Source organism: uncultured Microbacterium sp. (assembly GCF_947489255.1).
Taxonomy (GTDB): domain Bacteria; phylum Actinomycetota; class Actinomycetes; order Actinomycetales; family Microbacteriaceae; genus Microbacterium; species Microbacterium phycohabitans.
Genome location: NZ_CANLCY010000003.1, coordinates 453,221 through 563,228, shown reverse-complemented (window position 1 = coordinate 563,228; position 110,008 = coordinate 453,221). Strand labels below are relative to the sequence as shown.

115 protein-coding genes and 2 tRNA genes (2 of these 117 cut by a window edge) are annotated in these 110,008 nt (G+C 71.4%); 70 read left to right on the top strand and 47 right to left on the bottom strand.

What is annotated here, in order from left to right; genetic code table 11:
- Both Q0818_RS10045 and Q0818_RS10040 read right to left on the bottom strand, forming a co-directional pair.
- Positions 1 to 562, bottom strand: the 5' portion of a protein-coding gene (locus Q0818_RS10045; protein ID WP_298874068.1) for a hypothetical protein. The gene continues 353 nt to the left of window position 1, outside the view; only the first 562 of its 915 coding nucleotides appear in the window; the start codon lies at positions 560 to 562; its stop codon lies beyond the left edge, outside the window.
- Positions 563 to 644: 82 nt separating this feature from the next.
- Positions 645 to 1,118 carry an Lrp/AsnC family transcriptional regulator gene (locus Q0818_RS10040; protein ID WP_298874067.1) on the bottom strand — a complete coding sequence of 158 codons (474 nt, stop codon included), beginning with the start codon at positions 1,116 to 1,118 and terminating at the stop codon, positions 645 to 647.
- Between the two features lie 155 nt (positions 1,119 to 1,273).
- On the opposite strand from Q0818_RS10040, the gene ald reads away from it, so the two are divergent.
- Complete coding sequence (ald, locus tag Q0818_RS10035; RefSeq protein ID WP_298874066.1) at positions 1,274 to 2,359, top strand: alanine dehydrogenase; 1,086 nt, start codon at positions 1,274 to 1,276, stop codon at positions 2,357 to 2,359.
- Positions 2,360 to 2,460: 101 nt separating this feature from the next.
- On the opposite strand, the gene Q0818_RS10030 is transcribed toward ald, so the two are convergent.
- Both Q0818_RS10030 and Q0818_RS10025 read right to left on the bottom strand, forming a co-directional pair.
- Positions 2,461 to 3,144, bottom strand: a complete 684-nt coding sequence (locus Q0818_RS10030; protein ID WP_298874064.1) for a response regulator — start codon at positions 3,142 to 3,144, stop codon at positions 2,461 to 2,463.
- Positions 3,141 to 4,745, bottom strand: a complete 1,605-nt coding sequence (locus Q0818_RS10025) for an ATP-binding protein (RefSeq protein ID WP_298874062.1) — start codon at positions 4,743 to 4,745, stop codon at positions 3,141 to 3,143. The genes Q0818_RS10030 and Q0818_RS10025 overlap by 4 nt, the downstream gene beginning before the upstream one ends.
- A gap of 137 nt (positions 4,746 to 4,882) precedes the next feature.
- On the opposite strand from Q0818_RS10025, the gene Q0818_RS10020 reads away from it, so the two are divergent.
- Both Q0818_RS10020 and Q0818_RS10015 read left to right on the top strand, forming a co-directional pair.
- Positions 4,883 to 6,331 carry a cation:dicarboxylase symporter family transporter gene (locus Q0818_RS10020; protein ID WP_298874061.1) on the top strand — a complete coding sequence of 483 codons (1,449 nt, stop codon included), beginning with the start codon at positions 4,883 to 4,885 and terminating at the stop codon, positions 6,329 to 6,331.
- Complete coding sequence (locus Q0818_RS10015; protein ID WP_298874059.1) at positions 6,328 to 7,158, top strand: aldolase/citrate lyase family protein; 831 nt, start codon at positions 6,328 to 6,330, stop codon at positions 7,156 to 7,158. The genes Q0818_RS10020 and Q0818_RS10015 overlap by 4 nt, the downstream gene beginning before the upstream one ends.
- A gap of 265 nt (positions 7,159 to 7,423) precedes the next feature.
- Here Q0818_RS10015 and Q0818_RS10010 read toward each other — a convergent pair whose 3' ends face one another.
- The 4 genes from Q0818_RS10010 to Q0818_RS09995 all read right to left on the bottom strand — a co-directional run bounded on the left by Q0818_RS10010 (position 7,424) and on the right by Q0818_RS09995 (position 9,924).
- Positions 7,424 to 7,981, bottom strand: coding sequence for a DUF1992 domain-containing protein (locus Q0818_RS10010; protein WP_298874056.1), 558 nt, complete (start codon positions 7,979 to 7,981; stop codon positions 7,424 to 7,426).
- Positions 7,978 to 8,910 (bottom strand): oxygenase MpaB family protein, encoded by a 933-nt coding sequence (locus Q0818_RS10005; RefSeq protein WP_298874054.1) that lies wholly within the window; start codon positions 8,908 to 8,910, stop codon positions 7,978 to 7,980. The genes Q0818_RS10010 and Q0818_RS10005 overlap by 4 nt, the downstream gene beginning before the upstream one ends.
- Before the next feature lie 76 nt (positions 8,911 to 8,986).
- Positions 8,987 to 9,511, bottom strand: a complete 525-nt coding sequence (locus Q0818_RS10000) for a hypothetical protein (RefSeq protein WP_298874053.1) — start codon at positions 9,509 to 9,511, stop codon at positions 8,987 to 8,989.
- Between the two features lie 2 nt (positions 9,512 to 9,513).
- Complete coding sequence (locus Q0818_RS09995; protein WP_264631631.1) at positions 9,514 to 9,924, bottom strand: DUF4383 domain-containing protein; 411 nt, start codon at positions 9,922 to 9,924, stop codon at positions 9,514 to 9,516.
- Positions 9,925 to 10,191: 267 nt separating this feature from the next.
- On the opposite strand from Q0818_RS09995, the gene Q0818_RS09990 reads away from it, so the two are divergent.
- The 3 genes from Q0818_RS09990 (at position 10,192) to Q0818_RS09980 (ending at position 11,553) form a co-directional block, all read left to right on the top strand.
- Entirely contained in the window at positions 10,192 to 10,626 is a 435-nt protein-coding gene (locus tag Q0818_RS09990) for a YdeI/OmpD-associated family protein (RefSeq protein WP_298874052.1), read from the top strand.
- Between the two features lie 40 nt (positions 10,627 to 10,666).
- Positions 10,667 to 11,293 carry an asparagine synthase gene (locus tag Q0818_RS09985; RefSeq protein WP_298874050.1) on the top strand — a complete coding sequence of 209 codons (627 nt, stop codon included), beginning with the start codon at positions 10,667 to 10,669 and terminating at the stop codon, positions 11,291 to 11,293.
- A gap of 86 nt (positions 11,294 to 11,379) precedes the next feature.
- Entirely contained in the window at positions 11,380 to 11,553 is a 174-nt protein-coding gene (locus tag Q0818_RS09980; RefSeq protein ID WP_298874048.1) for a hypothetical protein, read from the top strand.
- Positions 11,554 to 11,738: 185 nt separating this feature from the next.
- On the opposite strand, the gene Q0818_RS09975 is transcribed toward Q0818_RS09980, so the two are convergent.
- Positions 11,739 to 11,811: transfer RNA gene (locus tag Q0818_RS09975), tRNA-Arg, on the bottom strand.
- A 146-nt stretch (positions 11,812 to 11,957) separates the two neighbouring features.
- Here Q0818_RS09975 and Q0818_RS09970 point away from each other — a divergent pair.
- Positions 11,958 to 13,454 (top strand): L-serine ammonia-lyase, iron-sulfur-dependent, subunit alpha, encoded by a 1,497-nt coding sequence (locus tag Q0818_RS09970; protein WP_298874046.1) that lies wholly within the window; start codon positions 11,958 to 11,960, stop codon positions 13,452 to 13,454.
- A gap of 185 nt (positions 13,455 to 13,639) precedes the next feature.
- Here Q0818_RS09970 and Q0818_RS09965 read toward each other — a convergent pair whose 3' ends face one another.
- Both Q0818_RS09965 and Q0818_RS09960 read right to left on the bottom strand, forming a co-directional pair.
- Positions 13,640 to 14,071 (bottom strand): MarR family transcriptional regulator, encoded by a 432-nt coding sequence (locus Q0818_RS09965; protein ID WP_298874044.1) that lies wholly within the window; start codon positions 14,069 to 14,071, stop codon positions 13,640 to 13,642.
- 275 nt (positions 14,072 to 14,346) lie between these two features.
- A complete protein-coding gene (locus Q0818_RS09960) occupies positions 14,347 to 14,964 on the bottom strand; it encodes a histidine phosphatase family protein (RefSeq protein ID WP_298874041.1) in 618 nt (205 codons plus the stop codon).
- Between the two features lie 426 nt (positions 14,965 to 15,390).
- Here Q0818_RS09960 and Q0818_RS09955 point away from each other — a divergent pair, with 426 nt between their 5' ends.
- Together Q0818_RS09955 and Q0818_RS09950 are read left to right on the top strand one after the other, a co-directional pair.
- Positions 15,391 to 15,663: a helix-turn-helix transcriptional regulator gene (locus Q0818_RS09955; protein ID WP_298874039.1), complete on the top strand. Its 273-nt coding sequence runs from the start codon at positions 15,391 to 15,393 to the stop codon at positions 15,661 to 15,663.
- On the top strand, positions 15,656 to 16,948 hold the full coding sequence (locus Q0818_RS09950; protein WP_298874037.1) for a HipA domain-containing protein: 1,293 nt from the start codon (positions 15,656 to 15,658) through the stop codon (positions 16,946 to 16,948). The genes Q0818_RS09955 and Q0818_RS09950 overlap by 8 nt, the downstream gene beginning before the upstream one ends.
- A gap of 110 nt (positions 16,949 to 17,058) precedes the next feature.
- Here the strand turns inward: Q0818_RS09950 and Q0818_RS09945 are convergent, their stop codons facing one another.
- Entirely contained in the window at positions 17,059 to 18,288 is a 1,230-nt protein-coding gene (locus Q0818_RS09945; protein WP_298874036.1) for an aminotransferase class I/II-fold pyridoxal phosphate-dependent enzyme, read from the bottom strand.
- A gap of 144 nt (positions 18,289 to 18,432) precedes the next feature.
- Between Q0818_RS09945 and Q0818_RS09940 the strand changes: the two genes are divergently transcribed.
- Positions 18,433 to 19,887: an amino acid permease gene (locus Q0818_RS09940; RefSeq protein WP_298874034.1), complete on the top strand. Its 1,455-nt coding sequence runs from the start codon at positions 18,433 to 18,435 to the stop codon at positions 19,885 to 19,887.
- Between the two features lie 109 nt (positions 19,888 to 19,996).
- On the top strand, positions 19,997 to 21,322 hold the full coding sequence (locus Q0818_RS09935; protein WP_298874032.1) for an NAD(P)/FAD-dependent oxidoreductase: 1,326 nt from the start codon (positions 19,997 to 19,999) through the stop codon (positions 21,320 to 21,322).
- Between the two features lie 289 nt (positions 21,323 to 21,611).
- Here Q0818_RS09935 and Q0818_RS09930 read toward each other — a convergent pair whose 3' ends face one another.
- Together Q0818_RS09930 and Q0818_RS09925 are read right to left on the bottom strand one after the other, a co-directional pair.
- Positions 21,612 to 22,478, bottom strand: coding sequence for a sulfurtransferase (locus Q0818_RS09930; protein ID WP_298874029.1), 867 nt, complete (start codon positions 22,476 to 22,478; stop codon positions 21,612 to 21,614).
- A 4-nt stretch (positions 22,479 to 22,482) separates the two neighbouring features.
- Positions 22,483 to 22,995, bottom strand: coding sequence for a DUF4188 domain-containing protein (locus Q0818_RS09925; RefSeq protein WP_298874027.1), 513 nt, complete (start codon positions 22,993 to 22,995; stop codon positions 22,483 to 22,485).
- Between the two features lie 68 nt (positions 22,996 to 23,063).
- Here Q0818_RS09925 and Q0818_RS09920 point away from each other — a divergent pair, with 68 nt between their 5' ends.
- Positions 23,064 to 23,678 carry a MerR family transcriptional regulator gene (locus tag Q0818_RS09920; protein WP_298874025.1) on the top strand — a complete coding sequence of 205 codons (615 nt, stop codon included), beginning with the start codon at positions 23,064 to 23,066 and terminating at the stop codon, positions 23,676 to 23,678.
- Between the two features lie 75 nt (positions 23,679 to 23,753).
- On the opposite strand, the gene Q0818_RS09915 is transcribed toward Q0818_RS09920, so the two are convergent.
- Positions 23,754 to 24,044 carry a DUF4287 domain-containing protein gene (locus Q0818_RS09915; RefSeq protein ID WP_298874024.1) on the bottom strand — a complete coding sequence of 97 codons (291 nt, stop codon included), beginning with the start codon at positions 24,042 to 24,044 and terminating at the stop codon, positions 23,754 to 23,756.
- 89 nt (positions 24,045 to 24,133) lie between these two features.
- Between Q0818_RS09915 and Q0818_RS09910 the strand changes: the two genes are divergently transcribed.
- Both Q0818_RS09910 and Q0818_RS09905 read left to right on the top strand, forming a co-directional pair.
- Complete coding sequence (locus Q0818_RS09910; RefSeq protein WP_298874023.1) at positions 24,134 to 24,595, top strand: GNAT family N-acetyltransferase; 462 nt, start codon at positions 24,134 to 24,136, stop codon at positions 24,593 to 24,595.
- Positions 24,595 to 26,355, top strand: coding sequence for a S16 family serine protease (locus Q0818_RS09905; protein ID WP_298874022.1), 1,761 nt, complete (start codon positions 24,595 to 24,597; stop codon positions 26,353 to 26,355). The genes Q0818_RS09910 and Q0818_RS09905 overlap by 1 nt, the downstream gene beginning before the upstream one ends.
- Before the next feature lie 39 nt (positions 26,356 to 26,394).
- Here the strand turns inward: Q0818_RS09905 and Q0818_RS09900 are convergent, their stop codons facing one another.
- From Q0818_RS09900 to Q0818_RS09890, 3 genes are all read right to left on the bottom strand, one after another.
- Entirely contained in the window at positions 26,395 to 26,616 is a 222-nt protein-coding gene (locus Q0818_RS09900; protein WP_298874020.1) for a hypothetical protein, read from the bottom strand.
- Between the two features lie 91 nt (positions 26,617 to 26,707).
- Positions 26,708 to 27,697: a DNA-3-methyladenine glycosylase 2 family protein gene (locus Q0818_RS09895; RefSeq protein ID WP_298874019.1), complete on the bottom strand. Its 990-nt coding sequence runs from the start codon at positions 27,695 to 27,697 to the stop codon at positions 26,708 to 26,710.
- A 73-nt stretch (positions 27,698 to 27,770) separates the two neighbouring features.
- Complete coding sequence (locus tag Q0818_RS09890; RefSeq protein ID WP_298874017.1) at positions 27,771 to 28,535, bottom strand: winged helix-turn-helix domain-containing protein; 765 nt, start codon at positions 28,533 to 28,535, stop codon at positions 27,771 to 27,773.
- A 441-nt stretch (positions 28,536 to 28,976) separates the two neighbouring features.
- On the opposite strand from Q0818_RS09890, the gene Q0818_RS09885 reads away from it, so the two are divergent.
- The 7 genes from Q0818_RS09885 (at position 28,977) to Q0818_RS09855 (ending at position 36,253) form a co-directional block, all read left to right on the top strand.
- The gene (locus tag Q0818_RS09885) at positions 28,977 to 29,276 is read left to right on the top strand and encodes a GNAT family N-acetyltransferase (protein ID WP_298874015.1); all 300 of its coding nucleotides are present in this window, start codon (positions 28,977 to 28,979) and stop codon (positions 29,274 to 29,276) included.
- Between the two features lie 163 nt (positions 29,277 to 29,439).
- Entirely contained in the window at positions 29,440 to 29,649 is a 210-nt protein-coding gene (locus Q0818_RS09880) for a hypothetical protein (RefSeq protein ID WP_298874013.1), read from the top strand.
- A 1-nt stretch (position 29,650) separates the two neighbouring features.
- Positions 29,651 to 29,968 (top strand): hypothetical protein, encoded by a 318-nt coding sequence (locus Q0818_RS09875; RefSeq protein WP_298874011.1) that lies wholly within the window; start codon positions 29,651 to 29,653, stop codon positions 29,966 to 29,968.
- Positions 29,969 to 30,113: 145 nt separating this feature from the next.
- Entirely contained in the window at positions 30,114 to 31,268 is a 1,155-nt protein-coding gene (locus Q0818_RS09870; RefSeq protein ID WP_298874009.1) for an exonuclease SbcCD subunit D, read from the top strand.
- Positions 31,265 to 34,375 (top strand): SMC family ATPase, encoded by a 3,111-nt coding sequence (locus Q0818_RS09865; protein ID WP_298874007.1) that lies wholly within the window; start codon positions 31,265 to 31,267, stop codon positions 34,373 to 34,375. The genes Q0818_RS09870 and Q0818_RS09865 overlap by 4 nt, the downstream gene beginning before the upstream one ends.
- A gap of 35 nt (positions 34,376 to 34,410) precedes the next feature.
- Positions 34,411 to 34,593, top strand: a complete 183-nt coding sequence (locus Q0818_RS09860; protein ID WP_298874005.1) for a hypothetical protein — start codon at positions 34,411 to 34,413, stop codon at positions 34,591 to 34,593.
- A 157-nt stretch (positions 34,594 to 34,750) separates the two neighbouring features.
- Complete coding sequence (locus Q0818_RS09855; RefSeq protein ID WP_298874003.1) at positions 34,751 to 36,253, top strand: MFS transporter; 1,503 nt, start codon at positions 34,751 to 34,753, stop codon at positions 36,251 to 36,253.
- A gap of 30 nt (positions 36,254 to 36,283) precedes the next feature.
- On the opposite strand, the gene Q0818_RS09850 is transcribed toward Q0818_RS09855, so the two are convergent.
- The 4 genes from Q0818_RS09850 to Q0818_RS09835 all read right to left on the bottom strand — a co-directional run bounded on the left by Q0818_RS09850 (position 36,284) and on the right by Q0818_RS09835 (position 38,434).
- Positions 36,284 to 36,841: a nucleoside phosphorylase gene (locus tag Q0818_RS09850; RefSeq protein WP_298874002.1), complete on the bottom strand. Its 558-nt coding sequence runs from the start codon at positions 36,839 to 36,841 to the stop codon at positions 36,284 to 36,286.
- Positions 36,842 to 36,936: 95 nt separating this feature from the next.
- Positions 36,937 to 37,881 carry an aldo/keto reductase gene (locus tag Q0818_RS09845; RefSeq protein ID WP_298874000.1) on the bottom strand — a complete coding sequence of 315 codons (945 nt, stop codon included), beginning with the start codon at positions 37,879 to 37,881 and terminating at the stop codon, positions 36,937 to 36,939.
- Positions 37,882 to 38,099: 218 nt separating this feature from the next.
- Positions 38,100 to 38,240: a hypothetical protein gene (locus Q0818_RS09840; RefSeq protein WP_167494236.1), complete on the bottom strand. Its 141-nt coding sequence runs from the start codon at positions 38,238 to 38,240 to the stop codon at positions 38,100 to 38,102.
- Complete coding sequence (locus Q0818_RS09835; protein WP_298873998.1) at positions 38,237 to 38,434, bottom strand: hypothetical protein; 198 nt, start codon at positions 38,432 to 38,434, stop codon at positions 38,237 to 38,239. Before Q0818_RS09835 ends, Q0818_RS09840 begins: the two co-directional genes overlap by 4 nt.
- 90 nt (positions 38,435 to 38,524) lie before the next feature.
- On the opposite strand from Q0818_RS09835, the gene Q0818_RS09830 reads away from it, so the two are divergent.
- Positions 38,525 to 39,025: a DUF427 domain-containing protein gene (locus Q0818_RS09830; protein ID WP_298873995.1), complete on the top strand. Its 501-nt coding sequence runs from the start codon at positions 38,525 to 38,527 to the stop codon at positions 39,023 to 39,025.
- Positions 39,026 to 39,037: 12 nt separating this feature from the next.
- On the opposite strand, the gene Q0818_RS09825 is transcribed toward Q0818_RS09830, so the two are convergent.
- On the bottom strand, positions 39,038 to 41,098 hold the full coding sequence (locus Q0818_RS09825; RefSeq protein ID WP_298873993.1) for an NAD(+) synthase: 2,061 nt from the start codon (positions 41,096 to 41,098) through the stop codon (positions 39,038 to 39,040).
- Positions 41,099 to 41,206: 108 nt separating this feature from the next.
- On the opposite strand from Q0818_RS09825, the gene Q0818_RS09820 reads away from it, so the two are divergent.
- Positions 41,207 to 44,749 carry a bifunctional RecB family nuclease/DEAD/DEAH box helicase gene (locus Q0818_RS09820; protein WP_298873992.1) on the top strand — a complete coding sequence of 1,181 codons (3,543 nt, stop codon included), beginning with the start codon at positions 41,207 to 41,209 and terminating at the stop codon, positions 44,747 to 44,749.
- Positions 44,750 to 44,836: 87 nt separating this feature from the next.
- On the opposite strand, the gene upp is transcribed toward Q0818_RS09820, so the two are convergent.
- On the bottom strand, positions 44,837 to 45,469 hold the full coding sequence (gene upp, locus Q0818_RS09815; protein ID WP_076677423.1) for a uracil phosphoribosyltransferase: 633 nt from the start codon (positions 45,467 to 45,469) through the stop codon (positions 44,837 to 44,839).
- A gap of 101 nt (positions 45,470 to 45,570) precedes the next feature.
- On the opposite strand from upp, the gene tadA reads away from it, so the two are divergent.
- Positions 45,571 to 46,002 (top strand): tRNA adenosine(34) deaminase TadA, encoded by a 432-nt coding sequence (tadA, locus tag Q0818_RS09810; protein ID WP_298874256.1) that lies wholly within the window; start codon positions 45,571 to 45,573, stop codon positions 46,000 to 46,002.
- 19 nt (positions 46,003 to 46,021) lie between these two features.
- On the opposite strand, the gene Q0818_RS09805 is transcribed toward tadA, so the two are convergent.
- Positions 46,022 to 46,951, bottom strand: a complete 930-nt coding sequence (locus Q0818_RS09805) for an LLM class F420-dependent oxidoreductase (protein WP_298873991.1) — start codon at positions 46,949 to 46,951, stop codon at positions 46,022 to 46,024.
- Between the two features lie 29 nt (positions 46,952 to 46,980).
- The gene (locus tag Q0818_RS09800) at positions 46,981 to 48,093 is read right to left on the bottom strand and encodes an alpha/beta hydrolase (protein WP_298873988.1); all 1,113 of its coding nucleotides are present in this window, start codon (positions 48,091 to 48,093) and stop codon (positions 46,981 to 46,983) included.
- Between the two features lie 180 nt (positions 48,094 to 48,273).
- Here Q0818_RS09800 and proC point away from each other — a divergent pair, with 180 nt between their 5' ends.
- Together proC and Q0818_RS09790 are read left to right on the top strand one after the other, a co-directional pair.
- Positions 48,274 to 49,119, top strand: a complete 846-nt coding sequence (gene proC, locus Q0818_RS09795; RefSeq protein ID WP_298873986.1) for a pyrroline-5-carboxylate reductase — start codon at positions 48,274 to 48,276, stop codon at positions 49,117 to 49,119.
- A gap of 1 nt (position 49,120) precedes the next feature.
- On the top strand, positions 49,121 to 49,408 hold the full coding sequence (locus Q0818_RS09790; protein WP_298873984.1) for a DUF1905 domain-containing protein: 288 nt from the start codon (positions 49,121 to 49,123) through the stop codon (positions 49,406 to 49,408).
- Between the two features lie 48 nt (positions 49,409 to 49,456).
- Here Q0818_RS09790 and Q0818_RS09785 read toward each other — a convergent pair whose 3' ends face one another.
- The gene (locus tag Q0818_RS09785; RefSeq protein WP_076677413.1) at positions 49,457 to 50,128 is read right to left on the bottom strand and encodes a TrkA family potassium uptake protein; all 672 of its coding nucleotides are present in this window, start codon (positions 50,126 to 50,128) and stop codon (positions 49,457 to 49,459) included.
- The gene (locus Q0818_RS09780; RefSeq protein ID WP_298873982.1) at positions 50,121 to 51,563 is read right to left on the bottom strand and encodes a potassium transporter TrkG; all 1,443 of its coding nucleotides are present in this window, start codon (positions 51,561 to 51,563) and stop codon (positions 50,121 to 50,123) included. Before Q0818_RS09780 ends, Q0818_RS09785 begins: the two co-directional genes overlap by 8 nt.
- Positions 51,564 to 51,632: 69 nt before the next feature.
- On the opposite strand from Q0818_RS09780, the gene Q0818_RS09775 reads away from it, so the two are divergent.
- The 6 genes from Q0818_RS09775 (at position 51,633) to Q0818_RS09750 (ending at position 53,566) form a co-directional block, all read left to right on the top strand.
- Positions 51,633 to 52,028, top strand: coding sequence for a metalloregulator ArsR/SmtB family transcription factor (locus tag Q0818_RS09775; RefSeq protein ID WP_136587559.1), 396 nt, complete (start codon positions 51,633 to 51,635; stop codon positions 52,026 to 52,028).
- 137 nt (positions 52,029 to 52,165) lie between these two features.
- Positions 52,166 to 52,357, top strand: coding sequence for a helix-turn-helix domain-containing protein (locus tag Q0818_RS09770; RefSeq protein ID WP_298873979.1), 192 nt, complete (start codon positions 52,166 to 52,168; stop codon positions 52,355 to 52,357).
- 83 nt (positions 52,358 to 52,440) lie between these two features.
- Complete coding sequence (locus Q0818_RS09765) at positions 52,441 to 52,539, top strand: AURKAIP1/COX24 domain-containing protein (RefSeq protein ID WP_003792170.1); 99 nt, start codon at positions 52,441 to 52,443, stop codon at positions 52,537 to 52,539.
- A gap of 114 nt (positions 52,540 to 52,653) precedes the next feature.
- A complete protein-coding gene (locus Q0818_RS09760) occupies positions 52,654 to 52,947 on the top strand; it encodes a rhodanese-like domain-containing protein (RefSeq protein WP_298873977.1) in 294 nt (97 codons plus the stop codon).
- 41 nt (positions 52,948 to 52,988) lie between these two features.
- Positions 52,989 to 53,267: a glutaredoxin family protein gene (locus tag Q0818_RS09755; RefSeq protein ID WP_298873975.1), complete on the top strand. Its 279-nt coding sequence runs from the start codon at positions 52,989 to 52,991 to the stop codon at positions 53,265 to 53,267.
- Positions 53,264 to 53,566, top strand: a complete 303-nt coding sequence (locus Q0818_RS09750; RefSeq protein ID WP_298873973.1) for a Dabb family protein — start codon at positions 53,264 to 53,266, stop codon at positions 53,564 to 53,566. The genes Q0818_RS09755 and Q0818_RS09750 overlap by 4 nt, the downstream gene beginning before the upstream one ends.
- A 55-nt stretch (positions 53,567 to 53,621) precedes the next feature.
- Here Q0818_RS09750 and Q0818_RS09745 read toward each other — a convergent pair whose 3' ends face one another.
- Both Q0818_RS09745 and aspS read right to left on the bottom strand, forming a co-directional pair.
- Positions 53,622 to 54,686 (bottom strand): ABC transporter ATP-binding protein, encoded by a 1,065-nt coding sequence (locus tag Q0818_RS09745; protein WP_298873971.1) that lies wholly within the window; start codon positions 54,684 to 54,686, stop codon positions 53,622 to 53,624.
- Between the two features lie 83 nt (positions 54,687 to 54,769).
- Positions 54,770 to 56,128: an aspartate--tRNA(Asn) ligase gene (gene aspS / locus Q0818_RS09740; RefSeq protein ID WP_298873969.1), complete on the bottom strand. Its 1,359-nt coding sequence runs from the start codon at positions 56,126 to 56,128 to the stop codon at positions 54,770 to 54,772.
- A gap of 177 nt (positions 56,129 to 56,305) precedes the next feature.
- Between aspS and Q0818_RS09735 the strand changes: the two genes are divergently transcribed.
- The 7 genes from Q0818_RS09735 (at position 56,306) to ccsB (ending at position 62,511) form a co-directional block, all read left to right on the top strand.
- A complete protein-coding gene (locus tag Q0818_RS09735) occupies positions 56,306 to 56,695 on the top strand; it encodes a DUF6264 family protein (RefSeq protein ID WP_298873967.1) in 390 nt (129 codons plus the stop codon).
- Between the two features lie 109 nt (positions 56,696 to 56,804).
- Positions 56,805 to 57,485, top strand: coding sequence for a DedA family protein (locus Q0818_RS09730; protein ID WP_298874253.1), 681 nt, complete (start codon positions 56,805 to 56,807; stop codon positions 57,483 to 57,485).
- Between the two features lie 79 nt (positions 57,486 to 57,564).
- A complete protein-coding gene (locus tag Q0818_RS09725) occupies positions 57,565 to 58,206 on the top strand; it encodes a histidine phosphatase family protein (protein ID WP_298873966.1) in 642 nt (213 codons plus the stop codon).
- Positions 58,206 to 58,811, top strand: coding sequence for a TlpA disulfide reductase family protein (locus tag Q0818_RS09720; RefSeq protein WP_298873964.1), 606 nt, complete (start codon positions 58,206 to 58,208; stop codon positions 58,809 to 58,811). Before Q0818_RS09725 ends, Q0818_RS09720 begins: the two co-directional genes overlap by 1 nt.
- Complete coding sequence (locus Q0818_RS09715) at positions 58,808 to 59,557, top strand: cytochrome c biogenesis CcdA family protein (protein WP_298873962.1); 750 nt, start codon at positions 58,808 to 58,810, stop codon at positions 59,555 to 59,557. Before Q0818_RS09720 ends, Q0818_RS09715 begins: the two co-directional genes overlap by 4 nt.
- Before the next feature lie 13 nt (positions 59,558 to 59,570).
- Positions 59,571 to 61,499 (top strand): cytochrome c biogenesis protein ResB, encoded by a 1,929-nt coding sequence (locus Q0818_RS09710; protein WP_298873960.1) that lies wholly within the window; start codon positions 59,571 to 59,573, stop codon positions 61,497 to 61,499.
- 4 nt (positions 61,500 to 61,503) lie between these two features.
- Positions 61,504 to 62,511 carry a c-type cytochrome biogenesis protein CcsB gene (gene ccsB, locus Q0818_RS09705; RefSeq protein ID WP_298873958.1) on the top strand — a complete coding sequence of 336 codons (1,008 nt, stop codon included), beginning with the start codon at positions 61,504 to 61,506 and terminating at the stop codon, positions 62,509 to 62,511.
- A 157-nt stretch (positions 62,512 to 62,668) separates the two neighbouring features.
- On the opposite strand, the gene Q0818_RS09700 is transcribed toward ccsB, so the two are convergent.
- From Q0818_RS09700 to Q0818_RS09690, 3 genes are all read right to left on the bottom strand, one after another.
- A complete protein-coding gene (locus Q0818_RS09700; protein WP_298873955.1) occupies positions 62,669 to 63,427 on the bottom strand; it encodes a DUF559 domain-containing protein in 759 nt (252 codons plus the stop codon).
- Positions 63,428 to 63,800: 373 nt separating this feature from the next.
- Positions 63,801 to 65,885: a YhgE/Pip domain-containing protein gene (locus tag Q0818_RS09695; RefSeq protein WP_298873953.1), complete on the bottom strand. Its 2,085-nt coding sequence runs from the start codon at positions 65,883 to 65,885 to the stop codon at positions 63,801 to 63,803.
- Entirely contained in the window at positions 65,882 to 68,770 is a 2,889-nt protein-coding gene (locus Q0818_RS09690; RefSeq protein ID WP_298873951.1) for an MMPL family transporter, read from the bottom strand. Before Q0818_RS09690 ends, Q0818_RS09695 begins: the two co-directional genes overlap by 4 nt.
- Positions 68,771 to 68,887: 117 nt before the next feature.
- Between Q0818_RS09690 and Q0818_RS09685 the strand changes: the two genes are divergently transcribed.
- Positions 68,888 to 69,514 carry a TetR/AcrR family transcriptional regulator gene (locus tag Q0818_RS09685; protein WP_298873949.1) on the top strand — a complete coding sequence of 209 codons (627 nt, stop codon included), beginning with the start codon at positions 68,888 to 68,890 and terminating at the stop codon, positions 69,512 to 69,514.
- Here the strand turns inward: Q0818_RS09685 and Q0818_RS09680 are convergent.
- Entirely contained in the window at positions 69,501 to 70,496 is a 996-nt protein-coding gene (locus Q0818_RS09680) for an o-succinylbenzoate synthase (RefSeq protein WP_298873947.1), read from the bottom strand. The genes Q0818_RS09685 and Q0818_RS09680 overlap by 14 nt on opposite strands.
- A 16-nt stretch (positions 70,497 to 70,512) precedes the next feature.
- Positions 70,513 to 70,692, bottom strand: coding sequence for a hypothetical protein (locus Q0818_RS09675; protein WP_298873945.1), 180 nt, complete (start codon positions 70,690 to 70,692; stop codon positions 70,513 to 70,515).
- 94 nt (positions 70,693 to 70,786) lie between these two features.
- On the opposite strand from Q0818_RS09675, the gene Q0818_RS09670 reads away from it, so the two are divergent.
- Complete coding sequence (locus Q0818_RS09670; protein ID WP_298873943.1) at positions 70,787 to 71,584, top strand: LLM class F420-dependent oxidoreductase; 798 nt, start codon at positions 70,787 to 70,789, stop codon at positions 71,582 to 71,584.
- A gap of 78 nt (positions 71,585 to 71,662) precedes the next feature.
- Here Q0818_RS09670 and Q0818_RS09665 read toward each other — a convergent pair whose 3' ends face one another.
- Positions 71,663 to 71,842, bottom strand: coding sequence for a hypothetical protein (locus Q0818_RS09665; protein ID WP_298873941.1), 180 nt, complete (start codon positions 71,840 to 71,842; stop codon positions 71,663 to 71,665).
- A 106-nt stretch (positions 71,843 to 71,948) separates the two neighbouring features.
- Here Q0818_RS09665 and Q0818_RS09660 point away from each other — a divergent pair, with 106 nt between their 5' ends.
- Genes Q0818_RS09660 through Q0818_RS09650 form a run of 3 tightly spaced genes read left to right on the top strand, consistent with a single transcriptional unit; the run spans position 71,949 to position 75,053 of the window.
- Positions 71,949 to 72,851: a 1,4-dihydroxy-2-naphthoyl-CoA synthase gene (locus Q0818_RS09660; RefSeq protein ID WP_298873939.1), complete on the top strand. Its 903-nt coding sequence runs from the start codon at positions 71,949 to 71,951 to the stop codon at positions 72,849 to 72,851.
- Positions 72,852 to 72,867: 16 nt separating this feature from the next.
- On the top strand, positions 72,868 to 74,070 hold the full coding sequence (locus Q0818_RS09655) for an AMP-binding protein (protein ID WP_298873937.1): 1,203 nt from the start codon (positions 72,868 to 72,870) through the stop codon (positions 74,068 to 74,070).
- A gap of 11 nt (positions 74,071 to 74,081) precedes the next feature.
- A complete protein-coding gene (locus Q0818_RS09650) occupies positions 74,082 to 75,053 on the top strand; it encodes a 1,4-dihydroxy-2-naphthoate polyprenyltransferase (RefSeq protein WP_298873935.1) in 972 nt (323 codons plus the stop codon).
- Between the two features lie 191 nt (positions 75,054 to 75,244).
- Here the strand turns inward: Q0818_RS09650 and Q0818_RS09645 are convergent, their stop codons facing one another.
- Entirely contained in the window at positions 75,245 to 75,571 is a 327-nt protein-coding gene (locus Q0818_RS09645) for a DUF4229 domain-containing protein (RefSeq protein ID WP_298873933.1), read from the bottom strand.
- Between the two features lie 108 nt (positions 75,572 to 75,679).
- Here Q0818_RS09645 and Q0818_RS09640 point away from each other — a divergent pair, with 108 nt between their 5' ends.
- The 3 genes from Q0818_RS09640 to Q0818_RS09630 all read left to right on the top strand — a co-directional run bounded on the left by Q0818_RS09640 (position 75,680) and on the right by Q0818_RS09630 (position 78,895).
- A complete protein-coding gene (locus Q0818_RS09640) occupies positions 75,680 to 76,105 on the top strand; it encodes a PLDc N-terminal domain-containing protein (protein ID WP_298873931.1) in 426 nt (141 codons plus the stop codon).
- A 7-nt stretch (positions 76,106 to 76,112) separates the two neighbouring features.
- Positions 76,113 to 77,891 (top strand): 2-succinyl-5-enolpyruvyl-6-hydroxy-3-cyclohexene-1-carboxylic-acid synthase, encoded by a 1,779-nt coding sequence (gene menD / locus Q0818_RS09635; protein ID WP_298873929.1) that lies wholly within the window; start codon positions 76,113 to 76,115, stop codon positions 77,889 to 77,891.
- 146 nt (positions 77,892 to 78,037) lie between these two features.
- Entirely contained in the window at positions 78,038 to 78,895 is an 858-nt protein-coding gene (locus tag Q0818_RS09630) for a polyphosphate kinase 2 family protein (RefSeq protein ID WP_298873927.1), read from the top strand.
- Between the two features lies 1 nt (position 78,896).
- Here the strand turns inward: Q0818_RS09630 and Q0818_RS09625 are convergent, their stop codons facing one another.
- Positions 78,897 to 80,111, bottom strand: coding sequence for an isochorismate synthase MenF (locus tag Q0818_RS09625; RefSeq protein ID WP_298874250.1), 1,215 nt, complete (start codon positions 80,109 to 80,111; stop codon positions 78,897 to 78,899).
- A gap of 272 nt (positions 80,112 to 80,383) precedes the next feature.
- On the opposite strand from Q0818_RS09625, the gene Q0818_RS09620 reads away from it, so the two are divergent.
- From Q0818_RS09620 to ugpC, 8 genes are all read left to right on the top strand, one after another.
- Positions 80,384 to 80,947: a DUF402 domain-containing protein gene (locus tag Q0818_RS09620; RefSeq protein WP_298873925.1), complete on the top strand. Its 564-nt coding sequence runs from the start codon at positions 80,384 to 80,386 to the stop codon at positions 80,945 to 80,947.
- 9 nt (positions 80,948 to 80,956) lie between these two features.
- Positions 80,957 to 81,676 (top strand): demethylmenaquinone methyltransferase, encoded by a 720-nt coding sequence (locus tag Q0818_RS09615; protein ID WP_298873923.1) that lies wholly within the window; start codon positions 80,957 to 80,959, stop codon positions 81,674 to 81,676.
- A gap of 62 nt (positions 81,677 to 81,738) precedes the next feature.
- Positions 81,739 to 82,800, top strand: coding sequence for a polyprenyl synthetase family protein (locus Q0818_RS09610; protein ID WP_298873921.1), 1,062 nt, complete (start codon positions 81,739 to 81,741; stop codon positions 82,798 to 82,800).
- A gap of 40 nt (positions 82,801 to 82,840) precedes the next feature.
- A complete protein-coding gene (locus Q0818_RS09605) occupies positions 82,841 to 84,214 on the top strand; it encodes an FAD-dependent oxidoreductase (RefSeq protein WP_298873919.1) in 1,374 nt (457 codons plus the stop codon).
- A gap of 167 nt (positions 84,215 to 84,381) precedes the next feature.
- Positions 84,382 to 85,647, top strand: a complete 1,266-nt coding sequence (locus tag Q0818_RS09600) for an extracellular solute-binding protein (RefSeq protein ID WP_298873917.1) — start codon at positions 84,382 to 84,384, stop codon at positions 85,645 to 85,647.
- Positions 85,644 to 86,609 carry a carbohydrate ABC transporter permease gene (locus Q0818_RS09595; RefSeq protein ID WP_298873915.1) on the top strand — a complete coding sequence of 322 codons (966 nt, stop codon included), beginning with the start codon at positions 85,644 to 85,646 and terminating at the stop codon, positions 86,607 to 86,609. The genes Q0818_RS09600 and Q0818_RS09595 overlap by 4 nt, the downstream gene beginning before the upstream one ends.
- Entirely contained in the window at positions 86,609 to 87,457 is an 849-nt protein-coding gene (locus Q0818_RS09590) for a carbohydrate ABC transporter permease (RefSeq protein ID WP_298873913.1), read from the top strand. Before Q0818_RS09595 ends, Q0818_RS09590 begins: the two co-directional genes overlap by 1 nt.
- 14 nt (positions 87,458 to 87,471) lie before the next feature.
- Entirely contained in the window at positions 87,472 to 88,740 is a 1,269-nt protein-coding gene (gene ugpC, locus Q0818_RS09585; protein ID WP_298873911.1) for a sn-glycerol-3-phosphate ABC transporter ATP-binding protein UgpC, read from the top strand.
- Positions 88,741 to 88,842: 102 nt separating this feature from the next.
- On the opposite strand, the gene Q0818_RS09580 is transcribed toward ugpC, so the two are convergent.
- Positions 88,843 to 89,466 carry a DUF6518 family protein gene (locus tag Q0818_RS09580; protein WP_298873909.1) on the bottom strand — a complete coding sequence of 208 codons (624 nt, stop codon included), beginning with the start codon at positions 89,464 to 89,466 and terminating at the stop codon, positions 88,843 to 88,845.
- A 95-nt stretch (positions 89,467 to 89,561) separates the two neighbouring features.
- Between Q0818_RS09580 and Q0818_RS09575 the strand changes: the two genes are divergently transcribed.
- The 4 genes from Q0818_RS09575 to Q0818_RS09560 are packed head-to-tail and all read left to right on the top strand — an operon-like array spanning position 89,562 to position 93,221.
- The gene (locus tag Q0818_RS09575; RefSeq protein ID WP_298873907.1) at positions 89,562 to 90,524 is read left to right on the top strand and encodes an alpha/beta fold hydrolase; all 963 of its coding nucleotides are present in this window, start codon (positions 89,562 to 89,564) and stop codon (positions 90,522 to 90,524) included.
- Positions 90,525 to 90,544: 20 nt separating this feature from the next.
- Positions 90,545 to 92,239 (top strand): AMP-binding protein, encoded by a 1,695-nt coding sequence (locus Q0818_RS09570; protein ID WP_298873905.1) that lies wholly within the window; start codon positions 90,545 to 90,547, stop codon positions 92,237 to 92,239.
- Between the two features lie 50 nt (positions 92,240 to 92,289).
- Positions 92,290 to 92,430 (top strand): hypothetical protein, encoded by a 141-nt coding sequence (locus Q0818_RS09565; RefSeq protein WP_298873903.1) that lies wholly within the window; start codon positions 92,290 to 92,292, stop codon positions 92,428 to 92,430.
- An 8-nt stretch (positions 92,431 to 92,438) separates the two neighbouring features.
- The gene (locus Q0818_RS09560) at positions 92,439 to 93,221 is read left to right on the top strand and encodes an SGNH/GDSL hydrolase family protein (RefSeq protein ID WP_298873901.1); all 783 of its coding nucleotides are present in this window, start codon (positions 92,439 to 92,441) and stop codon (positions 93,219 to 93,221) included.
- A gap of 29 nt (positions 93,222 to 93,250) precedes the next feature.
- Here the strand turns inward: Q0818_RS09560 and Q0818_RS09555 are convergent, their stop codons facing one another.
- Genes Q0818_RS09555 through Q0818_RS09545 form a run of 3 tightly spaced genes read right to left on the bottom strand, consistent with a single transcriptional unit; the run spans position 93,251 to position 94,537 of the window.
- Positions 93,251 to 93,388 carry a hypothetical protein gene (locus Q0818_RS09555; RefSeq protein WP_167494239.1) on the bottom strand — a complete coding sequence of 46 codons (138 nt, stop codon included), beginning with the start codon at positions 93,386 to 93,388 and terminating at the stop codon, positions 93,251 to 93,253.
- The gene (locus Q0818_RS09550) at positions 93,385 to 94,026 is read right to left on the bottom strand and encodes a dihydrofolate reductase family protein (RefSeq protein WP_298873893.1); all 642 of its coding nucleotides are present in this window, start codon (positions 94,024 to 94,026) and stop codon (positions 93,385 to 93,387) included. Before Q0818_RS09550 ends, Q0818_RS09555 begins: the two co-directional genes overlap by 4 nt.
- A 22-nt stretch (positions 94,027 to 94,048) precedes the next feature.
- Positions 94,049 to 94,537, bottom strand: a complete 489-nt coding sequence (locus Q0818_RS09545; RefSeq protein ID WP_076677322.1) for a YajQ family cyclic di-GMP-binding protein — start codon at positions 94,535 to 94,537, stop codon at positions 94,049 to 94,051.
- Between the two features lie 105 nt (positions 94,538 to 94,642).
- Here Q0818_RS09545 and Q0818_RS09540 point away from each other — a divergent pair, with 105 nt between their 5' ends.
- The 4 genes from Q0818_RS09540 (at position 94,643) to Q0818_RS09525 (ending at position 96,721) form a co-directional block, all read left to right on the top strand.
- Complete coding sequence (locus Q0818_RS09540) at positions 94,643 to 95,122, top strand: hypothetical protein (protein ID WP_298873890.1); 480 nt, start codon at positions 94,643 to 94,645, stop codon at positions 95,120 to 95,122.
- 46 nt (positions 95,123 to 95,168) lie between these two features.
- Entirely contained in the window at positions 95,169 to 95,669 is a 501-nt protein-coding gene (locus Q0818_RS09535) for an FBP domain-containing protein (protein WP_298873888.1), read from the top strand.
- Positions 95,666 to 96,547, top strand: coding sequence for a PfkB family carbohydrate kinase (locus Q0818_RS09530; protein WP_298873886.1), 882 nt, complete (start codon positions 95,666 to 95,668; stop codon positions 96,545 to 96,547). Before Q0818_RS09535 ends, Q0818_RS09530 begins: the two co-directional genes overlap by 4 nt.
- Positions 96,548 to 96,639: 92 nt before the next feature.
- Positions 96,640 to 96,721, top strand: a tRNA-Tyr gene (locus Q0818_RS09525).
- A gap of 78 nt (positions 96,722 to 96,799) precedes the next feature.
- Here the strand turns inward: Q0818_RS09525 and Q0818_RS09520 are convergent.
- Entirely contained in the window at positions 96,800 to 97,153 is a 354-nt protein-coding gene (locus tag Q0818_RS09520) for a hypothetical protein (protein ID WP_298873884.1), read from the bottom strand.
- A 105-nt stretch (positions 97,154 to 97,258) separates the two neighbouring features.
- A complete protein-coding gene (locus Q0818_RS09515) occupies positions 97,259 to 97,630 on the bottom strand; it encodes a hypothetical protein (RefSeq protein ID WP_298873882.1) in 372 nt (123 codons plus the stop codon).
- A 147-nt stretch (positions 97,631 to 97,777) separates the two neighbouring features.
- Between Q0818_RS09515 and Q0818_RS09510 the strand changes: the two genes are divergently transcribed.
- Positions 97,778 to 98,206, top strand: a complete 429-nt coding sequence (locus tag Q0818_RS09510; RefSeq protein ID WP_298873880.1) for a MarR family transcriptional regulator — start codon at positions 97,778 to 97,780, stop codon at positions 98,204 to 98,206.
- On the opposite strand, the gene aztA is transcribed toward Q0818_RS09510, so the two are convergent.
- The gene (gene aztA, locus Q0818_RS09505; RefSeq protein WP_298873878.1) at positions 98,178 to 98,891 is read right to left on the bottom strand and encodes a zinc ABC transporter ATP-binding protein AztA; all 714 of its coding nucleotides are present in this window, start codon (positions 98,889 to 98,891) and stop codon (positions 98,178 to 98,180) included. The genes Q0818_RS09510 and aztA overlap by 29 nt on opposite strands.
- A 56-nt stretch (positions 98,892 to 98,947) precedes the next feature.
- Here aztA and aztB point away from each other — a divergent pair, with 56 nt between their 5' ends.
- Genes aztB through aztD form a run of 4 tightly spaced genes read left to right on the top strand, consistent with a single transcriptional unit; the run spans position 98,948 to position 103,154 of the window.
- Positions 98,948 to 99,802: a zinc ABC transporter permease AztB gene (aztB, locus tag Q0818_RS09500; protein WP_298873876.1), complete on the top strand. Its 855-nt coding sequence runs from the start codon at positions 98,948 to 98,950 to the stop codon at positions 99,800 to 99,802.
- A gap of 14 nt (positions 99,803 to 99,816) precedes the next feature.
- Complete coding sequence (locus tag Q0818_RS09495) at positions 99,817 to 101,022, top strand: ABC transporter (RefSeq protein ID WP_298873874.1); 1,206 nt, start codon at positions 99,817 to 99,819, stop codon at positions 101,020 to 101,022.
- Positions 101,023 to 101,024: 2 nt separating this feature from the next.
- A complete protein-coding gene (gene aztC / locus Q0818_RS09490; RefSeq protein WP_298874247.1) occupies positions 101,025 to 101,924 on the top strand; it encodes a zinc ABC transporter substrate-binding protein AztC in 900 nt (299 codons plus the stop codon).
- Between the two features lie 33 nt (positions 101,925 to 101,957).
- Complete coding sequence (gene aztD, locus Q0818_RS09485) at positions 101,958 to 103,154, top strand: zinc metallochaperone AztD (RefSeq protein WP_298873872.1); 1,197 nt, start codon at positions 101,958 to 101,960, stop codon at positions 103,152 to 103,154.
- A 75-nt stretch (positions 103,155 to 103,229) separates the two neighbouring features.
- Here aztD and Q0818_RS09480 read toward each other — a convergent pair whose 3' ends face one another.
- Positions 103,230 to 104,117: a LysR family transcriptional regulator gene (locus Q0818_RS09480; protein WP_298873870.1), complete on the bottom strand. Its 888-nt coding sequence runs from the start codon at positions 104,115 to 104,117 to the stop codon at positions 103,230 to 103,232.
- A 99-nt stretch (positions 104,118 to 104,216) separates the two neighbouring features.
- On the opposite strand from Q0818_RS09480, the gene Q0818_RS09475 reads away from it, so the two are divergent.
- On the top strand, positions 104,217 to 107,687 hold the full coding sequence (locus Q0818_RS09475) for a bifunctional proline dehydrogenase/L-glutamate gamma-semialdehyde dehydrogenase (protein WP_298873869.1): 3,471 nt from the start codon (positions 104,217 to 104,219) through the stop codon (positions 107,685 to 107,687).
- A gap of 256 nt (positions 107,688 to 107,943) precedes the next feature.
- On the opposite strand, the gene Q0818_RS09470 is transcribed toward Q0818_RS09475, so the two are convergent.
- Positions 107,944 to 108,618 carry a pyridoxamine 5'-phosphate oxidase family protein gene (locus tag Q0818_RS09470; protein ID WP_298873867.1) on the bottom strand — a complete coding sequence of 225 codons (675 nt, stop codon included), beginning with the start codon at positions 108,616 to 108,618 and terminating at the stop codon, positions 107,944 to 107,946.
- 81 nt (positions 108,619 to 108,699) lie between these two features.
- Between Q0818_RS09470 and Q0818_RS09465 the strand changes: the two genes are divergently transcribed.
- A protein-coding gene (locus tag Q0818_RS09465) for a PLP-dependent aminotransferase family protein (protein ID WP_298873865.1) crosses the window boundary here: on the top strand, positions 108,700 to 110,008 show its 5' portion. 95 nt of this gene lie beyond the right edge of the window; the window shows 1,309 of its 1,404 coding nt (coding positions 1–1,309); it begins with the start codon at positions 108,700 to 108,702; its stop codon lies beyond the right edge, outside the window.

Here is a 110,008-nt window from a genome sequence, read left to right as displayed (position 1 = left end):
CGGCGGCCTCGATGGAGAACAGCGTTCGAGCGAGAGGGGAGTCGCCGAGGGGGCTCGCCTCCACAGCCACCCTGGCCAGGCAGTACGCCGCGAAGCCGCCGGTCGTGCCGGCCAGCACCAGTGCCGAACGGCGCGGGATGGTTCGGGAGCGCGCGGTCAGCACCGCGCACGCAGCGCTCGCCGCCGCGACCGCGAGAACCCTCACCGTGAGCGCGGTGGGGGCGTCGAGCACCACCGAGGTGACCCCGACGGTGAGTGCGAGCGCCACGGCGGACACGACCAGCACCCGCACCTGCCGGGACCGCGGCGCAGACACCGCGATGCACAGCATGGAGGGGGCGAGCACCATCGCGCACGCGGCGATCGCGAGGGCGATCGGGCCACCGCCCTGGAACGCGAGGACGTACATCGCGGTCGATCCGACCGACAGCACGCCCGCCATGGTCGTGACCCGCAGGAAGAAGTGCAGAGGTGCGCGGCTCCCCAGCTGCGGCAGGATCACCCCGATCATGCTCACACCGAGCGCGACGCACATCACCGCGAGCCCGATCGACAGCACCATGGATCCTCCACGCCACATCATGCTCGCTCCGGCGCGCGCGGCCCTCCCCGACGCTCGGGGTTGACGCCGGCTTTCGCGCGGCTCAGTCGAAGTCCGCGGCGAGCGCGTTGCGGTGGTACTCGAAGATGATGCTGGTGCGGGTGGATGCCACGCTGTGCCGCGCCGAGAGATGATCGACGACGAAGCGACGTACCGCGGAGGAGTCGTCTACGGCGATGTGCACGAGGAAGTCGTCGGCGCCCCCGAGGAAGAAGAGCTGGATGACGTCGGGATGCCGACGGATCTCGTGCGCGAACGCGCGGATGCTCTCCTGCCGCTGACCCGGCCGCAGCGTGACGCCGACGATCGCCTGCAGACCGCGACCGAGCCGGCTCTGGTCGACGGCGGCGTGGAATCCGGTGATGAGACCGCGGTCGACGAGGGCGCGCAGCCGCGCGTGAGCGGTGGATGCCGCAACGCCCAGGGCCTCGGCGAGCGCGGCGTTCGTCATCCGGGCGTCGGCGGAGAGCAGCTCGATGATGCGGGCGTCGAGCGGGTGCAGGTCGTCGTCGGCCATCGCAGATCCTTCGCGTGAAAGCCGCGCGAAAGCACGACAGCGCCGATGATACGGGAGACATTCGGTAATTTTCCGAATATTCTGCGCAGAAACACCACGGAAACACCCCTTTCTGCGATTCTTCCGGCAACGCTCATCCGCTCGAGGAGGAACCCATGCGCGTCGCCGTGCCGACCGAGATCAAGAACAACGAGAACCGCGTCGCGATGACGCCGGCGGGGGTCGACGCCCTCGTGCATCGTGGACACGACGTGCTCGTGCAAGCCGGAGCGGGCGAGGGCAGCGGTTTCTCCGACGAGCAGTACGCGGCCGCCGGAGCGGAGATCGTCGCGACGGCCGACGAGACCTGGGCACGCGCCGAGCTGCTGGTCAAGGTCAAGGAGCCCATCGCCCCCGAGTACGGATTCCTGCGCCCCGACCTCACGCTGTTCACCTACCTGCACCTGGCGGCCGACCGTCCCCTCACCGACGCCCTGATGGCGGCGGGGACCACCGCCGTGGCCTACGAGACCGTCCAGACCGCGGACCGCGCGCTCCCGCTCCTCGCGCCGATGAGCGAGGTCGCGGGTCGCCTGTCGATCATCGAGGGCGCCCACCACCTGCTGCGCGCGTCGGGGGGCCGTGGCCTGCTTCCCGGCGGCGTTCCCGGAACCCCCCGGGCGAAGGTGGTCGTCATCGGCGGCGGCGTCGCCGGAGAGCACGCGGCGGCCAACGCCCTCGGACTCGGTGCGCGGGTCACCGTCGTCGACATCTCGCTGCCCAAGCTGCGCCAGCTCGAAGAGCGCTTCGGCGGCGCGATCGAGACGCGCGCCTCGACGCGCCTCGAGATCGCGGAGCAGCTCGCCGATGCCGACCTCGTGATCGGCTCGGTGCTGATCCCGGGCGCCGCAGCTCCCAAGCTCGTCACCGATGAGATGGTCGCGGCGATGAAGCCCGGCTCGGTGCTCGTGGACATCGCGATCGACCAGGGCGGCTGCTTCGAGGGCTCGCGCCCGACCACCCACGACGCCCCCACCTTCCGCGTGCACGAGGCGCTGTACTACTGCGTCGCGAACATGCCCGGCGCGGTGCCGCACACCTCCACGCGCGCCCTGTCCAACGCCACACTGCCCTACATCACGCGCATCGCCGACGCGGGCTGGGAGGCCGCGGCATCCGCCGATCCCGCCCTCGCCAAGGGGCTGAACGTGCGCGCGGGCGTGGTCGTCAACGAGGGCGTGCGCGCCGCCTTCGACCTCTGACCCGATCACTCAACTGCCGCGGAGGTGGCTGAGCGTGTCGAGGCCACCGGCCCAGGACCGCCGTGCGAAAGCCGCGGTCTTGCGTTTCCGGGTGGTGCGGCTCAGCCGCGCACCCAGGCGTAGGTGATCTCGGGGCGGCCCTGGCCGCCGTAGCGCGGCTCCCGGCGCACGCGGCCCACGTCGGCGAGATGCTCCAGGTAGCGCCGGGCGGTGACCCGCGACATCCCCTCGCTCTCGCCCACCTCGGTCGAGGAGACCGCGCCCGCCGCGGTGCGCACGCGCTCGGCCACGGCCTGCAGCGTTGCGTCGCTGAGGCCCTTCGGCAGGGCCGGCGACGTGACCGTGCGTAGCGAGCCGAGCAGGGCGTCGACCTCGGACTGCGTCGCTTCACCGGCCGCGCGGTCGAGTCCCTCGACGTAGGCGCGGTACGCCTCGAGTCGCTCGCGGAAGGCGCCGAAGGCGAACGGCTTGATGAGGTACTGGACGACGCCGATCGACACGGCCGCGCGCACGGTCTCCGCGTCGCGCACCGCGGTGACGGCGATGATGTCGACGCGCGAGCCCATCGCCCGTGCGCGGCGCGCGACGTCGAGGCCGGTGCCGTCGGGCATGGTCATGTCGAGCAGCACGAGGTCGATGCGGCGGTCCGGTTCGCTCAGCGCCGTGAGCGCCGCGCGGGCGCCGGCCGCCTGCCCGGCCACCTCGAATCCGGGCACCCGCGCGACGTAGGCGCTGTGCAGCTCGAGGGCGAGGGCGTCGTCGTCCACGACGAGCACGCGGATCACGCGGTCACCGCCTCGGCGACCACCGGCAGGAAGACGCGCACCGTGGTGGGGTCCGCGCCCACCTGCAGCGTCCCTCCGCGGGCGGCGACGATGTCGCGCACGAGGGCGAGGCCCACGCCGCGACCGCCGGGAGCGTGGGCGGTCTTCGTCGACGAGCCGAACGCGAACGGATCCTCCAGCGTCGGGTCGAACCCCGCGCCACCGTCGGACACCTCGATCACCACGTCGTCGCCGTTCTCGCGCAGCGTCGCGCGCACCCACCGCGGTTCGGCCCCGGCGGCGGCGGCGTCCAGGGCGTTGTCGACGAGGTTGCCGACGACCGTGACGGCCTCCTCCGGTGCGAGGGGGAGGGCGGGGGTGGGCTCGGCGACGTCGAGGTCGAGCCGCACGCCGAGCTCGGCAGCCTCGTCGAGCTTGCCCAGCAGCAGCGCCACGACGATCTCGCCCTCGTCGTGCGACACGAGACGATCGGCCAGTTCCTGCCGTTCCCCCGTGGATGCCACGATCAGACGCCGCGCATCGTCGACACGGCCCAGTTCGAGCAGCGCCAGCAGCGCGTGCAGGCGGTTGCCGTGCTCGTGCGTCTGCGAGCGCAGCGTGTCGCTGAGGGTGCGCACGCCCTCGAGCTCGCCGAGCAGCGCCTGCAGCTCCGAACGGTCGCGCAGCGTCATGACCCGTCCGCGTTCGGGGGCACGACGGCCGCTGAGGTCGCGCGCCTCCTCCTGGTTGACCAGCAGCACGCGGTCGCCGTTCACGACGGTCTCCTCGACCATGCGGCGCCCCGTGGCGATGGCCTCGGCGAGAGCGGCATCCATCTCGGCCTCCCGCGGGTCGAGCGACACCTGACCCGACGTGGCCGGGGGCAGGCCCAGCAGGTCGGCCGCCTCGTCGTTGTAGAGCACGATGCGCCCGGAGCGGTCGGTGACGACGAGCCCTTCGCGCAGCGAGTGCAGCACGGTCTCGTAGCTCTCGACGAGGCGCGACAACTCCTCGGGCGTGTACGACCCCGTCACCCGGCGGGCGCTTCGGCGCACGTACAGGGCTCCCAGCACGCCGAGTCCGACGATGGCGGCGGATGCCAGCACGATCAGCGGAGCGCGAGCGGCGATGTCCTGCTGCACGGCGCCGAGGGTGACCCCCACCGCGACGAGGGCGACGATGCCGCCGCTCTCGTCGCCGCCCGCACGGATCGGCGCGATCGTGCGCACGGAGGGGCCCAGCGTGCCCTCGTAGACCTCGGTGAAGGTGCGTCCGGCGAGGGCCTCGTCGCGCGAGCCGATGTACGGCAGGCCGATCTCCGCGCGGTTGGGATGGGTCAGACGGATGCCGTCGGGCGTCATGATCGTGACGAACGACACGTCGGTCTCACCGAGGATCTGCTCGACCATCGGCTGCAGACGGTCCGAGTCGCCCGCTCCCGCGAGGGCGGCGACGTCGGGTTCGTGCGCGATCGTCTCGGCGACCGAGAGCGTGACCTTCTCGGCCTCGCGCTGCCCGGAGTCGCTCAGCTGCACCGACAGCAGGGCGGCGAGGACACCGGCCACGAGCACCACGACGCCGAGCGACACCAGCGCCAGTCGTCCGCCCACGCTCAACCGCATGCCCACCGCCCTTCGTCGCGCCTGCCGTGAACAATACGACCACAAATCGCCCATCGGTTCGCCGTCGACCACAGTCATGTCATCCACTCCGGCGGTCCCGCCGGACAACGAAGACGTTAGGAAAGGGATAGGCGCTGATGGCTCTCTCACTCCGCACCACTCGCGACGGTCGACCGCGTAAGAAGATCGATCGCAACCACTGGCTCTACATCGCCGTCATCGTCGCCGTCGTGGCGGGCGTGATCGTCGGCCTCGTCGCCCCGCAGTTCGCCGTCGGCCTCGAGCCCGTCGGCAAGGGCTTCGTCAACCTGATCAAGATGATGATCGCCCCGGTCATCTTCTGCACGATCGTCGTCGGCATCGGCTCGATCGCGAAGGCCTCGACGGTCGGCAAGATCGGCGGCCTGGCCCTGGGCTACTTCCTCGTCATGTCGACCTTCGCGCTCGGCATCGGCCTGCTGGTGGGCAACATCATCCACCCCGGCGAGGGCCTGAACATCGGCAGCGCCTCCTACGACGCCGTGCCCGAGGCCACCACGACGCAGGACTTCGTGCTCGGCATCATCCCGACGACGTTCTTCTCGGCGTTCACGGGCGGCAGCATCCTCCAGGTGCTCTTCATCGCCCTCCTCTCGGGCTTCGCCCTGCAGGGCATGGGCGAGCGCGGAGCGCGCATGGTCGAGGGCATCCGCAACTTCCAGGTGCTCGTCTTCCGCATCCTCGGCATGATCCTGTGGCTCGCGCCCATCGGCGCGTTCGGCGCCATCGCCGCGGTCGTCGGCAAGACCGGATTCGGGGCCGTCATCAGCCTCGGCATCCTAATGGGCTCGTTCTACCTGACGTGCTTCCTGTTCATCGCCATCGTCCTGGGCGGTCTGCTCTACGCCGTCACGCGGGTCAACATCTTCTCGCTCATGAAGTACCTGGGCCGCGAGTACCTCCTCATCGTCGGCACCTCGTCGTCCGAGGCCGCCCTGCCCCGCCTCATCGCCAAGATGGAGCACCTCGGCGTCTCGAAGCCCGTGGTCGGCATCACCGTTCCGACCGGGTACTCCTTCAACCTCGACGGCACGGCGATCTACCTGACGATGGCGTCGCTGTTCATCGCCACCGCGATGGGCGCCCCGATGTCGATCCCCGAGCAGATCGGTCTGCTCATCTTCATGATCATCGCCTCCAAGGGCGCGGCCGGTGTCACCGGTGCGGGACTCGCGACCCTCGCCGGCGGCCTGTCGGCCTACCGTCCCGACCTCGTCAACGGCGTCGGCGTCATCGTCGGCATCGACCGGTTCATGTCGGAGGCCCGCGCGGTCACCAACTTCACCGGCAACGCGGTCGCGACCCTCCTCATCGGCGCCTGGACCAAGCAGTACGACGGACAGCGGGTGCGCGAGGTGCTCGCGGGCCAGATCCCCTTCGACGAGACCTTGCTCACCGGCCACGACCACTCGGCCACCCCGGCGGCGGATGCCAAGGAGCAGGCCTCGACCGAGGTCGGCACCGGACCCGCGGCCGTCGACACCCGGGCGCTCAACGCCTTCCGCGCTCAGGCGGAAGCGGAGGCGGCGGCGCGGAGCCGCTCGTGAGCCTGGCGCACACCTCGGCGGGGGCGGCTTCGGCCGCCCCCGCCCCTGCGCGCGTCGACCTCGCCCGCACGTGGATGCTGCGTTCGCCGCTCGCGGGCGACCTCGCGACCGCGGCCGACGTGCTCGTGCTCGACCTCGAAGACGGACTGCCCGCGGCGCGCAAGACCGAGGGGCGCGATCGAGCCCGGCGTGCCGCCGCCGAGGCACCCGTGTGGCTGCGCATCAGCGCCGCCGGAACCCGCGACGGCCAGGCCGACCTCGCCCTCGGTCGCGAGCTCGACGGGCGCCTCGCCGGAGTCGTCCTCGCGATGTGCGCGGGGCCGGCCGACGTGGCGCACGTCGCCGCCTCCCTGCCCGCGGGCACCCCGATCGTCGCGATGGTCGAGTCGGCCGCGGCGCTGTTGGCGGCCCCGGCCATCGCCGCGCATCCCGCGACCCGCCGACTGGCGTTCGGCACCGGCGACTTCCGTCGCGACACCGGCATGTCGGCCGAGCGCATCGCCCTGTCGTGGCCGCGTGCCCAGCTCGTCGTCGCCTCGGCGGCCGCGGGTATCGCGGGCCCCATCGACGGCCCGTGCGGTCCGATCGACCAGGCGCACGACGCGGCGCTCCACGCCGTCGCGATGGGTTTCACCGGCACGCTGGCGCTCCAGGATGCCGCGATCCCCGGGGCTCACGCGGGCTTCACGCCGTCGTCGGCCGAGGTGGCGGCCGCCCGGTCGCTGCTGTCCACCACGCCCGACGGTCCGGTCGACGGCTCCTACGCGCCGACCCTCGCCCGCGCGCGAGCGCTGGTCGCCCGCGCCGAGGCGCTCGCCGCCCTCTGACCCGCGGCGCCGCGTCCCGCGGTCCCGTCACGGAGGTCCCTGAGGCCGTCGAAGGGACCGGGACCACGGCGGCGTCGGTATCGGGGGCTTCGACACGCCCAGCCCCCTCGCCGTGCGGGGGCGCCGTCACGGAGGTCCCTGAGCCCGTCGAAGGGACGGGGCGCACGGCGGCGTCGGGCCCCGGGGGCTTCGACAGGCTCAGCCCCCTCGCCACACGGGTCCCGGGGGCTTCGACACGCTCAGCCCCCTCGCGGCGTCACGGGGCTCAGCGACCGCGCCGGAACCACCGGCGCCGCGGCGGGGGAGCGGCCACGGCGGCGGCCTCTTCACGGGCGCGACGTCGCTCGATCCACGCGGCCACCTCGGCATCCACGTCCACCGTCGGAGTCACCACCGGCGGCCCGCCCTGCAGCTGCCGACGCGCCTCGATCACGCGGCGGTTGAAGTCGTCGACCGCCTCGCGCACCTCGGCTTCGTGCGCGATGGCATCCAGTCGGTCTGCCATCTCTTTATGCTCGACGCGCAGCGTTAGCGCCGGAGGGCCCAGGCCCGTCAGCTGTTCGGTCTCGATCTTGCGGCGGATCCACCAGTCGGGGTCGTGCGAGGTGGTCAGATCGAGGGGCTTGCCCGCCCCGGGGAGGTTGTCGAACTCGCCGCGGCGGATCGCCTGCTGGATCGACGTCTCGACGAACGCCGCGCGCTCAGCAGCCGTCGACCCGCGCGCGGGACCCGTCGGCTCCGCCGGTTCGGGGGCGAGACCGGCGTCGCGCAGTTCGCGGTCGAGCCGGTATCTCTCGGCGGCTTGGCGCGCGTCGTCGCTCACGCGGCCTCCCGGCCGTCACGCTCCAGCCGGGCGAGGCGCTGGCGGGCCATGTCCTGGGCCCGCGGACCGGAGCCCAAGGCGCGCTCCGTGACGCGCAGGACGACGCGCGTCAGCGCGAGCACCGGCAGCGGCCACCGGCGCACGCCGAGCATCTTGCGGTACCGGCGCGGGATCGTGGCCACAGCGGCGGCGAACAGCACGCGATACGACAGGCCCATCAGGCCGGGGAACGGCGGCTTGCGCAGGAACCGCACGACGTCGGCGACCCTCTCGTCGCCGCGGAGTTCCCCGCGCTCGTAGAAACCGTCGATCTCGGCGCGCAGCGCCGCGCGGGTGCGGGGAGGGTCGACCACGCGCATCAGCCGGCCGGCCGTCGCCCAGTCTGCGACGTAGGCGTCGGGCCCACCGGGGATGGGCTTCTTCGACACCTCGTGCCCCGCGAGGAAGGCGTCGGTGAAGGCCAGGTGCACCCACCGCACGAGGTCGGCGGCTTCGGCCGTGTAGGCGCGCTCGCTGCCGTCGCCGGCGCGGTATTCGCCCTTCACCCGCTGATGGAACCTCCCGACGCGCCGAGTCTCGGCATCCGCTTGCGTCCGCGAGCCGTAGGTGAGGGTGATGACCCAGCGCACCGTGCCGGTCAGGCGACCGATCGGGTCCTCGCGGTAACGCGACCAGTCGTGCACCCCCGCGAGTGCTCCCGGGTGCAGCGCCTGCAGGAGGAGGGCCCGGATGCCGGCGACCAGCGTCCCCATTCCGGCATGGACGGTCCACGCGGGGCCGTTCTCGAGGAAGTAGCCGGTGTCGTCACCGTCGGCGATCGCCCGCACGTATGGCGCCATGCCGGTCGGGTCTCCCGCGAGGGCGACGAGGATCTTGCCGCGCAGGCTCGCGATCCAACCGGGGACGGAGAGGAAGGTCGCGTCGGTCACTCATCCAGCGTGCCACCGTCTGAGCGGGTGGGCTCGGAAAGTGTTCGACGTCGATGATCCTCTCGGCGGACGAGGATCAGTGGCCCTCGTGCGTGACGACCGGGACGGTGCCGTCGTCACGGAGCAGGACGGCATCCTGCGTCGCCCCGAGGGCGGGGGTGACCAGCACGGCGATCACGGCGGCGGCGAGGAGCAGTCCCGTGACGCTCATCGGCTGGGCGGGGCGGGATGCCGTGCGGCCGCGGCGACGCAGGTGCACCGCCGAGGTCGCACCGACGACCACGAGAAGAACCGCGGCCGCGGCGACGCCGATGATGCTGGTGTGCGCCGAGGCGACGAACATCAGGGTGGTCGCGAGGGCGAGTGCCGCCAGAGCGCCCGCGAGGGCGAGTCGGGGGACGACGAGGCGTCCGGTCGACAGGGTCGCGGCTCCCCAGGCGAGGGAGGCGAGGCCCAGGATGACCATCCCGATTCCGAGGCCCGTTGCGAGGGCCCCGGAATCGGGACGGACGATCGCACCCGCGCCGAGGGCGGCGACGATGAGTCCGGCCCCCCACGCGGATACGGAGGGCCACGACCGGACGAAGGTCGCGGCGTTCATGCTCAGACCGCCGCGGTGCGGGGGACGTTGCGCTCGGTGCCGAGACCGACACCCAGCAGCACGACCGCGCTGGCGAGGTGCAGGAAGTGGTCGGCCGTGTTCAGCGCGAGGATGTTGGCCGCGGTGCCCACGAGGAAGAAGCCGACGATACCGAGGAGGAGGTAGACCGCTCCGACGGTGGTGTTGACGCCCTTGGCGGCACGCGCGTTGGCGAGACCGGCGACCAGCAGCGCCGCACCGATCAGCAGGTGCGCGATGTTGTGCAGCGGGTTGACCGCGAAGATGCCGAGCAGCAGCCCGCCCTCGGTCGCGATGAATCCGACGCCGCCCGTCACGGCGAAGCCGAGCAGACCGACGAGAAGGTAGACAGCGCCGAAGACGGTGGCCACGATGCGGTTGGGCGAAGAGCTCATGATGAACCTCCCAGATTGTTGGCAGCGACCGTCCGGCCGCTTCTCATCATCTTCGGAGGCGGACCGTGGATCGGATTGCCCTTTGCTTTCTGGGAGCGCATTCCTGTAGAACCCCCGAGCGGGCGTGCCCGGATACGACAGAAGGCCCCCGAGTACTCTCCGAGGCCCTCCGCAACAGCAACGACCTTAGGGCGGACGCTCGAGCCCTCGACGGGGATTGCAATTCCCACGGTGTTCACTTAGTGGCGTTTCTGCCACACTCCCCTCATGCGCTTCGAGACGACACTGCTGCAGATGGGCAACAACACCGGCATCGAAGTCCCCCCGGAGGTGATCGAGGCCCTCGGCGGAGGAAAGCGTGCCGCGGTCGTGGTCGACGTCGACGGGTACGTCTTCTCGAGCACGATCGGCGCGATGGGCGGGCGCTCCCTCATCCCGTTCTCCGCCGACAAGCGCCGGGCGACGGGCCTGTCCGGCGGAGAGGCCATCACCGTCGAGCTGACCCTCGATGCGGCGCCTCGCACGGTCGAGGTCCCCGACGATCTCGCCGCGGCTCTCGCGGAGGCCGGCGCGCGCTCCGCTTTCGACGCCCTCGCGCCGAGTGCCCGCAAGGCCCACGTGGTCAAGGTGGAGTCGGCGAAAGCAGCCGACACCCGCGCGCGTCGCGTCGCCGCCATCGTCTCCACACTCTCGAACGCGTAGCGCCGAGCGCGCCGGGCGATAGCCTGGAGCGGGAGGTCCCGTGGGGCGCACGAAAGAGGCCATCGCCGAAGGGCTGTCGATCGCGACGGCCGCGGCGCGACTGACCGTGCGCAACCGCATCCTGGTCGACACGATCGCCCGCGGCGGGCAGTTCGACAATGACGTATTCGCGGACTTCGCCCGCTCCACCCTGCGCTCCCTCGCCGACGAGCAGGATCAGGCGGCCGAACGGGTGACCCACCAGCGAAAGCGCGCGTGGGGGCGCTTCTCCGACTCCTCGGGCACGCACGACTACCGCGACCGCGACACCCGCAACCTGCGCCGTCGCGCGAAGCAGTCGCGCGGCGTCGCGAAGGAGCTGCGCGCCCTCGCCGACGACCCGGACCGTGTGAAGACCCTCGTCGCCGACGCGCGTATCGCCGCCTGGGGCGACGTCGAGGCCAACCTCCGCCAGCGTCTCGACGTCGAGGGCATGACCGCCGACGCCGATCCCGAATACGCCCAGATGCGCAAGGCCCGCATGGATGCCTTGCGTATGGTCGACCTCGCCCGTCTCGCCTCGCAGGCGAAACGCCGGGCGAAGGAGCGGGCTGAGACCGACGACGACGATGTCGACGACCCTCCCGCGGAGAAGACCGGCAAGAAGAAGAAGTCGCCCGCGCGCTGACCCTCGTCGACACGTCCGGAGCGGTAGCCTCGGCGGCGAGCAGAGGGGATGCCATGGCGCAACGGCGGTTCGGACGTACGTCCCGGGTGGCACGACCCGGCTACGCCCTGGTCTCGGTGAGCGCGCGCGACGCGAACGGCTTCGTGCACCACTACGACGACATCGAAGCGCCGCTCGGGTCGCTGCACGAGGCGATCGCGATCCTGCAGCTGAACTCCGTCTCCACCGACGCCGCCCATCGGGGCGAAGAGACCGCCTGACCCTGGCCGGGGTCTGCGGTCGGAGTCGCCGGCATCCATCGCGCGCGCAGAACCGGGGGACGAGCTCTTCTCGCCGGGCGCCCACACCGATGCGCGTGCCCACCGCCGACCCGCGCCGCGGAACGGAAAAAGCCCCGGCTCAGAATTTCTTCTCAGCCGGGGCTTGTCACTGTCTCAACACAGTGTGCGCCCGAAGGGACTCGAACCCCTAACCTTCTGATCCGTAGTCAGATGCTCTATCCATTGAGCTACGGGCGCAGGGCCTCCGCGCGAAACGGCGCGCAGGCCGTGGTCCAGCATAGCCGGGACCCCGGGAGACGTCTAATCGGGCCCGAACCGCGTGCATCCCGGGCGTGGCGCAGCGATGACCGGCAGGTGTCGAGCCGGAGACGTACGCTGGCGGGATGAGCGCCTACACCTCCGCGTTCGAGCTGTTCTCCATCGGGATCGGACCCTCGAGCTCCCACACCGTCGGCCCCATGAGGGCCGCGTTCTCCTTCGCCGCACGACTGCGGGGCACCGGTGCCCTGGAGCGGGTGGCATCCGTCTCCTGCGCCCTCTACGGCTCCCTCGGCGCGACCGGCATCGGTCACGGCACCCCCGACGCGGTCGTCGCGGGTCTGCAGGGCCTCGAGCCCGAGACGGTCGATCCGGATGCCGTCCGCCGCGCGTGGTCGGACTGGCCCGAGGGGCGCGCGCTGGCGCTCGCCGGCACGCACGAGATCCCCTTCGCCAAGACCGACATCGCGCTCGAGCCGCGCACGCGGCTCCCCGGCCATCCCAACGCCATGACGCTCGTCGCGCGCGACCGCGACGGCGGCGTCGTCGCCGAGGAGACGTTCTACTCGATCGGCGGCGGCTTCATCCGCCGGGAGGGGGAGGCCGCGCCGGTGGCGGCCGCGCCGATGCCGCTCGCCTTCGAAGACGCCGCGACCCTCATCGCGCTGTGCGACGAGCGCGGCATCACGATCGCCGAGGCGGCTCGACTGAACGAAGAGGCGCTGCGCTCCGACGAGGAGATCGCCGCGGGCCTCGACCGCATCTGGGACGCCATGGCCGCCTGCGTCACCGCGGGCCTGCACAACGACGGCGTGCTGCCCGGCATCCTCAAGGTAAAGCGGCGGGCGGCCGTCATCCGCGGTCAGCTGGATGCCATCGAGGCGGAGGGGCACCGCGAGCTCCCGGGGGAGTGGCTCGGGGCGTTCGCGCTCGCCGTGAACGAGGAGAACGCCGCCGGTGGTCGCGTGGTGACCGCCCCCACCAACGGGGCGGCGGGGATCCTTCCGGCGGTGGCGATGTACTGGTGGCGCTTCCTCGCGGATTCGGGCCTGGGGGTCGGCAACGCCGTCACTCCGCACGGCGAGCTCGTGGGCAGCGCGCTGCTCGGCTACGACGGGCATGCGGTGACCCGCTCCGAGGTGTCGCACTGGGACGACGAAGAGGTCGCCGACGCCAATCGGCGGCGCGGCATCCGTCGGTTCCTGTTGACGGCCGCGGCGCTGGGCTCGCTGTTCAAGGCGAACGCCTCGATCTCGGGGGCGGAGGGTGGATGCCAGGCCGAGGTCGGCTCCGCGTGCGCCATGGCGGCGGGCGGGCTCACCGCGGTCATGGGCGGCACGAACCGTCAGATCGAGAACGCCGCCGAGATCGCCATGGAGCACCACCTCGGTCTCACGTGCGACCCGGTCGGCGGTCTCGTGCAGATCCCGTGTATCGAGCGCAACGCGATCGCCGCGTCGACCGCCGTCACCGCCGCGCGACTGGCCCTGCGCGGCGACGGCAGTCACTACGTCTCGCTGGACGCCGTGGTCGAGACCATGCGGCAGACCGGCATCGACATGTCGACGAAGTACAAGGAGACGAGCGAGGGCGGTCTGGCCGTCAACGTCATCGAGTGCTGATCGTTCTCGGCGTCACCTGCCCGAGGGCAGGTGGCTGAGCTCGTCGAAGCCTCCGGGCTCGGCTCGACCGCCGAGCGTGGTCGTCATCGTGCGCTCTCGGACAGGACTGAGCTTGTCGATGTCTCCGGGTCCGGCGGTGACGGCTCGACCGCAGAGCGGTCGCACCGCGTCCGGCCGATGCGTGGTCAGGCGGGTCCGCGCAGCTTCGCGGTGAGCGCGCGCAGGTGCGCGAGCTCGTCGTCGGTGAGACGCGCCATGCGGTCGGCGATCGAGCGTCCGTGCGCGGCGGCGAGGCGACGGAACGTCACGGCGCCCTCTTCGGTGGCGGTGACCAGCGACCCTCGGCCGTCTTCGGGATCGGCGCATTTGGTCAGCAGCCCTCGCGCGACCATCCGCTCGACCAGACGCGAGACGCTCGGCTGGCTGATCAGCATGTTGCCGGTCACGTCGCGCAGCCGCGCGGTCATACGGGGGGCACGCGTGACGGTGAGGAGCACGTCGTACTCCGCCTGGGTGAGCGGTTCGCCCTCGAAGTCCGACCGGATGTCTTCGAACACCTCGTGCTGCGCGCGGAAAAGGCTCTCCCAGGCCTGCACGGCGAGGCGGCGATCGGTCATTCCTTCAGCGTAGAGGGAGCGGGATGCCGCGGAGGCGGCGTCGACGCGACGGCTGTGGACAGAGTAAGGGCCGGTCGGAGAGGCTTCCGACCGGCCCTTGTCCCTGCACCAAGAGTGTCCTGCAATCACATGTCGGTAGCTGCCACAGCAAAACAACTACCGTGCATGCACTCTATAACGGTGAGGTAACGGAGGGGAAGGGCTCACCGTTATATTTTCGTGATCGATTTCGTGGAGCGGTCCTGCGGGTTCCGGCCGGCCCTCTCCAGGGCGCGTCAGCGCCCGCGTACGTGGTTCCACTGCGTGATGACCTCGGAGCCGTGCTCGAAGCCCAGCTCGCTCACCGCCGAGGTGCCGAGCACGAAATAGCGGCCGCCCGCGGCGGTGAGGCCCAGCCACGTGCCGGCCAGGGCGCGCAGGAAGTGCCCGTGCGAGAACAGCAGGACCTGCTCGCCGGCCCGCACCCGCGGGCGCAGCTCCGAGACGAGTGACTCCGCTCGTGCGGTGACCTGGGCGACGGTCTCGCCCGGGGTCGCGCCGGCGGGCGTGCCGTCCCAGATCGTCCACGGATGACCGAGCTGCTCGACGATCTCGGGGGTGGTCAGACCCTCGTAGGCGCCGTAGTCCCACTCGACCAGACGATCGTCCGTCTGCACGCCCGGGTACCCGGCCCGTGTTGCCGTCTCGGTAGCGCGCTGCAGGGGGCTCGAGAGGATCAGGTCGTACCGCCGCGTTGCGAGCAGGGTGCCCGCCAACTCGGCCTTGTAGGCGCCGGTCTCGGTCAGCGGGATGTCGGTGAGGCCGGTGTGCCGCCCGGTTCGACTCCATGTGGTCTCGCCGTGTCGCACCAGCACGATGCGTCCGTCGGGTTCGGTCAGTTCGTCGTCCTTCACGCGTCCATCCTCCCGCCGTGGCGATCGTTCGGGCGGCGGGTTCCGGCGCGGCGGCATGAAGAAGGGCCGGTCGGAATCTTCCCGACCGGCCCTTTCCTGCACCAGAGTGTCCTGCAATCACATGTCGGTAGCTGCCACAGCAAAACAACTACCGTGCCAGCACTCTATAACGGTGAGGTAACGGAGCGGAAGGGGATGCCGCGGGACATTCCCGATTCATAGGAACCGTCAGTGTCGAACCGATTGCGGTATCCTCCCGTGATTTTCGGCATCGGTGTCGAGTTCAACGTGCGCTCAGTGTCAACCGGGCATCCATCGTCGATGGTCGAGCGGGCGTCGGTGGGTCCTCTACTACGTTTTTCGCATACGCCACTGTGTATAACCAAAACGTAGTACCGTGGGCTCTATCTCGGAAAGGTAATAGACGTGACGCTCTCTCGCATCAGCGACCCCACGGTTCTGGGAAACGTCCTGCGTGCTGCGCGCGCGAGGTCCGGCTTGACGCAGACGCAGCTTGCCGAGCGCCTCGAGACGAGTCAGCGTTACATCTCGGAGATGGAGTCCGGCAAGCGCGTCACCGCGATCGTCAGACTCTTGGAGACTGTGGACGAACTCGGCGCCACTCTCTACATCGACATCCCGGAGGGCGAAGGAACGCTGTCCCTCGACATTCTGGCAACGGACGGCGACGATGGCTGATCTCAACGTCGAGTTGTACGGGGAACTCGTCGGCACGCTCGACGGTGGGGGAGCTTTTCACGCCGATCCTGCCGCCATCGCTCGACACGGATTGGGCAGCACAATCCTCTCGCGCGCGATCCCTCTGGGTGTTTCGCGGTCGAACTCCCGAAGCATCGCCCGGAACTTCTTCGCGGAGTTGCTTCCGGAAGGAGACCTCCGCAACGAACTCGCGGCTCTCGCGGGGCTCTCCCCCGACGACCTGATCGGGATGCTGCGCGTCTACGGCCGAGACGTCGCCGGTGCCGTGCAGATCTGGGATCCCACACTTCCCGGAGAGCCCAAGACCCCGGCCATCGAGCCCGTCGACGAGCTGGAGATCGAGCGGATGCTTGCCGAGGTGAGCACGGCGCCGCTGGGAAACGTGCCTCGACGGGGGAAGTCGTCGCTGGCGGGCGTCCAGAACAAGATCGTCCTCGTGCGCACCCAGGACGGCTGGGCGCGGGCATTGGACGGGTACCCGAGCACGCACATCATCAAGCCCATCGTCCCGAGGCGCCCGACGGTGATTTTCGATGAGGAGTACGGCGCCCGCTTCGCCAGGCGGATGGGTTTGGCCGACTTCGAGACGTCCCTCGCCACCTTCGGAGACACCGCAGCGCTGATCATCGAGCGCTACGACCGGGATGGTAGTGCACCGACAGGTCGCATTCACCAGGAGGATTTCAACCAGATCCTCGGAAAATCGGGGCGCGAGAAGTACGAGAAGTATCGAGGCGCGCCCCTTCGGTCCGTCGCGAGGGATCTCAACCGCCGTGACCGGGTGCGGCTGATGCGCATGGTGGTCCTGTCAGTGGCCCTCGGCAACCTCGACATGCACCTCAAGAACATCTCGCTCGTGCACGATCCCGACGGAACCTCGCGTCTGGCGCCGATGTACGACGTGGTGCCCCAGGCGTTCCATCTTGACCTTGACGGCGAGATGGCGCTGGCCGTGGGAGGCGAGTTCTCGCATCGCCTCTTGACGACGAGGCACTTGGAGACCGAGTTCGCACAATGGGGTATCCGCGCACCGATGAAGACCATCACGGGCGCGCTGGAGGAGATTCTTTTTATCGCGTCTGCCGAAAGGCCCTCTCCCGGCGCGCAGTCCGGGCTTCAGCATCTCGTGATGGGGTACACCGCGAATCTGCTGGAAGGCCGGGCGGTGGGCGACGCTGGTGACGGGGAGTTCGATCCGGCCACGACAGGATCGGTCGGCGTGGGCGGGTGGCGCTGGGACAACCCGCAGCACGAAAAATCGTGACCGTGCGTTCGCTGACCCCGATCTGACGAGTAACCCTCGCGCGCTGCGGAGCCACCGTCCGCATCGGCGCAGATCCCGTGCGCGCTCTTGAACCCGCGGGTGAGGAGACGTCAGGCGCTCAAGGCGTCGAGTGCCGCCGTCAGGTCGGCGACGAGGTCGTCGGCATCCTCGAGGCCGACCGACAGGCGCAGGTGCCCGAAGCGCCGGAACTCGTCGGGATAGGCGGCGGTGCGGGGGCCGTCGGCGGCCGTGTGCACGATGAGGCTGTCGTCGTGGCCGAGCGAGAAGCCCGACGTGATGAGACGCAGATTCGCCACGAAGCGGTTCTGCAGCTCGGGCCCGCCGTCGAGGGCGAACGCCATCATCCCGCCCGCGGCGTCGCCGAACTGGCGACGAGCGGTCTCGCGCTGCGGGTGCGAGTCGAGACCGGGGTAGGCGACGAAGGCCACGCGCGGATCGGCCTCGAGCATCTCGGCGACGCGCTGCGCCGAGGCGAAGTGCTGCCGCAGCCGCAGGGGGAGGGTGACCGAGCCCCGCTGGATCATCCACGCGTTGAACGGCGAGATCACGCCCCCGACGTCGACCATCGCGTCGGCCTTGATGGGCGCGATGAGCTCCGACCGGCCGATCACGGCCCCGCCCATCGCGTCGCCGTGGCCGTTGATGTACTTCGTCAGCGAGTGCACGACGAGATCCGCGCCGTCGGCGAGGGGACGGTAGAAGGGCGGGGGAGTGAAGGTCGAGTCGACCATGAGGATCGCGCCCGCCGCGTGCGCGATCTCCGCCAGCAGCGCGATGTCGGCGACCTTCGTGGTGGGGTTGGCGATCGCCTCGACGCACACCAGCCGCGTCTCGGGCCGGATCGCCGAGCGCACGGCATCCGGGTCGGTCACGTCGACGAAGGTCGCCTCGATCCCGTAGCGCCCCGGGAGCAGCTCGGTCCACAGGCGCCAGGTGGCCTCGTAGACGACGTCGCTCACGACGACGTGGTCGCCCGCGCGCACGTGCGTGAAGAACACCGCGTGCAGGGCCGCGACCCCGGATGCCAGGGCGACGGCGTCCTCGCCGTGGTCGAGGGCGGCGAGCTTGCACTCGAGCGCCAGCTGGTTGACGCCGGTGTTGCGCGTATACAGGTTCGGTGCGGTGGCCGACCAGCTGATCTCGCTCGGGTCGTCGGGGAGGGCGAACGAGTTCGACATCACCAGGGGGGTGCGCAGGGCGCGCGTGCTGTCGAGTTCGATGCCGCCGTGCACGGCGAGACTCGATTCGCCGAGGGTCGGCGCGTCGGTGCGGTCGGGGCGCGCGCCCGATCCCGTCGGGGTTTCCGCTGCTGCCGTCATCTCCGCACCCTCTCTCGTCGGCGCGGCTCGCGCGCCGCGTCCAGCGTAGTGAGGGCGCTTCCCGCCCCGTCGTCGACTACTGTGACTGCGTCGCCCGGACGCCTCGACGGCTCCGGGCTCGATCATGAAGGCGAGTACCCCCCCATGAGTCGTCCCCTCGATTCCTCCCTCGACACGACCGATCCGGCGAGCGGACCGCGCCGCCTGCGCCGGGCCATGGACGCTCGGCATCTCGTCATGATCGCCCTCGGCGGGGTGATCGGCTCGGGCCTGTTCCTGAGCTCGGGGTACACGATCCATCAGGCGGGTCCGCTCGGTGCGGTGCTCGCGTACCTGCTGGGCGCCTTCGTGGTGTGGCTTGTCATGGTCTGCCTGGGCGAGCTCGCGGTGACCTACCCGGTGTCGGGATCCCTCCACATCTACGCCGCACGCACGATGGGGCCCGCGACGGGCTTCACCACGGCGTGGCTGTACTGGCTGTGCTGGGTGGTGGCGCTCGGGTCGGAGTTCACGGCATCCGGGATCCTCATGCAACGGTGGTTCCCGAACGTCGAGGTCTGGGTGTGGTGCATCGTGTTCGCCGGCGTGCTGTTCACCCTGAACGCGATCTCGGCGCGCGTGTTCGGCGAGACCGAGTTCTGGTTCGCCCTCATCAAGGTCGTCGCGATCGTGGCGCTCATCGTGCTCGGCACCATGGCGATCTTCGGGTTCACGCCACTGTCGTCCGAGCCGCACGCGGCGGTGGGCTTGAGCAACTTCGTCACGCCCGACGGGCTGCTGCCCGCGGGTCTCGGCGGTGTGCTGATCACCTCGCTCGCGGTGTTCTACGCCTTCAGCGGCGCCGAGCTGGTGGGCGTCGCGGCGGGGGAGACGAAGGACCCGGGTCGCAACATCCCGCGGGCCCTGCGCTCGACGGTGCTGCGCCTGCTCGTGCTGTTCGTCGGGTCGATCGTGGTCATCGCCGCCCTCCTGCCCTACGAGCAGGCGGGTCTGTCGTCGAGCCCGTTCGTCGACGTCTTCGAGTACGTCGGCGTGCCCTACGCGGCCGACATCATGAACTTCGTCGTCATCACGGCGCTGCTCTCGGTGGGCAACAGCGGGCTCTACTCGTGCGCCCGGATGCTGTTCTCGCTCGCCGAGGAGGGCTACGCCCCGCGCGCCTTCACACGACTCACGCGGCGCGGCATCCCGATGGTGGCGCTGCTGGTGAGCCTCGCCATCGGTCTGGTCTCGCTCATCTCGAGCGTGATCGCGGCCGAGACCGTCTACCTCGTGCTCGTGTCGATCGCCGGGTTCGCGGCGGTGGCGGTGTGGATGTCGATCGTCGCCGCGCAGTTCTTCCACCGCCGGCAGTTCGTCCGCGGCGGCGGCGACGTGTCGACCCTCGCGTTCCGCACGCCGCTGTACCCGCTCGTGCCGATCCTCGCCTTCGTGCTGCTGACCGCCTCGATCGTGGCGATCGCGTTCGATGAGAATCAGATCGCGGCGCTGTACTTCGGCATCCCGTTCGTCGGGCTCTGCTACCTGTACTTCTGGCTGCGCTACGGGCGCAAAGGCATCACGCCCGTCCGCCGCGACGAAGAGGCGCCGATCGCCTGAGGCGCTGTACACGGCGTCCACTGCCTTCGCTGCGGCTCGCCGGGGCGGCGGATGCTGCACGGTTCACCCGCGCAGTAGCGTCGCTTCACCACGAGCACGCGGAGGACGCATGGACACGGTGGACACCCTCGTCGTCGGGGCGGGTATCTCGGGCCTGGCCGCCGCCCGGCTGCTCTCCCGACACGGGCAGCGGGTGGTCGTACTCGAGGCCCGCGACCGCGTCGGGGGACGTGTCTTCACCGACCGCACCGAGGGGCACATCACCGATCGCGGTGCGTCGTGGATCCACGGCATCGACGACAGTCCCGTCGCCGAGGCGGCCCGGGCGTTCGGAATGCCGATGGTGGAGTTCACCGTCGGCGGATACCAGCCCGACTCGCGACCGCTGACGTACTTCGACGCTGCCGGGCACCGCCTCTCGGCGGGAGACGTCCGGCAGTACGCCGACGACATCCGCACGCTCAACGCAGCGCTGGTGGGCATCATCGCCGAGGCCGACGACGACGCCACCTACGCCGAGGTGGTGGAACGCGCGCTCGCCGCGCAGGACTGGGATGCCGAGCGTGCCGAGCGCGTGCGGGAGTACAACGACCGCCGGGCCCAGGAGCAGTACGGGATCGGCATGGACGGCCTCGGCGCCCACGGTCTCGACGACGACACCGTCAACGGCGACGAGGTGGTCTTCCCGCGGGGATACGACGAACTCGCGACGCACTTCGCCGAGGGGCTCGACGTGCGGCTGGAGCACGTGGTCTCGCGTGTGCGGTGGGCGCCGGAGGGGGCCGAGGTCGAGACCGATCGCGGCACGTTCCGCGCTCGGCACGTGGTGGTCACGGTGCCGGTGGGAGTCCTCCACGCGGGGGATCTCGTTCTCGAGCCGGCCCTGCCCGAGGCGCACGCTCGCGCTCTCGGCCTGCTGCGCATGAACGCGTTCGAGAAGGTCGTGCTGCGTTTCGCCGAGCGGTTCTGGGAGGACGGGGTCTACGGCATCCGGCAGCTCGGAGACGAGGGGGAGTGGTGGCACTCCTGGTACGACCTGGGGCGTCTGCACGACGAACCCGCGCTGCTGACCTTCGCGGCGGGGCCCGCCGCCGTGGCCACGCGCGCGTGGAGCGACGACGAGATCGTCGCCTCCACTCTCGCGCAGCTGCGGAGGCTGTACGGCGACGCGGTCCCCACCCCCGAGAGCGCTCTCGTCACCCGCTGGCAGGACGATCCGTTCTCGCGCGGGTCCTACGCGTACATGCTCCCCGGATCAATCGGCGCCGACCACGACGACCTCGCCGAGCCCCTCGGCGACGGGACGCTGCACCTCGCGGGGGAGGCGACGTGGGGCGATGATCCGGCGACGGTGCCGGGCGCGATGCTGTCGGGTCACCGCGCGGCGCAGAACGTCCTGCGGCGCGAGCTGCCGGTCAGCGACCTCTGGGCGTAGTCCCGCGCCGCGGGAGGTTCCCTGAAAGGCGGGAGGTCCTCTGAGCGGCGGGAGGTCCCTGGACGCGGGAGGTCCCTGAGCGGCGGGAGGTCCCTGAGCCTGTCGAAGGGACCGGAGGCTTCGACAGGCTCAGCCTCCTGCGCGGGGACCGGGGGCTTCGACAAGCTCAGCCTCCTGCGCGGGGACCGGAGGCTTCGACAAGCTCAGCCTCCTGCGCGGGGACCGGAGGCTTCGACAGGCTCAGCCTCCTGCGCGGGACCGGGGCTCAGCCTCAGCGCGGGACCGGGGCTCAGCCTCGGCGCGGGGCCGGGCCCGTCGCCACGGGGAGCTCGGGGTGGTTCGACCACTGACTCCACGAACCCGCGTACAGCCGCGGCTCGAACCCCGCGAGCGTGAGGGCGACCGCCTGATGCGCCGCGGTGACCCCCGACCCGCAGTACACCCCGACGCTCATCCCGTCTTCGGCGCCGAGCATGCGGAAACGCGATCGCAGTTCCTCGGGGGAGCGGAACCGTCCGTCGTCGCCGACGTTCTCGGTGGTGGGGGCGCTCACCGCGCCCGGCACGTGTCCCGCGCGCGGGTCGATGGGCTCGGCCTCCCCGCGGTATCGCTCCGCGGCGCGTGCGTCGAGCAACAGGCCCTCGGCGGCGAAGCCGGCGACGTCGTCGAGTTCGAGTGCGGGCAGGGCGCCGTAGGCGAGCTCGACGGTCCCGGGCGTCGGGGGCGCGGCATCCCCCTCCTCCTGCTCGTACCCGGCGTCGGTCCAGGCCCGGAGGGCGCCGTCGAGCAGGCGCACGTCGGCGAGACCGGCGTAGCGCAACAGCCACCACGCCCGGGCGCTGGCCATGTTGTTCGCGTCGTCGTAGACCACGACGGTGTCGCCGGGATCGATCCCCCACCGCCGCGCCGTCGCCTGCAGGTCGTGGACCGACGGGAGGGGATGCCGGCCCTCGGTCGGGGCGCCGTGGGCGGCGAGGTCGTGGTCGAGCGCGACGTACTGCGCGCCGGGAACATGACCCGCGCGGTAGTCGGGGCGGCCGTCGGGGCGGTCGAGCCGCCACCGCACGTCGAGCACGCGCACCGGTCCCCCGTCGGGGTACGCCCCCGCGGCGAGGGCGGCGTTCAGGTCGGCTGCGGAGGTGAGGATCGATTCCATACGCTCATTCTGACCCCCGGGATCCGGCCCGTGCGCCGCCCGTTCGACCGTCGGCCACCCGCGCGCGAGCCCGATCGTGTCGGGAGGAGATCGGCACCACCGCGGTCGCTTTCGGAAGACCCATCGCGGGGGTGCCGACGTAGATGGTCTCGGCTCGATCGACGACGTAGGTCTCGTGCCAGATGCCGACGACGCCCGGATTCTTCCGCGCTCGCCGGTTGAAGCGGGTCCACGCCGGTCGGTGCTCCTGCAACGGCGCGGAGGCGTAGGCGTAGAGCTTGTCGAGCGACGACCAGTACTGCACGAGATAGGGGCCGCGCGATCCGAGGAGCATGGTGAAGCCCAACAGGCCCGAATCGGGGTCGACGCTGAGCTCGCGCAGCATCTTGGGCATGTCGCCCATCAGCGGCATCCACTGGTCGAGGCGCCACCAGCGGTTCACGGTCATGCCGATGTGGAAGACGACGAGTTCGTCGTCCCAGCGATGGGTCACGCGACCCGGATTGATGGATGCCATGGCTCGTCCTCACTCGATAGTGTCACTATCTAGTGTTGGATAGTCTCGCTATCGAGTCAAGGGGGAATGTGCGCATCTCAGAGCTGGCGACGCGGAGCGGCGTCCCCGTCGCCACCATCAAGTACTACCTGCGCGAGAAGGTGCTGCCCGAGGGGGAGCGCTCGTCGGCGACGCAGGCCGCCTACGGCGAGGCGCACGTGCAGCGACTCGGCGTCATCCGCGCCCTCGTCGATGCGGGGGTGGGCATCTCGGGCGTGCGCAAGGTCGTGGCGGTGCTCGAGGAGCCCCCGGAGAATCCCTACGACCTGCTCGGCGCCGCCAACGCCGCCGTCACCCCGCAGGTGTCGGCCGATCTCGACCTCACGGCGGCCAACGTTCTGCTCGAGCGGATGGGAGGCTCGGTCGACAGCTGCTTCCCCGACCAGATCGCCGCGGTCGCCCACGCTCTCGCGACCCTCGACCGCGCCGGCTTCACGGTGCCGGAGCCGGTCATGGACGCTTATATCGAGCACCTCGGCGCGCTCGCCGAGGCCGAACTCGCCGCGACCCCCGAGACCTCGATCGAGGATGCCGTCCGCTACGTCGTGCTGGGCACGGCCCTCGTCGAGCCCCTCATCCTGGCGCTGCGTCGCGTCGCCGAACAGGTCGCTGCCTCGGAGCGTTTCGGCTCCGGCGCCGCCTGAACCCGGTGCCGCCGAGACCCGGCAGCGCCGGGGCTCGAGCGAGCTCGACGGCGGGCGCTCCTGCTCCGGCGCCGCCTAGGCGTTCGGATTCGACGCGGCACCGTCGAGCCAGAGCTCGTCGCTCGCGTCGCCGTGCGGTCCGCCGCGGCCGACATGCGCGTCGCTGATCTTCGGACCCTTCGTGATCACGTGCACCAGCGCCATCCCGTGCCCGCGACCGAGCTCGTAGTCGTCCTTCAGCCACTGCAGGATGGGACCGGCCTTCGTGTCGGGCCCGAAGCCGCGCTCGTCGGCGAGCGCGAGGAACTGGCGCGGGGTGAGCCCCGTCTTGGTCTCGATGTTGTCGAGGTACGCCTGGAACGACATGACGCGAGGCTAGCGGCACGGCGCGGGCCGGGTCCAGGAAGGAGCCGTCGTCGTCCTCGTCGTGCACGACGCCCGGGTACGGTCGAAGGATGGCCGTCACCCTGCACCGGGCGCCCGTCGCCGACATCGCGCCGCTCACGCTCTACCGCATCCTGTGGATGAGAGTGAGCGTGTTCGTCGTCGAGCAGGAGGCCGCTTACCCCGAGATCGACGGCCGTGACATCGAGCCGGGCGCCGAGCTCATGTGGGCGAGCGAGGGCGACGACGTGCTCGCCACCCTGCGGCTGCTGCGCGAGCCGGCGAACACCCGCATCGGACGGGTCGCCACCGCCCCGCACGCCCGCGGCCGCGGCATCGCCGCCGACCTCATGCGCGCGGCGGTCTCCCACCTGGATGCCGAGGCTCCCGGCATCCCCGTCCTGCTCGACGCGCAGGCGCACCTCGCCCCGTGGTACGGCCGCTTCGGGTTCGTCGTCTCGGGCGCGCCCTTCGCGGAGGACGGCATCCCGCACGTGCCCATGAGTCGCTCGTCGAGCTCCGACGACGCGTGATGCGACGCGCGCTGCCCGCCGCCGCCCTGGCACTCGTGTGCGGGCTGGTGCTCGCGGGGTGCGACCTGAAGTTCTCGCTCGGGTTCGGTTCCGGCTCCGACGGGTCGTTCTCGGGTTCGGAGCTGACCGTGCCCGTGCTCTACGCGAGCGGTGAGAAGGGCGGGGTGACCAGTCAGCGCATCACGGCCGACTCCGCCGACGGGGGCGAGTTGAGCATCGACATCACCGAGAACGACGTCAGCGGCGTCGATCCGGTCACCCAATCGGCGACGTGGACCGCCGTGACCGCCGCGACGCTGCTGACCGGAGCCCGCCCCGACACGGCCTACACCTTCGGCTTCGACGCGCGCATCGCCACCCCGGCGGCGGGCGCGGTCACCGCGGTCGGCGTGCTCGCGCTGTACTACGGCACCGAGGTGCAGTCCGGGGTCGCGCTCACGGGCGCGGTGACCCCGCTCGGTGCCGTGAGTCCGGTGGCGGGGCTCCCCGAACAGATCTCCGCGGCGATCGAGGCCGGCGGCATCGACACCATCCTGATCCCCGCGGGGCAGCGGACGGCCGTGGATGCCGATGGCACCGCGGTCGACCTCGACCAGCTCGCCGCGACCGGGGGCATGACCGTCACGGAGGTCGCCGACATCGCGAGCGCCTACAGCGTCATGACCGGGGAGGACCTCCCCGAGGGCGCCTTCCCGACGCCCCCGCCCTCGCCGTCGCCCCTGTCCACGGCGGAGGATGCGTCGACGGCTCCGGTCGCGGTGGCCGCCGCGGTCGACGACGCGCTGGATCGCGCACGGTCGTCGCTCGACTCCGCGCCCGAGAGCACCCTCGCCGATCGCGCGCGAGCGGCGATCGCGCGCAGCGAGCAGCTGCGGGAGACGAACGACACCGGCGGCGCGTGGGCCGCGGCGTCGACCGCCGCTGACACCGCGGCTGCGGCTGCGGCTCCCGCACTCTCGCCGGCGGAGGCGGTGACGCTCGCCGCCGACGCCACGACCACCGCCGACGCGCTGCTGGACGAGCTGTCGGACGCGCCCTCGACGCTCGACGACGCCGACTCCGTGCTCACGGCGATCGGCTGGGCGGCCGACGCCCGCGCGCTCGCCGATCAGGCGCAGACGTTCCTCGCGGCCGACGCCGACCCCTCCCTCGCCCCCGCGGGGCTGACCTCGGCCGCGCTGGCATCCTCGTCGGTGCAGACCGCGCGGGCCCTCGCGGACCTCCGTGGCGAGGTCGAGGGCGCCGGTGGTCTCGCGTCCGAGGCCGACCTCGACGGGCTCGCGTCGCTGCTGCGACGGGCCGCGGTCGCCGCGACCGATGCCTACGACGCGCGGCGCGGCGACAGCCCCGTCGCCTCCGACGACCTGAACGGGCTCCGGACGATCGCCTTCGAGGCGGCGCGCGACGAGCTCGGCACGCGCGCCGACGAGGGCGGAGCATGGCTCGCGCTGGGAGTCGCGAACGCCGCGTTCGCTCGCAGTTCCGCGGCGTTGTCGGCGTTGTCCGCGGTGCGGGTGCCCGACGGTGTCGATCCCTCGGACGCCATCGCCCAGCGCATCGGCATCGCCGACGAATACACGGTCCGCGCGGTCGACGCCCTCACGGCGACCGGGGCGACCCTCCCGCTACTGCGGGGCGCCCTCACTGATGCGGCGGCCGCCGCGGCATCCGCTCCCGTGCCGGGCGCCTCGGGGGTGTTCACGACGCCGTTCCTGCGCGCGCGGGTCCTGGCCTTCGCCGGCGGGGTGCAGCGCGACTGACTCCGCTGCGTTCGACCAGCGCTCGTCGCCGCGGCGACGTCAGAGCTGGATGCCGTTGTCGGGGTCGTTCACGCCGACGTTGCGTCCGCGGCTCGATTCGTAGGCGATGAGCCAGCCGACCGAGACGGCCGCGGCGATCACGACGCCGAGCCACACGTTCTGCCAGACGAGGCCGAAGAGGATGCCGAGCCCCAGCAGCAGCACGCTGCCGAGGACCCAGTACGTGCGTCCGCGCGGCCAGCCGGTGCCTGATTGCGTCATGCGCCCAGACTAGGCGGCGTGCGTGAGCGGCGCGCGTTCGACCCCGCCGGGTGTTGCGTGCGTCGTGCGGGCGGCACGCGGGCGGGGTCGGTCACCGGTCGCGATGGTCTTCCGGGTGCAGGCGCGGACCGCGGCGGGGCTCCAGACCGGCACCGGCGTAGATGAGGCGGATGACGCGCTGTCGGTGCCCCGCGAACGGCTCGAGCAGTTCGAGCATGCCGTCGTCGTCGGTGCGGTGACCGGTAAGGGCGTACCCCACCTGGTGGGCGAGGTGGTAGTCGCCCACGCTCACGGCATCCGGGTCTCCGAAGGCGCGGATGCGCGTCTCGGCACTGGTCCAGATGCCGACGCCGCGCAGACCGATGAACACGCGGTCGCGCGCCTCGCCGTCGATCGCCGCGCTCGCCGCACGGACGACGGTGGCCCCGCGCCGTGCGGTCTCGACGATGGTGCGCGACTGGGGCGGCTCGAGACCGGCGCGGTGCCAGGCCCACGAGGGGACGTGCCGCCAGCCCTCGATGTCGGGGGGAGCGAACATCGGGCGCGGCGTCGGGCCCGGCGCCCGTTCTCCGTACCAGGTGACGATGCTGCGCCACGCGGAGAACGCCTGCATGCTCGTGACCTTCTGCTCCATGATGGCGCTCACCAGTGCGTCGAAGACGAGGTCGGTGCGCCCGATACGGAGGTCGGGATGCCGGTGGTGCCACTGCGCGACCGACGGATGCCGAGACGCGTCGAAGCCGTCGGCATCGTCGAGCGCGCCGCACAGGGCGGGGAGCTGATCGAGCGCCCACGAGGCGCCCGGACCCCACGCTGCCGCGCGCACACCACCGCCGGCACGCTGCCGGATGGCGAGCGTCGCGACGCCGATCGGCGTACGGCTGACCCGCCAGACGACGCCGCCGCTCGCCAGGGGCGCGGTCGCGAGGTAGGTCGGGTCGTTGACGCCGTGGCGTTGCGCGGAGACCGCGCGCGAGATGTCGACCGCACGAGCGGGGCGGTATTCGGTCTCGAGCGGGCGCTCGGGCGGTGCGAGAAGGTCTTGCGTCGCGCGCCGCGTGCGCTCCCCGGTCGACCTCATGCCGACACCCTACGTGGCATCGCCGACATCGTGGCATCCACGGTTCCGATCAGCCGCGCGGAGGCCGGGACGATCAGAAACGGTCGGGCGAGGGCGTGCCGTGTCCGTAGCGGATCGAGACGTCGGCGTGACGGTCGAAGCGGTAGCCGACGCCGCGCACGGTGCGCACGATGTCTTCGTAGGCGCCGAGCTTCGCGCGCAGGCGCCGCACGTGCACGTCGATGGTGCGCTCGCCCGGGGCGTCTTCGTCGGTCGCGCCCTCCCACAGGGAGGCGACCAGCTCGGTGCGCTCGATCGTGCGCCCCTCGCGCAGGACGAGGTACTGCAGCAGCTCGAACTCCTTGAACGTGAACGCCGCGGACTCGCCGTCGATGAGCACGCGCTTGCGGGAGATGTCGACGACCACGCCGCCGGGCGCGCGGTCCTCCTCGGCGGGTTCGTCCTTGGTACGGGCCACGGCCGACGGCTCGTGAAGCGCGAGGCGGACCACGTCGACGTCGCGGCCGCCCGAGCCCACCGGAGCCAGTGCGACGGTCGCGTACGTCTCGGCGGCGGGGGCCAGTTCACCGAGGGTGCGGCGCAGCGCCTCGACCAACGTGCCGAGGCTGACCCCGGCGGCGGCGGCCTTGGCCTCGTCGATTCCGACGTAGAGGGCGAATCCCCGCGGAGCGGTGGTGGTCGCCGCGCGGGGGGCATCGGCGGCGGGGTCGGCGGGGGCGCTCACCGCAGAAGGACGCGGGGTGGCGGCGCGAGGGGTGGCGGGCACCGTCACGCGCGGAGTCTGCGGGCGGGCGGCGGAGGCGGTCTGGGGGCGGTCGAGAACAGCGGAGATCGACATGAGAAGAAAGTCCTTGGGTGGGTGAACCCGGAAGCGTCGTCAGAGAGCGGGGTTCGACGGGAGGTGGGGGCCGAAGGGCCGGAGCGCGGAACCGTGGATCGCGTGATCGACGCGAGTCTCAGGTGACCGGGGGACGAGGTCGGCGTTCAGAAGCTCGAGGTCGTCCGGGCGAGGGGTCGCTGTTAGCGGCACATTCGACAACACATGACAGCGCGGCCGGGCATCATCATGCCGGCAGTCCTGTTCGCCTCCCGGGCGGACAGAGAACGCACAGTCACAGTCATGGGGGCGATTATTACCTACCGCGTCGTGAATGGTCAAATCCGGACCGGGCGGGCGAGCGTCGCGCATTCTGCTCAACTGTGAGGGGCCATCCCTGGTGCGAGCTGGGCATTCTGCGTGAGAACGCCTGCCCGTTCGGGAGCGGCGTACTCTCTCGGCATGGCCGACCTGAGTTTCGCCGACGACAAGACGGCATCCCGCTTCACCCTCCACCACGGGGGTGACCTCGTCTCCGTGCTCGATTACCGCGACGACGGGCGCACCATCGCCCTCACGCGCGCATTCACCGTCCCGACCTTCCGGGGGCACGGATACGCCGCCGTCATCACCGAGCGGGCCGTCGATGCGATCGAGGCCGAGGGCGACCGCGAGATCATCCCCGTCTGCTGGTACGTGGGGGAGTGGTTCGAGGCGCACCCCGAGCGGGCGGGACTGCTGCAGGCGCGCCGCTCGTCCTGACCCCCGACCGGCGCCGACGCGTCGGGCCGGGTGTCGGGCTCGTGGTCGATCGGGTCTGAGGCGAACAGCGTCCTTCCGCGCCTACGCGCGCGTGCGGCGAGCGTCAACCCCTGCCCGGCGGCCCCCCGGCCCCGCGAAGCTGGACATCTCGAAAGGGGGAGTCATGAACGACGACCGCGATCTACCCGAAGGCGTCATCGACGCCGACCCGCCCGGAGGCTGGGAGAGCGGCGCCGTCGCCGACGCCGAGACCGCCGAGCGCAACGAGAGCGCCAAGGGATCGCCGCGCCTGAACGACGCCGCGCCCTCGGATCCCATCGAGGGCGACGCCGCCAGCCACGGCATCGACCCCGACCTGAGCACGGAGGAGTGACATGACGAACGAGACCCGGGCCCCCCAGCCCAGCGACAGCGCCGACGGCGGCGCCGGAGCAGCCGACTCGGTGGGCGGCGCCGTGCACCGCGACCGCAAGGTCGCGCGGCCCGACGAGCAGTCGGAGCCGGCCATGGACACCCACCCCACCGACGACGAAGCCCGCATCCAGGGCGTGGTCGTGCAGACGCGCGCCGACGTCGGGGAAAAGAGCGAGGAACGCATCGCCGACGTGCTGCGTCAGCGCTTCGCAGAGGTCGGGCTCGACCTGGGCGACGACCGCATCCGGGCGCTCGCGGCGGAGGTCGCCGCGTCCTGACCGTCTTCACGAGCGCCCCGCACCCCCGTTGGATGCGGGGCGCTCGTGCGTGAGGAGGGGGCCCGCCGTCCCGGGGCCGCCACGCTCGCACCCCGGCCGGGCGTCGCTGCGCGCCGATGTCGGAGGTGCGACGTACCGTGGCTGCATGCGGATCCTGCACACCTCCGACTGGCACATCGGGCGCACCTTCCACGGGCACTCGACGCTCGACGCGCTGAGCACGGTGCTCGCCACGCTCGTGGAACAGGTGCGCGAGAACGCCGTCGACGTGGTCATCGTCGCGGGAGACGTGTTCGATTCGGCCGCTCCCTCGGCCGCCTGCTACCCCGTCCTCACGCAGACGCTGGCGTCGTTGGCCGAGACCGGTGCGCGGGTCGTCGTCACCAGCGGCAACCACGACTCGGCGGCTCGGCTCGGCTTCCAGTCGGCGCTGCTGCGCGATGAGATCACGGTGATCACCGACCCCGCCACGGTGGGCACCCCGGTCACCCTCGTCGACGAGCACGGTCCGGTGCACGTGTACGGCATCCCGTATCTCGAACCCGCGATCGTCCGCCACCTGTGGGCGGGCGTCGAATTGCGCAGTCAAGCGCAGACGATGGCGCACGCGTTCGAGATCGTCCGGGCCGACCTGTCCGCGCGCGGCGGTCGCGCGGTCGTCGCCGCCCACTGCTTCGCCGCGGGGGTCGACTCCACGCCCGGCGTCGAGCGCGAGATCCGTCAGGGCGGTCTCGACGTCGTCCCGCTGTCGACCTTCGACGGACCCGACTACGTCGCCCTGGGGCACATCCACGGTCGTCAGCAGCTGTCCGACCGCGTGCGCTACGCGGGGGCGCCGTTGCACTACAGCTTCGGTGAGGCCGGCAAACCGCGGGGCTCGTGGCTCGTCGATCTCGACGCCGACGGTCTCGCCGCGGTCTCGTGGCTCGCTCTGCCCGTCCCGCGGCCCCTCGCGACCCTGCGGGGCCCGCTCGACGACCTGCTCACCGACGAGCGTTTCGCCGGCCACGACGAGCACTGGGTGCGCGCCGAATACACCGACGCCACCCCGCAGCCCGATCCGATGCGCCGGCTGCAGGCCCGTTTCCCGTGGTGCGCCACCGTCGTGCACCTCCCCGAGAACACGATGGACGACGACGCCGTGGGCTACGCCCAGCGCGTGCGCGCGGCGCGCGACGACGGCGAAGTCATCGACGCGTTCCTCTCGCACGTCCGCGAGGGCGAGGCGGCGTCCGAGGCCGAACGAGCCCTCATCCGCGAGGTGCTCGACGCGCGTCGAGTCGCGGAGGCGCGGTCGTGAAGCTGCACCGCCTCGAGCTCGAGGGCTTCGGGCCCTTCCTCGAGACGCAGACCGTCGACTTCGACGCCTTCGCCGCCGACGGGATCTTCCTCATCACCGGGCGCACGGGTGCGGGCAAGTCGAGCGTGCTCGACGGCGTCTGCTACGCCCTTTACGGGGGAGTCCCGCGGTACGACGGAGCGGAGCGTCGGCTGCGCAGCGATCACTGCGGCCCCGACGACCCGACGCGGGTGACGCTCGAGTTCAGCGCCGCCGGGCGGCGCTGGCGCATCACGCGATCCCCCGAGTTCGAGCGGCCCAAGCGTCGAGGCGGGGGAACCACCAGAGAACCCCACCGGGCGCTGCTCGAGGTGTCGGCCTCCGAGGGGTGGACCGGCGTGGCCGCACGCCCGGTCGACGTCGCGGCGCACCTCGACGAGATCCTCGGGCTCACGCAGCAGCAGTTCCTCCAGGTCATCCTGCTCGCGCAGAACCGCTTCGCGCGGTTCCTGCTCGCGAAGAACGACGAGCGACTGAGTCTGCTGCGCACCCTCTTCGGCACCCGCACCTTCGAGCAGTACGCCACCGACCTCGACGACCGTCGCAAACGAGCCCACGACGCGCTCGCGGCCGAGGGCGTCGAGGTGGCGACGCTGCTCGACGAGGCGGAACGCCTGGCCGGGGAGCTCGACGCCGTCGGCGCCGCCGATGTCGACGCCGACGCCGACGCGGATCGATCGGCCGGCGTCGGCGCCGATCCCGGTGCGCTCTCGAGCGTCGACCGGCTCGCCCGCATCGTCCGCGCCGTCGACCGTGCCGAGTACCGCGTCGAGACCTTCGCACGCGAGCGCGAGGCCGCCGACGTGCGCCTCGACGCCGCCCTGCTCGCGGAGCGCGAAGCGACCGCCTTGCGGGGGCACCAGGATGAACGGCAGCGGGTCCGCGGACGCCTGGAGACGCTGGAGGCCGATGACGAACGGATCGCGGCGCTCCGCGCGGAGGCTGCTCTGGCGGCCGAAGCGGAGAGCATCCGCGCCGCCCTCGAGGGGGCCGTGGCGACGGCCTCGGCCGCGGCCGACACGAGCGAGCGCGTGCGCACCGCCGCCCGCGGGGCGAGGGAGCTCGGTGAAGAGGTCGGCAGCGAAAGCGACACGGAGCGTGAGACCTCCGAGGAAGCGGCCGGAGGGAGTGGTGCCGTCGACCTCGACGACGACGCCCTGAGTCGTCGCGCCGACGAGCTCGCGGCGTCGCTGTCGCGGGGAGAGACGGCGCTCGCCGCCGAGGTCGAGGCGCGTGAGGTCGATGTCCGCGTCGAGCGCCTCGCCGAACGGGCGGCGAAAGCCGAGGCCGAACGGGAGACCCTGCTCGCCGGGCGTGCCGACGTCCCCGCGATGCTGACCGTCCTCGACGAGCGCCTCGCCGAGCTGGCCGCGGGCGCAGCCGGTCGAGAGGCCGCGGTCGCCACGCGCGACGAGGTGCGCCACCGACTCGAGGCCTCCCGCGAGGCGGCTCGGCTGTCGGAGAAGCGCGATCAGGCCGACCTCGCGTCGCTCGTCCGCTCCGACGCCCTCCAGCGCGCCGTCGAGGCGTGGACCGCGCTCCTGCGGCGGAGGCTCGAAGGGGCCGCCGTCGAGCTCGCCCACGATCTCGTCGACGGAGAGCCGTGCGCGGTGTGCGGCGCGCGCGAACACCCCCGCCCCGCGCGGGGCGGCGCCGCACCCGTCTCCGATGACGAGCTCGCGGCGGCCGAGGAGCGCAAGAACCTCGCCGCGGAAGAAGACCGTCTGGCATCCGACGCAGCGCGGGTCGCACGCGACGCCCACGCGCTGGCCGCGGCTCGCGCGGGCGGAGAAGACGTCGAAACGCTGGCGACCCGCCTCACGGTGGCCGAGCAGGCCGTTGCCCAGGCGACCGCCGATGCGCAGGAGCACGAGCGGGTGCGGCTCGAGCGTGCGGCGGCGGCCGACCTCGCGGAGAAGATCTCGCGACGCCTCGACGAGGTGGGCGACGAGCTCGCCGAGTCCCGTCAGGAGCTCGCGCTCGCGCGGCAGCGTGCCGATGACCTCCAGCGGGTGGTGGCCGACGCGCGCGGGTCGTTCGACACGGTCGCCGCGCGACAGCGCGACCTCCGGGCGCGGCGCGACGCCATCCGCGAGCTCAGCGACGCGCGTGCCGATCATCTCCGCGCGCTCGACGCGCGGGAGGCCGCCGCCCGCGCCCTCGACACGTCGATCGCGGGCAGCTCCTTCCCCGATGCGGACGCCGTCGCCGCGGCGCTGCGTCCCGACGCCGAGCGACGTCGGATCGACGCGGTGGTCGCCGAGCACGCGGCGGACGTCGCCTCCACGAGACAACGGCTCCTCGAACTCGAACTGCAGTTGGTCGGATCGGATGACGAGACTCTCGATCTCGCGCCGTTCGTCGCCGAGGTCGCCTCCGCGCGGGCCGCCGTGCAGGCGGCCGCGGCTGCTCACGCGGCGGCGCGGGCGCTGGCCGAGCGACTCCGGGCGCTCGCGGAGCGCGCCGACGCTGCTCACGCCTCGGTGGCGGCGCTGGCCGAGGAGCACGCGGTCATCGCACGCCTGGCCGACACCGTGGCGGGCCGCGCACCGAACACCCGCCGCATGACGTTGGAGACCTTCGTCCTGGCAGCCGAGCTCGAAGAGATCGTCGCGGCCGCCAACGTGCGCCTCGGTGACATGTCGTCGGGCCGCTATCGTCTGCAGCACACCGACGCGCTCGCCGCTCGCGGCGCCGCGAGCGGGCTGGGCCTCGAGATCATGGACGCCTTCACCGGCCAGTGCCGACCACCGCAGTCGCTGTCCGGCGGAGAGACTTTCCTGACCTCGCTCGCCCTGGCGCTCGGACTGGCCGAAGTGGTCACCGCCCGGGCGGGCGGCATCCATCTCGACACGCTGTTCATCGACGAGGGCTTCGGGTCCCTCGACGACGACACCCTCGATCTCGCGATGCGCACGCTCGACGAGCTGCGCCAGGGCGGACGCACGGTGGGTGTCATCAGCCACGTGGCGTCGATGAAGGACCAACTGCCCGCACAGTTGCACGTGTCGGCGACCCCGCGCGGCCCGAGCATCATCCGCCACGATCACGGGATGGCGGCGATCTGAGAACCATCACAGACGCGCCCCTCTAGGCTGAACGCATGCGCAAGAGCACCCTCTGGACCGTTCTCGGGGTCATCGCGGCCGTGATCATCGCCTGGTTCGTGGTGAACGTGCTGTTCTCTCTCGTCGCCTTCGTGTTCCGCCTCGTCGCCGTCGCGATCGTCGCCCTCATCGTGTTCCTCGTGCTGCGGGCCGTGTTCGCCCGACGAGACGTCGACTGAGCCGACGAAGAGGCGCGCACGCAGGACCGTGGCCCGTCGTGGGGCCACGGCGGGTCCGCGACGCGTCCTGCCGATTGATCACCCGCGGCGGTAGCGGCCGGTTCCCGCGACGCAACCCCGGCCGTGGTGTCGGAGGCCGGGAGTAGCGTCCCCCTCGATGTCCGATAAACCGCCCGCCCCCGCAGACACCGCCCACCCCGTCACCCGCGACATCGTGCTGTCGCCGAAGCACCGCTGGAGGGGGTACTGGGTCGCCGTCGCCGTGGCGGCGCTGACCATCCTCGACCTCACGAAGGTCAACGTCGCCCTTCCGTCGATCGAGGCGGCCCTGAACGCTGGCCCCACCGAGCTGCAGCTCGTCGTCTCGGGCTACATCCTCACGTTCGGGCTCGTGCTGGTGCCGGCGGGGCGTCTGGGCGACATCCGCTCGCGCCGGGTGCTCTTCCTCGTGGGCCTGTCGCTGTTCCTGGTCACGAGCCTCGCCTGCGCGCTCGCACCGAACACGACCGTGCTCCTGGTCGCCCGTCTGCTGCAGGGTGTGGCTGCCGGCATCCAGATGCCCCAGGTGCTCGGACTGGTGCAGCAGCTGTTCCAGGGCAAGGAGCGCGGGCGCGCCTTCGGTCTGTTCGGGGCCACGATCGGTATCGCGACGGCCTTCGGCCCGACCCTCGGAGGCCTGCTCATCGCGTTGGGCGGCGACACCGACGGGTGGCGACTGATCTTCTGGATCAACATTCCCCTCGTGGCGATCGTCATCGCCCTCGCGGCGTGGCTCCTGCCGAACACGCGCGAGAAGTCGCGGCGCCGGCTCGACCTCGACCCGGTCGGCGTGCTGCTGTTCGCGTTGACGATCCTCGCCCTGATGTGGCCGTTCCTCTTCACGACGGGCAGCCCCGACGACGATCCCAACCGATGGTGGCTGCTAGTGGCATCCGTCGTCTTCGCAGCGGCCTTCGTGTTCTGGGAGCGTCGTTACGCGGATCGGGGACGGATGCCGCTGATGCCCTTCTCGATCTTCTCGCTGTCGTCGTACCGCAACGGCGTGCTGATCTCGACGGCGTACTTCTCCGCCGTGCCCGCGATGTTCCTGCTCGGCACGCTCTTCCTGCAGGGCGGTCTGGGGCTCGCGCCGGTCTTCGCCGGGATGGTGACGATCGGGTTCGCGGTCGCCTCGGCGGCGAGTTCGTGGGTCGGCGGCAATCTCGTGACCCGGCTCGGTCGCCCCCTCGTGGTGTGGGGCATCCTCGGGATGGTGGCCACCGCGGGTGGCCTCGTGCTCGTGGCGCTCTTCACCGCTCCCGAGTGGACGCCATGGGCGATGGCCGCCGTGATGGTGTTCGGCGGTTTCGCGGGTGGTCTCGTGATCTCACCGAACCAGACGCTCACCCTCGCCGACATCCCGGTCCGCAGCGGCGGGGTCGCCGGCTCCGTCGGGCAGCTGGGCCAGCGCATCGGCACGGCCGTGGGGACGGCGATCGCCCTGGCCCTGTTCTACGCCACGGTCTATCGCGAGCAGGGCAGCGTCGACGACACCGTCGTGCTGTACCACGACGCCTACGCGTCGGGCATGATCACCGTCGGCATCTTCCTCGGGCTGGCGCTCATCGTCGGCGTGGCCGACCTCGCCGGGCGGGCGCGGTCGGGGTCGCAGACGCCCTGAGCCGTCGCACCGCCCGTGCGATGACGAGGTTCAGACGCCGTAGCGGGTGCGGATCTCGGCGCGCAGCTCATGACTGCAGCGCTCGACCACGTCGTCCCACAGTTCGGTCGCGCCGTCCTGGGCGCGGTCGGACACGGCGCGCAGGATGCGGATGGGCACGTCGAACTGCTGCGCGACCCAGATGAGCGCGTACGACTCCATGTCGACCAGGCTCGCGCCCAGCTCGCGGATGCGTCGCACGGTGTCGGCGTCGTCGACGAAATGGTCGCCCGTGGCGATGACGAGACCGTCCTGGCCCGTCTCGACGCGGGTCGGCAGCGAGACGTGCTCGCCGAACGTCCCGTCCAAGCCCTTCACGTCGTGCTGGATCGCCCCGGCGAGGTCGTAGATCCCGCCCTCGACGGCGTCGTCGATCGCGCCGGCCGTTCCGACGACCACGATCTCCTCGTACTCACCCGTCGACAGAGCGCGCGTGAGCGCATAGGCGGCCGGGATCTTGCCCACGCCGGTGAGCAGGCGTTCGAAGCCGGGAAGGTGGTCTTCGAAGGCGACGAGTTCGGATGCGTGGGCGGCGACCAGGAGTTTCACCCCCTCATTCTCGTCGGTATCGACACACGAGAACGGATGCCGGGAGCGAGCGGGCGTCGCCCGTGTCCCGCCCGGGGCGGGACACGGGCGCGAACTCAGCCCTGCGCTGCGTCCGACACGGCCGTGAGACGCGAGATCTCCTCCGGGGCCAGCTCGAGCGAGGCGCTGGCCAGGAGATCGGCGACCTGCGACACCTTCGACGCGCTCGCGATGGGGGCCGCGACGGTCGGCTGCGCGCGCAGCCAGGCGAGGGCCGTCGTCGCGATCGACGCCCCGTGAGCGCGACCGACCTCTTCGAGGGCATCGATCAGGGCGAGACCGGCCGGGGTGGCCAGCTTGGCCGCGCCCTCAGCCCGCGGCGAGTCGCCCGTGGCATCCGCGCTGCGGTACTTGCCCGTGAGGAATCCGCTGGCCAGGGCGTAGTACGGCACGAGCGACATGCCGTACTGCTCGGCGACGGGGACGATGTCGCGCTCGACCTCGGTGCGGTGCACGAGGTTGTAGTGCGGCTGCACGGCGACGGGGAGGTCGGCGCCGGCGGCCTCGGCGAGCGAGATCCACTCGCGGATGCGGGCCGCGGTGTAGTTCGACACCGCGACGTAGCGCACGAGACCGTCGGTGACGAGGTCGGCGAACGCGGCGACGGTCTCTTCCAGGGGCGTCTGCTCGTCGTCGAAGTGCGCGTAGTACAGATCGATGGTGTCGACGCCGAGTCGCGAGAGCGAGGCCTCGGCCGCGGCACGGACGTTCTTCGCGGACAGGCCGCGGAAATCGGGGTGCTGGCTCACCTTCGTGGCCACGACGACGTTCTCCGGCTTGCGGGAGGCGAGCCACTCGCCGATGAGGGTTTCGCTCTCGCCGCCCGAGTTGCCGGGGGCCCAGGCGCTGTAGGCGTCGGCGGTGTCGATGAAGTTCCCGCCGCCGGCATGGAACGCGTCGAGCACCGCGAACGAGGCGTCGCGGTCGGCGGTCCAGCCGAACACGTTGCCGCCGAGCGAGAGGGGGAGGATGTCGAGGTCGCTGCGTCCGATGCGCGTCATGATGCCCTTTCTGCAGAGGTCGAGTGACCTCGAGGACAACGACCTGCGTCCGTGCGCATTCCCGCGACGCGCGGTGGCGCGCGTTCCCGTGGCGGGCGCTCGCTCGCAGTGCGCTCGACGCGCGCATGGCCGCGACGCGCGCTCGCGCGCATCACCGCGACGCGCGCTCGCGCGCATCACCGCGACGCGCGCTCGCGCGCATGACCGCGACGTGTCGGTCAGCTTCCCCCGGACAGGATGCCGATCAGTCCGCTGACGAGAAGCCACAGGCCGATGCCGGCTCCGGCGATCCAGATCACGACCGTTCCGGCGGGGTACTTCTTCTTGCCGTCGCCGGCGGGACCCTCGGGCGCGCTCACGAGCGCACCATCATCACGATCGAGACGATGAGCACAGCGAGACCTCCGATGACGGCGATGGCGGCGATGATCGGTCCACCTCCGGTGAGGTAGGCGGCCACGCCGAGGGCGAGGAACAGCACGGCCAGCACGATGCCGCCGATCTGGTACACCCGGTACCGCCGATCGGTGCTCGACGTCTTCTGATCGCTCACGCTGTCCCCCTCCCGCCCAGGCTACCGAAAGCTGTGGGTCTCCTGAGCCGATCCGACCCGCCGTGCCCGTTCCGGGCGTAGCGTATCCGCATGCAGCTGCGCCCCGTTCCCGATCCCGTCCGCCCCGGCCAGGAGTCCGTATGGGACTATCCGCGGCCACCCCGCGTCGAGCGGGTGCACAAGCGGGCGCAGATCGACTTCGGCGGGGTGCGGATCGCCGACACCGACGACGTGGTGCGCGTCCTGGAGACGAGTCATCCGCCGGTCTACTACCTGCCCATCGTGGCCTTCGGTGATGCCCTCACCCTCGGGGATGGGGCCTCGTTCTGCGAGTTCAAGGGCGGCGCGCGCTACTTCGACGTCCACGGCGGTGGGGGAGCGGTCGCCGTTCGCGCGGCCTGGAACTACCCGCATCCGATGCCCGGGTACGAGATCCTCGACGATCGGGTCGCCGTCTACGCCGGGGAGATGGACCGATGCATCCTCGGCGGAGAGGTCGTCGAACCGCAGCCGGGCGGCTTCTACGGGGGCTGGGTGACCGAGGACCTGGCCGGCCCGTTCAAGGGCGTCCCGGGATCGATGGGCTGGTAGCCCCACTCCTCGTCAGTCGTGAGCGAACGCCTGGGGCACGGCCGCGTGCAGCTCGGCCAGCCAGGCGCGGGCGTTTCCGTCGGACGGCGCACGCCAGTCGCCGCGCGGTGACAACGACCCCGCGGGCGACACCTTCGGCCCGTTCGGGATGGCCGTGCGCTTGAACTGCGCGAATCCGAAGAACCGCGTGAGGAAGACCTCGAGCCACGTCGCGACGGTGACGAGGTCGTACGACGGGCGCTCGCCCTCGGGATAGCCCGGGGGCCAGGCTCCGGCATCCGGATCCGACCAGGCGTGCGCGGCGAGGAAGGCGATCTTCGACGGACGGAATCCGAAGCGCAGCACGTGGTACAGCGTGAAGTCGTGCAGGTTGTAGGGCCCGATGCGGTCTTCGGTCGACTGCATGCGGCCGTCTTGACCGGCCGGCACGAGCTCGGGGCTGATCTCGGTGTCGAGCACCGCCTGCAGCACCGACACCGTCTCGGGGCTCAGCTCTCCCGAGCCGATGACCCAGCGGATGACGTGCTGGATGAGGGTCTTCGGCACCCCGGGGTTGACCGAGTAGTGGCTCATCTGGTCGCCGACACCGTAGGTCGACCACCCGAGCGCGATCTCGGACAGATCGCCCGTGCCCACCACGATGCCGCCGTGCATGTTCGCGAGGCGGAACAGGTAGTCGGTGCGCAGGCCCGCCTGCACGTTCTCGAACGTCACGTCGTGCACCGGCTCGCCCGCGGCGAAGGGGTGCCCCATACGGGAGAGCATCTCGGATGCCGCGGGCCGGATGTCGATCTCCTCGATCGTGGCCCCGATGGCCTCGGCGAGGGCGATGGCGTTGCGCTTCGTCTTGGCGCTGGTCGCGAACCCCGGGAGCGTGTACGCGAGGATGTCGCTGCGGGGGCGCCCCATCCGGTCCATCGCGCGGGCGATCACGAGCAGGGCGTGGGTGGAGTCGAGGCCCCCGCTGACGCCGAGGACGGGCTTCGGCCGGCCGATCGCCTCGAGCCGCTGCACGAGACCCGACACCTGGATGTTGAACGCCTCGTAGCAATCCTGGGCGAGGCGGTCGGGGTCGTCGGGGACGAACGGGAAGCGGTCGAGGGCGCGTCGGAGCCCGATGTCGCCCGCGGGCGGCGACAGCTCGAACGACACCGTGCGGAACACCGGACCCACCGTGCGGCGGTTGTCGTCGAAGGTGCCCTGGCGCAGGCGGTCCTGGCGAAGGCGATCCAGGTCGACGTCGGCCACGCTGTGCCGCGGGCCGTCGGGGAAGCGCTCGGTCGTGGCGAGCAGCTGCCCGCCCTCGTAGATCATCGTCTGGCCGTCCCACGAGACGTCGTTGGTCGATTCGCCCTGTCCGGCCGCGGCGTAGACGTACGCGGCGAGACAGCGCATCGACTGCGACTGCGAGAGCAGGGTGCGGTCGTCGGCTCGGCCGATCGTGATGGGGCTGCCCGACAGGTTCGCCAGGACCGTCGCCCCGGCCAGCGCGGCACCGGAGGAGGGGGGAACGGGCACCCACATGTCTTCGCAGACCTCCGCGTGCAGCGTCAGGCCCGGGACGTCGACGGCGGTGAACAGCAGATCGGGACCGAACGGCACCGTCTCGCCGGCGATCGTGATGTGCTGGCCGACCTGGTCGTCGCCGCGCGCGTACCAGCGCTGCTCGTAGAACTCGCGGTAGGTGGGCAGGTACGCCTTGGGCGCGACACCGAGGATGCGACCGCGGTGGATGACGACCGCGCAGTTGAACAGGCGGTTCCCGTGGCGCAGCGGGGCTCCCACGAGCAGGACGGGGAGCAGATCGACGGATGCCGCGACCAGCCGGGCCACGGCGACCTCGACGGCGTCGAGCAGGGGGTCCTGCATCACCAGGTCGTCGATCGCGTAGCCCGTGAGACACAGCTCGGGGAAGACGGCGACCGCGACCCCCTCGTCGTGGCACGCGCGGGCCGACGCGAGCACAGCCTCGACGTTGGCGGCGGGGTCGGCCACGGCGACCGGGACGATGCAGGCGGCGACGCGCGCGAAGCCGTGCCGGTACGCGCTCTCGAACGGCAGGTCGGTGATCACCCGACCAGTCTGTCAGGCCCCTCCGACGGCGTGGGGTGGATCCGCGCGACCTGTGGACTGTGGATGCCGTGAACCCGATGTCGGAGGTCGCGATTAGCGTGGAGCACCATGCGGTACATCGAGCAAGACGATCGGGTCGTCTGGAGCGCCAGCGACCTCAAGGCGGCGGCCGAGTGCGAGTTCGCCTGGCTTCGAGCGATCGACGCCAAGCTCGGGCGGATCGCCCCCGTCGACGATCCCGAAGACGCCACGCTCGAGCGCGCCGCGCGTCTCGGCACCGCTCATGAGCTCCGCGTGCTCGACGACTACCGCGTCCGCTTCGGCGACGCGGTGCGCGAGATCCCCGCCGCCCGTTCGTCCGACGCCGCAGCTCTTTCCGAGGCGGTGCGCCTCACCGACGCCGCCCTCGCCGACCCGGCCGCCGAGGTGGTCTACCAGGCCGCGTTCTCGACGGCCGAGTTCGTCGGCTTCGCCGATTTCCTCGTGCGCGCGTCCGAAGCGGATGCCGAGGGCACGCGGCCCTGGATCGTGCAAGACACCAAGCTGGCGCGCCGCGCGCGCGTCACCGCCCTCATGCAGCTGGCGGCCTACGTCGACCAGCTCGATCGACTCGGTGTCCCGCGATCCGACGAGGTGCAACTCCTCCTCGGCGACGGCACGACGAGCACGCATCGCGTCGACGACCTGCTGCCGGTGTTCGCGCTACGTCGCGCGCGCCTACGCGCCCTGATCGCCGACCGCGACGTCGCGCAGGGGGCCGCGGGCGAGGCGATCGCCTGGGGCGACGGTCGAGGTTCCCTCGACGTCGTGGCGTGCGGTCGCTGCGCCACGTGCGAGCTCGAGGTCGTCGCCCACCGCGACCTGCTGCTCGTGGCGGGAATGCGGCCGGTGCAGCGCGAACGGCTCCGCGCGGCCGACATCGAGACGATCGACGCCCTGGCCGCGGCCACGCAGGCGCCGCCGGCGATGAGCGCCGACACCTTCGTCTCGCTGCGCACGCAGGCGCGGCTGCAGCTTGAGAGCCCCGCGGGCGTGCCCGGTGCCGAGGTCTCCGCCCACGCCGTGCCGACGTTCGAGGTCGTCGCGCCGAAGTCGCTCGGCGTGCTGCCCCGACCCGACCACGGCGACCTGTTCTTCGACTTCGAGGGCGACCCGCTCTACACCGAGGGAACCGGCGAGCACTGGGGCATCGATTACCTCTTCGGCTGGGTCGACAGCCGCGAGACCTATGGCGCCCTGTGGGCGCACACATTCGCCGAGGAGCGCGTCGCCCTCGAGCGCTTCCTCGACATGGTCGCGCTCCGCCGTCAGCAGTATCCGGGAATGCACATCTACCACTACGCCCCCTACGAGCCGACGCATCTGCTCACCATGGCGGCCCGCTACGGCGTCCGCGAGGCCGACGTCGACCGACTGCTGCGCGACGGGGTCTTCGTCGACCTGTATCCGGTCGTGCGCCGGGCGCTGCGGGTCGGGTCGAGGTCGTACTCGATCAAGAAGCTCGAGCCGCTCTACATGGGCGACGAGGTGCGCACGAGCGACGTGCAGCGCGGCGACGACTCGATCGTCAAGTACGTCGAGGCGCGTGCCCTGGCCGCCGACGGCGACGCCACGGGGGCCCAGCGGGTTCTCGACGACCTCGCGGACTACAACCGCTACGACTGCGTCTCCACCCGGCGTCTGCGCGACTGGCTGGTCGATCGAGCGCGCGAGTCCGGGGCCGTTCCCTCCCGCGCGGCCGAGCCCGACGAGCAGGCCTACGAGCCCTCGCCGCGCGCGACGGCTCTCCAGCGGTGGGCCGCCGACGCCGTCGAGCCCGATGCGACGGCGCTGCGCCTGGCCGCTGCCGCGATCGACTACTACCCGCGCGAAGAGAAGACCTACTGGGCCACCCATTTCCTGCGCCTTCGCGAGCCGGTGTCGGTGTGGGAGGAGACGCGCGACGTGATCGTCGTCGACGCGGCGCGCTCGCGGGTGGTGACCGATTGGCACGTCGCCGAATCGGGCCGCGGGTCGGAGCGACGACTGGTCGAGCTCCGCGGCGAGCTGGCTCCCGGTACTCGGGTGAGCCCGGATGCCGAACCGTTCGCCGTCTACGACCTCCCGGCGCCGTTCCCGCTCGAGACCCGCCCCCGCTGGATCCACGGCGCGCGCCGCGTGACGGTGCGCGAGGTGCTCGACGACGGAGTGGTCGTCGAGGAGATCGCGGCCGACGGCGTCACGTGGGACGAACTGCCGCTCGCGCTCACGCCTCCCGCCCCTCCGCGGGCAGGCAACCAGCAGAAGGCGATCGACGCATGGGCCGATGAGGTGCTCGCGGCCGCGCCGCGCATCCCCGACGGTCCCGCGGCCGACATCCTGCGCCGCGTCCCTCCCCGCACCCGCTCCGGCGGCCTCTCCCCGGTGACCGCGATCGCGGGCGCCCCCGGCGACGACGAGGCGACGGCGATCGCCCGCAGCGTGGCCGACCTCGACCACAGCTATCTCGCGGTGCAAGGTCCCCCCGGCACGGGTAAGACCTACGTCGGGTCGCACGTCATCGCGCGATTGGTCGCCGAACGCGGTTTCCGTGTGGGCGTGGTGGCCCAGTCGCACGCGACGATCGAGCACATGCTCGACCGGGTGATCGCGGCGGGCGTCCCGGCATCCCGGGTCGGCAAGGCGCCGAAAGATCCCGGGGCTGAACACGCCTTCACGGTGCTGCCCAAGAACGGCGTCGCGGCGTTCACGGCCGAGAACGCCGCTCACGGTTTCGTCGTCGGCGGCACCGCGTGGGATTTCAGTCACGAGGCACGCATCCCTCGCGGCAGCCTCGACCTGCTCGTCATCGACGAGGCGGGCCAGTTCTCGCTCGCCTCGACCATCGCCGTCTCCCTCGCGGCGACGCGTCTGCTGCTCCTCGGCGATCCGCAGCAGCTACCGCAGGTCAGTCAGGGCACGCACCCGGAGCCGGTCGACACCTCGGCGCTCGGCTGGATCATCGACGGGGCCGAGGTCGTTCCCGCCGATCTGGGGTACTTCCTCGCTCGAACCCGCCGCATGCACCCCGCGGTCGCCGAGCCGGTGTCGCGGCTGTCGTACGAGGGCCGCCTCGCGGCGCATCCGTCCACGGCGCTCCGCCACCTCGACGGTATCGCCCCGGGAGTGCACGTGCGTCCGGTGTCCCATCGCGGCAACGCCACGGCGTCCGCGGAGGAAGCCGACGAAGTCGTGCGCATCGTCGCCGACCTCGTCGGGCGCCGATGGACGGGGGCCGAGGGCGGGGCCGGAGACACCGCGATCGTCGAGCCACCGCGCGCGTTGCGTGCCGACGACATCATCGTCATCACCCCGTACAACGCGCAGCAGGTCGCCGTCGAGGAAGCATTGGCAGCGGCCGGGTTCTCCGACGTCCCCGTCGGCACGGTCGATCGGTTCCAGGGGAAGGAGGCGGTCGTCGCGATCCTCACCCTGGCCGCGTCGTCGGGCCGCGACGCTCCGCGCGGGCTCGAGTTCCTGTTGCTGCGCAATCGCATCAACGTCGCCGTCTCCCGCGCGATGCAGGCGGCCTACATCGTCTCGTCGCCCGCCCTGCTCGACGATCTGCCGCGCACGCCCGAGGGCGTCGCCCGCCTCAGCGCCTTCGCGCGTCTGGTGGGCGCGAACGCCTGACCGCGGGCAGCGACGCCGGGCGTTCGGGGCGCATCCCGGCCCGCCGAGAGGGTGAGCCCCGGCGTGCCGCGAACCCCGTCGGCTGTCTCAGGCCGTGCCGTACAGGCGGTCGCCCGCGTCGCCGAGGCCGGGCACGATGTAGCCCTTCTCGTTCAGGCGCTCGTCGACGGCGCCCAGCACGAGCGTCACATCGTGACCCTCGACCTGCTTCTCGATCGCCGCGACGCCCTCGGGGGCACCGAGCAGGCAGATCGCGGTCACGTCCTGCGCGCCGCGGGCGAACAGGAATTTGATGGCCGCGCCCAGCGAGCCGCCGGTGGCGAGCATCGGGTCGAGCACGAAGCACTGGCGGTCGCTCAGGTCGTCGGGGAGGCGCTCGGCGTACGTGGTGGGCTCGAAGGTCTCCTCGTCGCGCACCATCCCCAGGAAGCCGACCTCCGCGGTGGGGAGGAGCTTCACCATCCCCTCGAGCATGCCGAGGCCCGCGCGCAGGATCGGGACGACGATCGGCCGCGGCTCGCTGATCTTGACGCCCATCGTCGTGGTGACGGGGGTCTGGATCTCGATCGGGTCGACGCGCACGTTGCGGGTCGCTTCGTAGGCGAGGAGCGTCACGAGCTCCTCGGTGAGCTGGCGGAAGACCGGCGACGACGTCTGCACGTCACGCAGCACCGTGAGCTTGTGGGTGATGAGCGGGTGATCGGCGACGTGGACACGCATAGGCTCAAGGCTAACCTCTTCCTCCGCGCGCCTCAGCCGTCGTTTTTCCGCCATCGTTCTCCGGAGCCCCCGTGACCCCCACCGTTCGCGATCTCGCCGCGATGCGTCGGGCGCTCGTGCTCGCGGACCTGGCGCAGGGGGAGGGCGACGTCCCGGTCGGCGCCGTCGTGGTCGACGCCGAGGGCACCGTCATCGGCGAAGGGCGCAACCTCCGCGAGGTCACGAACGATCCCACGGCGCACGCCGAGATCGTGGCGCTTCGCGCGGCGGCATCCCGGATCGGCTCCTGGCACCTCGCCGACTGCACCCTCGTGGTCACGTTGGAGCCCTGCGTGATGTGCGCCGGGGCGATCCTGCAGTCGCGCGTGTCCCGCGTGGTCTTCGGATCGTGGGATGCCAAGGCGGGCGCCGCGGGATCGATGTACGACGTCCTGCGCGACAGGCGCCTGCCGCACCGCGTCGAGGTGATCGGCGGGGTCGAGGAAGAGCGCGCGGCCGCCCAGCTGCGGGCGTTCTTCGTCGACAGACGATGACCCGCGGCGCCGAGACCCGTCAGCGCGGCAGCAGGGGCAGCACCTCGGCGCCGACGAGATCGGCGTGCGCGACGTCGCGCAGGTCCATGAGCTGGAAGTAGACGCGCTCCGCGCCGAGCTCGCGGAGCCGGTGGACCTTCTCGGCGATCTGCGCCGGGGTCCCGATGAGGTTGGCACCGTTGTCGAACTGCTCGCGCGATTGCCCGATGGCCTCGGCTCGACGAGAGATCTCGGCGTCGTCCTGCCCGACGATGGTGGGCAGGGCGACCGAGAGCTTCAGCGTGGAGGGATCGCGGTCGATCGCCTCGCACGCGGCGCGCACGACGGCGAACTTCTCGGCGACGACGTCCTCGGCAACGAAGCCGATGTTGAACTCCGTCGCGTAGCGGGCGGCGAGCGCGGGGGTGCGCTTCGGCCCTCCACCGCCGACGATCACCGGCACACGCTCCTGCTCCGGCTTGGGCAGGGCGGGCGCGTCGTCGAGGCGGTAGTGCGCTCCCGCGAACGAGAACGTCTCGGCATCCGGGGTCTGCCACAGGCCCGTCACGACCTGCAGCTGCTCCTCGAGCAGATCGAACCGCTTCGCGGGGAAGGGGATGCCGTACGCGGCATGCTCCCGCTCGAACCAGCCCGTGCCGAGCCCCAGCTCGGCGCGCCCGCCCGACATCGCGTCGACCTGGGCGACCTGGATCGCGAGGATCGAGGGCACCCGGTAGGTGACCGACGAGACGAGGGTTCCGAGCCGGATGCGCGAGGTCTCGCGGGCGAGGCCGGCGAGCGTCGTCCACGCGTCGGTGGGGCCGGGGCGCGGGTCGCCCTCGCCCATGCGCAGGTAGTGGTCGGAGCGGAAGAACCCGTCGAGGCCGTGCCGCTCGGCCGACTGCGCGAACGCGAGCTGGTCGTCGTAGGTGAACCCCTGCTGGGGCTCGGTGAACAGGCAGTACTCCACGGGAGCCTCCGAAGTCGGGTGCGGCGGGGTCAGTCGGCCGAGCGCAGGATGATCGCCTCGGTGGGCGGTGCCGGGTCGGCGGGTCGGCCCACGTAGCCGATGTGGGTGAGCAGGGCGCGGCGGAACTGCGCCGGCCGCTCGAGGTGCACGGAGTGTCCCGCCCCCTCGACGGCGACCTCGGTCACCTCGCCGCCCTTCTCGGCGTAGGCGGCGAGCACGTCGCGGGTCTGCGAGACCATCGGCTGCGCGGGCGCGACGTCGGCGCCCGGCCAGCCCGGGATCACGCCGAGCGCGCCGAGGTGGTTGAGGTCGTAGAACGACGCGTCCGAGACGATCGCGTCGGCCGTGCCGTAGATCCACAGGATGGGCGGCTTCGGGTCGAGGTCGACGATGCCCGAGACGTCGAAGTACTTCGGCGCCATCGTGTTGAGCACCCCCGTGGTGCCCGGGGCGAAGCCCGGCCACGTCGCCGTGGTCACGGCATCCCCGGGGTAATTGCCGCCGGCGGTCGAGGTGGTGAGCATCGACTCGACCCACACGTCTTCGTGCTCGCTCGCGTAGTCGGGTGCGACGTAGCCCGAGCGGAAGACCGAGCGCGGAGACGTGGGGGCGTCGGCGGTGGTGTCGTGGTCGATCAAACGCTGCACGAAGTCGGGGTTGGCGCCTCCCGCCCCGGTGCCGGCGTCTTCGTCGTTCAGGCGCGACCCGTCGCGGCGCGTGCCGCCGAAGCCGTACGGCGAGACGGGGGCCTGCAGCGTGAGCGAGCGGACGGGGTGATCGAGCGCGTACTGCATCACGACGCCGCCGCCCATCGACCAACCCACGAGGTGGGCTTCGGGGATGCCGAGCGCCTGCAGGGTCGCGAACAGGTCATCGCTGAAGTCGCGCACGCCGCGGGTGGCGTCGATGGGCGTGTGCTCCGTGCGCCCGAAGCCGCGCAGGTCGACGGCGAGGACCCGCAGCTCGCTCGGCAGATCCTGCATGATCTCCTGCCAGAACAGCGACGACGACACGTTGCCGTGCACGAAGACCACGGTGCGCTCGGGGGTCGCGGCCGGGTCGTCGCCCACCCGCTCGAGCACGTTGACACCCAGCCGGTCGGTCTCGACCAGGCGTGCGCTGATGCCGTCGAAGAGAGTCATGCAGTCCTCCGTGTCGCTCGCCGGTGCCCCGGTACACCGCGTTCCGATGCTAACGCGCGCCCCTTCCGCCCGCACTCAGACTTGCCCTGCACGACCTCGCCCCGCGCGACCCTGCCCCGCGCGACCTCACCCCGCGCGACCCTGCCCCGCGCGACGGAGCCGCTTCATAGACTGGGACCCATGACGGATGCCACGACCTCGCTGCCCCCGATCGCCTTCCTCGGTGCCGGCTCCATGGGGGGAGCGATCCTCCGCGGCCTCGTGGCCGCGGGACTCGTCGACGGAGGGGTGACCGCCACGAACCGCTCGATCGCGAAGGCCGCGGAGCTGGCCGAACTCGAGGGCGTGACGAGTGTGGCGCTCGAGGCCAACCCCCGTGGCAACGTCGAGGCGGCGGCGGCCGCCGACGTCGTGCTGGTGGGCGTCAAGCCCGCGATGGTGCCCGATCTGCTCGACGAGATCGCCCCGCACCTGCGTCCCGGCACGATCGTGGTGAGCCTCGCGGCGGGGGTGACCCTGGCCACCTTCGCCCGACACCTCGGCGACGACGTCGTCACCCTGCGGTCGATGCCGAACACCCCGTCGCTCGTCGGCCGGGGCGTGACCGGTCTGGCCGCGGGTGCCTCGGCATCCCCCGACGACGTCGCGGTCGTGCGGGCCCTCTTCGAAACGGTGGGCGCGGTGGTCGAAGTGCCCGAATCGCAGATCGACGCCCTGTCCACGATCTCGGGATCCGGGCCCGCCTACGTCTTCCTGCTGGTCGAGGAGTTCACCGCGGCCGCCGAACGCATGGGGTTCGAGCACGACCAGGCGCGTCTGCTGGCCGAGCAGACCTTCGTCGGGGCTGCGACGCTCATGGACTCGTCCGACGTCGATCCCGCGGAGCTGCGTCGTCGCGTCACCAGCCCGAAGGGCACCACGGAGCGCGCCGTGGCGGTGCTGCAGGGTGCGCACCTCGCCGACACGTTCACCGAGGCCGCCGAGGCCGCACTGGCCCGCGCGAAAGAGCTCGCCGCCGGGAGCTGATGTGCGCCTGCGCTTCTCGGGGACGATCTGGTACTGGCGCGGTCCCGCGCCCTACCACTTCGTGACCGTGCCACCGCGCGAGGCGAGCACGATCGCCGAGGTCTCGCCGATCGTCACATACGGGTGGGGCATGATCCCGGCATCCGTCACCACCGGTTCGACGACCGTGACGACCTCGCTCTGGCCGAAGGACGGGGGATACATCGTCCCCTTGAAGAAAGCCCTCCAGCATGCCGAGGGGCTCGCGGTCGACGACGAGATCGAGGTGACGCTCGACGTCGACGCCTGACGCGTCGGTGCCGGCCCGCCGCACGCACCCACCGCAGCGAGGTCCGGATCAGCGGTCGAGGGCCGCGAAACGCTCGATGTCGCTGTTCGTGCCCGACACGATGATGAGGTCGTGGTTGGTGACGACGGTGTTCGCCTCCGCGTAGCGGAACGGGCGTCCGGGGCTCTTCACCCCGACCACGGTGACGTTGTACTTGCTGCGCACGCCGGATTCATTCAGCCCGACGCCGCGCACGAGCTTCGGCGGGTACATCTTGGCGAGCACGAAGTCGTCGTCGAAGCGGATGAAGTCGAGCATGCGGCCGCTGACGAGGTGCGCGACGCGCTCCCCGGCCTCGGCTTCGGGGTAGATCACGTGGTTCGCGCCCACGCGGGCGAGGATCTTGCCGTGCGACTGCGAGACCGCCTTCGCCCAGATCTGCGGCACCTTGAGGTCGACGAGGTTCGCGGTGATCAGCACCGACGCCTCGATGAGCGAGCCCACGGCGACGACGGCCACCTGGAAGTCCTGGGCGCCGATCTGGCGCAGGGCGTCGATGTTGCGCGCGTCGGCCTGCACGGCGTGCGTGACGCGCTCCGACCACTTCTGCACGAGCTCGAGGTTGCCGTCGACGGCGAGCACCTCGCGGTCGAGTCGGTCGAGTTCGCCCGCGCAGGCCGCGCCGAAACGCCCGAGGCCGATGACCAGGACGGGGGCGTCACTGCGGATGCGTTCAACCAACGATGGGCCTTTCCACGGGGAGCGCGTACAGCTGCGACCGCGACGATGCCGCCACGGCCGCGGCGAGAGTCACTGTACCAATGCGCCCCATGAACATCGTGGCCGCCATGACGTAGACCGCGGGGTCGGGGAGCTCGGCGGTGAGGCCGGTCGAGAGTCCCACGGTCGCGAAGCCCGAGACCACGTCGAAGAGCACGTGCTCGATGGGGGCATCGGTGATGCGGCTGATGGTGACGGTCGACACCGCGACGATCGTGGCTCCCCAGGCGACCACCGACAGCGCCACGCGCTGCACGTCGCTGGGGATGCGACGGCCGAACGCCTGCACCGACGGGCGCCCCTTCGCCTCGGAGAAGACCGCGAGGGCGAGCACGGCGAGAGTGGTGACCTTGATCCCGCCGGCGGTGGATGCCGAGCCCCCGCCGACGAACATCAGCATGGAACCCACGATCAGCGTGGCTCCGTTGAGGTCTCCGATGTCGATGACACTGAAACCGCCGGAACGCGTCATGGCCGACAGGAAGAAGGCCTGGAAGGTGGTGTCCCACGCATCCATGCTTCCGAATGTGAGGGGGTTGTCGTATTCCAGCAGGAGAATGACGCCGGCGCCGACGAAGAACAGCACGACCGTCGTGATGATCGTGAGCTTCGCGTGCAGAGACCACAGGCGGAACCGCCAGTAGTGCCGCCACAGCGTGAAGATGACGGGGAACCCGATCGAACCGAGGAACACGCCGGCCATGAGCACCGTCAGCAGGAAATAGTCCTGGGCGAAGGGAGCCAGGCCGTCGGCGTTCGGGATGAAGCCGGTGTTCGTGAACGACATGGCCGCGTAGTAGGGCGCCTCCCACAGGGCGACCAGGGGGTGGATGCCCCCGATGATGAGCGAGGGGTAGATGAGCACGGTGAGCGCCGCCTCGATCACGAGCGTCGAGAGTGCCACCGTCCGCAGCAGCTGACCGACCTCGCCCAGGCGCACGGTCTGGCCCTCGTTGACCGGACCGCCGTGGGCGCGCAGCGGGTTGCTGTCGCCGGCGGCGATGAGCTTGGCCCGCAGCCCCAGTCTCTTCGAGATGACGAGTCCGAGGATGGATGCCAGCGTCAGCACCCCGAGCGCTCCCACGTTGACGCCGATGTAGGTGATGACGCGGCCGAGCGGCGACAGGTCCGAGTACATGTTGATCGTCGACAGCCCCGTGACGCAGATCGTCGACACCGCGGTGAACAGCGCGTCGGCGAAGGGGATGCGCTGGCCCGTCGCGGACGCCGCGGGCAGGGAGAACAGCGCGGTGAACAGGGCGATCAGCGTGGCGAACACCAGGACGGCGAATCGAGCGGGCGATGCGGTCGTGAGGTTGCGCAGCCGATCCCATGCCTCGTAGGCGATGCGACGCACCCGCACCGGCAGTCGCGCCTCGTTCGGCGTCGCCGCCATGCGTCGCTCCCTTCGGTGCTCGAACCCGAATCATGGTACTCGGGCCGGGGCGCGGGCTAATCTGATGCCATGGCGGACATCTTCGACGTGATCGCTGACGGAACGCGTCGCGACATCCTTCAGTTGCTCCTCGACCGCGCGACCGGCGGTGAGCGGGGCACGAGCGTCTCGCAGATCGTGGCGGCGCTGGGGGTGAGCCAGCCGACGGTATCGAAGCACCTGAAGGTGCTGCGCGAGGCCGAGCTCGTCTCCGTGCGCGAGGAGGGTCAGCACCGCTACTACAGCCTCGCGGTCGCTCCGCTCGACGAAGTGGACGACTGGCTGGTGCCCTTCTTCTCCATCGACGAGGAGAATGAACCCGCCCTCCCGGAGTCCGCCGTGCACGCCGCCGAGGTCGTCGGCCGGGCCGCGGCGTCGGTCAAGCACTCCTTCTCCACGGCGTTCCGCAAACTCCCCGGGCGGTGATCGCGCGGATGCCGGTGGCCTGGCATCCGGAATGCACATTCGTCACAGGGGTCCCATAGGTTTACAGCCGTCGCGCCCAGACTCTAGAGTGTGCTCAGCATCAGGAGGGTGAGTTCACCCGGAACGAGGGGTGAGCGATGGCCGAGCTGCCGGACGTGCGGTTCTTGACGGTCGCCGAGGTCGCCGAACTCATGCGCGTGTCGAAGATGACGGTCTACCGTCTGGTGCACGCGGGCGAGCTGCCGGCCGTGCGGTTCGGACGCAGCTACCGCGTGCCCGAATCGGCCGTCGTCGAAGCCGTGCAGCGACCGGTGTCCGGCGTCGGCTAGACTGATCCGAGGCTTTTTTCCGAACGCCTAGTGTTCCCGGGCGCCGACATCGGCACCCAGACCCCGACTTAGTGAGGTTTTCCGTGGGTTCTGTCATCAAGAAGCGCCGTAAGCGCATGGCGAAGAAGAAGCACCGCAAGCTGCTTCGCAAGACTCGTCACCAGCGCCGCAACAAGAAGTAACGCGGCCACCACACCGAGCGCCTGTCCGATGCGACGGGCGCTTCGTGTATCCGTGCGCTCGTGCACCTGCGCGGCGTCGTCGGCGTCCGCCCGTTCGTCTCTCCGGAGGAAAGCATGCAGTCCATCTCGATCCACGACCTGCACGCGGGGCGCGAGCGTCCCCTCATCGACGTGCGCGAAGAGCACGAGTACGCCGCGGGTCACGTGCCCGGCGCCGTGAACATGCCGATGTCGACCATCGGCGAGCACCTCGACGAGCTCCCGGGGGAGCCCTTCGACGTCATCTGCCAGGCGGGCGGGCGCTCTGCCCGCGTCGTCGAGGCGTTGTCGGCTCGCGGTCACGACGCGACCAACGTCGAGGGCGGCACCGGCGAGTGGATCGCCGCCGGTTACGACGTCGAAGCCTGAGCCTTCGTCCCGGGCCGGTCCACGCCTCCTAGGATGGAGGCGTGACGACCCTCACGCTGATCGGCAAGCCCGAGTGCCATCTGTGCGACGTGGCCGAGCAGATCGTCGAGAGCGTCGTCGACGGCCTTCCCGCCGACGTGGCGGAGCGCGTCGAGATCGAGCACGCCTCAATCGCCGACGACCCCGCGCTCTTCGCGACGTGGTGGGAGAAGATCCCGGTCGTCCTCATCGACGGCGACCTGCACGCGCACTGGCGCGTGTCGGCCGACCGTCTCCGTGCCGCGCTCCTGGCGGCAGACCCCGAAGGAGCCTCGTCGTGAGCATCCGTCACATCGTCCTGTGGAAGCTCGCGGCCGACGACGCCGACACCCGTGCGCTGCACGCCGAGCAGATCGCCGAGCGCCTCCTCGCCCTGCGCGAGGTCATCGACGACATCGCGCACCTCGAGGTGGGCCGCAACGTCGCCAACCCGCAGTCCAACTGGGACGTCGCCCTGCTCAGCGAGTTCGCCGACGTCGACGCGCTCGAGCGCTACCAGGTGCACCCGGCCCACCAGGAGGTCGCGGGCTTCGTCCGTTCGGTGGTCGCCGAGCGGTCCTGCGTCGACTACCCGTTCTGAGCGGTCGCCGCGCGGCATCGACATCGCGTGGCGGCGGGCGCGCCGCCGGTAGCGGTCAGTCGAGAGGGCGCACCGTCGCGGGTACGGCCGCGAGGGCGATCCGCACGGCGTCCCGGTCGTCGACGCGCTGATCCGGCGCATGTTCGACCACCACGCGGCTGCCGTCGCTGGTGAGCACGGTCGAGCGCCGGACGCTGCCCAGGAACGTCGTCTCCTCCACCACGGCATCCACGCCCGGGGCATCGGGGCCCACCAGCAGCACGTTCTCGGGCCGCACGACGACCTCGCAGTGCCCGTCGTGGGCCGAGCCCGCGAGGGGGAGCTCCTGCCCCCAGACCTCGACGACCACTCCCTCGACGATTCCCGGCACCGCGCTCACCGGACCGAGGACCTCGGCGACCGCCGCGTCCGCGACGCGTGCGTAGACCTCGTCGGGGCTGCCCGCCGCGACGATGCGTCCGGCGTCCATGACGACGAGGTGGTCAGCCACCGCCGCGCCCTCGGTGGTGTCGCGCGTGGCCCACAGCGTGGTCACGCCGCGGGCGCGGAGCTCGCGGGCCAGGCGATCGCGCGTCTCGGCGCGGGCGCTGGTGTGCAGGGCCGCAAGGGCATCGTCGAGGACGAGCGCGCGAGGGCGCGAGGCCAGTGCGCGGGCCAGGGCCCAGCGTTGACGGTCGCCGTGCGAGAGACGGTGCACGCCCTTGTGGCCCGTGGTGAGCCCGACGAGGTCGCAGAGGCGGTCGGCCTCGGCATCCGGATCGATGACGCCCGCCTGCCGGGCGGCGGCCACGATCGCGGCACGGGCACGACCGAAGCGCGCGACGGGCGCGCGGTCCCGCACTTCCGCGACCCGCGGCGCCGCGGGGCCCACCCGCCCCTCGATCGTCACGGTGCCGGCGTCGGGTCGCTCGGCTCCGCCGACCAGCCGCAGCAGCGTGGAGGCTCCGCACCCGGAGGGCCCGACGAGCCCGACGATGCTGCCCGGGGCGACGTCGAGGTCGACGTCGTCCAGGATGACGGTCCCCGCCCGCTCTCGGCGCACGCCGCGGAGGGCGATGGTCCAGCCCGTGGGGCGCGACGCGCCTCTCGACGGGGGATCGAGCGGAGTGACGGCGACCATGACCCGACGCTAGACACACCGGATGACACGACGACGCCCGGGGGGTGAACCCCGGGCGTCGTCATTGCATCCGTCGTCTCAACTCACGGAGCCAGGCGCGTCGGTCCGCGGAACAGGTAGGTGACCTCGCGGATGGAGGACTCGCCGAGCAGCAGCATCAGCACACGGGCCAGGCCCATGCCGAAACCGCCGTGCGGGGGCGCGCCGAAGCGGAAGAAGTCCAGGTAGAACTCGAGGTGCTCGGGGTCGAGCCCCTTCTCCTTCGCCTGCTCGACGAGGACGTCGACACGGTGCTCGCGCTGCGCGCCCGTGGTGATCTCGACGCCGTTGAAGAGCAGGTCGTACGACTTGGTGAGCCCGGTCTCCTCGTCACGCATGTGGTAAAAGGCGCGGATCTCGGGGTGGTAGTCGGTGATGAACACGAACTGGTGACCGTAGGTCTCCTGCACGTGCGCCGCGATCTGACGCTCGCCCTCGGGGTCGAGGTCGCCGTCGGTGCGGGGGATCTCGTACCCGCGCGCGGCCACGATCTCGCGCGCCTCGGCCAGCGGGATGCGCGGGAAGGGCAGGGTCGGAACCTGCACCTCGAGACCGAAGAGCTCCTGGATCTCGGCGCCGTGCTTGTCGGCGACGGCCTGGAAGGCGGTCTGCAGGAGCTCCTCCTGCATCCGGGCGACGTCCTCGTGCGAGTCGATCCAGCTGATCTCGGCGTCGATCGAGGTGAACTCGGTCGCGTGACGACTCGTGAACGACGGGTCGGCCCGGAAGGCGGGCGCGATCTCGAAGATCTTGCCGAAGCCGGCGACCTGGGCCATCTGCTTGAAGAACTGCGGGCTCTGCGCGAGGTAGGCCGTCTTGTCCTCGAAGTAGGGCACCTCGAACAGCTCCGCGTTCGACTCCGACGGGGAGGCCATGAGCTTGGGCGAGTGCACCTCGATGTAGTCGCGCTCGACCCAGTACGTGCGCATGGCGTGCTCGAGCGTCGTCTGCACGCGGAAGATGAGGTTGTTCCGACGCTGACGCAGGTCGAGGAAGCGCCAGTCCATACGCTTGTCGGGGCTGCTGTCGGCGGCGATCGGCGTCTCGGGGTTCGCCGCGGCGGCCACCACGAGTTCGCCGACCTTGATCTCGACGCCGCCGAGCTTGACGCGCTCGTCGTGCTTGAGCTCTCCGCGCACCGTCAGGAAGGTGCCGGTGGCGAGCGCGCCGATCGTCTCGGTCAGGGCGAGGGCTGCGGCATCCTGTTCGGGAGCGGGCTCGCCCTCGGCGGAGGGGGCGGCCGGACGCGTCGCCGGGTTGACCAGCTGCACGGCGCCGGTCTCGTCGCGGAGCACGACGAACTGCACCTTCTTCTGATCGCGCACGGTTTCGACCCATCCCGACACCTCGACAGCGCCGGCGGGGAGGGATTTCAGCTGGTTGACCAGGACGCGTTCGCTCACGATCGACCAGTCTACGTGCGGGCGGTGTCGGCCCCACCCGCCATCGGCGGGCGTCGGCCCCCGGTTCCTTCCGCCTCGGCCCTCGTGCGCGGCGGAAGCCGCGACGCGGAGGGCGCGCGCGGACCGTGCGGGCGCGGAGGCGCCGGGTCGGGACGCGGCATCCCTATGATGGCGCTCGTGACGTTCTCCCTCCCCCCGGAGTCGTTCCGGACGCTGCGTCCGGAACCTCGGGGTCGTGCCCCGCGGCCCTGGGACGTCGCGACGACCATCGTGCTGCTGGTGCTCCTGCCCCTCCTGGCGCTCGGGGCTTCCTACGCCGGAGTGGTCCTCGCCTACGCCGCGGACGTCTGCGGGACGCAGGCGTGCGACGCGGGCCTCATGAACCTCGGGTTCTGGATCGCGGTCATCGCGCCGTGGGTGATCCTGCTGATCGGGGTCGTCGTGGCGATCGTGCGTCTCGTGCGGCACCGCCTGGCGTTCTGGGTGCCGCTGGTGGCGATCGTGTCGATGGTCGCCGTGTGGTTCATCGCCGCGGCCCTCGTGGGCGCCGGGGTATCGGCATCCTGAATCGTTCGGGGGCAACCCCCAGGAATCACGCCTGACCGGGACGTAGCCTGGCTCGTGGGCGCCCGGACGGGCGGCCGATCACCGAGCGCGAAGGCACCCGATGACCGACATGTCCCTCTCCCTCTCCCCGCTGCGGGCCGGCTCCGGTTCGGCGGAGGGTGAGTCCTGGCTCACCTCGCTCGCGGACTGGACCGTGTCGCTCATGGAGGTCATCGGCCCCGTGGGTGCCGGCGTCGCGATCGCGCTCGAGAACCTCTTCCCGCCGCTGCCGAGCGAGGTCGTGCTGCCGATGGCCGGGCTCACCGCCAGCCGCGGCTCGTTCACGCTCTTCGAGGCCCTGCTCTGGACGACGCTGGGATCGGTCGTGGGCGCCTTCGCCCTCTACGGTCTCGGTCGGTGGCTGGGTGCGGCCCGACTGCGCGCCTTCGCCGCGAAGATGCCGCTGCTGCACCCCGAGGACGTCGACCGCACGGTCGCGTGGTTCGAGCGGCACGGGGGCAAGGCGGTCTTCTTCGGGCGCATGATCCCGATCTTCCGGAGCCTCATCAGCATCCCGGCGGGTGTGGCGAAGATGCCGCTGTGGCGGTTCGGTCTGCTGACGGGCGCGGGCAGCCTCATCTGGAACACGATCTTCGTGCTCGCGGGATACCTGCTGGGCGAGAACTGGCACATCGTGGAGGAATACGCCTCGATCCTGCAGTACGTCGTCATCGCCGCGGTCGGCATCGGCGTCGCCTGGTTCCTGTACTCGCGCGTCCGCTCGCTGCTCGCGGCACGCAGAGACGCCTGACCCGACGGGATATCTCCACGTCGAGGCAACCGGCATCCGGACTCAGTCAGACCACAGAACCCGCGCCTAGACTGGGATCGTGCCCGCCGATCGCCTTCATCTCGTGCGCCACGGAGAGGTTCACAACCCCCGTCGCGTGCTCTACGGTCGGCTCCCCGGATTCGGTCTGAGCGTCGACGGCCGGCGCATGGCGCGGCAAGCGGCCGAGTACGTCCACAGCCTCGAGCGCCCCGTGAGCGCACTCGTGGTGTCGCCCCTGCAGCGCACGCGCGAATCGGCCGAGCCGTTCGTCGAGCTGTTCGGGGCCGAGCCGTTCATCGACGATCGGGTGATCGAGCCCACCAACGTCTTCGAGGGGCGCCGCATGAAGCAGGCCCTCGCGAACCCCCTGAACTGGCGTCACCTGAGCCGCCCCGCCGTGCCCAGCTGGGGCGAGCCGTACGAGCGCATCGTCGCCCGCATGGTCGCGGCGATGGATGACGCCTGGAACCGCGTGCCCTCGGGCGACGTCGTCGTCGTCTCGCACCAGCTCCCCATCTGGGTGACCCACCTCGCCCTGTCCCACCAGCCCACCCGCCACGACCCGCGCAAGCGCCGCTGCGCACTGTCGAGCGTGACGAGCTTCGAACGGCGCGACGGCGCCGGCGGTCCGCGGTTCGTCGAGGTGGCGTACGCCACGCCGGCATCGACCGCCGGCGCCGTCGACGTAGGAGCCGTGTGATGCGCCGAATCCTCACCGCGGCCGGGGCGGTCTTCGCCTCCGCCGCCCTCATCGCGGGCCTGGCGGCCTGCAGCGCCGACCCGCTCGCGGACCAGTACCGCGCCGGCGACAACAAGGGCTACATCGCCGCGAACGGCTTCCAGACCAAGGAGATCGCGGCGGACCAGCGCGGCGAGCCCGTGGACTTCTCGGGCACGCTCGACAACGGCTCGCCCGTCTCGAGCGCCGACTTCGCGGGCGAGGTGCTCGTGGTCAACTTCTGGTACGCCACGTGCGGTCCGTGCATCATCGAGGCTCCGCGTCTCGAGCAGGCGTACCAGAGCTTCCAGGGTCAGGATGTCTCCTTCCTGGGCATCAACACCTACGACCAGCCCGCGACGGCGCTGTCGTTCGCTCGCGACCACGGGGTGTCGTACTCCAGCGCGATGGCGGTCGACGACGCCCAGCTCAAGCTCGCGTTCAGCAAGGCGACGCCGCTGAACGCCACCCCCACCACCCTCGTGCTCGACAAGCAGGGCCGCGTGGCCGCCCGCATCGTCGGAGAGCTGCCCGAGGCGTCGATCCTCGAGGCGATCGTGCGCACGCTCGTCGCGGAGAGCGCGTGAACCCCGGCGCCCTCGTCTTCGACGGCGCTCTGTGGGTGGCGGTGCCCATCGCCCTTGCGGCGGGGCTCATCTCGTTCCTCTCGCCGTGCGTCCTGCCGCTCGTCCCGGGCTACCTGGGCTACATCGGCGGTGCCGTCGCCCCGCGTGGGGGCTCGGCATCCGGGGCCGGCCGCGGCCGACTCCTCGGGGGCACCCTGCTGTTCATCGCCGGGTTCACGGTGGTGTTCATGGCGATCAACGTCCTCGGGGGGACCCTGGGGCGGTTCTTCATCGAATACGCCGACGTCATCACGCGCGTCATGGGCGTGGTGATCATCCTGATGGGGCTCGTCTTCATCGGGTTGTTCGGCCTCGCGCAGCGGTCGGTGCGGATGCAGTCGCGCGGCAACATGGGGCTCATCGGCGCTCCGCTGCTGGGCATCGCCCTCGGCATCGGCTGGACGCCGTGCATCGGGCCGACGCTCACGGCGATCCTGTCGGTGTCGTACAACCTGGGCGACCCCGGCCGCGCGGCGCTGCTCGGACTCGCGTACTCGCTGGGCCTCGGCATCCCGTTCGTGCTCCTCGCCCTGGGGCTGGGGTGGGCGACGCGCTCGGTGTCGTTCGTGCGCACGCACATCCGCGTCGTCAACCTCATCGGCGGGGGTCTGCTCATCGTCCTCGGCCTGCTGATGGTCACGGGCCTCTGGGGGCAGTGGATGTCGATGCTGCAGGGGGTGATCCAGGGTGTCCAACTCCCGCTCTGATCGAGGGAACACGATGACCGACCCGCTGCGTCCGTCCGACCACGCCGACTCGACCTCCGACGACGTCACCCAGCCGCGGCTGGGCGTCGTGGGATGGCTGCGGTGGGGATGGCGGCAGCTGACGAGCATGCGCACGGCCCTGGTGCTGCTGCTCCTGCTCGCGATCGCCGCGGTACCCGGCTCGCTGGTGCCGCAGCGCAGCGCCGACCCCAACGGCGTCACCCAGTACTTCACCGACAACCCCGACCTCGCGCCGGTGCTCGACAAGCTGAGCCTGTTCGACGTCTACACCTCGCCCTGGTTCTCGGCGATCTACCTGCTGCTGTTCATCTCGCTGATCGGCTGCGTGCTCCCGCGCACGAAGCACCACTGGAAGGCCCTGCGCTCGCAGCCGCCGCGCACGCCCGCGCGGCTGTCGCGTCTGGACGACCACCGCTCCCGCACGATCGCGGTCGACGCGGACGCGGATGCGGATGCCGTGGCGGCGGCCGCCGTCGAGAGCGCGGCCGTGCAGCTGCGCAAGAGCGGCTACCGGGTGGCGCGGTACGACGGTCGCGGGACCTTCTCGGTCTCTGCCGAGCGCGGTTACCTTCGCGAGACCGGCAACCTGCTCTTCCACGGCGCGCTCGTGGGCGTCTTGATCGCCGTCGGCGTCGGCGGGGGCTTCACCTACACCGGTCAGCGCGTGCTCGTCGAGGGTCAGGCCTTCGCGAACAGCCTCCTGGACTACTCCTCGTTCAACCCGGGTCGCTTCGTGAGCGGAGACACCCTCACGCCGTATTCGATGACCCTCGACCAGTTCGACGTCACCTACGTGCCCCCCGGGCAGCCCGGATCGGGGCAGGCGGGCGATTTCGTGGCGCACGTCACCACGCAGGCGCCCGGCGGAGACCCCCAGGACGGCGAGGTGCGCGTCAACCACCCGCTCGACGTGCAGGGCGACCGCGTCTACCTGCTGGGCAACGGCTACGCCCCGACCGTGACGATCCGCGATGCGCAGGGCAACGAGGTGTTCCACGACTCGGTCGCCTTCCTCCCGCAGGATGCCAACATGACCTCGCTCGGCGTCATCAAGGTCGCCGACGGTCTTCCCGAGCAGCTGGGCCTGCTGGGCTTCTTCTACCCGACGATGGACGTGCTGCCCTCGGGCGCCCTCACCTCCACCTACGGCGCCCTCGAGTACCCCACCCTCACGCTGCGCGTGTACGAGGGCGACCTCGGGATCGACGACGGCACCCCCCGTTCGGTCTACACGCTCGACCCCTCGGGCATGACGCAAATCGCGGGCGGCGACAGCGGGAACCCGGCCATCCAGCTCATGCCCGGCCAGACGGAAGACCTGCCCAACGGCCTCGGCACGATCACGTTCGAGAACGAGGCGCCCGCGGGTGCCGTCGGGTACGAGGGATCGGTGAAGCGCTTCGCGTCGCTGTCGATCCACCGCGATCTCGCCGGACCCTGGGTTCTCTCCTTCGCCCTGCTGGCTCTGCTCGGTCTGCTCGCCGCGCTGTTCGTGCCGCGTCGGCGCATGTGGGTCAAGGCCACTCCGCAGGGTGACTCGGTGCTCATCGAATACGCCGGTCTCGCCCGCGGTGAGGACCCCACGCTCGCGGCGGCCGTCGATCAGCTCGCCGCGAAGCACGGGGGTTCGCTTCCCGAGGCGTCCGGCTCCGCCGTCGCCGGGGGTGCCGGTGCGGCGCCTGCGCGGGCGGCCGCGTCGGACTCCGCCGACGCGGGTGGCGCCGGTGCGGCGTCTGCGCGGGCTGCCGACTCCGCCTCCGCCGAGACGGGCGGTGCCGCAGCGGCCGACCCCGACCCCGCCTCCGCCGATGCGGGCGGTGCCGGCGCTGCGCCTGCGCTGGCCGCCGACTCCGCCTCCGCCGACGGCACGGCATCCACGACTCCTCCCCAGAGCCACCCCGACACCGGAAAAGTAGACTGAGACCATGCCCGGAACCGACCCGCTTCTCCTCGACGAGATCTCCCTCCTCCTGGTGTGGACGGCGGTCGCCATCTACGTGCTGGCGTTCATCGCCTACGCCATCGACCTCGCACGCCGCTCCGACCTCGCGCTCAAGGCGAAAGACGAGGTCGTCGCACGCGAGCTCGTGACCGCGGGCGGCGGGGGAGTGATCTCCGCGGGTGGCGGGTCATCGGCATCCACTCCGGCGGCGAAGCCCCGCTACCTGTGGGCGCGACTGGGCACGGTTCTGACGGCGCTCGGCTTCGTCTTCCACCTCGTCGCAACGGTGCTGCGCGGAATCGCGGCTGAGCGCGTGCCGTGGTCGAACATGTACGAGTTCGCCATGACCGGCCTGCTGCTGATCATCGCGGTCTACCTCGCCGTGCTCACGCGGTACGACCTGCGCTTCCTGGGCTCGCTCATGACCGGCCTCGCGGTGCTGCTGCTCGGCGGCGCGACGCTGGCTTTCCACGTCGAGGTCGTTCCGCTCGCCGACCCGCTGAAGTCGGTCTGGCTCGTCGTGCACGTGTTCGTCGCGAGCCTGGCGACGGCGCTGTTCGCCCTCGCCTTCGGGCTCTCCGTCGTGCAACTCATCCAGACGCGGCGCGAGCGAAAGCTCGCCGAAGCCCCGGTGGATGCCGCACCCAAGCGCAGCTTCCTGCGCACGGTTCCGAACGCCGACGCCCTGGAGTCGCTGGCCTACCGCTTCGCGATCGTCGGCTTCATCTTCTGGACCTTCACCCTGATCGCCGGTTCCATCTGGGCGAACGACGCGTGGGGTCGCTTCTGGGGCTTCGACACCAAGGAAGTCTGGACCTTCGTCATCTGGGTGCTCTACGCGGGATACATCCACGCTCGCGCGACTCGCGGCTGGCGCGGCACGCGATCGGCGTGGCTGTCGATCATCGGCTTCACCGCGGTGCTGTTCAACTTCACGATCGTCAACGTCTTCTTCAAGGGCCTGCACGCCTACAGCGGCTTGACGACGTAAGGCGCCGCGTTTCGCTTTCGGGCCCGTCCGGCTGTCGCCGGGCGGGCCCTTCGCGTGGGGAGCCTGTCGTGTGGCGCAGTTCGGCGTCGCATCGGCCGGTCGGCACCGCATCGGGTCGACCTGCCATGGCCGAGTGTCCAAAACACCCGGACCGTTCTCATTTCGGTCCGGGTGTTTTGGACGATCGATCGCCTCGGGGGCGCCAGCCGCGGGAACGGAGGGCGCGGTCAATGGGTGCGACGACCGATCGAGCGGGATCGCGAAGATGGTGGTCGACGACGCGTACCAGCAACCATCCCTGAGCTGCGATGGCCGGCCAGCGGTCGGCATCCCGTTTGAACTGCGCCAGCTCGGCGTGCTGTCTCCCGTCGTACTCCACGGCCACTCGGTACTCGGGATAGGCGAGATCCAGGCGAGCCAGGAAGCGCCCGTCTTCGTCGCAGAGGTCGATGTTCAGCTCGGGCTCGGGCAGACCCGCTCGCACGACGATGAGACGCACCGCCGTCTCCCTGGGTGACTCGGCGCCCGGCCGGAGAAGCGGCAACGCTTCACGAAGACGACTCACTCCGCGCCGCGTGAGGCGCTGGGCTGCCTCCTCGAGGTCGACGCGTTCCGCAAGCTGCCGTGTGAGGATGGCATCGCCGATGGCGATGAGCTCATCGACGGAATTCAGTGCACCCAGCTGTGCCCAGGATTCGGCTGGGGTGGGAACCGGGAGGCCGTGTCGGAGCGTCGACAGCTCGATCGGCAGGTCGAGGCGGTGGCCTGTGACGCCGCGCGTTCGCGGCTCACGATCCGGTGGGCGAGCTGAAACATGCAGGCTCTCCGAACCGCGTGTCGGCAGGGGGAGGCCCCATAAGGCAGCCGCCGTGGTGTGGCTGAAGAATTGGGCCGCAGTCAGACGCGGCTCATACATGCGACACCGAGACAGGACGTCCTCGGTCGTGGCGTCCGCGAGCGCTCGGACGCCGTGAAACGCGGCTCGAAGGTCGCGTGCGGCTAGCCGATCGCGGGGCACTCCCCACTCCCGCGCCTCACGAACGGTGAACGCGCGCCCCAGCTCTTCCGGAAGAGATCGTCTTCTCATCCGTCGAGCACAGCGCGGGGAGGCGAGCCCTGGCGCCGAGTTCTTCGGCATCCGTGGATGGATTACCCCTCAGCTGCGCTGGGGAGGAGCCCCGGGATTCGGACCCGCCCGCGTCTACGCCGGATGGACACTCGTCTGAGAGCGGCGCGCCGTTCGGTCGCGGAGTCCCGGGCTGGGCCGACGGCGCTCGCGCGGCGCGCGGTTACGCGGGCTGGGCGGCGGCGCGGGCGGAGGTCGTGCGGCGGCGCACCACGATCAACGTCGTCGCGATCAGCGACAGCACGGCCCACACCACGAACCCGGCGACACCGGCTCCCACTCCGCCGGCCGACGACAGGGCGCCGAGCATCGCGTCATAGGCCGGGGCGGTGGGCAGGAGGGATGCCACGGCGGCCAGCGCGGGCGGCACGGTCGAGACGATGCTCGCACCCAGGGCGAGGGCCCCGATCACGGCGGCGATCCATCGTCCGGCCCCGCCGAACACCGCGACGAGAGCCTGGTGAACGGCGGCGAAGGCGATGCCGGCCGCGACGCAGACGAGGGCGAAGAGGGCCCAGTCGCCCCAGTCGTACTTCGACGCGATCTGCACGACCGCGGCCACCAGCAGGCCCTGCACGGCGCCGACGAGTGCCGCCGGGGCGAAGCCGCGGAGCGCCACCAGAGCGGAGGGACGACGGCTGGTGAGAGCGCGCGCCGACACCGCCTGGAACGCCACGAACGACGCGAGCCCGCCGAACCACAGCACGGCCATGGCCAGCAGCGGAACCGCCGCGAGGCCGAACAGCGAGTTGTCGGCACCGGTCGCCGACACGGGATCGGCCACGACGTCGGCGAGGGTTGTCGCCTGGGTGTCGGTGTACGTCGGCAGCTGCGCGACGGCGGAGTCGAGCCCGTCGGCGAGCGACGAGGTGCCGGTCGCGACCTGGCCCACGCCGTCGGCGAGCTGCGCCGCTCCGTCTTCGGCGCCGGTGGCTCCGGATGCCAGCTGCGCGGCGCCCGAGCTGATGGCAGCGGCACCCGTGCCGAACTGCTTCGCGCCGTCGGCGAGCTTCGTCGCACCTCCGGCGATGCCGTCCATGCCGCCGGCGAGCGTGCCGAGACCGGACGCCGCTTCACGGGCACCGCCGGCGAGGCCGGTCGCACCGTCTGCGAGCTGCTGGTTGGCATCGGCGATGGCGCGGATGCCGGCGGGCAGCTGCGAGGCCTGGCCGGCGAGGTCGCCGATCCGCGTGACCGTCTGCGTCGCCTGCGGGAGGGCCTCGTTCGCGGCATCGGAGGCGTCTCGCAGTGCCTGGCACTGTTCGGGAGTGCCGGTGCAGTCGGCGGCGGCTTTCTGCAGGGCCGCTGCGGCGTCGACGAGGGCCGTGTTGACCTGCGGAGCCGCGTCTGCGAGCTTCTGCGCGTCGTCGGAGAAGCCCGGGGGGATCTGATCGGCCAGACCGTTGATCTGCGTCGCGAGCTGCTGATTGCCCGCTGCGATCCCATCGGCCCCGGTCGCGAGCTTGTTCACGCCCGCCGCGGCATCCCGCGTCCCGTTCGCGAGGGCGGTCGAGCCGGAGGCGAGCTGCGTCGCCCCGTCGGCGAGCGGACCCGCGCCGGCCGCGAGCTGCGACGCCCCGTCAGCGAGGCTCGAGGCTCCGCTAGACAGCTGTCCGAGCCCGTCGCGCAGATCGCCCGCGCCGGAGGCAGCCTGCGAGGCGCCGTCGGCGAGCTGGTGCGCGCCGCTGGCGGCCGTGCCGAGCTGGTCGCTCAGCGTGGTGAAGCCGAGGAAGACGTTCTTCAGATACTGCGACGACAGCTCGCCGCCGTACACACTGGTCGCGGTGGTGGCGAGCGCGGAGGTGATCGCGCCGTCGACGACGCGCGCGTCGGGGGCCGTCTGCACCCCGATGGTCGCCTTGACCGGCGTCTCGCCGGGCCGCGTCGAGAGCGAGGCGGCGGTGAAGTTCTCGGGGATGGTCACGACCGCGGTGTAGGTCCCGTCGGCGAGACCGGCCGCGGCATCCTGATCGTTCGAGATGACCCAGTCGATGTTGCTCGGCTGGTCGGCGGCGCCCTTCACGAGGCCGCCGGTGAGCTGTCGACCGAGGGGGACGAGCTGACCGTCGAGCTCGACGGCCTTGTCGTCGTTGACGATCGCGGCGGTGATGTTCTCGAGCCGGTCGGTGGGGTTGTAGAGCGCGCCGACCAGGATGCCGCCGATCACGGCGGGCAGCAGCAGCACGCCGATCAGCGTCAGCCAGGTGACGGGGCGGCGCGAGCGGGAGCGCTCGACGGGGAGAGTCATGCGAACACCTCGGAGAGATCGGCGTAGGTTTCGGGTTCGGCGCGGTGCCGGCGGGGTGTGGGCAACGGCAGGGATGCCACGTCGGGACGGTGCGCCTCGGACAGCAGGGCGAGGGCTCGGCGCTCGTCGCGAGCGGAGACGACGAGCGTGAAGGGCGACGACGCGTCGTCCGAGCGTTCGCGGGCCTCGACGGCGGCACGGCGGAGCACGTGCGCGACGTCGTCGCGGGCGTCGTCGTCGAGGCGGTCGATGTCGGACACGACGACGATGCGCGTTCCCCTGGCGACGGCCTGGGCCACGTCGGCCTCGGCGGTGTCCGGGTCGTCGAGCAGGGCGACACCGACGCGGGCGCGCACGGCACCGGCGCGCTCGGGCACCAGGAGTCCGTCGACGCGAAGCTTCCCCTCGATCGTCGACAGACGACCGGCGAGGGCGAGCAGGAGCGTGCGCGTGGTGCGCGTCTCTCCGGTCACGAGCAGCGTGCCGCCGTAGCCCAGGCGCAGCGACACGTCGCGGAACACGGGTTCTTCGGCGTCCGAGAGGACGCTGGTGCGCAGGTCGTCGGCGGCGATCGCCGTCGCGGGCTCGGAGGGCCAATCGGCGAGGTGCACCTCGCGCTCGACGGCCTCGCCCTCGACGTCGAGCTTGGGCAGGATGCGGTCGAGCCAGCGCGGCATCCACCAGGCCTTCGCGCCCAGCAGCGCGAGGATCGCCGGCACGAGGGTCATGCGCACGAGGAACGCGTCGACCGCGACACCGACGGCGAGGCCCAGGGCGATGGGCTTGAGGCTCGAGTCGCCCTCGGGCACGAACGCCACGAAGACGGCGAACATGATGACCGCGGCCGCCACGACGACGCGGGCGGATGCCGCGAACCCGCTGCGCACCGCGCCGAGCGCCACCTCGCGGGGCGTGCGCCCCTCGCGCTTCGCGTGAACGTAGTCCTCGCGCATGCGCGAGACGAGGAAGACCTGGTAGTCCATCGCGAGGCCGAACAGCACGCCCATGACGACGATCGGCATGAAGCTGATGATCGGCCCGACCTTCGCCACGTGCAGGGCGTCGGCGAACCAGCCCCACTCGAACACGGCGGCGACGACGCCGAACGACGCGGCGACCGACAGCAGGTATCCGCCGGCGGCGGTGAGCGGCACCCAGATCGAGCGGAAGACGATCATCAGCAGCACGAGGGAGAGTCCGACGACGAAGAGGCCGAAGGGCAGGAGCGCGGCTCCGAGCTGGTCGGAGATGTCGATCGTCACGGCGGTGTAGCCGGTGACGAGCAGACGCACGCCGAATTCGTCGTACAGGCGGTCTTCCTGCGCGCGGAGCTCGCGAACGAGATCGGCGGTGCGGGGGTCGTCGGGCGCGGTCTCGGGGACGATCTGCACGATGCCGGTGTCGGCGGTCTCGTTGGGGGTGGCCAGGGCCACCTCGGCGACCCCGGGGATCTTCGCGATCTCGTCGCCGATGCTCGTCATGAGGTTCAACGGGTCGTTCGAGGTCACGATCGTGCCGGTCATGATGAGCGGCCCGTTCGCACCCGGCCCGAAGTACTCGTCGGTCAGCTCGTAGGCCACGCGTGCCTCGTCGCCCTCGGGCAGCTGGCCGGCGTTGGGGAGGGTCAGAGCGAGCGACGCGGCCGGGATCGCGGTGACGCCCAGCAGGCCGATGACGGCGACGGTGGTGACGACCGGGTGCCGGGTGACCAGGCCCACCCACCGCTTCGCGGGGCCGTTGCGCTGAGCGCGCACGGCCGCCGTGGTGGCGCGCCGCAGACTCTCGGCGGCGGCCTCTTCGGCGGCGGCCGCGTCGTCTTCGGCGGTGGCGGTGCGGGACCGCTTCTTCGCACGCTTGTATCCCCACCCGACGACGCGGTGACCGGCGAAGCCGAGGAAGGCCGGCGTGAGAGTCAGCCCCACGCACACCGCGATCGCGACCGCCACGGAGGCCGCGATGCCCATGGTCGTGAGGAAGGGGATGCCGGCGAAGCTCAGCCCGATGAGGGCGATGAGCACCGTGATCCCGGCGAACACCACGGCCGAGCCGGCGGTGCCGACCGCGCGGGCCGTGGACTCCTCGGGGTCCATGCCCGCTCTCGTCTGGTCTTGATGTCGCGACACGATGAAGAGCGCGTAGTCGATGCCGACCGCGAGGCCCAGCATCACCGCCAGCAGCGGGGTCGTCGACGACACCGTCGCGAAGCCGGTCGCGATGAAGATGAGGGCGATCGAGAGGGCGACGCCCAGGATCGCGGTGGCCAGCGGCATCCCGGCCACCAGGAACGAGCGGAACGTGACCATCAGCACGAGAGCCGCGATGAGCACGCCGAGGGCTTCGGTGAGGGAGGCGCCGGGGATCTCGGTGGCGAAGAGTTGCCCGCCCAGCACGGCCTGCGAACCCGAGGGGAGAGCCTCTCCGAGGGCCGTCGCGGCCTCGCGGAGTCCGTCTTCGGTCGCCTGCGGAACCTCGGTGGCCTCGCCCGAGAACTGGATGCGGACGATGGCCGCCCGCTCGTCGTCGGAGATGCCACCCGAGATGCGCGTGTCGTAGGGGTCGGTCACGGCTTCGACGAAGTCGAGACCGCCGATGTCGCTCGTGGTCTTCTGCACGGCGTCCTGATACGCCGGATCGGTGACCTTCGCTCCGTCGGCGGAGACCACGATGATCTCGGCGCTCGCACCGCTCACCTGGGGGAAGGTGCGCCCGAGCATCTCGAGACCCGCCTGCGACTCGGTGCCGGGGATCGCGAAGGTGTTGTCGGTGCCCTTCGCGAACAGCGCGACGCCGCCCCCGGCGATCACGAGAACCAGCAGCCACGCAGTGAGGACGCGCCACGGGTGGCGGAACGACCAACGCCCGAGGGTGTACAGGAATGTCGACACGGTAGCTCCCAGATCGGTGAACGGGTCGATACATCACCGTATCGGATACAACAATGTATCCTAGACCCTCGGGCGTGGTGTCGAACCTGGATGTCGCCCGAGAACAGGAGGCCCCGGATGACCGATTCCGCGCCCGCGACGACGCGCCGCCGCGAGAACACGCGCATCCGCCTCATGGATGCCGCAGCCGAGATGTTCGCCGAGGTCGGCATAGACGCCGCGTCGGTCGAGGCCGTCTGCGAGCGCGCGGGTTTCACCCGCGGGGCGTTCTACTCGAACTTCGGCTCGAAGGAAGAACTCTTCCTCGCCCTGTGCGCCCGGTCGGCGGAGACCACGATCGCGGCGGTGCGCGAGCGCGTCACCTCGATCGAGAGCCGCGGCCTCGAAGACGCCGGCGACGTGCTGCAGCTCGTCCAGGAGGTGCTCGAGGCCACCGGCGAAGACCGCCTCGACGTGCTCCTGGGAGCCGAGACGCGTCTGCAGGCTCTGCGCAATCCGGGTTTCGCCGAGGCCTACCTGGCCCTGAACCAGGGGCTGGGGGAGAGCGTCACGCAGCTCGTCCGCGACATCGCCGGTGCGCGGGGGCTCTCGCTGCGCGTGCCCGCCGACGTGGCGACCGACCTCCTGCTGTCGGTGTGGATCACGACCTCCGAGACGGCACTGCTCACCCGTCAAGCGCCGTCCGAGTCGCGGTCCGGCCTGGCCGAGCGGCTGTCGCAGGTGGTCGGGCTCATCCTCGAGTGAGCAGGTCGTAGCAGCGGCCGAGGCGCGCCAGCCACCAGTCGCGCCGGTCGTCGTCGGCCGCCACACGGTCGAGATCCGCACCGGACGGGCGCGGACGCTCGAGGGGCAGCACCCCACCCCGGGCCACGAGGGGGGATGCCAGGACGTCGGTGGTGAAGAGCGACGCGGTCCCCAGTCCGCAGTCGTAGGGCAGCTCGGGCAGGGATGCCGCCAGCGCCGCGCCCATCGACAGGCCGATCGAGGTGTCGAGGGCGCTGGAGACGACGACGGGGAGTCCCGCCTGCAGCACGATCTCGCGGGCCGCATGGACGCCGCCGAGGGGCTGCGCCTTGATGACGAGCAGATCGGCCGCGCCGCTGCGCGCGACCCGGAGCGGGTCGGCGGCCTTCCGGACGCTCTCGTCGGCGGCGATCGGGATGTCGAGGTAGCCGATGCGCTCCCGCAACTGCACGAGCTCCTCGATCTCGGCGCACGGCTGCTCGACGTACTCCAGGTCGAACGCGGCCAGGGCGTGCACCGCGCGCTCGGCCTCGTCGACGTTCCACGCCGCATTGGCATCGACGCGCACCCGCCCCTCCGGGCCCATGCTCTCGCGCACCGCCCGCACCCGCGCCACGTCGTCGGCGAGGGTCTGCCCAGGCTCGGCCACCTTGACCTTGACCGTCCGGCATCCGTCGTATCGGGCGAGGAGACCCGCGACCTCGGATGCCGCCACCGCGGGCATCGTGGCGTTCACCCCGACACCCTCGCGGACCGGGGTGGGCGCTGCGGTCCACCCGTAGTCGATGGCCCCGGCGAGCCAGGTGGCGGCCTCGACGTCGCCGTATTCGACGAAGGGTGAGAACTCCGTCCACCCCTCCGGCCCCTCGAAGACCATCGCTTCGCGCACCAGGATGCCGCGGAACCGGGCGGCGAGGGGGAGTGAGACCACCCGCGCGGTGGACAGGATGTCGGCGAGCGGGGGGAGGGCGACGGTGCTCATGCCCTCATCATGTCGCTCAGCGGGGTCCGCCGCCGCCGAACCCGCCGAACCAGAACGTCTGGCGTTCGGCGGTGTAGGAGGAGAGGTCTTTCTGCGAGTCCAGGGACCGCTGAGCGTCCTCGGCCTGCTCGTGCGTGCGGCGCGGACCGAAGAGGTAGTCGCGCAACCGCGATAGCTTCGACATCTTCTTCGCCATGATGACTCCGATCGTCGGGAACCCTCCACGCTACGGGCGATCGAGCCCGTGGTCCACCCGTCCCGGCGCGCGGGCACGGGCATAGGCTGACGCCATGCTCTTCGACACTCCGGTACGGCTCGGCGTCCAGATCCAGCCGCAGCACGTGCAGTACTCCGACATCCGCGACGCCGTCTTCCGTCTCGAGGAGATGGGCGTCGACGTCCTGTTCAACTGGGACCACTTCTTCCCGCTCTACGGCGACCCCGACGGCGAGCATTTCGAGGCGTGGACGATGCTGTCGGCCTGGGCCGAGCAGACCGAGCGCGTCGAGTTCGGCGCCCTGGTCAACTGCAACAGCTACCGCAACGCCGACCTGCAGGCCGATATGGCCCGCACCGTCGACCACATCAGCAAGAAGGGCGGCGACACCGGCCGCTTCATCTTCGGCACCGGTTCGGGCTGGTTCCAGCGCGATTACGACGAGTACGGCTACGAGTTCGGCACCGCGGGCTCGCGCCTGAACGCCCTCGCGACCGACCTTGACCGCATCGCCGCTCGCTGGTCGAAGCTCAACCCCGCCCCCACCCGCGAGATCCCGGTCATGATCGGCGGCAAGGGCGAACAGAAGACGCTTCGCATGGTCGCCCGGCACGCCCACATCTGGCACAGCTTCGTCACGCCCGACGAGCTGCCGCACAAGTTCGAGGTCATCGAGCGCTGGGCCGAGACCGAGCAGCGCGACCTGTCGACCCTCGTCGTGTCGAACGAGCTCAAGGACCGCGACGAGGACGTCGCCGACGCCCTCTTCGAGGCCGGTACGCGCCTGTTCACGCTCGGCTTCTCGGGGCCCGAGTGGGATTACTCGCTCGTCGAGCGGTGGCTGCGCTGGCGCGACGCCAAGAACGCGTGACAGCGGGCACCCCGACTGAACAGGGGTGCCCCGCGACGACAGCGGCACTCCGAACCGGTCGGGGTGCCGCTGTTGCGTTCACGGCGTGAACTGCGCCCCGCCCGAGGTTCCGGTCCCGTTCTTCACTGCCTCGCCGGCGTAGTACGACGTCTCGCTCTGATGGTTCATCGAGCGGCGCGCGTCCTCGGACTGGTCGTGCGAGGGGGCACCCAGGAAGTACTCCCGGATGCGTCCCAGAATCGACACCTTCTTCGTCATGATGACTCCGATCGTCGGGGGTGCCCACGCTACGGTTCTTCCCGAGATCCGTCCACAGGTCGGCGCCCGACGGCCGTGGCGCGGCGCCCGCGCGTAGGCTGAAACCGTGACCGTCTCCGAGCTCTTCGACCCCGCGGAATGGACCCTGGCGCCCGGCGCCGAGGACTACACCGACATCACGGCCCACGTCACCCACGACGGTCGCGTCGCGCGCATCGCGTTCGACCGCCCGGAGGTGCGCAACGCCTTCCGACCGCACACCGTCGACGAGCTGTACCGCGCCCTCGACATCGCCCGCCAGGACCACCGGATCGGCGTCGTGCTCCTGACCGGCAACGGCCCGAGTGCGAAAGACGGCGGCTGGGCGTTCTGCTCGGGGGGCGATCAGCGCATCCGCGGGCGCGACGGGTACAAGTACTCCCACGAAGACGACGTCGTGCACGATCCGGGCCGCGCCGGACGCCTGCACATCCTCGAGGTGCAGCGCCTCATCCGGTTCATGCCGAAGGTCGTCATCGCCGTGGTCCCCGGCTGGGCGGCGGGCGGCGGCCACTCGCTCAACGTCGTCTGCGACCTGTCGATCGCCAGCCGCGAGCACGGCCGCTTCAAGCAGACGGATGCCGATGTCGGCTCGTTCGACGCCGGATACGGCTCGGCCTACTTCGCGCGCCAGATCGGGCAGAAGTTCGCGCGCGAGATCTTCTTCCTCGCCGAGGAGTACTCCGCCGAGCGGGCGTACGAGATGGGCGCGGTCAACCGTGTCGTCGCGCACGCCGAGCTCGAGCGCGAGGCGCTGTCGATGGCCCGCACGATCCTGACGAAGTCGCCCACCGCGATCCGCATGCTCAAGTACGCCTTCAACGCCGTCGACGACGGACTCGTCGGTCAGCAGCTGTTCGCCGGCGAGGCGACGCGTCTCGCGTACGGCACCGACGAGGCCGTCGAGGGTCGTGACTCCTTCCTCGAGAAGCGCGAGCCCGACTGGTCCGACGTGCCGTGGCACTACTGATCGCCGGGGCTCCGGCGTGAGGCTCGAGCCGCCGGCATCCACGGATCCGCGCGACGTGCTGCGCGCGCTGCGCGCGGCCGTCGTCGGAGCCGGTCCCGCCGTCGCCCTCGGGGGCGGGGCGCTGCCCGACGACGTGCCACCCGGAACCGCCGTCGTCGTGACGACCTCGGGATCGACCGGGGTGTCGAAGTCGGTCGTGATCAGCCAGAACGCCCTCATCTCGAGCGCCTACGCGACGGCGGCGCGCATCGGGGAGGGGGCGTGGTTGCTCGCGGTGCCGGCGACCTACGTCGCCGGGGTGCAGGTGCTCGTGCGCGCCCTGCTGGCCGATCGGGAGCCGGCGGTCGTCGCGGGGCCCTTCCGCCCCGAGCCCTTCGCGGCGGCGGCGCGCGGAATGGCGTCGCACGACAACGGCGCCCGCGTGCCGACCTACACCTCCCTGGTTCCCGCGCAGCTGCAGCGGCTGCTGGATGCCGCGGACGCCGATGCGACGGTGGCCGAAGCGCTGCGCTCGTTCGAGGCGATCCTCATCGGCGGTCAGGCTCTCGCGCCCTCGGTGGCCGAGCGGGCGGAGGCGCTCGGCGCCCGGATCGTGCGCACGTACGGCTCGAGCGAGACGAGCGGCGGCTGCGTCTACGACGGCGTACCGCTCGACGGGGTCGGGATGTCGGTCGTCGACGGCGAGGTGCGCCTGTCGGGGCCCACGCTCGCGGAGGGGTATCTCGGCGACCCCGAGCGCACGGCATCCGTCTTCCCCGTCGACGCCGACGGCACGCGCTGGTACCGCACGGGCGATGGGGGCGAGATCGTCGACGGCGTGCTGCGCGTGACCGGTCGGCTCGACAACGTCATCGTCTCGGGCGGCGTGAACGTCTCTCTCGATCGGGTGGAGGCGGCCGTGCGCGGTATCGCCGGTCTGGAGTCGGCGGTGGTCGTTCCGATCCCGGATGCCGAATGGGGACAGGGATCCGCGGTGGTCGTGCCGGGCATCTCGCCGGCCGACGAGACCGCCGCGCTCGAGCGAATCCGCGCGGCGGTGGGGGCCGCGATGGGAGCGCCGGCGCGCCCGGCGCGGGTCGTGTCGATCGACGAGCTCCCGACCCTGTCGTCGGGCAAGCCCGATCGCGCGGCCCTGCGTGCGGCACTCGCCCGCGACCCGCGGGCTCAGGCGCACCCGTCGGGCAGCGGCTCGACCGTGCACGGGTCGGACCGGGCATAGGATTTCCCTCCGTGGCAGCACCCTCTCGCAAGCGTTCGCACCCCGCCAAGAAGCGTCGCCCCGGCGGCAATCCGCAGAAGGCGAGGGCGGGTGCCCCTCAGGCCGTCGCTCCGGCCACCGCGCGCGACTGGATCGCCGCCGCGCGCCTGCGCACGCTGCCGCTGGCGATCACCCCGGTGCTGATCGGAACGGGGGCGGCGACGCTCGTCGACGAGCAGCTCCACTGGGTGATCGCGCTCGCCTGCCTCGCGGTGGCGTTCGCGCTGCAGATCGGCGTCAACTACGCCAACGACTACTCCGACGGCATCCGCGGGACCGATGACGTACGCGTCGGTCCCGGGCGTCTGACCGGCGGTCGCAAGGCGAAGCCCCGCACGGTGCTGATCGTCGCCCTGGCGTTCTTCGCGCTCGCCGCGGTGATCGGCCTGGCCCTCGTCATCCGCACGGGGCAGTGGTGGCTGATCGCGGTGGGGGCCGTCTGCATCGTCGCCGCGTGGTTCTACACCGGGGGCAAGCGTCCCTACGGCTACAACGCGATGGGCGAGCTCTTCGTCTTCGTGTTCTTCGGTCTCGTCGCCACCCTCGGCACGACGTGGCTGCAGGTGCAGGCTCTACCCCAGGAGGCGTGGTTCGGTGCCGTCGCCGCGGGTCTTCTCGCGTGCGCCGTGCTGCTGGCCAACAACCTCCGCGACATCGACCAGGACCGCCTCGCCGGGAAGCGCACGCTGTCGGTGCTGATCGGCCGGCGCCCCACCCAGGTGCTGTTCACGCTCTTCGTGCTCGTTCCGTTCGCGATCGCCGTGTTCCTGGCGTTCGTGTACCCGATCGCCTGGCTGACCTTGATCGCGTTGCTCGGGGGCCTGGCCGCGATCCTCATCGTGTGGACCTACCGGACGCCCCGCGAGCTCATCACGGCCCTGCAGGTGACGAGTTTCACGTCGGTGGCCTACGGCGCGCTGCTCTTCTGGGCGTTCGCGGGCTGAACCGCGGGGCGAACGGAACCGGGCGGCGGGCGCAGCGCCGCGCCTCGACCGCCGCCCCTCATGCGTGGCGGTCGGGAGTCCGCGCGCCGAGCGGGCGGCACGATGCGTCGCGAATGCCGATGGCCGGCCGACGGGTGAACGGCGCCGCGTGATGCTGCCGGGTAATCGATCCCCTCGGCGAGGGCCGGCTCTCAGCCCGCGGCGGGCCGCTGATCGCGATCGACGTCGGCGCGCGTGGCATCCACCACGGCGTCTTCGACGTCGGCGTCGGAATCCGCAGCGGAGCGGCGGCCGGTCGGCGTGCTGCGCTGCGCGCGGCGCTCGACGAGTCCGCCGGTGACCTTCTCGAGGGGACGACGCAGGAACAGCAGCGAGAGGCTGAAGCCGATGAGGGCCGCGAAGATCGCGGCGAGCCACGGCAGCTCCTGGAACACCGGGAACAACAGCAGGATGCCGAGGGGCACGAGGAAGGCGAGCAATCGCAGCACCGTGTAGACGAGGGCCGAACGTGCACGCATTGCTTCATTCTACGGCGGCGGCCTCTCGGTCGATCCCCGGTCGTTCGACGGTGGGGGATGACGAGGAGCTCCGGGCCCTCGCCCAGCCGACGCACGTAGAATCAGGTCATGGCACGGCTGCTCCTCATCCTGGCGTTCGTGGCGGTCCTGTTCTGGGTCTACACGATCGTCGACTGCGCTGTGCAACCCCCCTCTCGGCACCGCGGGGTCGGCAAGGCGGCGTGGATGGCCATCGTCATCCTGCTTCCGGTGCTCGGCGGCATCCTGTGGTTCCTCATCGGTCGCGGCCGAGCGAGCCAGACCGTGGTGCGTCGCGCCCCCGACGACGACCCCGAGTTCCTCGGGCGCATGACCGCCTCGGCGCGCGCCGAGCAGGACGAGCGCATCCGCCGCCTCGAGGAGGAGCTCGCCCAGCTCGACGCCGACGCCGACGAACCGCCGCGCCCGCCGCTCCCGACCGACCCGGGCGACACCCCCGAGGGCGGCAAACCCGGCGACGACGACACCCGCGGCCAGCGCGGCACCGTCGGCTGAGCCGCTCGTGACCTCGCCGAACGATCGGTCCGCCGCGCCCGCGACCGATGCGGCCGCAGCGCTCCTCGCCGGCCTCGTGGCCCGCGGCGTGCGGCACATCGTGGTCAGCCCGGGCTCGCGGTCGCAGGCCCTCGCCCTCGTCGCCGCCGAGATGGAGCGCGCGGGTCTCGTCGAGCTGCACGTCCGCATCGACGAACGCGTCGCCGGTTTCACCGCCCTCGGCATCGGCCGCGAGACGGGGATGCCGGCGGTCGTCGTCTGCACCTCGGGCACGGCCGTGGCGAACCTCGTGCCCGCAGCGCTCGAGGCGCATCACGCCGGAGTGCCGCTGCTGCTGCTGACCGCCGACCGCCCGCCGGAGCTGCGCGGAGTCGGAGCGAATCAGACCACCCGGCAGCCGGGCCTGTTCCGTTCGGCGGCCCGGTACGAGGCCGATCTGGCGGTCCCCGAAGCCGTCGATCACCTCGGCGACGGCGAGCAGACCGTCGCTCTCGATCAGGTCGCGGCCGAAGCGCTCGCGGCGTCCCTCGGCGAGGGAGCGCGGGCCGCGGGCCCGGTGCACCTCAACGTGCCGTTCCGTGAGCCCCTCGCCGGCGCCGCTCCATCGTGGCTCGGCGCGCGGGCGGCATCCCGAGCCGTCGAGGCCGCCCCGGTCGACGACGCCGACGTATCGGGAGCGCTCTATCAGGGCGGGGGCGGGATCGGCGTCGCCGACGTCGCACCCGAGACCGAGGCGGCGCACGCGGTCGCCGCGGGGCCCCGCACGATCGTGGTCGCGGGAGCCGACGCGGGACCTGCCGCCGAGCAATTCGCCCACGACGGCGGCTTCCCCCTCGTCGCCGAGATCGTCAGCGGCGCGCGGTTCGGCCGACACGTGGTGCACGGCTACCGCGCCCTGCTGAGCGACCCCGCTCTCGGCGGGCGGGTCGAGCGCGTCGTTGTCTTCGGTCGCCCGACCCTCAGCCGCGAGGTCACCCGCCTGCTCTCGCACGACGACGTCGAGGTCGTCGCGGTGCGCGGTCCCGGCGAACCGGTGAACCTGAACGGGACGACGCTCGCCGTCGACGCCGTGCGGGCGACGGGTGCGGCCGACCGCGCGTGGCTCGGCGAGTGGATGCGCGCCTCGCGCGATGCCGCCGTCGACCTGTCGCCGCCCGCTCCCGACGCCGACGGCCTGGCATCCGTCGTCCCCTCCGAGCGGCTCGGGGCGATCAACGCCGAGGTCGCCGTGTCGCGCGCGCCCGTCGACCGCGCCGCCCTCGTCGATGCGCTGTGGCGGGCCACCTGGCCGCACGACCGCCTCGTGTTCGGCTCCTCGCGCATCGTGCGCGTGGCCGACGAGCTGCTCGGCGGCAAGAAGGTGACGGTGCACTCCAACCGCGGCCTCGCCGGCATCGACGGCACGATCGCGACCGCCACGGGCGTGGCCCTCGCCAGCCAGGTCGACGAGCGGCCGGGCGTCACTCGTCTGTTGCTGGGCGACCTCGCCTTTCTGCACGACATGGGCGCGCTGCTGCTGCCGCCCGGGGAGCAGGAGCCTCGCCTGCAGGTCGTCGTCGGCAACGACGGCGGCGGCACGATCTTCGACGGTCTCGAGGTGGCATCCGTCGCCGGTGACGACGCGATGACCCGCGTGCAGTACACCCCGCAGAACGCGCGACTCGAGCAGCTCGCCCTCGCCTTCGGGTGGGAGTACCACCGCTGCACCACCCGCGTGGCTCTCGATCAGGTGCTCACGGCCCCGAGCGGGGGACGACAGCTCATCGAGGTGCCGCTCCCGCGCTGAGCGATGTCGCACGCCCCGCGCCGACCTGTGCCGGGGTCCGATCCCGCGCGGTCCGTCTCGGACGATCCGTTCTGTGGCCCCTCCCGCACCGCGCCCGCCCGCGTCAATCGCTGGTGTCGGAACGGATGCCAGGGCACCATGTCGGGATGAGCAGAAGCCAGAGATGGTCCACGCCCGCCGCCGATGCCCTGCGCGTCGACCCGGGGTTCCGCCTAGCCGACATCGACACGCGGTCGACGCCCGGCTACGACGGCGACAAGGACGCCGGCAAGGCCGACCTCGAGGCGGGCCGCGAGCCGCTCGAGGGCTTGCAGGAGCGGCTCTTCGCGGAGAGCATCGCCGGCACCGCGACCGGCTCGGTGCTGCTGGTGCTGCAGGCGATGGACACCGCGGGCAAGGGCGGGATCGTGCGGCACGTCGTCGGGGCCGTCGACCCGCAGGGCGTCGAGCTCGCCTCGTTCAAGAAGCCCACGAGCGAGGAGCTCGCCCACGACTTCCTCTGGCGCATCGAGAAGCGGTTGCCGAACACCGGTCACATCGGGGTGTTCGACCGCTCGCACTACGAGGACGTGCTGATCGGCCGGGTGCGCTCGCTCGCGTCGGCCGACGAGATCGACCGCCGCTACGGCGCGATCGTCGCGTTCGAGGCCCAACTGGCCGAGATGGGCATCCGCGTGGTCAAGGTCATGCTGCACATCTCGAAGGACGAGCAGCGCGAGCGTCTCGCGAAGCGGCTCGACCGCCCCGACAAGCACTGGAAGTACAATCCCTCCGACGTCGACGAGCGCACGCTCTGGGACGACTACATGGAGGCCTACCAGGTGGCCATCGAGCGCACCTCGACGCCGGTCGCCCCGTGGCACGTCGTGCCGGCGGACCGCAAGTGGTACGCGCGTCTCGCGGTGCAGCAGTTGCTGATCGACGCGCTGGCCGACATCGATCCGCAGTGGCCCGCGGCCGATTACGACGTGGAGGAGGAGCGCCGGCGGCTCGCCGCGTCGTGACTCAGGCCAAGGCCTCGACGATCGGGCGGAACTTCACCCGTGTCTCCAGCAGCTCCGACTCCGGGACGCTGTCGGCGACGATGCCCGCTCCGGCGTAGGCGGTGATCGGGGCGGTCGGCGACGACGGGGCGGCGCGGTCGATCTGGGCGCATCGCAGCGCGATCGCCCATTCGCCGTCGCCCGACGCCCCCGTCCACCCCACGGCCCCGGCGTAGCGGCCGCGGTCGAAGGGCTCGAGGCGGCGGATGACCTCCATCGCCGCGGCGGTCGGCGTGCCCGCGACAGCCGCGGTGGGATGCAGCACCGACAACAGGTCGAGCGATGACGCGTCTTCGCTGAGCACGCCCTCGACGTCGGTCGCGAGGTGCCAGACGTTCGGCAGCTTCAGGGTGAAGGGTTGCTCCTCGGCCGCGAGCGACGACGTGTGGGGCGCCAGGGCCTTCAACACGCTCTGCACCGCGAAGCGATGCTCGTCCTGATCCTTCGTGCTCCGGGTCAGACCGACGGATGCCGCGACGTCGGCGTCGGCGTCTCCGCCGCGCGCGACGGTGCCGGCGAGCACGCGCGCGGTCACCGTGCCGTTCGACACCGTGACCAGCGTCTCGGGGCTCGCGCCGATGAGGCCGTCGACGGCGAACACCCAGCAGTCCGGGTAGCCCTCGAGCAGGGAGCGCACCAGTCGTCGCAGGTCGGACCCCGCGGGCACCGTTCCGGCGATGTCGCGGGCCAGCACCACCTTGGCGACCTCGCGGGCGCCGATGGCCTCGATCGCCTGGCGGACGGCATCCTGATACTTCTCCGCCGTCTGCCGACCGGGGCCGAGCGTGGCCGACCAGTGCGGACCGAACGGGGAGCGCGGCGGCAGCTCGGGCTCGGGCCCGTCGGGGGTGTCGTCGAAGGCCAGGCGCGTGACCCAGGCACGGCCGCTGTGTCGACCGACGATGGTCCCGGGCACGCGCAGCACGTTCTCGCGCTCGGACTGCGGGTCGAAGACGAACGACCCGAAGGCGACGAGGCCGGTGCCCGGCAGCTGCACGGGGTCGTCGACCTCGGCGGCGGCCGCGATCGCGCGCCAGCGTTCGGAGATGGTCGCGTCGCCGGGCTGCTCGCCGGTGTAGCGCAGCGTCAGCAGGTCGCCGAACGCGGCGAGCGATTCGCCGCGCCGGCTCCAGAACAGCGGATCGTACGGCGTCGTGTACGCGAGCACGTCGTCCATCGGGGCCAGCTCTCGTGTCACCACGCGCAGGCGCGGCACGACGTCATCCGCGGGTTCGAGCACGTCTTTCAGCGTAGACCCGCGCTGATCGGTGCGGAGGTGCGCGGCATCCGGATGCTCCAGCGTCGAGCAGACGCGGCCCACACGACGCAGGAGACCCCGCTCGTGGGGCCGTCGCCGCGCGGACTTTCCCGCGTCGCGCTCCCGAACTCCCGCGGTGCGTCCGCGAGCGCGCGGAGACCCGTGGTGGGGAGCGTTTTAGACTCCGGAGCATGGAAAACCGTCCTGCTCCCGGCACCCGCCTGCTCTTCGAGTGGCGCAAGTGGGACGGCTCGCCGCACTGGGTGCAGGACAGCGTCTACCTGGGCTCCGACGAGTGGGGCGAATGGTTCGGCCAGCAGGTGGGCTGGCGCAGCGCGCGCCCGGGCGCCGAGTTCGTCTGCCGTCAGCCGAACGTGACGCTCGTGCCCGCGAGCGGCGACTGGGCCTTCACGCACAATGCCCACCCGCACCCCGTGGCCGTGTACATCGACCTCGCGTGGGACGTGCGCTGGCACGACGACGGCGTGCCCCGCGGCATCGACATGGACCTCGACGTGGTGCGCCGCACCGACGAGCGCGGCACCTGGATCGACGACCGCGACGAGTGGGACGAGCACCGCGTGCGCTACGGCTATCCGCTCGACATCGTCGAGCACCTGGATGCCACGGCCACCGATCTCGAGCGACGGGTGCGCGATCGCGAGGCGCCGTTCTCCGACGCGGTCACCGGTCCGTGGCTCGAACGCCTGGCGGCGCTGGCAACCCCCGGCGACGACCCCGCGGCGCGCGCCTAGACTCGACGGGTGAGCAGCGACCCCAACCGCGCCGACCTCGGTAAAGACCCGCAGCGCGTCAGCGGCATGTTCGACCAGGTCGCCGCGGCCTACGACCGCACGAACTCCGTGCTCAGCCTCGGCAACGACCGCCTCTGGCGTGCCGCGACGCTGCGCGCGGTGGCGCCGAAGCAGGGCGAGCGCATCCTCGACCTCGCCGCCGGCACCGGCACGTCGTCGATGGCGTTCGTGCCGAGCGGCGCGCACGTCGTGGCCGCCGACTTCTCGCGCGGCATGATCGCCGAGGGGCGCCGTCGTCACGGAGACGTGCCGAACCTCGAGTTCGTCCAGGCGGATGCCACCGACCTCCCCTTCGCCGACGGCGAGTTCGACGCGGTGACGATGTCGTTCGGCCTGCGCAACGTCAACGACCCGCGTCGGGCGCTGCGCGAACTGCGTCGCGTGACCCGCCCCGGCGGACGCATCGTCGTGTGCGAGTTCTCGCATCCGCCGTCCCGCGCGTTCAACGGGCTCTACCGCTTCTACAACGACCGCGTCCTGCCGCTCGTGGCCAAGGCCGTGAGCAGCAACGCGGAGGCCTACGACTACCTCAACGAGTCGATCCGCGACTGGCCCGACCAGCCGACGCTCGCCCGCTGGATGCGGGATTCGGGATGGGATGACGTGGCGTACCGCAACCTGTCGTTCGGCATCGTCGCGTTGCACCGCGGCATCCGCCCGGCCTCGTAGACCCCTGTCAACCGTCGAGATACCCGCGGCGGCCCCCGGCCACGCCAGGATAGGCTGAAACCGTGACCCCGAGACCGTCTGCGGCCAGCACCCGCCTGTCGGGAAAGCTGGGCCTGAGCGACCGCATCTTCGCCGGGCTGCGTTCTCGCACCCTCCTCTCCACCGTCGAGGCGGGTCTCGCGCGCGTCGAGAGCGAGCTCGAGGGCGAGGTGCGAAGCGCCGACAAGCTCGCCGACGTGACCGCCCGCTACCTCTACGAGGCCGGTGGGAAGCGCGTGCGCCCCATGCTGGCGATCCTCACCGCGCAGCTCGGTCAGGGCACCACCAAGGAAGTCGTCGAGGTGGCCACGGCCCTCGAGCTGACCCACCTGGGCTCGCTATACCACGACGACGTCATGGACGGTGCCGACAAGCGCCGCGGGGTGCCGAGCGCGCAGACGGTGTGGGGCAACAACATCGCCATCCTCACCGGCGACCTGCTCTTCGCCCGCGCCAGCCAGCTCATGGCCCGACGCGGCGAACGCGCCATCCAGCTGCAGGCCGACACCTTCGAGCGCCTCGTGCTCGGGCAGATGCACGAGACCGTCGGGCCCCAGGAGGGCGACGAGCCCGTCGACTTCTACCTGCGCGTCCTCGCCGACAAGACCGGCTCGCTCATCGCCGCCGCGGCCCAGTCGGGGATCATCTACTCGGGAGCGCCCGAGGAGTTCGAGCAGCCTATGGTCGTCTTCGGTGAGAAGGCCGGCGTCGCGTTCCAGTTGCTCGACGACGTGATCGACCTCTCGCCCGACCCCTCCGAGACCGGCAAGGTCCCCGGCACCGACTTGCGCGCGGGGGTGCCCACCATGCCGTACCTGCTGCTCGGGCACCGCTCCGACGCGGCATCCGCCGACCTGCGCGCGCGCATCGACGAGGGTCAGGAGCGCATCGCCGCCGGAGCCGACCCGTCGATCCTCGACGGAGCGCTCGCCGAACTGCGCGACCACGAGACCACGCACGAGACCCTTCGCCTCGCGCACCAGTGGTCGCAAGAGGCGATCGACGCCCTCGCGCCGCTGCCCGACGGCGCCGTGCGCGAGGCGCTGACGCGCTTCGCCCGTGCCGTGGCCGACCGCTCGGCCTGACCACTTTCCACCACCCCCCGATCGCGATCGAGAGGAACCCATGACGAAGCTGCGCCTCGCCATCGTCGGAGCCGGCCCCGCCGGCATCTACGCGGCCGACATCCTGCTGAAAGCCGAGCGTCAGTTCGACGTGTCGATCGACCTCTTCGAGCAGCTGCCCGCGCCCTACGGCCTGGTCCGCTACGGCGTCGCCCCCGACCACCCGCGCATCAAGGGCGTCATCACGGCGCTGCGCGAGGTGCTCGACCGCGGCGACATCCGCATCTTCGGCAACGTGAACTTCGGCACCGACATCACGCTCGACGATCTGAAGCAGCACTACCACGCGGTCATCTTCGCCACCGGAGCGATCCGCGACGCCGACCTCGACGTCCCCGGCATCGACGCGCACGGCTCCTACGGCGCCGCCGACTTCGTCAGCTGGGTCGACGGCCACCCCGACGTGCCGCGCGAGTGGCCCCTCGAGGCCGAGTCGGTCGCCGTCATCGGCAACGGCAATGTGGCGCTCGACATCACGCGCATGCTCGCCAAGCACGCCGACGACCTGCTGCCGACCGAGGTTCCCGACAACGTCTACCAGGGGCTGAAGGCCTCGCCCGTGACCGACGTGCACGTGTTCGGTCGCCGCGGTCCGGCCCAGGTGAAGTTCACCCCGCTGGAGCTCCGCGAGCTCGGCGAGCTGCGCGACGTCGACATGGTCGTCTACGACGAGGACTTCGACTACGACGAGGCGTCGAAGGCCGCGATCGAGACGAACAAGCAGGTCAAGGTCATCGACCGCGTCCTGCAGCAGTGGCGCACGCGCCCCAGCGTCAACAACGCCGGGGGAGAGGCGTCGCGTCGCCTGCACCTGCACTTCTGGGCGAAGCCCCTCGAGGTCGTCACGGACGACGAGGGCCGCGTCGCCGCCATCCGCTACGAGCGCACGAAGCCCGATGCCGAGGCCGGTGTGGTGGGCACGGGCGAGATCCGCGAGATCCCGATCCAGGCCATCTACCGCGCCGTCGGCTACTTCGGCTCGCGGCTGAAGGACGTCCCCTTCGACGAGCGGCACGGCGTCATCCCCAACCACGAGGGTCAGGTCATCTCGGCCGACTCGAACTCGCGCGTCCCGGGTCTGTACGCCACCGGCTGGATCAAGCGCGGGCCCGTCGGCCTCATCGGACACACCAAGTCGGATGCCATGGAGACGGTGCGCCACCTGATCAACGACCAGGGCCAGTGGTGGCAGCCCGCCCACCCGGAGGAGGAGGCCATCCCAGCCCTGCTCGCCGAGCGCGGCGTGCGCTGGACCGACCTCGACGGCTGGCACCGTCTCGACGAGCACGAGATGGCCCTCGGTGCCCCGCACGAGCGGGCGCGCATCAAGGTCGTCCCCCGCGACGAGATGATCGCGATCTCGCGCGGCGAGTAAACCTCCCCTCGAACCGCCCCGTCTTCGGACGGGGCGGTTCGTCGTTCGCGCGACTACCACCCCGTCTGCGCCCCGGGCAAGCCTGAGGCGGCGGAAATCCTCCGCTCGGCAGGATGGACGCACGACGAGGGGGCCGTCAGAGCCCCGCACCGAGGCGAGGGGGCCGGATGCGAACGGTGAGACGAATCGTGGCCGGAGCCTCGGCCCTGGCCCTCGCGGGCACGCTCGGGGCCTGCGCGGCAGACGACGGGGTGCCGACCCTGACCTGGTACATCAACCCCGACGACGGCGGTCAGGCCGAGATCGCGGCATCCTGCACGGAGGCCGCGAACGGGGCGTACCGCATCGAGACCTCGCTGCTGCCGCGCGACGCGGCCTCGCAGCGCGAACAGCTCGCCCGGCGCCTCGCCGCCAGCGACCGCTCGCTCGACATCATGAGCCTCGACCCGCCCTTCATCCCCGAGCTCGCCGAGCCCGGCTTCCTCGCGCCGGTGCCCGCCGACCTGCAGAACACCGACGGAGTCGTGCAGGGCGCGGTGCAGTCGGCGAGCTGGAACGGCGAGCTCGTGACCGTGCCCTTCTGGGCCAACACGCAGCTGCTCTGGTACCGCAAGTCGGTCGCCGAGGCCGCGGGTCTCGACATGACCCAGCCGGTCACGTGGGACCAGATCATCCAGGCCGCCCAGGACCAGAACAAGCAGCTCGGCGTGCAGGGCGCGCTCGCCGAGTCGCTCACGGTGTGGATCAACGCGCTCGTCGCCTCGGGCGGCGGGAAGATCCTCGAGAACCCCGAGGCGAAGCCCGACGAGATGCAGCTCGGGCTCGAATCCGACGCGGGCAAGAAGGCCGCCGAGATCATCGGGCGCATCGGCTCGTCGGGACTCGGCGGCGCGGGGCTTCCGACCGCCGACGAGAACGCGAGCATGAACCTCTTCCAGGGCGACAACGGCTCGTTCATGGTCAACTGGCCCTTCGTCTACCCCGCCATGCAGGCCGCAGCCCCCGAGGTCGTCGACGACCTCGGCTGGGCGGTGTACCCCCGCGTGGATGCCGAGACCCCGGCCGCTCCGCCGGTGGGCGGGATCAACCTCGGCGTCGGGGCCTACAGCGAGAACGTCGACCTCGCCTGGCAGGCGGTGGCGTGCATCGTGAGCCCCGAGAACCAGGCGCAGTACTTCGTCACCAACGGCAACCCGCCGTCCAACCTCGCCGCATACGACGACGCCGAGGTGAACGAGAAGTTCCCGATGGCCTCGACCATCGCGGAGTCGTTGCAGCTGGGCGCCCCGCGACCTCAGACGCCGTACTACAACGAGATCTCCATCGGTCTGCAGCGCACGTGGCATCCGCCGAACGCGGTGAGCCCCGACTCGACGCCGCAGTCCTCGACCGACTTCATCCTCGCGGTGCTCAGAGGGGAGCGACTGCTGTGACCGACACGACCGGCACCCGCGCCGAACGGCGCGCGGACCCGCCCGCCCCGACGAAGAAACGGCGCTCCGATCGGGCGCGGGCCGAGGCGCGGCTGGGGTGGATGCTCGCGGGTCCCGCGTTCGGCATCATGCTGCTGGTCACCCTGTACCCGATCGTGCAGGCCCTGTGGGACTCCCTGTTCAGCCTGCGCCTGACCGCGCCCGACGACCGCGAGTTCATCTGGTTCCGCAACTACCAGGTGATCCTTGGCGACCCGGCGTTCTGGCAGTCGATGGGGGTGACGCTGTTCATCACGGTCGTGACGGTGCTGCTCGAACTGATCATCGGCTTCGGTTTCGCTCTCGTCATGCACCGGGCCATCAAGAAGCTCCGCGGCTTCGCCCGCACGGCGATCCTCGTGCCCTACGGCATCATCACCGTCGTGTCGGCCTTCGCGTTCTTCTACGCGTTCGACATCAACTCCGGCGGATACGTCAACAGCTGGCTGTCGTGGATCCCCGGGTTCGACGAGAACCTCAACTGGTTCGCCTACCAGGGCACGTCGCTGACGGTCATCATCCTCAGCGAGGTGTGGAAGACGACCCCCTTCATCTCCCTCCTGCTGCTGTCGGGGCTGGCGCAGGTGCCGGGCGATCTCGAGGAGGCCGCCAAGGTCGACGGAGCGACGTCGTGGGAGGTGCTGCGCCGCGTCATCCTGCCGAACATGAAGGCCGCGATCATGGTCGCGGTGCTGTTCCGCACGCTCGAGGCGTTCCGCATCTTCGACAACATCTTCATCATGACCGCCGGTGCCAACGACACCGAGGCGCTGTCGCTGCTGGCGTACAACACCTCGATCGGTCGGCTCGAGATCGGGCTCGGATCGGCGATCTCGGTGCTGCTGTTCGTCAGCGTGCTGATCATCGCCGGCATCTTCATCAAGGGCTTCAAGGTGGACCTTTCCGCAGGGAGGAATGGCTGATGCGCGCAATGACCTGGCCCCAGCGGATCACGTGGCTCGTGATCATCGCCCTCGTGCTGGTGTGGTCGCTCTTCCCGGTGTTCTCGATCCTCATGACGTCGTTCAAGACGCAAGCCGGACTCTTCTCGGGGACGCTGCTGCCCACCGAGTGGACGCTCGACAACTACGCCACGATCCTCGCCCCGGGCGGCAGCGCGCAGGATCTCTTCCTGCCGGCCCTGCGCAACTCGATCGGCATCTCCCTCATCGCGACCTTCATCGCGGTGGTGCTGGCCACGCTCTGCGCCTACGCGATCGCGCGGCTGGACTTTCCCGGCAAGCGCATCATCCTCACCACGGCGCTCGCGGTGTCGGTGTTCCCGATCGTCTCGATCGTCACGCCGCTGTTCAACCTGTGGCGCGTCGTCGGCCTCTACGACACCTGGCTCGGGCTGATCATCCCGTACCTCTCGCTCACCCTGCCGATCTCGATCTGGACCCTCGCGGCCTTCTTCCGCCAGATCCCGTGGGAACTCGAGCAGGCGGCGCAGGTCGACGGGGCCACCCCCTTCGAGGCGTTCCGCAAGACCGTGGTGCCGCTCGCGGCCCCCGGGGTGTTCACCACCGCGATCATCGCGTTCTTCATCGCGTGGAACGACTTCGTCTACGGCATCTCGCTCACCTCCACGGATGCCGCCCGCCCGGTGCCCGCGGCCCTGTCGTTCTTCACGGGCGCCTCGCAGTTCGAGGAACCCACCGGCGCCATCTCGGCCGCCGCCATCGTGGTGACCATCCCCATCGTCATCGTCGTCGTCATCTTCCAGCGTCGGATCGTGTCGGGTCTCACCCAGGGCGCGGTCAAGGGTTAAAGGAGCAGCACCTCATGGCATCCATCACTCTGAACAGAATCGTCAAGACATACGACGACGGCTTCACCGCGGTCAAGGGCGTCGATCTCGACATCGCGGACGGCGAGTTCGTGATCCTCGTCGGTCCCTCGGGCTGCGGCAAGTCGACACTGTTGCGCATGATCGTGGGACTCGAGGACATCTCCGACGGCGAGCTGCGGATCGGCGACGAGGTCGTCAACGACAAGGCGCCGAAGGACCGCAACCTCGCGATGGTGTTCCAGAACTACGCGCTGTACCCGCACCTGACCGTGTACGAGAACATCGCGTTCCCGATGCGGCTGAAGTCGAGCGACCTCGACGACAAAGAGATCGACGAGCGCGTGCGCCGGGCGTCGAAGCTGCTGGAGCTCGACGAGCACCTCGAGCGCAAGCCCGCGAACCTCTCGGGCGGCCAGCGCCAGCGCGTGGCGATGGGCCGTGCGATCGTGCGCAACGCGAGCGCGTTCCTCTTCGACGAGCCGTTGTCGAACCTCGACGCGAAGCTGCGCGGCCAGATGCGCACCGAGATCGCGCGCCTGCAGCGCTCGCTCGGCATCACGACCGTCTACGTCACGCACGACCAGACCGAGGCGATGACGCTCGGCGATCGCGTCGCGGTGCTGCGCCGCGGAGAGCTGCAGCAGGTCGCGAGCCCGCGGGGGCTGTACGACCAGCCGGTGAACCTCTTCGTCGCCGGCTTCATCGGCTCTCCGCCCATGAACTTCCTCAGCGGAACCGTCGACGGCGACACCCTGCGTCTGCCCTTCGCCGACGTTCCGCTCGACGACCGGCTGCGGGCCGCCGTCGAGGGACGCGACCTGGTCATCGTGGGGGTGCGTCCCGACGCCTTCGAAGACGCGGATGCCACGGAGCGCGATCTGACCGGCGGCATCACGACCGAGCTCGACATCGAGATGACCGAGTGGCTCGGCGAGGTGCTCTACGCCTACGTGCCGTACGAGACCGACGCGACGGTGAAGGAGAAGCTGTCCGAGCTCGACCGCGACCTCGACGGGGAGAGCCTGCGCACCGAGCTCGTCGTGGCCTTGGATGCCATGAGCTCCATCCGCGCCGGAGACGCCGCGCGCCTGTGGTTCTCGCCCGACGCGCTGCACCTGTTCGATCCCGAGACGGGCGTGAACCTCACGCGCGACGAGGCGAAGGCCGAGAAGCTCGAGGAGGACGCCCGTGCCGCGCGGAAGCGTGCGCTGGAGCGGGCGAAGCAGCGCGCGGAGCGCGAGGGGGCGTCGGCGGCGCGCTGACCGGTGCTTCGGCGCCGCTCCGCGCCGAACTCCGCAGGTCCGGGCGATTCGAGCGCCGGGACCGCCCGTCGAGGGGTCGGCTTCTTCGGAGGAGCACTCGGCTCAGCCGGCAGAGCCGAGCCGGCCCAGCCAGAGGGAGAACGCGACGAACGCCGCCGCGCCGCCGAGCGCGAGGAGAGCCCCGAGCACTCCGGGTGCGACGCGGGGGCGCGCGGCCACGACGGTGGCAACCACCAGTGCGCCCCCGACCCCCATCTGCAGGATCCAGTACACGGGGCTCGTCGTCGCCGCCACGACCGTCAGTCCGTATGCCCCTTCGCCGATCAGCACCGCCGCGACGGGCGCGGCCGCGAACGGCTTCCACGAGCCGGGACCTCCGCGCACGAGCGAGGCGGACAGGCCGACCACGGGGCCGGCGAAGAGCCCGATGATCGTGAACGTGTCTTGGAACGGTTCGGCGTAGTAAAAGCCGCGCCAGCCCGAGACGATCCGGTAGCCCTCGACGAGCAGCACGAACGACACGACGCCGAGAGCCGCGGCGAGCGGGGGCCGCGCCCGCGTCAGCCAGACGAGGCCGAACGCGAGGATCGTCCACCCACCTGCCGAGTTGGCGAACGACGCGAGGGCGTCCGGGAGCACGGTCTGGCCGAAGCTCGTCAGTCCGCCGAGGGCGAGCGAGGCGGCGGCGACGGACAGGACGGGAACGAGCCAGAGTCGGGGGTGCACGTTCCCACGCTAGGAACGCCCGTGCGCGGGCGCGTCGGCCGCGGGTGGGCATCGCGTCATCCTCGAGAGGGATATCGCCGTCGTAGGCTGAGGCGATGGGGGAGTGGCATCCGGACATCCTCGGCGAAGGCTTCGAGCAGCAGACGCTGCCGCTCGGAACAGACACCGAGGGCGAGGTCGTCGCCACGCTGGTGCGCGCGAGGCCGCACCCCGGCGCGCGCCTGTTCGGCGAGTGGCGCGACATCGACGTGCTGTACGTGCACGGCTGGTCGGACTACTTCTTCCAGACGGATCTCGCTCGCTTCTTCATCGATCGCGGCGCGCGTTTCCACGCCCTCGACCTCCGCAAGTACGGTCGCAGTCTCCGCCCCGGCCAGACGCCGGGGTACACGGTGTCGCTCGACGTGTACGACGCCGACATCGCCGCCGCCCTGGATGCCATGGGCACCGCGCGCGAGGGACGACGCCTCGTGCTGCTCGGGCACAGCACCGGCGGCCTCACGCTCACCCTGTGGGCGGCGCGGCATCCCGGGGTCGCCGACCTGCTCGTGCTGAACAGCCCCTGGCTCGAGTTGCAGCTCGGGCCCCTGGGGCGTCAGGCGCTCGCCCCCATCGTCAACGTCCGCGCCCGTCTCGATCCGCTGGGCACCCATCCGGTGGTCGACCTGGGGTTCTACACGCGCGCCCAGCGCGAGCTCGGAACGCTTCCCGACAGCCCCGACGAGTGGCGTCCGGCGCAGGGCTTCCCGACCCACCCCGGGTGGCTCGCGGCGATCATCGCGGGGCACGCGCGGGTGGCATCCGGGGTCGACGTGGGGTGTCCCGCCCTCGTCCTGCTCTCGCGGCGGTCCACCCCGGCGCTCACGTGGAACGACACGATGCTCGCGAGCGACTCGGTGCTCGTCGTCGACGACATCGCGCGCGCGGCGACGCGCATCTCGGCGACCGTCACGATCGCCCGCATCGACGGGGCGCTGCACGACGTGTTCCTGTCGGCACCGCGGGCTCGCGACGCGGCCTTCGCGGCGCTCGCGGCGGGGGTGACGGGTTTAGCGTAGAACGCGATCGAAGGAGCACCATGATCCCCACCGCGTCCGCGACCGAACGTTACCGCGCCGCCCGAGACGAACTCCTCGCCGCCCGCACCGACGCGGCGCGCGCGGCCGCCTTCGCGTGGCCCCGCTTCGACGGGCCGTTCAACTGGGCGATCGACTGGTTCGACCCGATGGCGCGCGGAAACGACGCGACGGCGCTCATCGTCGTCGACGACGACGAGACGCACCACGAGCGCACCTTCGACGAGCTCGCGCGCCGTTCCGACCAGGTGGCCGCCTGGATGTCGTCGCGCGGTGTCGAGCGCGGCGATGCCGTGCTGCTGATGCTGAACAACCAGGTCGAGCTCTGGGAGGCGATGCTCGCCATCATGAAGCTCGGCGGGGTCATCGCCCCGACGACGACCGCCCTCGGGCGCGTCGACCTGTCCGACCGCATCGAGCGCGCCGACATCCGCCACGTCGTGGTCGGCGCGGCCGACGCCGACAAGTTCGACGACCTGCCCGAGGGACTCGGGCGCATCGTGGTCGGCGGAACGCACCCGGGGTGGGCGTCGTACGACGACGCGTTCCTCGTGGATGCCGAGCCGGCACGGCACCCGGGGAGCACCGCCGACGAGCGTCTGCTGCTGTACTTCACCTCGGGGACGACGTCGAAGCCGAAGCTCGTCGAGCACACGCACTCCTCCTACCCGGTCGGGCACCTGAGCACCATGTACTGGCTGGGCCTGCAGCCCGGAGACGTGCACCTCGCCATCAGCTCGCCGGGCTGGGCGAAGCACGCGTGGAGCCTGTTCTTCGCCCCGTGGATCGCCGGGGCGACCGTTCTTGCTCTGAACTACTCGCGGTTCTCGGCCGAGCGTCTGCTGGCCGAGCTGGAGAACGACCGCGTCACCACCTTCTGCGCCCCGCCGACCGTGTGGCGCATGCTCATCCAGGCCGATCTGACGGGGCGCCGCGGCGCGCTGCGCGAGGTCGTGTCGGCGGGGGAGCCGCTGAACCCGGAGGTCATCGCCTCGGTGCAGCGCGCGTGGGGCCTCGACATCCGCGACGGGTACGGGCAGACCGAGATGACCGCGGTCGTGGCGAACACCCCCGGCGCCCAGCTCGTTCCGGGGTCGATGGGGCGTCCCCTCCCCGGGTGCCCGGTCGTGCTCGTCGATCCCCTCACGGGAGAGCGCGCCGACGAGGGCGAGATCTGCATCGACCTGGCCGAGCGGCCGGTCAACCTCATGACCGGCTACGTGGGGGATGCCGATCGCAACGCCGAGGCGTTCGCCGACGGGCTCTTCCACACCGGCGACGTGGCCCGGCGCGACGAGACCGGCAGCATCACCTACATCGGGCGCACCGATGACGTGTTCAAGGCCTCGGACTACAAGATCAGCCCGTTCGAGCTCGAGAGCGTGCTCATCGAGCACCCGGCCGTCGTCGAGGCCGCCGTGGTCCCGGCACCCGACGATCTGCGTCTGGCGGTGCCCAAGGCCTACATCGCGCTCGCCGGGGGCCACGACGAGGGCGAAGAGCTGGCCCTCGACATCCTGCGGTTCGCACGCGAGCGGCTCGCCCCGTTCCAGCGGGTGCGGCGCGTGGAGTTCTTCGAGCTGCCCAAGACCATCTCGGGGAAGATCCGCCGCGTCGAGTTGCGCCAGCGCGAGGAGGCCGTCTTCCGTGGTGAGGTCACGTGCGTGGAGTGGCGCGACGACACGCTTCGGGGCTGATCCGCCGCAACCCCTCGCGCGGCGGGCCGCCGTCGTGTGAGCATCGGAAGATGGACCACGAGAAGAAGCAGCCCTTCGAGAACCCCACCGTCGACGACGAGAGCGACATGCCCTCGCGCCAGGAGGAACGCAACGTCGGTCGCGACACGGAGCGCGAGATCACCCAGATGATCAACGGCATCGAGGGCTGAGCTCCTCCTTGCGTCCCCGAGCCGCCTGGGCCGTCGCGATCGGCGTCGTCGTGGTCGCGGGTGTGGTCGGCGTCGCCGCGGTCATGGTGACCGGAGCGGGGGAGTCTCCCACCGCCGCACCGGCGGCATCCGGCTCCGCACGACCGACCGATGCGACGAGTCCCCCGCGCACGCCGAGGGCCTCGCCGACACCGACCCCGACACCCACGCCCACCGCGCGGCCGGGGACCGTACTCGTCGACCGGAAAGACGACGACGGCGTCCGGATGCTCGTCGCCGGGGACTCCCTGAGCGCCGGCTTCTTCGCCACCACGAAGGACCAGGGGTTCATCCGCCTGGTCGCCGACGGGATCGGCTCGGTCGACGTCACGGGCGCCGCTCAAGCTCAGCAGACGCTCTCGACGGTCGCCGCCGTGACGGACGTCCCGTCCGACGTCGGCGTCGCGGTCGTCGAGCTCGGCACCAACGACGTCGGCGTGCCCACCCCTCTCCCCGACTTCGAGCAGCAGTACGCGGCGCTGCTGGAGCGCATCCGCTCGACCTCGCCGCGCGCGGGGCTCGTGTGCCTGGGCACCTGGACCGCCGACGGCGCGTCGTACGACGAGGTGATCGCGCGTACCTGCGGAGCGCGGGGAGGCGTGTACGTCGCGCTCGCGGACGCCTTCGCGAACCCCGACCTCCACGGGCCCGCGGGCCGGGAGACGTTCGCCGGCGCCGGCGACGAGTTCCACCCCAACGACGCGGGTCACCGGGCGATCGCGGATGCCGTGCTCTCGGCGTTGACGTATTGACGCGCGCCCTCAGGGTCGAGGGCGAGTCGTCACACCGGCTCGGTCGTGCGGATGAGGCCGCAGTTCACGCACGACCAGGCGACGAGGAAGCGCTCGTCGTCGAGGATCTCGAAGCGCAGCGGGTCGCCGCACGTCGGGCACGTGAGGGGGTCGAGCGGCCGGCTCATCGGGCGAAGGTCACGTGGACCACACCGCTCTCCGCGACCTCGGAGGTGACGGTGTAGCCGGTGTCGAGGCCGGGGAGGTCATCCCACAGGCGACCGCCGCGGCCCAGGACGACGGGACGCACCGCCACGTGCAGGCGGTCGACGAGACCGGCGGCCAAGGCGGTGCGAACGGTGGACAGCCCGCCGCCCACGCGCACGTCGGCGCCGTCGGCGAGATCGCTCGCGCGGGCCACGGCATCCGTGATGCTCTCCGACGAGAACTCGAAGCGGGTGCCGTTGGCGAAGGCGATCGGCTCGCGCGGCCGGTGGGTCAGCACGATGACGGGCACGCGGAAGGGCGGCTCGTCGCCCCACCACCCGCGCCACTCGGGGTCGTCGGGGAAGGAGTGGAGGCCGAACATCGCCGCCCCCATGACCTCCGCGCCGACGCCCTCGAAGTACGCCGCCGCGTAGCGGTCGTCGATCCCGGTCGTTCCGGCGCCGGAGGTGTCGCCGAACACACGCGTGCGGAACGTGCGCGTGGCCATGTAGTCCTCGACGAGCCGGCCCCAGTCCGCGCCCATGGGGTTCTCGGGCGTCGGATCCGCGGGCGCGGCGACCCCGTCGAGGGAGATGTTCAGATCGACGCGGACGGCCACGGCGTGCTCCCTGGGGGTTCGATCAGCGGTAGTTCGTGAACTGCAGATCGACGTCGAGGTCTGCGGCCTTCAGCAGGCGCTGCACCTCCTGCAGGTCGTCGCGCGACTTGGACTGCACGCGGAGCTCGTCGCCCTGGATCTGCGACTTCACGCCCTTGGGGCCCTCGTCGCGGATGATCTTGCCGATCTTCTTCGCGTTCTCCTGCGAGATGCCCTCCTTCAGCGTGGAGGTGATGCGGTACTCCTTGCCGCTCTGCACCGGCTCGCCGCTCTCGAGGCTCTTCAGCGAGATGCCGCGCTTGATGAGTTTGGTCTGGAAGACGTCGAGCACGGCGTTCGCTCGCTCCTCCGAGTTCGCCTTGATGACGATCGACTCGCCGCTCCACGCGATGGAGGCGTCGGTGCCCTTGAAGTCGTAGCGCTGCTCGACCTCTTTGTGCGCCTGGTTGAGGGCGTTGTCGGCTTCCTGCCGGTCGATCTTGGAGACGATGTCAAACGATGAGTCAGCCATGATCCAAAGGTACCGGGGCTCGCGGCCGGCGTCCCGGGGGTGGACGTCGTGTCCTCTTCGCGCACGAGCATCGACAGCTCGCGCCGTCCCGCCTAGCGTCGACGGATGGCCGTGCGCAGAAAGCCCCTCGTCCTGACCGTGCTCGCCGCTGCGGTGATCGTGACCGCGGGGTGCTCTCCCGACGCCGAGCCCCGGACGGTTCCCCCGGCGACCGCGACCCCCGCGCCGGCGGCCGAGAGCCCGGTCCCGTACGCGGTACCCTCCGCGGGGCCGGACGAGATCGCCCGCGCCGTCTTCGAGGTCGTCGACGGCGTCGACACCACCGATTCGGTGCTCTCCGACGCCTTCGACGCCGACGATTCGCTCACGGTGGAGGGGCAGTGCGAGGGAGGGGAGTGGATGACCTACGCGCTGCGGGACTCCCGGCCGGAGGGCGACGGCGCGATCCTGACCTCCGGGAGGTTCCGATGCGACTCATCCGCTCCGCAGGGCAACACGTACGGCGTCGGACTCTCGGGCACGGTGCAGGTGGTGCTGACCGTCGACTCCGGCACCGAGCGCGCCTGGGTGACCGTGAAGAAGTGACACGGGCCCGCGCCACGCTCCGTCTGCGCTCGTAGACTCGGATGCCATGCGAGCACTCACCGAAGACGAGGTCAGGGGCGCGTTCGTCAACGCCACCCCCGACGAGCTGCGGATCATCGCCCTGCCCCACGATTTCCTCCTGGCGGACTGGGACCACCTCGACTTCCTCGCGTGGCGCGATCCCCGCACTCGCGGGCGCGGTTACGTGCTGACGGAGCACGACGGCGAGCCGACGGCCGTGGTGCTGCGCGCCGCCGAAGGCCAGTCGCGGGCCCGGTCGGCGATGTGCAACCTCTGCCACACGATGCAGCCCGGCGACCAGGTGTCGTTGTTCACGGCGCGCAAGGCCGGAGAGGCGGGGGAGCACGGCGACACCGTCGGCACGTACATCTGCGCCGACCTGTCGTGCCACGAGACGGTGCGCCTCGCGGCCCCGCTCGCCCCCAGCGAGATTCGCGCGAGCGTCGACCGCAAGATCGACGGCACCAAACGGCGTACCGAGGAGTTCGTCTCTCGCGTGCTCGACGCCGCGGGGGTGTCACGGTGACCGGACGCGTGGTCGTGATCGGCGACGCCCTCATCGACGAACTGCGCGACGAGACGGGCGTTCGCGAGTTCGTCGGCGGCGCCGGACTGAACGTGGCCGTGGGGCTGTCACGGCTCGGGGTGCCGGCATCCCTCATCGCCATGGTCGGAGACGACGAGGCGGGAGAGCAGATCCGCCGCTACCTCGAGGAATACGACGTCGAGCTGCTGGCGAGCCCGTCGGCGCACGGCACCTCGCGCGCGGTCAGCACGCGATCGCCGGGCGGGGAGCCCGAGTACGTCTTCAACGAGGCCGCCCAGAACCGTCGCGTGGCGTACGGCGAGGCCGAACGCGCGGCGATCGCCGCGGCTCCCATGGTCGTCGTCAGCTGCTTCCCTTTCGACGATCGCGAGCAGACCGATCTCCTCGTGGATGCCACGGCCTCCGCCTCCACGCCCCTCGCGATCGACCCGAATCCGCGCAGCGGCATGCTGCACGACCGCGCCGAGTTCGTCCGCGGCTTCGAGAAGGCGGCATCCGCGGCGCTGCTCGTGAAGGTCGGAGAGGACGACGCGCACCTGCTCTACGACGCGCCGTTGGAGCAGCTTCGCGAGAAGCTCGTCGACCTCGGCGTCGACGCGGTGCTGGCCACCTACGGTGCCGGAGGAGCGGCGATCGACGCGGGCGGCATCTCGGTCTCGCGCGCCATCTCCGATCTGCCGGGCCGGATCGTCGACACGATGGGCGGGGGCGATGCCGTGCTCGCCACGACCGCAGCCCTCGTGCGCCAGGGCTTGCCGGCGACGGCGGAGGAGTGGGATGCCGTGCTCTCGCGCGCCATGGATGTGGCGGCCGCGACCTGCCGGCACGAGGGAGCGCTGCTGCGCACGCCCGAGTGAGGGCGCGGCGTGGTTTGAGGCACCCCTCCGGGGATAGTAGAGTGGTTTCTCGCGCCTCTGGTCGACTGCGAAAGCCGGGCGGGTGCGCATCTGGCGAGTTACCCAAGCGGCCAAAGGGATCTGACTGTAAATCAGACTGCATTGCATTCGGGGGTTCGAATCCCTCACTCGCCACCCAAAGAGAAAACCCCTCCTCGCGGAGGGGTTTTTCTTTTGCCGGGCGGCCTGCCCACGGGGCGCGACCGCGCGGGGTCAGCAGGCGGCGAGCAGGGCCTTCGACTTCGTCTCGAGGAAGGCGACGAACGCGCCGAGCACGTTGACCTCGTTGCCGAGGGTCACCAGTTCGACGGCGCCGAGCTCGATGGTGGCGTCGCGCGCCTCCATCGTCGCCTTCCAGCTTCCGTCGCCCCCGGCGATCGGCTGCAGGTAGGTGATGGTCTTGGCGTTGCTGAGGTCGACGACGATCAGTCCGATGTCGGCGTCGGGATCGGCGTCGTCATCCTGCTCGAGCACGCGCATGTCGCTGCCCGTGAGGTAGCCGAGATCGCGGAACTCCGTCAGCCACGCCTCGAGCAGAGCCATATCGAGCAGCTTGCGTACCGGCATCCGTCACCTCGATTCACGCGCATGAATGTCACACGCCCCCCACATTATGGAGGGCGTGAGGGGCGGGTGGTCGCGGGCGGTGAAGCGTGGTATCAGGCGGCGGTATCAGGCGGCGCGCACCGCGCGACCGGACGCGTGTCGAGCGGGCTGCGACGGAGTGCGCGAGGCCTCTTCGGCTGCTTCCCAGGTGCGGGTGTCGACCACGAGGCCGGATGCGGCGTTCGCCTGATCGGCGAGGGCGCGGAGGTAGTCGCCGACGAGCTGCTCGGGCTCGGGCGATTCGAAGACGAAGCGCAGGGGGATGGCGGGCTGGAGCCAGATGGTCGAGCGGCCGCTCTCCTCGTCAGTCCCGGTCCAGGTCAGGGTGAAAGACTCCCCGCGACGCAGCTTCGTCGACGTGATCACCTTGATGTAGCCCATCAGGCGATCGGGGAGGGAGATGGGGGCCGTGTCGGAACCGTAGAACAGCGTTGCCATGATGATCTCCTTCGTCGAGAGGTCGGACGTGATTGATCTTCAAGGTAGCACGTATTTCACAAATTTAATTATCTTCGTGAAATACTCGGTTCTCTCATTAGACTGGGCCCCAGCGATCGGCCGGATCGCGCCGAGAGGGGGTGTGCCGTGTCTCTCCCCTCTGCCCTGCTCGCAGCGCTCGACGATTACGTCGCGGCGCGCGACGAGGCCATCGCCCAGGCCCGCCGTGACCTGAACGTGAGCGAGCTCGAGGCGTCGGCGCTCTCGCGGATCGCCGACGAACCCGGCATCCGCCCCTCCAATCTGCGCGCGCACCTCGGGGTCACCGCCGCCGGCGTCACGACGCTCGTCGACCGCCTGATCGGCCGCGGCCTGCTGCGTCGAGAGCTCGACGAAGACGATCGGCGCGTCAACCACATCCACCTCGAGATCGACCTCGACACCGAGCCCTGGGTGGCCCTGCGGCGGTTCCCGCGCGAGGTCGAAGAGGCCGTCCGTTCGGAGCCCGCCGAGGTCGCGACGGCCGCGGCCGAGGTGCTCGTGCGCATCACCGAGCGCGTTCGCGCTCGCCGCTGACGCCTTCCGCGCCGCTGCGCGCGACGCGATCCGCGCCGCTGAGGACGATGCGCCCGCCGTCGAGGTCGACGATCCGATCCGCCGCGGCGATGAGCCGCTCGTCGTGACTGACGCACACCACCGTGGCCCCGCGCTCGATCTCGTGGGCGATGGCCGCGCGATTGCGCTCGGCGCTGGCGGCGTCGAGGCCGGTCGTGGGCTCGTCGAGCAGGAGCACGTCGGCGCCGCGGGCGAGTCCCTGGGCGAGAAGGGTTCGTTGTCGCTGTCCGCCCGACAGGATGCCGAACGGGCGTCGCGCGAGATCCGCCACGTCGAGGCGGCGCAGGGCGTCGTCGATGGCGGTGCGATCGGCGGGGCCGAGGGGGCGGAAGGGCCCCGCCCGTCCCCATGCGCCGATCGCGACGACGTCGCGGACGGTCAGGGGCAGGTGTTCGCTCACCGCTGCGCGCTGAGGGACGAACGAGCGCGAGAGCCCGTGGGCGTCGACGCTGCCGGATGACGGCTCCCGGGCCCCCGCCAGGGTCTCGAGCAGCGTCGACTTGCCCGCGCCGTTGGGCCCGACGATCACCGTGAGGGCGCCGCGGGTCACGACCAGGTCCACCCCGTCGAGCGCTGTCGCGTCGCCGAAGGTCACGCGGAGGGCGTGGGCTGTGAGGGCGGCGACGGGTGAAGGAGGGGGAGGCACGGCATCCACTATACGAGTTTGAGAATCGTTATCACTTAACGCTACGGTCGGACACCGTGTCCTGGCTCACCGATCCCTTCTCCGTCGACTTCGTGCTGCGCGCGCTGTGCGGCGGCGTGCTCGTGGCGGTGCTGTGCGCGGTGGCGGGGACCTGGGTGATCGTGCGTGGGATGGCGTTCCTCGGCGAGGCGCTGGCCCACGGGATGCTCCCCGGTGTCGCCCTCGCGACCGTCGCGGGCGTGCCCGTGCTCTTCGGCGCGGCCGCGAGCGCGATCGTGATGAGCCTCGGGATCGGTGCGCTCCAGCGCCGCGCGAAGCTGTCGTACGACACGAGCATCGGACTGTTGTTCGTCGGCATGCTCGCCCTCGGCGTGATCGTCATCTCGCACGCGGGGAGCTTCGCGACGGATGCCACGGCGATCCTGTTCGGCGACATCCTGGCGGTCGGAACCGACGACCTCGTCGTGCTCGCGATCGCGGCGGCGATCGGGGTGGGCACCGCGGCGGTCGCGCATCGCGCGCTCGTCGCGGCCGCCGTGGACGAACGTGTCGCGACGGTGCTCGGACTCCGGCCCCGGGTCGCGCAGACGGTGCTCGTGGGCCTGGTCACCCTCGCTGTCGTCGCGTCGTACCAGGCGGTCGGCTCGCTGCTGGTGGTGGGCCTGCTCGTGGCCCCCGCGGTGGCGGCGCGGCAGTGGACCGCCCGCATCCCGTCGACGATGCTGCTCGCCGCCGTCGTGGGCTCCGCCGCCGTCGCCGTGGGCCTGCTCGTCTCCTGGCACGCGGCCACCGCCGCCGGCGCCACCATCGCCGCCACCGCGATTGCCGGTGCCGGGGTGTCCTGGGCTCTGCGCGCGTCGATCGACGCCGCCCGCCGCCGCGTGGCATCCCCCGTTCCCGTTCCCCTCTGACACGAAGGCCGCTCATGCTCTCCGCCCCACGCCGATCCGCCCTCCTGGGCGCGCTCGGTCTGCTCGCCCTCACCGGCTGCGCCGCTCCCACCGCGCCGGCCTCTCCACCCACCGCCGACACCCACGGCGCGGTCGACGGAGCGGCCGAACTCGCCGAGCCCGCTCTGGGCCTCACCTCGATCGACGCCGACGGGCACGTGTCGCACCTCGACCTGCTCGAGGAGACGACCGCCGAGGTCGGCGCCGTGCGCGCCCCCGTTTCGGTGCATTCCGACGGACGGTACCTCTTCGCCGCCGACGACGAGGGTGTCTCAATCGTCGACAGCGGCGTGTGGACGTGGGACCACGTCGACCACTTCCACTACTACCGGGCGCCGTCGCGCGTGATCGGCGACGTCGAGGGGCGCGGCGTCGCGACCGTGGCGACGTCGAACTCCTCGACGACGGGCGGTACGGGCCTGTTCTTCCCCGCGTCCGGCGAGGCGGTGCTGCTCGACACCGAGGCGTTGTCGAGGGGCGAGGTGGTCGAGCGGTTCCGTCTGGAACGCGCGGTCGGGGCCGGTCTCGTCGTGCCGGTCGGTTCGTTCGCCGCCGTCGCCTCGGCGGATCAGGTGACCCTGCACGCGGCCGACGGTGCGCAGACGGGCGAGCCGGTCCCGTGCGTCGACCCGGCCGGCACCCTCACCACGCGCGTCGGGGCGGTGATCGGATGCCGCGACGGGGCCCTGCTCGTCTCGACCGCCGACGAGGGTCCCGTCGTCGAGCGGATCCCCTATCCCGCGGGCACCACCGCGCCCCGCGCGACGGTGTTCGCGAACCGGGAGGGACGCCCGACCGCGGCCGCGCCCGCAGGCGAGGCGGGAGTGTGGATGCTCGACACGCGCGAGCGCACCTGGACGCTCGTACCCACGCCCGAGCCGGTCGTCCAGGCCACGGCGGTCGACGACAAGGACGCCCACCTGCTCGCCCTCACCCCCGACGGCCGGGTGCTCGTGCTCGACGGCGAGACGGGGCAGCTGCGCGCGGCATCCGTTCCCCTGGTCGGCGCGAGCCTCGCGGCCGGCCAGCCGGTGTCGCTCATCGCCGATCAGCAGCGCACGTATCTCAACGGTCCCGCGGAGGGGCGTCTGTGGGAGCTCGACTTCGCCGACGCCGCGCGCGTCGCCCGCGAGTTCACCCCCGAGCGCGCGCCGCTCTTCGTGGCGGAGACGGGGCGATGACCCTGCGACGAGCGCTCGTCGCGGCGATGACGGCGGCGCTGCTCGCGCTGACCGGATGCGCCGGGGGAGCGGCATCCGATCGGCCCCTGGTCGTGGTGACGACGAACATCCTCGGCGACGTCGTCTCGCACCTGGTCGGCGACGAGGCCGAGGTGCTCACCCTCATGCGCCCCGGGGCCGATCCGCACTCGTTCGAGATCTCCGCGGCCGAGGCCGCCCGCATGCGCTCGGCCGACCTGCTCGTGGCCAACGGCCTCGGGCTCGAGGAGGGGTTGCAGCAGCACCTCGATGCGGCATCCGCCGACGGCGTCGACACGTTCGTCGCGGGCGACGCGGTCGAGGTCCTGCCCTACAGCTCGACCGACGCGGACGGCGCGGACGATCCGCACTTCTGGACCGACCCCGCGCAGATGATCGCCGTGGTCGACGCGCTGACGCCGATGCTCGAGAGCGTCGCCGGTCCCGCCGTCGCCGACCATGCCGCCGCCTACCGCGCCGAGCTCGAGACCCTGGATGCCGACATGACGGCGGCCTTCGCGGCGATCCCGGCCGAGCGGCGGGCCCTGGTCACCAACCACCACGTGTTCGGATACCTCGCCGACCGTTTCGGATTCCGCGTGATTGGGGCGGTCATCCCCGGCGGGACGACCCTCGCCGCTCCCAGTGCCAGCGACCTGGCCGACCTGGTCTCGGCGATCGACGCGGCGGGCGTGCCGACCATCTTCGCGGAGTCGTCGTCGCCGGATCGACTCGTGCGCGCGCTCGCCGACGAGGCCGATCGGCGGGTCGAGGTGACCGAGCTGTTCACCGAGTCGCTCACCGACGCCGCGGGCAACGCCCCCGACTACCTGACCATGATGCGCGTCAACACGGAGCGCATCGCCACCGGCCTGTCACCCTGAGCGACCGGCCACCACCTGAGAAAGAGAAATCACATGCGCACTTCCTCCTTCCGTCGCGCGGGCCTGCTCGCGCTCGCGGTCGGCGCGACCGTCGGCCTCTCGGCCTGCGCGGGCGGCGCCGGTTCGGCCGCCCCCGCGGCGACGGCCCCCGCCGACGCGGCGACCCGCGTCGCCCTCTCGTACCCCGGCGGCATCCTCGTGCTCGACGGCGACACTCTCGAGACCCTCGGCGACATGCCGAGCGAGGAGTTCACCCGCCTCAACCCCGCGGGCGACGGCCGCCACGTCATGGTCACCACGAGTGCGGGTTTCCAGGTGCTGGATGCCGGCGCCTCCGACGTCGAGCCCGAGCTCACCGACCTCGTGTTCGAGGCCGCCAAGCCCGGCCACGTCGTCACGCACGGCGGCACGACCGTGCTGTACGCCGACGGCACGAGCGACTCGACGATCTTCGACACCGACGCCCTCCTGGCATCCACCGATTCGCTCCCGGAGGTCGAGACCATCGCGGGCGTCGAGGCGCACCACGGCGTGTCGATCGTGCTCGAGGACGGCACCTTCCTCACCACGGTCGGCAACGCCGACGGCCGCAACGGCGTCGTGGCGAAGGACGCCTCCGGTGCCGTCATCGCCCAGACCGCGGACTGCCCCGGTGTGCACGGCGAGGGCACCGCGAAGGACGAGGTCGTGGTGTTCGGCTGCGAGAACGGCGCGCTCGTGTACGACGACGGCGCCTTCACCAAGCTGACCGCCCCCGACCAGCCCTACGGCCGCATGGGCAACGCCTACGTGAGCGAGCACAGCGCGCTCATCGTCGGCGACTACAAGGACGACCGGGATGCCGAGGGCTACCTGCTGCACCGTCTCGCCCTGATCGACACCGCGGCCAAGACGCAGCGCGTGATCGACATGCCCGCGGGCGCCGAGTACACCTTCCGCGACGTCGCCCGTGGACCGGAAGAGCTCGCGTACGTGCTCGCCTCCGACGGCTCGATCCACGTGCTCGACCCCGAGACCGGTGCGTTCACCGACGCCTTCCCCGTGATCGACGCGTGGGAGGGCCCGGTCGAGTGGCAGGACGCCCACCCCGCCATCAAGGTCTCGGGCGACATCGCCTACGTCACCGAACCCGCCAAGAACGCCGTGCACGCGGTCGACCTCACCACCGGTGAGACGCTGAAGAGCGTCACGCTCGAGGTCACGCCGAACGAGATCGCGCTGACGAAGTAGCCGACCGCTGCTCCCCTCGCAGGATCTCACCGGGGTTCTGCGAGGGGAGTGCGCGTCTGTGCGGGAAGCGCCGCGCTACCGACCGCCCCGGTCGTACGCCACCTGCAGTGCCGCGCGCACCGCGCGGACACCGGGGCGGTCGGCCGTTCCGCGGCGGACGGCCGTGAACACCTCGCGCCGCGGCTCGCCGGGCAGGCCCACGAGCCGGACGGGCGGCGTCTCGCCCGCGAACACGAGGTCGGGGATCAAGCCGACCGCGTGACCGGATGCCACGAGCCGCACGTGCGCGGTGAGATCGGCCATCTCGAACCGAACGTCGGGCTCGAACCCCGCGGCGCGGCACTGCTGCGTGGCCCACTGCCGCGCGGCGGTGCCGACCGGTTCCATGACCCACGCGCGGCCGCGGAGGTCGTCGAGCCTCCGCGCCGCATCGTCCGGCGCGACGGCGAGGCGGATGGCATCCCGCCCCAGCAGGCCGCGCTCCAGGCCCTCGCGGTGCTCGCGGGTGTGACCGGGGTACTGCTCGGCGACGGCGAGGTCGAAGCCGCGGGCCGCGACCTCGAACAGACCCTCCTCGGGCGCGAGTTCGGCGACCTCCACCCGCAGTCGGGGTTCGGTCTCGGCGAGGGCGTCGAGGGCGCGGGGGAGCAGGCCGTGAGCCGCGGACTGCATGACCGCGAGGCGCACGGGCGCGAGAGAGGGACGCATGCGCTCGAGCTCGGCGCGGGCGGCCTCGTCGGCGGCGAGCATGCGCGCGGCGTGGGCGGCGAGGGCGGCGCCCTGGGCGGTCAGTCGCACGCGTCGACCGTCGGGCTCGAGGAGGGCGACGCCGGCCTCCTTCTCGAGCAGGGCGAGCTGCTGCGAGATCGTCGACGGACTGTACGACAGGGCCTCGGCGACGGCCGCGAGCGTGCCGCGCACCGACAGCTCGTGCAGCAGGCGGAGGCGGCGCAGATCGAACACGTCATCCCTTCGGGTCTATCGAACAGTATGCGTCATGAATCATCGCTTTTCCCGAACGGATGCGAGCCTCATGCTGAGAGCATCCGAGGAAGGGTCGCCATGTCGCTCACCGATGTCCCAGACACCACGTCCGGCACCGCCCCCGCGTCGCCGTCCGCTCGCGAGCTCGTCTCGCCCCACGATCTCGCCGACGAGGCGATCGCCCTCGTGCGCCGCTGGCTCGCCGAGAGCCGCGACGAGCCCGTCGACGCCGCCGCCCAGCGTCTCGCCGGCGTGCTGCGCGACCCCCACGGTCTCGACTTCACCGTCGGCTTCGTCGACGGTGTCGTGCGCCCCGAAGACGTGCGGGTCGCCGCGCGCAACCTCGCGGCGCTCACCCCGCTCATCCCGGGCTTCCTCCCGCTGCACCTCAAGGCCGCGATCCGCCTCGGCGCTTTCGCCGCGCCGATCCTGCCGCAGGTCGTGGTCCCTGCCGCCCGCACGGCGCTGCGATCGATGGTGCGCCACCTCATCGTCGATGCGACCGACCGCAAGCTCGGCGAGGCCATCACCTCCATCCGCGGGCGCGGCGACGGCATCCGCCTCAACGTGAACCTGCTCGGTGAGGCGATCCTCGGCAAGAAGGAGGCCGCGCGACGCCTCGCCGGCACCCGCAAGCTCCTCTCGCGCGACGACGTGGACTACGTCTCGATCAAGGTGTCGTCCACCGTCGCCCCGCACACGCCCTGGGCGTTCGACGCCGCCGTGGACGACGCGGTCGCGGCCCTGCGCCCCCTGTACCGGGTGGCGAAGGAGACCGGCACCTTCCTCAACCTCGACATGGAGGAGTTCAAAGACCTCGACCTCACCCTCGCCGTCTTCGAGACGCTGCTGGGCGAGCCCGAGTTCCGCGGCGTCGAGGCCGGCATCGTGCTCCAGGCCTACCTGCCCGATGCGCTCGCCGCCATGATCCGCCTGCAGGAATGGACCGCCGCGCGGGTGGCATCCGGGGGAGCGGGCATCAAGGTGCGCGTCGTCAAGGGCGCGAACCTGCCGATGGAACGCGTGGATGCCGACGTGCACGACTGGCCGCTGGCGACCTGGCCGTCGAAGCAGGCGACCGATGCGTCGTACAAGGCTGTGCTCGACTACGCGCTGCGTCCGGAGCACACGAGGAACGTGCGCATCGGCGTGGCGGGACACAACCTCTTCGACGTCGCGCTCGCCTGGCTGCTCGCCGAGCGACGGGGCGTGACCGGCGGCATCGACGTCGAGATGCTGCTGGGCATGGCCACGGCTCAGCAGGCGGTGGTCCGTCGCACGGTCGGCTCGATCCTGCTCTACACGCCCGTCGTGCACCCGCAGGAGTTCGACGTCGCGATCGCCTACCTCATCCGCCGCCTCGAGGAGGGCGCGTCGAGCGAGAACTTCATGTCGGCGGTGTTCGACCTCGACACGCACGCGGCCCTGTTCGCCCGCGAGCGCGACCGGTTCCTGGCATCCCTCGCCGACATGCCCGAGGGCGTTCCGGCGTCGAACCGCGTGCAGGACCGCACCGCACCCGCCGAGCCCGCGCCGACGCAGGGATTCCGCAACGCCCCCGACTCCGACCCGGCGATCGCGGCGAACCGCGACTGGGCGCGGGCGATCGTCGGCGGCATGCAGGGGTCCGACCTGGGCCGCGACACCATCGCCGCGCACACCGTCACCGACGAGGACGCGCTGAACGCCCTCATCCAGGATGCCGCGGACGCCGCCGCCGCGTGGCGCGCGCTCGGGGCCGCCGGTCGGGCCGAGATCCTGCACCGCGCGGGTGATGCGCTGGAGAAGCGCCGGGCCGACCTGCTCGAGGTCATGGGCGCCGAGTGCGGCAAGGTCATCGAGCAGAGCGACCCCGAGGTGTCGGAGGCGATCGACTTCGCCCACTATTACGCCGAGCAGGCGCGGACCCTCGAGACCGTCGACGGCGCGACCTTCACCCCGGTCGGTGTGACCGTGGTCACCCCGCCGTGGAACTTCCCCGTCGCGATCCCCGCCGGCTCGACCCTGGCCGCGCTCGCCGCCGGTTCGGCCGTCGTCATCAAGCCCGCGGGCCTCGCCGAGCGCTCGGGTGCCGTCATGGTCGAGGCCCTGTGGGAGGCCGGGGTCCCGCGCGAGGTGCTGAAGCTCGTGCAGGTGTCCGAGAACGACCTCGGCCGGCAGCTCCTCACCCACCCCGCCGTCGAGCGCGTGGTGCTCACCGGCGCCTACGAGACGGCCGAGCTGTTCCGCTCGTTCCGCCCCGACCTGCCCCTGCTGGCCGAGACGAGCGGCAAGAACGCCGTGATCGTCACCCCCAGCGCCGACCTCGACCTCGCGGCGAAGGACGTCGCGATGTCGGCTTTCGGGCACGCGGGGCAGAAGTGCTCGGCGGCATCCCTCGTCGTGCTCGTCGGGTCGGTCGCCCGCTCGCGTCGCTTCCGCGACCAGCTCGTCGACGCGGTGACCTCGCTCGAGGTCGGGATGCCGTGGGACGAGGCCTCGCGCGTCGGACCGCTCATCGAGCCGGCGCAGGGCAAGCTCCTGCAGGCGCTCACGACCCTCGAGCCCGGCCAGCGCTGGGTGGTCGAGCCTCGCCGGCTCGATGCCGACGGGATGCTGTGGCGCCCCGGCATCCGTGAGGGTGTGCAGCCGGGCAGCGCCTTCCACCGCACGGAGTACTTCGGTCCGGTGCTCGGCATCATGACCGCCGAGACGCTCGACGAGGCGATCGAGATCGTCAACGCGATCGAGTACGGCCTCACCTCGGGCCTGCACGCCCTGGACTCGGCCGAGATCGACACGTGGCTCGCGCGCATCGAGGCCGGCAACGTCTACGTCAACCGCGGCACCACCGGCGCGATCGTGCAGCGCCAGCCCTTCGGCGGGTGGAAGAAGTCGGCCGTGGGTGCGGGAACCAAGGCCGGGGGACCGCACTACCTCTTCGGGTTCGGAGCGTGGGCGGATGCCGACACCTCGGCGCCCCGCACGCCCGATGCCCTCGCCGCCCCGGCGCTGGCCGCCGTGCCCGCCGCGGAGCGGGAGTGGCTGGCCGGGGCGCTGTCGAGCGACGCCGCCGCGTGGGCCGAGGAGTTCTCGCTCGCCCGTGACGTGACGGGCCTCGAATCGGAGCAGAACGTGCTGCGCTACGCCGCGGTACCGGTGACGGTGCGCCTCGAAGACGCGTCAGCGTCCGCTCTCGTGCGCGTGGTCGCCGCGGGCGTGCGGGCGGGCTCCGTCGTGACCGTGAGCTCCGCCGCCGAGCTCGCGCCCGCCGTGCGCGCGTGGCTCGAGGGCGTCGGCGTGCGGGCGACGGTGGAGGACGCCGCGGACTGGAGCCGTCGCGCGGCACGCCTCGCCCGCACGGGCGGGCGGGTGCGCCTGCTGGGCGGATCGGTCGCCGCCGTTGCCGAGGCCACCGGTGGCTCGCCGTTGGTCGCCGTGTACGCGGGAGAGGTCACGCGCGCCGGACAGGTCGAGCTGCTGCCGTTCCTGCGCGAGCAGGCCGTGTCGATCACCGCGCACCGCTTCGGCACGCCGCGCCGCTACGAGGTTCCTTCGCTCGTCGGCTGAGCCGCCGAGGGGGCGGGCCGCTGCGGCGACGGCCCCGCCCCCGTCCTGCCGTCGCGCGGGGTCGTTCGTTCGGGAGCGGCCCCGCTTCGCTGCCGCCGTGGGCCCGGCCGCGGCCGTCGGCGGACGTCCTGCAGGCCGGGACCGTCACAGGTGCCACGTCGGCGGTGCGCACAACTCCTGCAGGATCGAGCGATCGGAGCCCGTGGCGGGGCTTCTCGGGCCACTCTGCAGGAGTTGTGCGGCCGGACCCGCGCCGTCAGGCCGTCCCCGACTCCTGAACACGGCGCGCGGCGCGCCGGACCGACTCGGGAACCGCGACGCCCGCCACCGTCTGCGCCGACGTGACCGGCTCCCCGGCGACGACCCGCAACGGCAGCATCCCCGCCCAGACGCGGCGGTCCTCACCGTCGTCGTCGACCTCGACGAGGGAGCCGGCGTTGTCCTTCACGCTCGCCTCGGCGAGGGGGATGCGCAGCACCATCGTCGCGGCGATCTCGCGCGAGGTCATCGGGCGCACGTCGGCACTCCGACCGGGCATGAGGTGCTCCGACAGGGCGAGCAGGGCCGCCTCCTTCTCCTCCGGGGGGACGATGGATGCCACGCCGTGCACGACCGCGCACCGGTACCGCATCGAGCTGTCGAACAGGGAGCGGGCGTATTTCAGGCCCATCAGGTGGGTCACCGTGACGCACACGGGCGCACCGGCGGCGATGCGCCGGAAGAAGTCGCTGCCCGTGGAGCCGTGCACGAGCATGTCGTCGCCGTCGCGGCCGATGCCGACCGGGAGGGCGATCGGGCGGTCGTCGCGCACGATCGCGAGGGTGGCGTACAGGGCGCCGTCGATCACGTCGTACAGGGCTGCGCGGTCGGTGACCTGGTGGTGGGCTCCGCGGCGGACACGGGTCAGGGTCGTCAGGGGCAGATCGGTCATGGATCGATCTCATCCCGCTACGTGGATCATCGCCTAGTCCGGTTCTGCGTCGGTCGAGTGGACCAGTGACACAATCGAGGGGTGATCGACGTCGGCATCCTGGATCGCAGCGCGCCCGTCCCGCTGCACGAGCAGCTCGCGCACGGGATTCGCGCGGCGGTGCTGGCCGGGCGCGTCCGCGGCGGTGACGTCGTGCCGTCGACACGGGCGCTCGCGGCCGACCTCGGGCTCGCGCGCGGCACGGTCGTTTCGGCCTACGAGATCCTCGCGGGGGAGGGGTATCTCGTCGCCCGACCGGGCGGGGGCACGGCGGTCGCCGACGTCGCGCGCCCGGTTGCGGCGTCGTCCGCCGCCGCGTCGACATCGCCCGTGCCCGCAGCGATCGCACCGGTCGTCGACCTGCGTCCCGGCCGCCCCGGCACGACGGGCATCGTCGACGCCGCGTGGCGCTCGGCCTGGCGTCGTGCGAGCGCGCGCGAGGTGCCGGCCGACATCGGTGATGCCGTGGGCGACCCCGCGTTGCGCGCGGCGATCGCCGCCCACCTCGGACGCACCCGGGGCCTCGACCTCGCCGCCGATGACATCGTCGTCACCGCGGGCACGAGCGATGCGATGCTGCTCACTCTGCTCGCCCTCGTGCCCCGCGGTGCGCGCCTGCGCGTGGGGATCGAGAACCCCGGATATCCGCGGGTGCGTCGACTGCTCGCCCGCCTCGGCGCCGAGGCGGTGCCCATTCCGGTCCGGCTGGGTTCGGGTCTCGACCTCGACGCCTTCGACGCGCACGCCGACCTCGACGCCGTGATCGTCACACCGCACCACCACTATCCCCTCGGCAGCCGATTGGATGCCGCTGCCCGCTCGCGCCTGCTCGACGGGGCGGCGCGCACCGCGACCGTCGTCATCGAAGACGACTACGACAGCGAGTTCCCGCACGGCCGTGTCCCCCTGCCGCCGTTGCATCTGCTGGATCCGGCGAACGTGGTGTCGATCGGCACGCTGTCGAAGGTGCTGAGTCCGGCGCTGCGCTGCGGCTGGATCGTGGCGACCGGCGCCCTGCGCGACCAGATCGTCGAGGCACGCACCGACCTCGACCCGCCGGTCTCGCAGGTCCAGCAGCGGGCCCTCGCGCTCTACCTCGCCGAGGGCGCCCTCGCCCGCCACACCGCCCGCCGCCGGCGCGACTACCGCCATCGTCGCCGTCTGCTGCTCGATGCGTTCGCGGGCATCGAGGGGATGACGCTGACGGCCACCGACGGGGGACTGCACGCGGTCGTGCTGTTCGACGACGCCCCACCGCAGGTCGAGGGCGCCCTGGTCGACACGCTCGCGGCCCGCGGCATCCTGGTGGCACCCCTCTCCGGCTATGCCGTGCCGGGTACCGCCGTCGACC

Excerpts from the sequence above, each read along its gene's own strand:
- Q0818_RS09970 (WP_298874046.1), top strand. The coding sequence starts at position 11,958 with ATGAGCGCCTACACCTCCGCGTTCGAGCTGTTCTCCATCGGGATCGGA.
- Q0818_RS09555 (WP_167494239.1), bottom strand. The coding sequence starts at position 93,388 with ATGAGCCGGCCGCTCGACCCCCTCACGTGCCCGACGTGCGGCGACCCG.
- Q0818_RS09570 (WP_298873905.1), top strand. The coding sequence starts at position 90,545 with ATGATCCCCACCGCGTCCGCGACCGAACGTTACCGCGCCGCCCGAGAC.
- Q0818_RS09645 (WP_298873933.1), bottom strand. The coding sequence starts at position 75,571 with ATGCGTGCACGTTCGGCCCTCGTCTACACGGTGCTGCGATTGCTCGCC.
- proC (WP_298873986.1), top strand. The coding sequence starts at position 48,274 with ATGACGGATGCCACGACCTCGCTGCCCCCGATCGCCTTCCTCGGTGCC.
- Q0818_RS09900 (WP_298874020.1), bottom strand. The coding sequence starts at position 26,616 with ATGACGCAATCAGGCACCGGCTGGCCGCGCGGACGCACGTACTGGGTC.
- Q0818_RS09930 (WP_298874029.1), bottom strand. The coding sequence starts at position 22,478 with ATGGAATCGATCCTCACCTCCGCAGCCGACCTGAACGCCGCCCTCGCC.
- Q0818_RS09845 (WP_298874000.1), bottom strand. The coding sequence starts at position 37,881 with ATGACGCGCATCGGACGCAGCGACCTCGACATCCTCCCCCTCTCGCTC.
- Q0818_RS09520 (WP_298873884.1), bottom strand. The coding sequence starts at position 97,153 with ATGCCGGTACGCAAGCTGCTCGATATGGCTCTGCTCGAGGCGTGGCTG.
- Q0818_RS09760 (WP_298873977.1), top strand. The coding sequence starts at position 52,654 with ATGCAGTCCATCTCGATCCACGACCTGCACGCGGGGCGCGAGCGTCCC.
- Q0818_RS09885 (WP_298874015.1), top strand. The coding sequence starts at position 28,977 with ATGGCCGACCTGAGTTTCGCCGACGACAAGACGGCATCCCGCTTCACC.
- Q0818_RS09545 (WP_076677322.1), bottom strand. The coding sequence starts at position 94,537 with ATGGCTGACTCATCGTTTGACATCGTCTCCAAGATCGACCGGCAGGAA.
- Q0818_RS09910 (WP_298874023.1), top strand. The coding sequence starts at position 24,134 with ATGGCCGTCACCCTGCACCGGGCGCCCGTCGCCGACATCGCGCCGCTC.
- ccsB (WP_298873958.1), top strand. The coding sequence starts at position 61,504 with ATGCCCGGAACCGACCCGCTTCTCCTCGACGAGATCTCCCTCCTCCTG.
- ald (WP_298874066.1), top strand. The coding sequence starts at position 1,274 with ATGCGCGTCGCCGTGCCGACCGAGATCAAGAACAACGAGAACCGCGTC.
- aztD (WP_298873872.1), top strand. The coding sequence starts at position 101,958 with ATGCGCACTTCCTCCTTCCGTCGCGCGGGCCTGCTCGCGCTCGCGGTC.
- Q0818_RS09950 (WP_298874037.1), top strand. The coding sequence starts at position 15,656 with ATGGCTGATCTCAACGTCGAGTTGTACGGGGAACTCGTCGGCACGCTC.
- Q0818_RS09730 (WP_298874253.1), top strand. The coding sequence starts at position 56,805 with ATGTCCCTCTCCCTCTCCCCGCTGCGGGCCGGCTCCGGTTCGGCGGAG.
- Q0818_RS09965 (WP_298874044.1), bottom strand. The coding sequence starts at position 14,071 with ATGACCGATCGCCGCCTCGCCGTGCAGGCCTGGGAGAGCCTTTTCCGC.
- Q0818_RS10025 (WP_298874062.1), bottom strand. The coding sequence starts at position 4,745 with ATGCGGTTGAGCGTGGGCGGACGACTGGCGCTGGTGTCGCTCGGCGTC.
- Q0818_RS09820 (WP_298873992.1), top strand. The coding sequence starts at position 41,207 with ATGCGGTACATCGAGCAAGACGATCGGGTCGTCTGGAGCGCCAGCGAC.
- Q0818_RS09475 (WP_298873869.1), top strand. The coding sequence starts at position 104,217 with ATGTCGCTCACCGATGTCCCAGACACCACGTCCGGCACCGCCCCCGCG.
- Q0818_RS10040 (WP_298874067.1), bottom strand. The coding sequence starts at position 1,118 with ATGGCCGACGACGACCTGCACCCGCTCGACGCCCGCATCATCGAGCTG.
- Q0818_RS09945 (WP_298874036.1), bottom strand. The coding sequence starts at position 18,288 with ATGACGGCAGCAGCGGAAACCCCGACGGGATCGGGCGCGCGCCCCGAC.
- Q0818_RS09680 (WP_298873947.1), bottom strand. The coding sequence starts at position 70,496 with ATGAGCACCGTCGCCCTCCCCCCGCTCGCCGACATCCTGTCCACCGCG.
- Q0818_RS09780 (WP_298873982.1), bottom strand. The coding sequence starts at position 51,563 with ATGGCGGCGACGCCGAACGAGGCGCGACTGCCGGTGCGGGTGCGTCGC.
- Q0818_RS09590 (WP_298873913.1), top strand. The coding sequence starts at position 86,609 with ATGCGCGCAATGACCTGGCCCCAGCGGATCACGTGGCTCGTGATCATC.
- Q0818_RS09685 (WP_298873949.1), top strand. The coding sequence starts at position 68,888 with ATGACCGATTCCGCGCCCGCGACGACGCGCCGCCGCGAGAACACGCGC.
- Q0818_RS10000 (WP_298874053.1), bottom strand. The coding sequence starts at position 9,511 with ATGAACGCCGCGACCTTCGTCCGGTCGTGGCCCTCCGTATCCGCGTGG.
- Q0818_RS09670 (WP_298873943.1), top strand. The coding sequence starts at position 70,787 with ATGCTCTTCGACACTCCGGTACGGCTCGGCGTCCAGATCCAGCCGCAG.
- Q0818_RS09875 (WP_298874011.1), top strand. The coding sequence starts at position 29,651 with ATGACGAACGAGACCCGGGCCCCCCAGCCCAGCGACAGCGCCGACGGC.
- Q0818_RS09990 (WP_298874052.1), top strand. The coding sequence starts at position 10,192 with ATGCGCTTCGAGACGACACTGCTGCAGATGGGCAACAACACCGGCATC.
- Q0818_RS09495 (WP_298873874.1), top strand. The coding sequence starts at position 99,817 with ATGCTCTCCGCCCCACGCCGATCCGCCCTCCTGGGCGCGCTCGGTCTG.
- Q0818_RS09770 (WP_298873979.1), top strand. The coding sequence starts at position 52,166 with ATGGCCGAGCTGCCGGACGTGCGGTTCTTGACGGTCGCCGAGGTCGCC.
- Q0818_RS09540 (WP_298873890.1), top strand. The coding sequence starts at position 94,643 with ATGGCCGTGCGCAGAAAGCCCCTCGTCCTGACCGTGCTCGCCGCTGCG.
- upp (WP_076677423.1), bottom strand. The coding sequence starts at position 45,469 with ATGCGTGTCCACGTCGCCGATCACCCGCTCATCACCCACAAGCTCACG.
- Q0818_RS09630 (WP_298873927.1), top strand. The coding sequence starts at position 78,038 with ATGAGCAGAAGCCAGAGATGGTCCACGCCCGCCGCCGATGCCCTGCGC.
- tadA (WP_298874256.1), top strand. The coding sequence starts at position 45,571 with ATGCGTCGGGCGCTCGTGCTCGCGGACCTGGCGCAGGGGGAGGGCGAC.
- Q0818_RS09860 (WP_298874005.1), top strand. The coding sequence starts at position 34,411 with ATGCGCAAGAGCACCCTCTGGACCGTTCTCGGGGTCATCGCGGCCGTG.
- Q0818_RS09855 (WP_298874003.1), top strand. The coding sequence starts at position 34,751 with ATGTCCGATAAACCGCCCGCCCCCGCAGACACCGCCCACCCCGTCACC.
- Q0818_RS09625 (WP_298874250.1), bottom strand. The coding sequence starts at position 80,111 with ATGGACGACGTGCTCGCGTACACGACGCCGTACGATCCGCTGTTCTGG.
- Q0818_RS09915 (WP_298874024.1), bottom strand. The coding sequence starts at position 24,044 with ATGTCGTTCCAGGCGTACCTCGACAACATCGAGACCAAGACGGGGCTC.
- Q0818_RS09695 (WP_298873953.1), bottom strand. The coding sequence starts at position 65,885 with ATGACTCTCCCCGTCGAGCGCTCCCGCTCGCGCCGCCCCGTCACCTGG.
- Q0818_RS09880 (WP_298874013.1), top strand. The coding sequence starts at position 29,440 with ATGAACGACGACCGCGATCTACCCGAAGGCGTCATCGACGCCGACCCG.
- Q0818_RS09565 (WP_298873903.1), top strand. The coding sequence starts at position 92,290 with ATGGACCACGAGAAGAAGCAGCCCTTCGAGAACCCCACCGTCGACGAC.
- Q0818_RS09665 (WP_298873941.1), bottom strand. The coding sequence starts at position 71,842 with ATGACGAAGAAGGTGTCGATTCTGGGACGCATCCGGGAGTACTTCCTG.
- ugpC (WP_298873911.1), top strand. The coding sequence starts at position 87,472 with ATGGCATCCATCACTCTGAACAGAATCGTCAAGACATACGACGACGGC.
- Q0818_RS09515 (WP_298873882.1), bottom strand. The coding sequence starts at position 97,630 with ATGGCAACGCTGTTCTACGGTTCCGACACGGCCCCCATCTCCCTCCCC.
- Q0818_RS09745 (WP_298873971.1), bottom strand. The coding sequence starts at position 54,686 with ATGGTCGCCGTCACTCCGCTCGATCCCCCGTCGAGAGGCGCGTCGCGC.
- Q0818_RS10020 (WP_298874061.1), top strand. The coding sequence starts at position 4,883 with ATGGCTCTCTCACTCCGCACCACTCGCGACGGTCGACCGCGTAAGAAG.
- Q0818_RS09640 (WP_298873931.1), top strand. The coding sequence starts at position 75,680 with ATGGCACGGCTGCTCCTCATCCTGGCGTTCGTGGCGGTCCTGTTCTGG.
- Q0818_RS09830 (WP_298873995.1), top strand. The coding sequence starts at position 38,525 with ATGCAGCTGCGCCCCGTTCCCGATCCCGTCCGCCCCGGCCAGGAGTCC.
- Q0818_RS09600 (WP_298873917.1), top strand. The coding sequence starts at position 84,382 with ATGCGAACGGTGAGACGAATCGTGGCCGGAGCCTCGGCCCTGGCCCTC.
- Q0818_RS09605 (WP_298873919.1), top strand. The coding sequence starts at position 82,841 with ATGACGAAGCTGCGCCTCGCCATCGTCGGAGCCGGCCCCGCCGGCATC.
- Q0818_RS09905 (WP_298874022.1), top strand. The coding sequence starts at position 24,595 with ATGCGACGCGCGCTGCCCGCCGCCGCCCTGGCACTCGTGTGCGGGCTG.
- Q0818_RS09470 (WP_298873867.1), bottom strand. The coding sequence starts at position 108,618 with ATGACCGATCTGCCCCTGACGACCCTGACCCGTGTCCGCCGCGGAGCC.
- Q0818_RS09890 (WP_298874017.1), bottom strand. The coding sequence starts at position 28,535 with ATGTCGATCTCCGCTGTTCTCGACCGCCCCCAGACCGCCTCCGCCGCC.
- Q0818_RS09575 (WP_298873907.1), top strand. The coding sequence starts at position 89,562 with ATGGGGGAGTGGCATCCGGACATCCTCGGCGAAGGCTTCGAGCAGCAG.
- Q0818_RS09720 (WP_298873964.1), top strand. The coding sequence starts at position 58,206 with ATGCGCCGAATCCTCACCGCGGCCGGGGCGGTCTTCGCCTCCGCCGCC.
- Q0818_RS09675 (WP_298873945.1), bottom strand. The coding sequence starts at position 70,692 with ATGGCGAAGAAGATGTCGAAGCTATCGCGGTTGCGCGACTACCTCTTC.
- Q0818_RS09800 (WP_298873988.1), bottom strand. The coding sequence starts at position 48,093 with ATGACTCTCTTCGACGGCATCAGCGCACGCCTGGTCGAGACCGACCGG.
- Q0818_RS09925 (WP_298874027.1), bottom strand. The coding sequence starts at position 22,995 with ATGGCATCCATCAATCCGGGTCGCGTGACCCATCGCTGGGACGACGAA.
- Q0818_RS09995 (WP_264631631.1), bottom strand. The coding sequence starts at position 9,924 with ATGAGCTCTTCGCCCAACCGCATCGTGGCCACCGTCTTCGGCGCTGTC.
- Q0818_RS09535 (WP_298873888.1), top strand. The coding sequence starts at position 95,169 with ATGCGAGCACTCACCGAAGACGAGGTCAGGGGCGCGTTCGTCAACGCC.
- Q0818_RS09775 (WP_136587559.1), top strand. The coding sequence starts at position 51,633 with ATGGCGGACATCTTCGACGTGATCGCTGACGGAACGCGTCGCGACATC.
- Q0818_RS09935 (WP_298874032.1), top strand. The coding sequence starts at position 19,997 with ATGGACACGGTGGACACCCTCGTCGTCGGGGCGGGTATCTCGGGCCTG.
- Q0818_RS09710 (WP_298873960.1), top strand. The coding sequence starts at position 59,571 with ATGACCGACCCGCTGCGTCCGTCCGACCACGCCGACTCGACCTCCGAC.
- Q0818_RS09620 (WP_298873925.1), top strand. The coding sequence starts at position 80,384 with ATGGAAAACCGTCCTGCTCCCGGCACCCGCCTGCTCTTCGAGTGGCGC.
- Q0818_RS09895 (WP_298874019.1), bottom strand. The coding sequence starts at position 27,697 with ATGAGGTCGACCGGGGAGCGCACGCGGCGCGCGACGCAAGACCTTCTC.
- Q0818_RS09870 (WP_298874009.1), top strand. The coding sequence starts at position 30,114 with ATGCGGATCCTGCACACCTCCGACTGGCACATCGGGCGCACCTTCCAC.
- Q0818_RS09700 (WP_298873955.1), bottom strand. The coding sequence starts at position 63,427 with ATGTATGAGCCGCGTCTGACTGCGGCCCAATTCTTCAGCCACACCACG.
- Q0818_RS09940 (WP_298874034.1), top strand. The coding sequence starts at position 18,433 with ATGAGTCGTCCCCTCGATTCCTCCCTCGACACGACCGATCCGGCGAGC.